This window comes from Brevundimonas sp. CEF1 (genome assembly GCF_051353055.1).
Taxonomy (GTDB): Bacteria; Pseudomonadota; Alphaproteobacteria; order Caulobacterales; family Caulobacteraceae; genus Brevundimonas.
Map to the genome: position 1 here is coordinate 2,598,479 of NZ_CP195593.1, position 113,119 is coordinate 2,711,597.

Annotated in this window: 101 protein-coding genes (1 of these 101 only partly in view); 35 read left to right on the forward strand and 66 right to left on the reverse strand. The window is 68.4% G+C overall.

From position 1 onward, the window contains the following. Positions 1-36 precede the first annotated feature (36 nt). Positions 37-1,140: an acyltransferase family protein gene (locus tag ACR9FL_RS13240; RefSeq protein ID WP_436355902.1), complete on the forward strand. Its 1,104-nt coding sequence runs from the start codon at positions 37-39 to the stop codon at positions 1,138-1,140. A gap of 141 nt (positions 1,141-1,281) precedes the next feature. On the opposite strand, the gene ACR9FL_RS13245 is transcribed toward ACR9FL_RS13240, so the two are convergent. The 4 genes from ACR9FL_RS13245 to flgB all read right to left on the reverse strand — a co-directional run bounded on the left by ACR9FL_RS13245 (position 1,282) and on the right by flgB (position 3,550). Further along, complete coding sequence (locus ACR9FL_RS13245) at positions 1,282-1,659, reverse strand: VOC family protein (RefSeq protein ID WP_436355903.1); 378 nt, start codon at positions 1,657-1,659, stop codon at positions 1,282-1,284. Between the two features lie 713 nt (positions 1,660-2,372). After that, complete coding sequence (gene fliE, locus ACR9FL_RS13250) at positions 2,373-2,684, reverse strand: flagellar hook-basal body complex protein FliE (RefSeq protein WP_105564065.1); 312 nt, start codon at positions 2,682-2,684, stop codon at positions 2,373-2,375. 13 nt (positions 2,685-2,697) lie between these two features. Next, complete coding sequence (gene flgC, locus ACR9FL_RS13255) at positions 2,698-3,132, reverse strand: flagellar basal body rod protein FlgC (protein WP_296178689.1); 435 nt, start codon at positions 3,130-3,132, stop codon at positions 2,698-2,700. A 13-nt stretch (positions 3,133-3,145) separates the two neighbouring features. Beyond that, positions 3,146-3,550 (reverse strand): flagellar basal body rod protein FlgB, encoded by a 405-nt coding sequence (gene flgB / locus ACR9FL_RS13260; RefSeq protein WP_296178688.1) that lies wholly within the window; start codon positions 3,548-3,550, stop codon positions 3,146-3,148. A 159-nt stretch (positions 3,551-3,709) separates the two neighbouring features. Here flgB and ACR9FL_RS13265 point away from each other — a divergent pair, with 159 nt between their 5' ends. The 3 genes from ACR9FL_RS13265 (at position 3,710) to ACR9FL_RS13275 (ending at position 5,379) form a co-directional block, all read left to right on the forward strand. After that, complete coding sequence (locus tag ACR9FL_RS13265) at positions 3,710-3,985, forward strand: FliO/MopB family protein (protein WP_296178687.1); 276 nt, start codon at positions 3,710-3,712, stop codon at positions 3,983-3,985. A 200-nt stretch (positions 3,986-4,185) separates the two neighbouring features. Further along, positions 4,186-4,986 (forward strand): flagellar type III secretion system pore protein FliP, encoded by an 801-nt coding sequence (gene fliP, locus ACR9FL_RS13270; protein WP_296177493.1) that lies wholly within the window; start codon positions 4,186-4,188, stop codon positions 4,984-4,986. A gap of 114 nt (positions 4,987-5,100) precedes the next feature. Then, positions 5,101-5,379, forward strand: a complete 279-nt coding sequence (locus ACR9FL_RS13275) for an HU family DNA-binding protein (protein WP_105564062.1) — start codon at positions 5,101-5,103, stop codon at positions 5,377-5,379. Between the two features lie 105 nt (positions 5,380-5,484). On the opposite strand, the gene ACR9FL_RS13280 is transcribed toward ACR9FL_RS13275, so the two are convergent. Further along, complete coding sequence (locus ACR9FL_RS13280; RefSeq protein WP_436355904.1) at positions 5,485-8,367, reverse strand: hypothetical protein; 2,883 nt, start codon at positions 8,365-8,367, stop codon at positions 5,485-5,487. 170 nt (positions 8,368-8,537) lie between these two features. Between ACR9FL_RS13280 and ACR9FL_RS13285 the strand changes: the two genes are divergently transcribed. Beyond that, complete coding sequence (locus tag ACR9FL_RS13285; RefSeq protein WP_296177489.1) at positions 8,538-8,990, forward strand: DUF983 domain-containing protein; 453 nt, start codon at positions 8,538-8,540, stop codon at positions 8,988-8,990. 196 nt (positions 8,991-9,186) lie between these two features. Here the strand turns inward: ACR9FL_RS13285 and ACR9FL_RS13290 are convergent, their stop codons facing one another. From ACR9FL_RS13290 to ACR9FL_RS13370, 17 genes are all read right to left on the reverse strand, one after another. Continuing rightward, positions 9,187-11,562, reverse strand: coding sequence for a TonB-dependent receptor (locus tag ACR9FL_RS13290; RefSeq protein WP_436355905.1), 2,376 nt, complete (start codon positions 11,560-11,562; stop codon positions 9,187-9,189). A gap of 140 nt (positions 11,563-11,702) precedes the next feature. Beyond that, a complete protein-coding gene (locus ACR9FL_RS13295) occupies positions 11,703-12,029 on the reverse strand; it encodes a hypothetical protein (RefSeq protein WP_436355907.1) in 327 nt (108 codons plus the stop codon). Next, a complete protein-coding gene (locus ACR9FL_RS13300; protein WP_296177484.1) occupies positions 11,974-12,450 on the reverse strand; it encodes a hypothetical protein in 477 nt (158 codons plus the stop codon). Before ACR9FL_RS13300 ends, ACR9FL_RS13295 begins: the two co-directional genes overlap by 56 nt. Before the next feature lie 113 nt (positions 12,451-12,563). After that, on the reverse strand, positions 12,564-13,016 hold the full coding sequence (locus ACR9FL_RS13305) for a response regulator transcription factor (RefSeq protein WP_436355908.1): 453 nt from the start codon (positions 13,014-13,016) through the stop codon (positions 12,564-12,566). 98 nt (positions 13,017-13,114) lie between these two features. After that, positions 13,115-13,591, reverse strand: a complete 477-nt coding sequence (gene gspM, locus ACR9FL_RS13310) for a type II secretion system protein GspM (RefSeq protein ID WP_436355909.1) — start codon at positions 13,589-13,591, stop codon at positions 13,115-13,117. Further along, complete coding sequence (gene gspL, locus ACR9FL_RS13315) at positions 13,591-14,688, reverse strand: type II secretion system protein GspL (RefSeq protein WP_436355910.1); 1,098 nt, start codon at positions 14,686-14,688, stop codon at positions 13,591-13,593. The genes gspM and gspL overlap by 1 nt, the downstream gene beginning before the upstream one ends. Further along, positions 14,685-15,641 (reverse strand): type II secretion system minor pseudopilin GspK, encoded by a 957-nt coding sequence (gspK, locus tag ACR9FL_RS13320; RefSeq protein ID WP_296177476.1) that lies wholly within the window; start codon positions 15,639-15,641, stop codon positions 14,685-14,687. Before gspK ends, gspL begins: the two co-directional genes overlap by 4 nt. 26 nt (positions 15,642-15,667) lie before the next feature. After that, on the reverse strand, positions 15,668-16,270 hold the full coding sequence (gspJ, locus tag ACR9FL_RS13325) for a type II secretion system minor pseudopilin GspJ (RefSeq protein ID WP_296177474.1): 603 nt from the start codon (positions 16,268-16,270) through the stop codon (positions 15,668-15,670). After that, positions 16,267-16,626, reverse strand: a complete 360-nt coding sequence (gspI, locus tag ACR9FL_RS13330) for a type II secretion system minor pseudopilin GspI (protein WP_296177472.1) — start codon at positions 16,624-16,626, stop codon at positions 16,267-16,269. The genes gspJ and gspI overlap by 4 nt, the downstream gene beginning before the upstream one ends. Continuing rightward, positions 16,619-17,029 carry a GspH/FimT family pseudopilin gene (locus ACR9FL_RS13335; protein WP_436355911.1) on the reverse strand — a complete coding sequence of 137 codons (411 nt, stop codon included), beginning with the start codon at positions 17,027-17,029 and terminating at the stop codon, positions 16,619-16,621. Before ACR9FL_RS13335 ends, gspI begins: the two co-directional genes overlap by 8 nt. A gap of 226 nt (positions 17,030-17,255) precedes the next feature. Continuing rightward, on the reverse strand, positions 17,256-17,645 hold the full coding sequence (gspG, locus tag ACR9FL_RS13340) for a type II secretion system major pseudopilin GspG (RefSeq protein WP_436358160.1): 390 nt from the start codon (positions 17,643-17,645) through the stop codon (positions 17,256-17,258). 140 nt (positions 17,646-17,785) lie between these two features. Then, complete coding sequence (gene gspF, locus ACR9FL_RS13345) at positions 17,786-19,000, reverse strand: type II secretion system inner membrane protein GspF (RefSeq protein WP_436355912.1); 1,215 nt, start codon at positions 18,998-19,000, stop codon at positions 17,786-17,788. Beyond that, on the reverse strand, positions 19,000-20,496 hold the full coding sequence (gene gspE, locus ACR9FL_RS13350; protein ID WP_436355913.1) for a type II secretion system ATPase GspE: 1,497 nt from the start codon (positions 20,494-20,496) through the stop codon (positions 19,000-19,002). The genes gspF and gspE overlap by 1 nt, the downstream gene beginning before the upstream one ends. A gap of 5 nt (positions 20,497-20,501) precedes the next feature. After that, on the reverse strand, positions 20,502-22,616 hold the full coding sequence (gspD, locus tag ACR9FL_RS13355; RefSeq protein WP_436355914.1) for a type II secretion system secretin GspD: 2,115 nt from the start codon (positions 22,614-22,616) through the stop codon (positions 20,502-20,504). Then, the gene (locus ACR9FL_RS13360; RefSeq protein WP_436355915.1) at positions 22,616-23,491 is read right to left on the reverse strand and encodes a type II secretion system protein N; all 876 of its coding nucleotides are present in this window, start codon (positions 23,489-23,491) and stop codon (positions 22,616-22,618) included. Before ACR9FL_RS13360 ends, gspD begins: the two co-directional genes overlap by 1 nt. A 124-nt stretch (positions 23,492-23,615) precedes the next feature. Then, positions 23,616-26,273 carry a TonB-dependent receptor domain-containing protein gene (locus ACR9FL_RS13365; protein WP_436355916.1) on the reverse strand — a complete coding sequence of 886 codons (2,658 nt, stop codon included), beginning with the start codon at positions 26,271-26,273 and terminating at the stop codon, positions 23,616-23,618. Between the two features lie 99 nt (positions 26,274-26,372). Beyond that, entirely contained in the window at positions 26,373-27,863 is a 1,491-nt protein-coding gene (locus tag ACR9FL_RS13370; RefSeq protein ID WP_436355917.1) for a hypothetical protein, read from the reverse strand. Between the two features lie 301 nt (positions 27,864-28,164). Between ACR9FL_RS13370 and ACR9FL_RS13375 the strand changes: the two genes are divergently transcribed. Next, positions 28,165-28,938 carry a prepilin peptidase gene (locus ACR9FL_RS13375; protein WP_297935004.1) on the forward strand — a complete coding sequence of 258 codons (774 nt, stop codon included), beginning with the start codon at positions 28,165-28,167 and terminating at the stop codon, positions 28,936-28,938. Position 28,939: 1 nt separating this feature from the next. Here the strand turns inward: ACR9FL_RS13375 and ACR9FL_RS13380 are convergent, their stop codons facing one another. After that, positions 28,940-29,761 (reverse strand): hypothetical protein, encoded by an 822-nt coding sequence (locus tag ACR9FL_RS13380; protein WP_436355918.1) that lies wholly within the window; start codon positions 29,759-29,761, stop codon positions 28,940-28,942. Between the two features lie 384 nt (positions 29,762-30,145). Between ACR9FL_RS13380 and ACR9FL_RS13385 the strand changes: the two genes are divergently transcribed. After that, positions 30,146-30,718 (forward strand): OmpA family protein, encoded by a 573-nt coding sequence (locus ACR9FL_RS13385; protein WP_436355919.1) that lies wholly within the window; start codon positions 30,146-30,148, stop codon positions 30,716-30,718. A 43-nt stretch (positions 30,719-30,761) separates the two neighbouring features. Here the strand turns inward: ACR9FL_RS13385 and ACR9FL_RS13390 are convergent, their stop codons facing one another. Together ACR9FL_RS13390 and trhO are read right to left on the reverse strand one after the other, a co-directional pair. After that, entirely contained in the window at positions 30,762-32,381 is a 1,620-nt protein-coding gene (locus ACR9FL_RS13390) for an acyl-CoA dehydrogenase family protein (protein ID WP_436355920.1), read from the reverse strand. 226 nt (positions 32,382-32,607) lie between these two features. Further along, on the reverse strand, positions 32,608-33,558 hold the full coding sequence (trhO, locus tag ACR9FL_RS13395) for an oxygen-dependent tRNA uridine(34) hydroxylase TrhO (RefSeq protein ID WP_436355921.1): 951 nt from the start codon (positions 33,556-33,558) through the stop codon (positions 32,608-32,610). A gap of 222 nt (positions 33,559-33,780) precedes the next feature. Between trhO and ACR9FL_RS13400 the strand changes: the two genes are divergently transcribed. Then, a complete protein-coding gene (locus ACR9FL_RS13400; protein WP_436355922.1) occupies positions 33,781-35,448 on the forward strand; it encodes an MFS transporter in 1,668 nt (555 codons plus the stop codon). Between the two features lie 252 nt (positions 35,449-35,700). Here the strand turns inward: ACR9FL_RS13400 and ACR9FL_RS13405 are convergent, their stop codons facing one another. After that, positions 35,701-37,002: a sugar MFS transporter gene (locus ACR9FL_RS13405; protein WP_297933534.1), complete on the reverse strand. Its 1,302-nt coding sequence runs from the start codon at positions 37,000-37,002 to the stop codon at positions 35,701-35,703. 169 nt (positions 37,003-37,171) lie between these two features. Continuing rightward, positions 37,172-39,949 (reverse strand): TonB-dependent receptor, encoded by a 2,778-nt coding sequence (locus tag ACR9FL_RS13410; protein WP_436355923.1) that lies wholly within the window; start codon positions 39,947-39,949, stop codon positions 37,172-37,174. A 270-nt stretch (positions 39,950-40,219) separates the two neighbouring features. On the opposite strand from ACR9FL_RS13410, the gene ACR9FL_RS13415 reads away from it, so the two are divergent. Together ACR9FL_RS13415 and ACR9FL_RS13420 are read left to right on the forward strand one after the other, a co-directional pair. After that, positions 40,220-42,064, forward strand: coding sequence for an alpha-amylase family glycosyl hydrolase (locus ACR9FL_RS13415; RefSeq protein ID WP_436355924.1), 1,845 nt, complete (start codon positions 40,220-40,222; stop codon positions 42,062-42,064). Next, positions 42,061-43,701: an alpha-glucosidase gene (locus ACR9FL_RS13420; protein ID WP_436355925.1), complete on the forward strand. Its 1,641-nt coding sequence runs from the start codon at positions 42,061-42,063 to the stop codon at positions 43,699-43,701. The genes ACR9FL_RS13415 and ACR9FL_RS13420 overlap by 4 nt, the downstream gene beginning before the upstream one ends. A gap of 7 nt (positions 43,702-43,708) precedes the next feature. Here ACR9FL_RS13420 and ACR9FL_RS13425 read toward each other — a convergent pair whose 3' ends face one another. Then, the gene (locus ACR9FL_RS13425) at positions 43,709-44,722 is read right to left on the reverse strand and encodes a LacI family DNA-binding transcriptional regulator (protein ID WP_296176341.1); all 1,014 of its coding nucleotides are present in this window, start codon (positions 44,720-44,722) and stop codon (positions 43,709-43,711) included. Between the two features lie 107 nt (positions 44,723-44,829). Here ACR9FL_RS13425 and ACR9FL_RS13430 point away from each other — a divergent pair, with 107 nt between their 5' ends. The 5 genes from ACR9FL_RS13430 (at position 44,830) to ACR9FL_RS13450 (ending at position 53,287) form a co-directional block, all read left to right on the forward strand. Beyond that, positions 44,830-46,887, forward strand: a complete 2,058-nt coding sequence (locus tag ACR9FL_RS13430; RefSeq protein WP_436355926.1) for a glycoside hydrolase family 97 protein — start codon at positions 44,830-44,832, stop codon at positions 46,885-46,887. A 187-nt stretch (positions 46,888-47,074) separates the two neighbouring features. Then, positions 47,075-48,580: an MFS transporter gene (locus ACR9FL_RS13435; RefSeq protein ID WP_436355927.1), complete on the forward strand. Its 1,506-nt coding sequence runs from the start codon at positions 47,075-47,077 to the stop codon at positions 48,578-48,580. Continuing rightward, positions 48,577-49,506, forward strand: a complete 930-nt coding sequence (locus ACR9FL_RS13440) for an alpha/beta hydrolase (protein WP_436355928.1) — start codon at positions 48,577-48,579, stop codon at positions 49,504-49,506. Before ACR9FL_RS13435 ends, ACR9FL_RS13440 begins: the two co-directional genes overlap by 4 nt. A gap of 15 nt (positions 49,507-49,521) precedes the next feature. Next, complete coding sequence (locus tag ACR9FL_RS13445) at positions 49,522-51,885, forward strand: glucan 1,4-alpha-glucosidase (RefSeq protein ID WP_436355929.1); 2,364 nt, start codon at positions 49,522-49,524, stop codon at positions 51,883-51,885. Positions 51,886-52,033: 148 nt separating this feature from the next. Further along, the gene (locus tag ACR9FL_RS13450; RefSeq protein ID WP_436355930.1) at positions 52,034-53,287 is read left to right on the forward strand and encodes a D-amino acid dehydrogenase; all 1,254 of its coding nucleotides are present in this window, start codon (positions 52,034-52,036) and stop codon (positions 53,285-53,287) included. A gap of 184 nt (positions 53,288-53,471) precedes the next feature. Here the strand turns inward: ACR9FL_RS13450 and ACR9FL_RS13455 are convergent, their stop codons facing one another. From ACR9FL_RS13455 to ACR9FL_RS13515, 13 genes are read right to left on the reverse strand one after another with little or no spacing between them, the layout of a single operon-like run. Next, positions 53,472-53,930, reverse strand: coding sequence for a chemotaxis protein CheE (locus ACR9FL_RS13455; RefSeq protein ID WP_436355931.1), 459 nt, complete (start codon positions 53,928-53,930; stop codon positions 53,472-53,474). Then, a complete protein-coding gene (locus ACR9FL_RS13460) occupies positions 53,927-54,517 on the reverse strand; it encodes a response regulator (RefSeq protein ID WP_436355933.1) in 591 nt (196 codons plus the stop codon). The genes ACR9FL_RS13455 and ACR9FL_RS13460 overlap by 4 nt, the downstream gene beginning before the upstream one ends. Further along, the gene (locus ACR9FL_RS13465) at positions 54,517-54,873 is read right to left on the reverse strand and encodes a hypothetical protein (RefSeq protein ID WP_296178337.1); all 357 of its coding nucleotides are present in this window, start codon (positions 54,871-54,873) and stop codon (positions 54,517-54,519) included. The genes ACR9FL_RS13460 and ACR9FL_RS13465 overlap by 1 nt, the downstream gene beginning before the upstream one ends. Then, the gene (locus ACR9FL_RS13470; RefSeq protein WP_436355934.1) at positions 54,873-55,418 is read right to left on the reverse strand and encodes a chemotaxis protein CheD; all 546 of its coding nucleotides are present in this window, start codon (positions 55,416-55,418) and stop codon (positions 54,873-54,875) included. Before ACR9FL_RS13470 ends, ACR9FL_RS13465 begins: the two co-directional genes overlap by 1 nt. Next, entirely contained in the window at positions 55,415-55,804 is a 390-nt protein-coding gene (locus ACR9FL_RS13475; protein ID WP_105563813.1) for a response regulator, read from the reverse strand. Before ACR9FL_RS13475 ends, ACR9FL_RS13470 begins: the two co-directional genes overlap by 4 nt. Before the next feature lie 9 nt (positions 55,805-55,813). Beyond that, positions 55,814-56,872 (reverse strand): protein-glutamate methylesterase/protein-glutamine glutaminase, encoded by a 1,059-nt coding sequence (locus ACR9FL_RS13480; protein ID WP_436355935.1) that lies wholly within the window; start codon positions 56,870-56,872, stop codon positions 55,814-55,816. After that, entirely contained in the window at positions 56,869-57,735 is an 867-nt protein-coding gene (locus ACR9FL_RS13485; protein ID WP_296178342.1) for a CheR family methyltransferase, read from the reverse strand. The genes ACR9FL_RS13480 and ACR9FL_RS13485 overlap by 4 nt, the downstream gene beginning before the upstream one ends. Then, positions 57,732-58,205: a chemotaxis protein CheW gene (locus tag ACR9FL_RS13490; RefSeq protein ID WP_296178345.1), complete on the reverse strand. Its 474-nt coding sequence runs from the start codon at positions 58,203-58,205 to the stop codon at positions 57,732-57,734. Before ACR9FL_RS13490 ends, ACR9FL_RS13485 begins: the two co-directional genes overlap by 4 nt. Before the next feature lie 5 nt (positions 58,206-58,210). Next, on the reverse strand, positions 58,211-60,511 hold the full coding sequence (locus ACR9FL_RS13495) for a chemotaxis protein CheA (protein ID WP_436355936.1): 2,301 nt from the start codon (positions 60,509-60,511) through the stop codon (positions 58,211-58,213). Positions 60,512-60,521: 10 nt separating this feature from the next. Next, entirely contained in the window at positions 60,522-60,887 is a 366-nt protein-coding gene (locus ACR9FL_RS13500; RefSeq protein WP_436355937.1) for a response regulator, read from the reverse strand. Then, complete coding sequence (locus ACR9FL_RS13505; RefSeq protein WP_436355938.1) at positions 60,884-61,165, reverse strand: STAS domain-containing protein; 282 nt, start codon at positions 61,163-61,165, stop codon at positions 60,884-60,886. Before ACR9FL_RS13505 ends, ACR9FL_RS13500 begins: the two co-directional genes overlap by 4 nt. Continuing rightward, positions 61,165-63,123 (reverse strand): methyl-accepting chemotaxis protein, encoded by a 1,959-nt coding sequence (locus tag ACR9FL_RS13510; RefSeq protein WP_296175835.1) that lies wholly within the window; start codon positions 63,121-63,123, stop codon positions 61,165-61,167. Before ACR9FL_RS13510 ends, ACR9FL_RS13505 begins: the two co-directional genes overlap by 1 nt. A gap of 35 nt (positions 63,124-63,158) precedes the next feature. After that, positions 63,159-63,884, reverse strand: a complete 726-nt coding sequence (locus ACR9FL_RS13515) for a TorF family putative porin (RefSeq protein ID WP_296175836.1) — start codon at positions 63,882-63,884, stop codon at positions 63,159-63,161. Between the two features lie 381 nt (positions 63,885-64,265). Between ACR9FL_RS13515 and ACR9FL_RS13520 the strand changes: the two genes are divergently transcribed. Beyond that, positions 64,266-65,720: a two-component system sensor histidine kinase NtrB gene (locus tag ACR9FL_RS13520; RefSeq protein WP_436355939.1), complete on the forward strand. Its 1,455-nt coding sequence runs from the start codon at positions 64,266-64,268 to the stop codon at positions 65,718-65,720. Then, on the forward strand, positions 65,717-66,322 hold the full coding sequence (locus tag ACR9FL_RS13525) for a response regulator transcription factor (RefSeq protein ID WP_436355940.1): 606 nt from the start codon (positions 65,717-65,719) through the stop codon (positions 66,320-66,322). Before ACR9FL_RS13520 ends, ACR9FL_RS13525 begins: the two co-directional genes overlap by 4 nt. A gap of 11 nt (positions 66,323-66,333) precedes the next feature. Here ACR9FL_RS13525 and ACR9FL_RS13530 read toward each other — a convergent pair whose 3' ends face one another. After that, positions 66,334-69,720, reverse strand: a complete 3,387-nt coding sequence (locus tag ACR9FL_RS13530; protein ID WP_436355941.1) for a hybrid sensor histidine kinase/response regulator — start codon at positions 69,718-69,720, stop codon at positions 66,334-66,336. Positions 69,721-69,952: 232 nt separating this feature from the next. Then, a complete protein-coding gene (locus ACR9FL_RS13535) occupies positions 69,953-71,626 on the reverse strand; it encodes an MFS transporter (protein ID WP_436355942.1) in 1,674 nt (557 codons plus the stop codon). 252 nt (positions 71,627-71,878) lie between these two features. Here ACR9FL_RS13535 and ACR9FL_RS13540 point away from each other — a divergent pair, with 252 nt between their 5' ends. Further along, positions 71,879-72,031, forward strand: a complete 153-nt coding sequence (locus ACR9FL_RS13540; RefSeq protein WP_296175841.1) for a hypothetical protein — start codon at positions 71,879-71,881, stop codon at positions 72,029-72,031. 169 nt (positions 72,032-72,200) lie between these two features. Here ACR9FL_RS13540 and ACR9FL_RS13545 read toward each other — a convergent pair whose 3' ends face one another. Continuing rightward, positions 72,201-72,815, reverse strand: coding sequence for a response regulator transcription factor (locus ACR9FL_RS13545; protein ID WP_296175842.1), 615 nt, complete (start codon positions 72,813-72,815; stop codon positions 72,201-72,203). Positions 72,816-72,987: 172 nt separating this feature from the next. Here ACR9FL_RS13545 and ACR9FL_RS13550 point away from each other — a divergent pair, with 172 nt between their 5' ends. The 7 genes from ACR9FL_RS13550 (at position 72,988) to alaS (ending at position 84,011) form a co-directional block, all read left to right on the forward strand. Next, positions 72,988-74,337 (forward strand): DcaP family trimeric outer membrane transporter, encoded by a 1,350-nt coding sequence (locus ACR9FL_RS13550; RefSeq protein ID WP_436355943.1) that lies wholly within the window; start codon positions 72,988-72,990, stop codon positions 74,335-74,337. A gap of 80 nt (positions 74,338-74,417) precedes the next feature. Further along, positions 74,418-76,301 carry an acetate--CoA ligase gene (gene acs, locus ACR9FL_RS13555; RefSeq protein ID WP_436358161.1) on the forward strand — a complete coding sequence of 628 codons (1,884 nt, stop codon included), beginning with the start codon at positions 74,418-74,420 and terminating at the stop codon, positions 76,299-76,301. 122 nt (positions 76,302-76,423) lie between these two features. After that, the gene (locus tag ACR9FL_RS13560; protein ID WP_436355944.1) at positions 76,424-77,173 is read left to right on the forward strand and encodes an SDR family NAD(P)-dependent oxidoreductase; all 750 of its coding nucleotides are present in this window, start codon (positions 76,424-76,426) and stop codon (positions 77,171-77,173) included. Between the two features lie 304 nt (positions 77,174-77,477). Continuing rightward, positions 77,478-78,989, forward strand: a complete 1,512-nt coding sequence (locus tag ACR9FL_RS13565; RefSeq protein ID WP_436355945.1) for a CHAD domain-containing protein — start codon at positions 77,478-77,480, stop codon at positions 78,987-78,989. A gap of 144 nt (positions 78,990-79,133) precedes the next feature. Further along, positions 79,134-80,213, forward strand: coding sequence for a recombinase RecA (gene recA, locus ACR9FL_RS13570; protein ID WP_105563830.1), 1,080 nt, complete (start codon positions 79,134-79,136; stop codon positions 80,211-80,213). Positions 80,214-80,622: 409 nt separating this feature from the next. Further along, positions 80,623-81,105 (forward strand): ribonuclease E activity regulator RraA, encoded by a 483-nt coding sequence (gene rraA / locus ACR9FL_RS13575; protein ID WP_436355946.1) that lies wholly within the window; start codon positions 80,623-80,625, stop codon positions 81,103-81,105. Between the two features lie 260 nt (positions 81,106-81,365). After that, on the forward strand, positions 81,366-84,011 hold the full coding sequence (gene alaS, locus ACR9FL_RS13580) for an alanine--tRNA ligase (RefSeq protein ID WP_436355947.1): 2,646 nt from the start codon (positions 81,366-81,368) through the stop codon (positions 84,009-84,011). Between the two features lie 232 nt (positions 84,012-84,243). Here alaS and ACR9FL_RS13585 read toward each other — a convergent pair whose 3' ends face one another. Then, the gene (locus ACR9FL_RS13585; RefSeq protein WP_436355948.1) at positions 84,244-84,792 is read right to left on the reverse strand and encodes a DUF2939 domain-containing protein; all 549 of its coding nucleotides are present in this window, start codon (positions 84,790-84,792) and stop codon (positions 84,244-84,246) included. A gap of 383 nt (positions 84,793-85,175) precedes the next feature. Further along, entirely contained in the window at positions 85,176-86,396 is a 1,221-nt protein-coding gene (locus ACR9FL_RS13590; RefSeq protein ID WP_436355949.1) for an NADP-dependent isocitrate dehydrogenase, read from the reverse strand. Between the two features lie 193 nt (positions 86,397-86,589). On the opposite strand from ACR9FL_RS13590, the gene ACR9FL_RS13595 reads away from it, so the two are divergent. Next, positions 86,590-87,723, forward strand: coding sequence for a DUF1176 domain-containing protein (locus ACR9FL_RS13595; RefSeq protein ID WP_436355951.1), 1,134 nt, complete (start codon positions 86,590-86,592; stop codon positions 87,721-87,723). A gap of 269 nt (positions 87,724-87,992) precedes the next feature. Here the strand turns inward: ACR9FL_RS13595 and ACR9FL_RS13600 are convergent, their stop codons facing one another. The 10 genes from ACR9FL_RS13600 to ACR9FL_RS13645 form a co-directional block, all read right to left on the reverse strand. Next, complete coding sequence (locus ACR9FL_RS13600) at positions 87,993-89,783, reverse strand: DUF885 domain-containing protein (RefSeq protein ID WP_436355953.1); 1,791 nt, start codon at positions 89,781-89,783, stop codon at positions 87,993-87,995. A gap of 86 nt (positions 89,784-89,869) precedes the next feature. Next, entirely contained in the window at positions 89,870-91,702 is a 1,833-nt protein-coding gene (locus ACR9FL_RS13605) for a DUF885 domain-containing protein (protein ID WP_436355955.1), read from the reverse strand. 115 nt (positions 91,703-91,817) lie between these two features. Next, positions 91,818-92,060: a hypothetical protein gene (locus ACR9FL_RS13610; protein WP_436355956.1), complete on the reverse strand. Its 243-nt coding sequence runs from the start codon at positions 92,058-92,060 to the stop codon at positions 91,818-91,820. Beyond that, positions 92,057-93,028, reverse strand: a complete 972-nt coding sequence (locus tag ACR9FL_RS13615) for a DUF4350 domain-containing protein (RefSeq protein ID WP_436355957.1) — start codon at positions 93,026-93,028, stop codon at positions 92,057-92,059. Before ACR9FL_RS13615 ends, ACR9FL_RS13610 begins: the two co-directional genes overlap by 4 nt. Before the next feature lie 29 nt (positions 93,029-93,057). Further along, a complete protein-coding gene (gene fghA / locus ACR9FL_RS13620) occupies positions 93,058-93,891 on the reverse strand; it encodes an S-formylglutathione hydrolase (RefSeq protein ID WP_436355958.1) in 834 nt (277 codons plus the stop codon). Positions 93,892-93,905: 14 nt separating this feature from the next. Beyond that, positions 93,906-94,460, reverse strand: coding sequence for a hypothetical protein (locus ACR9FL_RS13625; RefSeq protein WP_436355959.1), 555 nt, complete (start codon positions 94,458-94,460; stop codon positions 93,906-93,908). A 66-nt stretch (positions 94,461-94,526) separates the two neighbouring features. After that, positions 94,527-95,228: a hypothetical protein gene (locus tag ACR9FL_RS13630; RefSeq protein ID WP_436355960.1), complete on the reverse strand. Its 702-nt coding sequence runs from the start codon at positions 95,226-95,228 to the stop codon at positions 94,527-94,529. Between the two features lie 79 nt (positions 95,229-95,307). Beyond that, positions 95,308-95,694, reverse strand: coding sequence for a VOC family protein (locus ACR9FL_RS13635; protein WP_436355961.1), 387 nt, complete (start codon positions 95,692-95,694; stop codon positions 95,308-95,310). 79 nt (positions 95,695-95,773) lie between these two features. Further along, entirely contained in the window at positions 95,774-96,325 is a 552-nt protein-coding gene (locus tag ACR9FL_RS13640; protein ID WP_436355962.1) for a hypothetical protein, read from the reverse strand. Continuing rightward, entirely contained in the window at positions 96,325-97,431 is a 1,107-nt protein-coding gene (locus ACR9FL_RS13645; RefSeq protein ID WP_296176709.1) for an S-(hydroxymethyl)glutathione dehydrogenase/class III alcohol dehydrogenase, read from the reverse strand. The genes ACR9FL_RS13640 and ACR9FL_RS13645 overlap by 1 nt, the downstream gene beginning before the upstream one ends. A 169-nt stretch (positions 97,432-97,600) precedes the next feature. Here ACR9FL_RS13645 and ACR9FL_RS13650 point away from each other — a divergent pair, with 169 nt between their 5' ends. Then, positions 97,601-98,485 carry a LysR family transcriptional regulator gene (locus ACR9FL_RS13650; RefSeq protein ID WP_436355963.1) on the forward strand — a complete coding sequence of 295 codons (885 nt, stop codon included), beginning with the start codon at positions 97,601-97,603 and terminating at the stop codon, positions 98,483-98,485. Beyond that, on the forward strand, positions 98,482-99,183 hold the full coding sequence (locus tag ACR9FL_RS13655; RefSeq protein ID WP_436355964.1) for an NAD-dependent deacylase: 702 nt from the start codon (positions 98,482-98,484) through the stop codon (positions 99,181-99,183). Before ACR9FL_RS13650 ends, ACR9FL_RS13655 begins: the two co-directional genes overlap by 4 nt. Here ACR9FL_RS13655 and ACR9FL_RS13660 read toward each other — a convergent pair. The 4 genes from ACR9FL_RS13660 to ACR9FL_RS13675 all read right to left on the reverse strand — a co-directional run bounded on the left by ACR9FL_RS13660 (position 99,180) and on the right by ACR9FL_RS13675 (position 102,091). After that, the gene (locus ACR9FL_RS13660; protein WP_296177465.1) at positions 99,180-99,503 is read right to left on the reverse strand and encodes a YnfA family protein; all 324 of its coding nucleotides are present in this window, start codon (positions 99,501-99,503) and stop codon (positions 99,180-99,182) included. The genes ACR9FL_RS13655 and ACR9FL_RS13660 overlap by 4 nt on opposite strands. Positions 99,504-99,650: 147 nt before the next feature. Beyond that, positions 99,651-99,953, reverse strand: coding sequence for a GIY-YIG nuclease family protein (locus ACR9FL_RS13665; RefSeq protein WP_436355965.1), 303 nt, complete (start codon positions 99,951-99,953; stop codon positions 99,651-99,653). Between the two features lie 150 nt (positions 99,954-100,103). After that, entirely contained in the window at positions 100,104-100,892 is a 789-nt protein-coding gene (locus ACR9FL_RS13670) for an RNA methyltransferase (protein WP_436355966.1), read from the reverse strand. Between the two features lie 167 nt (positions 100,893-101,059). Beyond that, a complete protein-coding gene (locus ACR9FL_RS13675) occupies positions 101,060-102,091 on the reverse strand; it encodes a S1/P1 Nuclease (protein WP_436355967.1) in 1,032 nt (343 codons plus the stop codon). Between the two features lie 402 nt (positions 102,092-102,493). On the opposite strand from ACR9FL_RS13675, the gene ACR9FL_RS13680 reads away from it, so the two are divergent. Beyond that, on the forward strand, positions 102,494-103,048 hold the full coding sequence (locus tag ACR9FL_RS13680; RefSeq protein ID WP_436355969.1) for a 3D domain-containing protein: 555 nt from the start codon (positions 102,494-102,496) through the stop codon (positions 103,046-103,048). A 217-nt stretch (positions 103,049-103,265) separates the two neighbouring features. On the opposite strand, the gene ACR9FL_RS13685 is transcribed toward ACR9FL_RS13680, so the two are convergent. Both ACR9FL_RS13685 and ACR9FL_RS13690 read right to left on the reverse strand, forming a co-directional pair. Next, positions 103,266-103,616, reverse strand: coding sequence for a DUF962 domain-containing protein (locus ACR9FL_RS13685; protein WP_296177457.1), 351 nt, complete (start codon positions 103,614-103,616; stop codon positions 103,266-103,268). A gap of 50 nt (positions 103,617-103,666) precedes the next feature. Continuing rightward, positions 103,667-105,652, reverse strand: a complete 1,986-nt coding sequence (locus tag ACR9FL_RS13690; protein ID WP_436355970.1) for a DEAD/DEAH box helicase — start codon at positions 105,650-105,652, stop codon at positions 103,667-103,669. Between the two features lie 223 nt (positions 105,653-105,875). On the opposite strand from ACR9FL_RS13690, the gene ACR9FL_RS13695 reads away from it, so the two are divergent. Then, on the forward strand, positions 105,876-106,091 hold the full coding sequence (locus ACR9FL_RS13695) for a flagellar hook protein FlgE (RefSeq protein WP_436355971.1): 216 nt from the start codon (positions 105,876-105,878) through the stop codon (positions 106,089-106,091). Positions 106,092-106,228: 137 nt separating this feature from the next. On the opposite strand, the gene ACR9FL_RS13700 is transcribed toward ACR9FL_RS13695, so the two are convergent. Next, positions 106,229-106,918, reverse strand: coding sequence for a winged helix-turn-helix transcriptional regulator (locus ACR9FL_RS13700; protein ID WP_436355972.1), 690 nt, complete (start codon positions 106,916-106,918; stop codon positions 106,229-106,231). Between the two features lie 57 nt (positions 106,919-106,975). On the opposite strand from ACR9FL_RS13700, the gene ACR9FL_RS13705 reads away from it, so the two are divergent. The 4 genes from ACR9FL_RS13705 (at position 106,976) to ACR9FL_RS13720 (ending at position 108,914) form a co-directional block, all read left to right on the forward strand. Continuing rightward, entirely contained in the window at positions 106,976-107,419 is a 444-nt protein-coding gene (locus ACR9FL_RS13705) for a VOC family protein (protein ID WP_436355973.1), read from the forward strand. A 2-nt stretch (positions 107,420-107,421) separates the two neighbouring features. Continuing rightward, positions 107,422-107,898 carry an SRPBCC family protein gene (locus ACR9FL_RS13710; protein ID WP_296177446.1) on the forward strand — a complete coding sequence of 159 codons (477 nt, stop codon included), beginning with the start codon at positions 107,422-107,424 and terminating at the stop codon, positions 107,896-107,898. Continuing rightward, complete coding sequence (locus tag ACR9FL_RS13715; RefSeq protein ID WP_436355974.1) at positions 107,895-108,395, forward strand: VOC family protein; 501 nt, start codon at positions 107,895-107,897, stop codon at positions 108,393-108,395. Before ACR9FL_RS13710 ends, ACR9FL_RS13715 begins: the two co-directional genes overlap by 4 nt. A gap of 171 nt (positions 108,396-108,566) precedes the next feature. Continuing rightward, positions 108,567-108,914, forward strand: coding sequence for a DUF1428 domain-containing protein (locus tag ACR9FL_RS13720; protein WP_436355975.1), 348 nt, complete (start codon positions 108,567-108,569; stop codon positions 108,912-108,914). A 43-nt stretch (positions 108,915-108,957) separates the two neighbouring features. Here ACR9FL_RS13720 and ACR9FL_RS13725 read toward each other — a convergent pair whose 3' ends face one another. After that, positions 108,958-109,932 (reverse strand): DMT family transporter, encoded by a 975-nt coding sequence (locus tag ACR9FL_RS13725; protein ID WP_436355976.1) that lies wholly within the window; start codon positions 109,930-109,932, stop codon positions 108,958-108,960. A gap of 107 nt (positions 109,933-110,039) precedes the next feature. Between ACR9FL_RS13725 and ACR9FL_RS13730 the strand changes: the two genes are divergently transcribed. Further along, positions 110,040-110,528, forward strand: a complete 489-nt coding sequence (locus ACR9FL_RS13730) for an Lrp/AsnC family transcriptional regulator (protein WP_436355977.1) — start codon at positions 110,040-110,042, stop codon at positions 110,526-110,528. Between the two features lie 74 nt (positions 110,529-110,602). Here the strand turns inward: ACR9FL_RS13730 and rpoD are convergent, their stop codons facing one another. Together rpoD and dnaG are read right to left on the reverse strand one after the other, a co-directional pair. Then, positions 110,603-112,540, reverse strand: a complete 1,938-nt coding sequence (rpoD, locus tag ACR9FL_RS13735) for an RNA polymerase sigma factor RpoD (RefSeq protein WP_436355978.1) — start codon at positions 112,538-112,540, stop codon at positions 110,603-110,605. A 75-nt stretch (positions 112,541-112,615) separates the two neighbouring features. Continuing rightward, on the reverse strand, positions 112,616-113,119 hold the 3' end of the coding sequence (dnaG, locus tag ACR9FL_RS13740; RefSeq protein ID WP_436355979.1) for a DNA primase. Its footprint extends 1,389 nt past the window's final position; only the last 504 of its 1,893 coding nucleotides appear in the window; its start codon lies off the right edge, out of view; it ends in the stop codon at positions 112,616-112,618.

A 113,119-nucleotide genomic window follows, 5' to 3' on the forward strand; every position in this document is an offset into this window, starting at 1 on the left:
ACTGCGTTTTCGTCTCATAATGAGCCGCCGCCCATCATGCGTGGCGGTTGGCTGGACGCGCTGCGCTTCATCGTGGCGGCGCTGATCATCCTGCACCATTTCCAGGCCTCGGCGCCCCACGCCCTGGCCGAGGCGGTGCATCCGGTGTTCGAGCGGGGCGGCTTTCTGCTGACCAACTTCTTCCTGATCGACAGCGGCTATGTGCTGATGCGGGTTTACGCCTCATCGGTCGCCAGCGGGCGGATGTCGAAGACGGACTTCTTCCTGAAGCGCTCGCTGCGGGTGTTTCCAGCCCATCTGATCATGCTGGGCCTGCTGGTGGCCATGGTGCTGCTGGGCACGGCCATCGGCCTGCCGCCGACCCATCCCGAGTGGTTCGCCTGGGACCAACTGCCGGCCCAGGTTGCGCTGGTGCAGTCGTTCGGCGTGCATGGCGGTCTGGGCTGGAACGCCCCCAGCTGGTCGATCTCGGCCCTGCTGGGCTGTTACCTGGCCTTTCCCTGGGTGCTGCGCGGCCTGACGCGGGTCGGGCCGTGGATGGCGCTGGGACTGGTGGTCATCGGCTATCTGGCGGCCAATGAACTTTGCTGGGCCATCCTGAAGTATCCCGTCTATCAGATGCCGCTGGCGCTCGGCATATGGCGCGCCCTGCCGCTGTTCGTCCTGGGCATGGGCCTGGCCTGGTTCGCGCAGGGCGTCTGGATCAATCCGCGTCTGGCGGGATGGGCCCTGCTGCTGGCCTCCGTCGCGCTGGCCGTCGTCCAGTATTTCGACAAGCACGCCCTGATCTCGCTGACCCTCATCTCCGTCATCATCCTGGCGGCGGGCGCCGTGCCGGTGACCCGGCCGTCAAAGCTGGTCGAGCAGGCGGCGGTGGTGTCCTTCGCCATGTTCATCTCGAACGAAGTGGTCCGCATCGGCTGGTTCGGTCTGGCCGAGGTCACGGCGAACAGGCTGAACCTAGGCGAGGCCGCGCGCTGGGCTCTGTGGGTCATGGGCGTCGGCGCGGCCTTCGTCTTCGCCTTCCTGTTCCACTATGGCGTCGATAACCCGATCCAGAAACGCATCCGCGCCTGGCTGAAGAAGCGGGGCCATGCACGGGTCGAGATCAAGGAGCCGGTGATCTCGCTGGAGGGTTAACCCACTCCGCCGTCATCCTCGGGCTTGACCCGAGGATCGAGCGAAGCGGCGCGCTTCACCTCGCCGACGTCGTGTAGGCTGACAACCCGATCCTCGGGTCAAGCCCGAGGATGACGGCGGAGGAGGCGGAACGCGCGCCGCCTACCCCGTTGATCCGACCAAGTGCAGGATGTTGCCGTCCGGGTCCTTGAACCAGGCCAGACGCATGGTCCCGCAGATGTGGATGTCGCCCTGCCGCCCCATGTCGTCATAGTGTTCGAAGGTCACGCCCTTGGCCTTCAACCCCTCGACGATGTCGTCCAGTTCGACGCCGACATCCCAGGTCACGGCGTTGGCCTGATTGGTCCCGGCGAAGTCGGATTTATAAACGCTCAACCAGGTCGAGCCGGTGCGATAGCCCAGCACCCCGTCGTTGGACGTATCGGCCAGGTTCAACTCCAGCACGTCCGAATAGAAGGCCTTGGCCCGATCCAGATCCTTCACCGCCACAATGGCCGAGGAGTTCTTGTTCTTGAGCATATGACTTCTCCCTGTTCACGAGAGAGAACCGCCAAGGGCGAGAGTTCGATCCACCACCCTGGTCCGTCATCCTCCGGCGAGGCGTAGCCGAGACCGGGGGACCCGGCGGCGCCGCAGGCGATCTTTCAGGCCAGTGCAGCGCGTGAGTTTATCGCCCTAACGGGCGCCGCTGGGTTCCCGGTCAGCGCCGCTACGTGGCTTGCCGGAGAATGACGAAAGAAAGAGGGCAGAAGAGAGCGATGGCCCTCGCCTCAGGCGTGCACTACAGAAATGCAGATGAAACGATCCGTGAGCCGGGCAGCGCCCCTCGTCATCGCCGCAATCTTTTCAGGTGCGACAGGCTCGTCCGGAGCTGCAAAGACACAAGACACCGAGTGGACCCGGGTCTGGATCGCAGAGGTCATCGGATCAGAGATATCTCTGCCGCCCGAATACATTCACCATGCCGGCTATGTGCAGGGACAGACGATTCAGGTCCGTCCGCTCCAAACTTTAAGGGGCCCGGCAAACGACGCCGTACGCTCAATCGAACACCGGGTCTTCCTGTCCGAGCCCCTAAGGGACAAGCCGCTCGAAACAGGCGAACGCGTGACCGTCTATGAGCAGACGGCATCTCCCTCCGAGCCCGCCTTCATCCTGGTAAAGCGTCGGCGTGAGGTTGATGAAGGCCCTGTCTCGGACCCTGATCTACCCTAACCCCACGACAGCCGCCCTCAGATCGGCATCCGCATGATTTCCTGATAGGCGGAAATGACCTGGTCGCGGACGGCCATGACGGTTTCCAGCGAGGCTTCGGCGGAGGACACGGCGGTGACGACGTCGATCAGGCTGCCCTGGCCCTGGACCATCTGGCTCATCTGGGTTTCGGCGCCGCGCGTCTGCTGCGCCGTCTGGGTCATGACGTTCTGCAGCAGTTCGGAGAAGCCGGGCCCCTGCGCCGCCGAGGCCGCGCTGGGCGGCGTCGCAGTCGGCATGGCGCCGCCCTGAACCGCTGCATAGGCCTTGGCCGCCATCATGGGATTCATGGGCTAGGCTCGCTTACTTCTTGATGATGTCGAGGGTGCGGGACTCCATGTTCCGCGCCGTCTCGATGACGTTCAGGTTGGCCTCATAGGCCCGCTGCGCCTCGCGCATGTCCATGGCCTCGACCAGGGTGTCGACGTTGGGCCGCTGGACATAGCCCTCGGCGTTGGCCGCCGGGTGCGAGGGGTCGTATTCGACGCGAAACGGGCTCTGGTCCGGGCGAACCTCGGCCAGGACCACGCCGGTCGCGCCATCGACCTTGCGCGCCTGAAAGACCGGGGTCTGGCGGCGATAGGGCTCGCCCCCCGCGACGAGGGCGGTCGACTGGGCGTTGGCGATGTTCTCGGCGATGATGCGCATGCGCGACTGCTGCGCCTTCAGGGCGCCGGCGGCGACGCCCATGGCGGTGTTGCGCGGGGTGACGGGACGGCCGTTGACCGGATCAGGCATGGGTCAGTCTCCCTCAGACGCCGGGCTTCTTGGCCGCCAGGCGGATCATCTGCATGGACTTCTGGTAGAAGCCGATGGCGGCGTCATAGGCCATGCGGCTTTCGGCCATCTTCAGCATCTGCTCCTCGACCACGACCGAGTTGCCGTCGAGCGTGGTCTCGGAATCGGGGGCGTTCAGCGACTCGAAGCGCGCCGCCTGCCCCGCCGGGGCGATGTGACGGGCGTTGGTGGCGACCATCTTCAGGCCGCCGCCGGTGCGAAGGGCCTCGGCGAAGTCGGTCGGCGCCTTCAGGTCGCGCGCCATGAAGCCGGGGGTGTCGGAGTTGGCGACGTTCTGGGCGATCACGCGCTGACGATCATCGAGCCACCCGAGGCGGCCCTTGATCTGGTTCAGCAGCGGAATGTCGGTGACGGACACGCAGGTCCCCTCGAACGGTTGATCGGCAGAATTTGCCGCCTCCATGGTTAATATTCCGTGTTTCTAAACGCCGCGTTAACCACGAGCCGCGAAACGTGCGGGCGAAGCGGCGCGCATGCAGGCGCCGCATTCCCGCGCCTTGGGGGGCCTCGAAACCGCATGAATTTCCTCGACCTGTTCCGGGCGGTGTTCGGCCTGGCGATCACCCTGGGCCTGATCGGCCTGGCCGCCTGGGTGGCGCGCCGCTACGCGCCGCAGTTGTTGGCGAAGTTTCAGGCCGAGCGCGGCGCGCGCCGGTTGCAGGTGATCGAGACCCTGGTGCTGGACCCGGCCCGCCGTCTGGTCCTGGTGCGGGTCGACGCCGAGGAGCGCCTGATCCTGCTGGGCGAAGGCCGGGAGTTGATCGAACCGCGCGGCCCGGGAGAAGTAAAATGAGCCGTCATGACGCTTCTCAACATCAAGAAGCCCTCCCCCTCGAGGGGGTAGGGTTGGGTGGGGGTGTTCACGCCAACGTCGCTGATCAAGCCCCGGAGACGCCGACGGGCATGCCTCATGCGCGCACTCATCAATCGCGGCGCACACACCCCCATCCCCGCCCCTTCCCCCCTCGAGGGGGAAGGGAGAAGGTTTTCGCCCTGCCCTCGCGCGCCGAGCTGAAGCGCGCCGCCCTGCTGTCGCTCATCACCACGGCCCTGTGCCTAGTCTGGCCCCTGGGCGCCCTGGCGCAGGAGGCGGCGCAGGCGGCCCAGAGCGGATCGGCCATCAATATCGACCTGGGCACCGGCGCGGGCCTGACCCAGCGGGTGGTGCAGCTGGTCGGGCTGATGACGGTCCTGTCGCTGGCGCCCTCCATCGTCATCATGACCACCAGCTTCGTGCGAATCATCGTGGTGCTTTCCTTGCTCCGCACCGCCCTGGGCATGCAGCAGTCGCCGCCCAACGCCGTCCTGGTGTCCCTGGCCCTGTTCCTGAGCGCCATCGTCATGGCCCCGACCTGGCAGGACGCCTATGATTCGGGCATCCGCCCGCTGATGGATCAGCAGATGGAGCTGCCCCAGGCCTTTGATGCGGCCTCTGAACCGGTGAAGACCTTCATGCTGGCCCAGGTGGATCGCGGCGACCTGGCCCTGTTCACCCGGTTGTCGAAAATCGAGCCCCCCCAGGACGTGCAGGAACTGCCCCTGCGGGTGGTCACTCCGGCCTTCATGATCAGCGAGTTGAAGAAGGCCTTCACGATCGGATTTCTTCTTTTCGTTCCGTTCCTTGTGATCGATCTGGTGGTCGCCAGCGTGCTGATGTCCATGGGTATGATGATGCTGCCGCCGGTGGTCATTTCCCTGCCGTTCAAGCTGATCTTCTTCGTCCTGGTGGACGGCTGGCGTCTGGTCGCCGGAAGCCTGGTCGAGAGCTTCCAGCGCGGCGCCGGCGGGGGATAAGTCCCCGCCCTCAGGGGCTTTGAGCATGATGCGGGCTTGCAAAGCTCGGGCAAACACGTGTTGATCCTCCGGTCTTCGTCCGGGAATCGGACGACCACCACTGGGAAAACCCTTATGACCACTCAAGCCGAACTGATCGCCGCCGTCGCCAAGGACGCAGGTGTCTCGCAGGCCGACGCCGGCCGCGTCCTCGACGCGATCGTCAAGAACATCCACAAGAGCCTGGTTTCGGGTTCGGACGTCCGCATCTCGAACCTGGGCGTGTTCGACACCGCCGAGCGCGCCGAGCGCGAAGGCCGCAACCCGGCCACGGGCGCGACCATCAAGATCGCCGCTTCGAAGGCTGTGCGCTTCCGCGTGTCGAAGCCGCTGAAGGACGCCGTCAACGGCTAAGCCTTTAGGTCAGACGGGGTCGTGATTTCACGAACTGTCCGGCTTTACCCCTCAAGTAGCCTCGCACCGCGTGCGAGGCGTTAGGGGCCTCTCTTAAAGAGAAGATCAGGCGGCTCCGGCCGCCTGGGATCGGGCGGGGGTCGCAGGGCGGTCTCCGCCCGTTTTCTGTCTGAACTCGGCCTTAGTCGCCGCGATCCAGCCGGCGTAGGTGTCAGCCCCGGCGCTCAGTGTCGCGAAGTCCTGCGGACGGCCCGAACCGTCGGCGCCGTCCAGTCCCGCCAACGCGATGCGGATGCCGCCCGGAGAGCGGGCCTTGTCCGCGAAACCGGAATAGTTGGCCGACAGCCGGTTCAACGCCCCCGCGTCGCGCGCCAGCGAATAGCCGACCCCGGCGCGGATCAGCCGGTTCTCCTCGTCCGCCGTCAGGGGGATCAGGGCGTCGCGATAGCGGTTCCCCAACTGCTGCTCGTAGAGGGCGGCGGCCGCCCCCCATTGCTGCTGTTTCCAGAAGATCTCGGCGCGGACGTCGCGGGCGGCGGGCGAGGCGTCCTTGCCCAGCAGCTCCAGGGCGTGGTCGTAGCGACCCAGCTCCATCAGGGCGCGGGCCTCCAGCGCCCGACGCTCGGTGTTCATCGCCGTGGGCAGAAGCGTGGTGCGCGAGCTCCACAGGGCCTGCAGCGCCTGTTCCGGCTGGCGGTTCATCAGATAGACGGCGGCCAGATTGGTCGAGACCTGGGCCTTGGCCACGCCGTCGAGACGATTGTCGGCCTGATATTTCAGCAGTTCCGCCGCCTGATCCAGCAGGTCGACGTCGATCAGGCGTCGGGCCAGACGGCGCACCATCTCGTCGCCGTCAGCGCCGACCGGGGTCAGTTCGCGGAAGTCGAAGAAGAGGGCCAGGGCCTGCACCGGCTGCAGGCCGTCGGCGGCGCCGTCGAGGAAGAGGGCGCGGAAGGCGTTGTCCAGATCGGACTGCAGCTTGTCGCCGCCGGGCAGGACCACGATCTTGCGCCCCGCCGCCTTCAGCGTGGTCAGGGCCTCGCGATAACGGCCCTGCGACAGATAGAGCTCGCCCAGGCTGCGGATCACGGCCAGCTCCGTGCCGTCGCCGCGCCAGCGCCATTTCAGAGCCTCCAGCTGGGCCGCCGCCGCATCGGGCTTCAGCGTCCCCCTGGCCATTTCCAGACGCACCGCGCCGAGACGGGCGGGCGTGGCGATCCCGTCCAGCGGAGCGCGGGCCACGGCCTTGTAGAGGGCCAGGGCCTGGGCGGGTTTCTGTTCCAGCTCGAACAGCTTGGCCTGGACCAGACGGGCGGTCAGCTGATCCGCCGCCGATATGCCCGGCTGGCTGAAGACATAGGCCAGAAGCTCGCGCGCGGCGTCCAGATCGCCGGTCTCGACGGCGGCCAGGGCGTGGGCCGTGCCGAAGCGGGCGCGCCACTCGGGGGTGAAGTTGTCGACCACGCCCGCGCCCGCCGCGAAGCCCTGTCGCGCATTGGTCCAGTCGCTGCGCTGGGCGGCGATATAGCCCTGCCAGACGCGAGTGGAGGGATCCCCCGCCAGGGCGCCTGCGGAAAAGTCGGCCTCGGCCTCGGCCAGACGCCCGATGGAGGCGCGGGCGGCGCCGCGCAGGCCGCGCACCTCGGCCACGCCCTGCATGGCGGGGGTCTGCTTTACCAGGGCGTTCAGCACGCCGATCGCCTCATAACCCAGCCCCTGCCCCACCAGGAAACGGGCGTAGGCCAGGCGGGATTCGATGGGGGCGCGCGGGTCCTCCGCGGCGCGACCGCTTTCCAGCTCGGCGGCGACCTGCAATGCGCGGTGGCGGTCGTTGAAGCTGTCGCCGCCCAGATCGGCCCAGTCGGCGATGATCAGGGCCGGGCGAACGGCGGCGCGCGGGGCGTGGGTTTCGGCGGCAGCGGTTTCCAGCCCGACGGTCGGCGGCGACAGACGCAGGCCTTTCGGTCGCGACAGGGTGACGATGTCGCCCTCGGCCTTGACCGTCAGATCATCGGTCGGGGTCTCGACCGCCAGGCCGTGGGCGGTGGGCAGCAAGGCCAGATCGACGGTGCGACGGCCCGTCGCCACGCCCTTGCCGGGAGCCAGGGCCGTGACGGCGGCGAAGCGGTCGCCGACCATGGGATCGGTCAGCCAGACGGTCTTGGTGGCCCCGGCCATACGCGCGGTCAGGGCGGTCTGGACGCTGTCGTCGCGGCCGATCTCGACGCCGCTGACCGTCGTCGCGGTTCCGCCCAGGGTGACGGTCCACGACGCCCCATCGGCGCGAGCGGACACGGTCTGGCCCTCAGCGGCGGGAATGCGGATGGCGGTGAAGTCAGGCCCGGCGGCCCAGCGCGCCTTGGCCGCGCTCCCGGCCCTGGCGGCCGCGGGCATGTTCATGCGGGCGGGGGCGTCGAACACCACCCAGACCGCGTCGCCGCGACGGAAGACGGCGGCCCCGACCGGCGCAGCCCAGGCGAAGGTCAGCCGCGTCGTCTCGTCCTTGACCTCGGCGGTCACCGGCACGGCCCCGCCGGCCGGCACGACCGAGGGCCTGGCGCCCTCGGGTGCGGCGCCCGGTGCATAGAGGTTGAGCCAGACCGCGCCGTCGGCGGCGCCGGAGCGAACGCCCGCCCCCTCGGCCAGAGTCAGGACCAGCTCGGTCGCGCCCTGGACGGCGCGGGTCTCGACCTTCTCGACCCCCTTGGGCGGATCGACGCGCAGACGACTGACGTCGGGGGCGGCGGTCGTGCCGATGCGGATGACGACAACCCGGCCGTCCTGACGCACCCTCGCCCGCGAGCCCACAGCCCCGGCGAATTCGATCTTGGTGAAGCCGGTGTTGGCGCCGACGCGGATCTCGACCGGACCGCCGCCGCCGTTGGCGCCCTCGGCGTGCGGGGCCAGGGGCGCGAACACGACGACGCCCGCCGCAGCGGCCGCCACGGTCGTCTTCAGAACACGCTTGCTGGCGCTGGCCCCGGACATACGCGCGCATGCTCGCGCGAAAGGGCTTTCATCGCGGTTAACGCCGGTTAAAGAGCCGTCTTGAAAACCTTACCATGTGGGTAGGACAAATCACCCGCTTGCGACGCGCGCGTGAAAGGGCGACATCCTCGGTATCGACGTTATCGTCACCCCGTTCGTCAGGTGTTGTTGTGTCCGACCCCGTCTATCCGCCCCTCAGCCCGCTGAAGACCGGCGTCCGCTGCCGCTGCCCGCGCTGCGGCGTCGGCCCGCTGTTCCAGGGCTATCTGACCATCCGCAAGGAGTGCACGAACTGCGGCCTGGACTACGGCTTCGCCGACCCGGCGGACGGCCCGGCCTTCTTCGTCATGTCGGCGGTGGGCGTGGTCGGCATGATCGGCTTCATGATCTTCGAGTTCAACGTCCACCCGCCGGTCTGGGTGCACTTCGTCGTCACCCTGCCCATCCTGGCCCTGATGTGCCTGGGCGTGCTACGCCCCTTCAAGGGCTGGATGGTGGCCGAGCAGTATTTCCACAAGGCCGAGGAGGCCGTCTTCTCCAGCGTCGGCAAGCACGGCGAGGGCTATGGCTGGCGCGGCCAGGCTGAACGCGCCGCCAAGGACGAGGCGCGCGACAAGGGGTGAATTCCTCGATAGCCCTCCCCCTCAAGGGGGGAGGGTTGGGTGGGGGTGAAGCCGCAATATTCGCCTATCGAGCACCAGAGACGCCGACAGCCGTCGCGCCTCCCGCGCCACACCTTCAAACTCGAGCCCTGCACCCCCATCCCCGCCCCTTCCCCCCTCGAGGGGGAAGGGAGTTCAATAGGCGGGCACTTTCAGACTAGCGCGTCAGCCGCAGCGTCACGCCCACCGTACGCGGCGCGCCGAGGAAGGCGCCCAGGGTGCCGGATTGGAAGGGGGCGCCGAAGGCCACCTGGCGATAGTCCCGATCGAACAGGTTCCTGCCCCACAGCTCGACGCTCCAGGCCTCGTCGTTGGCCAGGGCCACGCGGCCGTCCACCAGCCAGAAGCCCGGCTGGCTCTTGGCCGGGTCCAGGTCCGAGCCGGTGTTGTATTCCGACGAATACTTGGCCGCCAGGGTGACGCGGCCCATCAGGCCGGCGCCCACCGGACGCTCATAGGTCCCGGCCAGCGACCCGCTCCACAGGGGGGCGAAGTTCAGGCGACGACCGGCCAGCAGCGGCAGGCCGGCGATGGGGTCGTGGCCGTATTCGGTCTGGGCGTAGGTGAGCCCGCCCTGCAGCGATAGGCCCTCGAACGGCAGGAACATGAAGTCCGCCTCGACGCCCTTGGCGCGCACTTCCGGGATCGAGCGCACCAGGAAGGTGGTCCCCAGGAAGGTGTTGAGCTGGAAGTCGTCATAGGTCTGGCGGAAGGCGGCGGCCGAAACCAGAAGACGGCGCTCCAGCATCACGCTCTTGACCCCGGCTTCCCAGGCGTCAGCGGTTTCGGCCCCAAAGGCGCGCGAGGCGTCGGGCACGCGGTTGGTCTGACCGCGATCCAGGTTGAAGCCGCCGTTCTTGCGGCCGCGCGACCAGCCGGCGTAGAGGCGCAGGCCCTCGGCCACCTGGTATTCGGCGCGGGCCATGCCGGTCCAGGCCTCGTCCTTGACCGTCTCGGACGTCTTCAGGCCGTTGAAGGCCGGGTTCGACCAGGGCAGGCACAGGGTGCCGTTGACCACCCCATTGGCCAGGGCGGCGGCGCAGGCGCGACCGCCGTCGGTGTTTTCATAGGCCGCCTCCATGTCCTTGGTCTCATGCGTGCGGCGCAGGCCCCCCGTCAGGGTCAGGCGGTCGGTCACGGCATAGGAGGCCTGAGCGAACAGGGCCGCGCTCTGCGTCGTCTGCCAATAGCGATCCAGTTGCCCCTCGCCCTCGACGAAGCTCTCGCCCACCGGCAGGCCGGTCAGGGTCGAGACGTAGGCGGGGTCGCCGAGCGGGTTGGCGGTCGAACGCGACAGCAGGCGGCTGACGTAGGCCTCATAGTCGGCGCCGTAGAAGAGGCTGTCGCGACGGGTCAGCTTCTCGTCAGACAGGAAGAACCCGGCCGACCAGTCCAGTCGGTCGCGCTGGCCCGACAGACGGACTTCCTGCGTCAGGGTGCGGAAGCGGTTGGACCAGCTGCCGTCGTCGGGACGATAGGCCAGGTCGGCCGAGGTGAAGTCCCAGTCCTGGCTGATGACGCCGCGCCAGTCGCGCATCGCCGTCGTCGACTCCAGCGTCGCCCAGCCCAGGTCGGCCGTCAGATGCAGGGCCAGACCCTTGTCGCGGATGCGGGTGTTGGTGTCGCGGTTCGAGTAGGCCGTCCGCGCCCAGGGGTTGGGCGTCGCCGCCACCCCGCCGTCGGGGGCGAAGGTGGCCAGCAGGGGCGCCGTCCCGCCCGTCACAAGCTGGACGCCGACGCAGCAGCGCTCGTCCCGCTCGGTCCAGTCGGCGGTCAGGCGGGCGGTCAGGTCAGGCGTGACCTTCCACAGCAGTTGGCCGCGCACGGTGTCGTAGTGCTCGTTCTGATCGTCGGTCGCGGTGCGGGGGCCGTCACCGGTCTTGATGTCATAGAGGCCGTCGCGGCGACGCGCGGCGACATAGAGGCGGCCAGCCAGGACCTCGTCGGCGATGGGGCCGGTCAGGGAGACGGAGCCGCCTTGCGTCCCGTAGTCGCCGAAGGTGGCCTCGCCCGCCATGCGCGGGGTGAAGGACGGGGCGGCGGTGACGACGTTGATGACGCCGGCCGAGGTGTTCTTGCCGAACAGGGTCGCTTGCGGGCCCTTCAAGACCTCGATGCGTTCGACCTCGCCCAGGTCGCCCAGGGCCACGCCGTTGCGCGGGCGATAGACGCCGTCGATCATGACGCCGACCGAGCTTTCCAGGCCTGGATTGTCGCCCACCGTGCCGACGCCGCGGATGCGGGCCGTGGTGAAGGTCTGGTTCGAGGTCGAGGCCACCACCAGGCCCGGAGTCAGGATCTGCAGATCCTTGATGTCGCGCACGCCGACATCGTTCAGCAGAGGCTGGGCCGCCACCGTCAACGACAGAGGCGTGGCCGCCAGCGTCGCCTCGCGCCGCTGGGCCGTCACCACGATCTCGGACACCTGGGTCGGTCCCTCGGTCGCCGCATCCTCCGCGAAGGCGGGCGCGGCGAAAACGAGCAGGGGCAAGGCGACGGACGCGAGATACGCGGCGCGGACGGGGGAGTTCATGAAAGGGGAAACCGCTTTGCGGAGCGACGGCGCACGGCCTTTGTCGCGGACAGAAGCCGCGCTCTAGCAGTCGGTTTCGGCCGTTGAAAGCCTTACCTCAGGTCAGCAATCGGTGACTTTTCGTCAGCACACGATGACTTTCAGGCCCGCCCCGCCAGGGGACCGGAGGCCTGGGGCGCAAAGCTGACCTCGACCCGGCTACGGTGAGGATGGACGTCGTTGCGCACCGCGCCGCCCACCCGGCACAGGCCGCCGAGGTCGCTCGCCGCCCCGGCTTCGTGCGCCGCGACCAGTTCCAGCAGACGTTCCGCCTCGGCCAGCGAGGTCGGCTTCTGATCCAGCAGCCAGTGCTCCAGCTCGCCCAGATCGACCGTCAGCCCGCCAACGCGGACCGCGCTTTCGACCTTGCGGCTATTCCACTGATGCAGCAGCGCGCGCGCCGCTTCCATGGTCCATTGCTGCGCCATCACGCCCCTCCTGGGCGAAGCGTCGGGCGGCCCAGGCTTCCCAGATCCCGACGAAGGCCGTCAGGCTGACGAAGGTCCAGGCGACCCATTGCAAGGTGACCGCCGCCCATCCCAGCCGCTCGTGAGCGAAAAAGGGAGCCAGATGGCTGAACACGATGATCAGCTGAAATCCGGCGCAGGCGACCAGCCACCAGCGACGACCATGTTCCGCCAACGCCCACAGCGCGCCGAACAGGGCCACATCCACCAGCATCACCCCGACCCGAAAGCCGTCGATGTCCCATCCCAGAACCAGGACCGACAGGACCTGGGCCGCCGTGAGGGCGACCACGGCCAGTCGATCAACCGTCTCGCCGCGCCACAACAGCAGGGCAAAGGCGATGAGGTTGGCGAGGATGAGTGCGATCTGAACGGGGTGCATGGTTCGAAATCAGCCCGCGCGTCGGCCGGTTCCGCCCTGGGCGGCGCCGACGACCCGTTCCGGGCGTTTGCTCATTGACCTGTCATCATCGATTACCCCGGTGAAGTCCGAAGTCACCGCAGGCTTTCGATCAGTTCGAGCACGGGGTTGGCGAGGCTGGCGCCGACCGCGGCGATGATCAGCCAGGCCAGAGACCAGGCCAGGATCAGCCACAGCAGGGAGCCCCCCAGCTTCCTGGGTCGGCGCCAGCCGTCCAACGCGACATATCGGTCATAGAGCGAACGTCGCGTCCCGCTCTCGAGCATCGGCGAAGACGCTGCGGAGACAGCCGCAACTGGCTCAATCGGAGCGGTGTCGGATAGGGGGAGTATTTCCCCTGAGTAGTTTTCACTCAGGCGGCGTGCGGCCTGCAGACGGTCGGACACGCCCAGCTTTTCATAGGCGCGATGCAGGTGGTTCTGGACCGTGCGCGGCGACAGGTCGAGCCGCTGCGCAATCTCCTTGTCGCCCAGGCGCAAGCCCGCCAGCTGGACCACTTCCAGCTCACGTTGGGTCAACCTCGACACTGAAGAATCCTTCGCCACGGCTCAGCGTTAACGAATCCGCCCCGGTTACGTCCAGACCGTAAAATGTATCGCTGATACCGCGTAAGCGAGATCACGACCTAGCCGCCCAGGGCGCCGGTCGCGTCCAGGGTCGCATCGGCGTTCTCGATCACCGTCACATCCGCGACGTCCACGCCATACTCAGTCTTCAGAGCCGACAACCAACCGAACAGGGCCGCAGAGGTCACGCCAGGCGCGTCGAAGCCGATGCCGCCTGCCTCGTCCACCGACAGGGTGACGTTCAGCCCCGCCGCCTCGGCCGCGCTGCGCGCCGCCTGTTCGACCTCGGCCAGGGGCATGGGCGCCCCGGCCTTGGTCGGCGTCCGCGCCGCCAGCCCGCTCTCGATGCGGGTCAGGCTGGCCGTCGCCTCGACCCGGCGTTCCGCCGCCGCCGCGCGCCAGGCGAAGGCGGGCCGCACGATCAGCAGCCAGATCAGGACGGCGGCGATCAGCAGTCCCATGACCGCCAGCATCCTCTGCTCGCGCACCGAACGCCCGTCCCACCACAGGCCGATCGACTGGATCATCCGGTTCATCAGGCGCCTCCCACGCGGACTTCCGAAACGACCTTGCCCTGGTCGTCCACCGTGCTTTCGTCGGTCAGGCTCATGCCCCGCGCCGCCATGGCCTGCTGCAGGGCGTCGAGGTCCTGATAGGCGGCGTAGGTGACGGTGGCGCGCACCCCGCCGTCGTCGGCGGTCAGACTGTCCAGTTCGGCGCCCTCGACGCTCTCGACGGTGGCGAACAGAGCAGCGGCGGCGGCCGTGACGCCGCCCGGCGGCGGGGCCGTGGTCAGGCGGCGCGTCGCCTCGGCTACCGCGTCGGCGTTCGGTCCGATGTCGGGGAAGGCCCGACGCGCGGCGGTCTCGGCGCGATGCGCGGCGTCGCGCGCGCGCCACTCGTCATGCCCGGCGGCGGCCAGGGTCAGGATCAGCGGCGAGACGATCAGGGCCGCCGCCAGCGCCCCGGCCCGCTTCCAACCGCGCCGGTCCGCCTCGACGCGGCGCCCCGCCCCGGCCAGCAGGTTGATCGGCGGGTTGAGGGCGGCGGCGGCCAGCAGGCGCTCTATCTCATCGGCGCGGCCGATGCGCTCCAGCACGCGCCCGGCGGCCACGGCCTCGGCCAGATCGGGCTGGAGGCTGAGCGCCAGTTCGCGCCCGCGCAGGGCCAGGTCGGCGCCGAGGACGGCCACGCTCAAGGCGCCCTCCTCGGCCGGTTCCGGCAGGATCAGGCTGTCGGGGATCATGACGTCGGCCTTCAGGCCAAGGCTCGACAGATAGTCGCCCCAGGCCTGCAACAGGCCGCGCCCGACCACGGCGACCAGCCGCCGCTCGCCCGCCGCTGCGACCGGACCGAGCGCCGCACTCAACCGGTCAGCGGGCGCGGCCAGGTCGTCGCGTAGATGGTGCAGCGCCGCCGCCGCGACCTGAGCCGGACTGCCCGTCGGCAGGTCCAGCCAACGGATCAGGACGTCAGCACCGGGCGCCACCGCCACGGTCCGCATCGGCTCGGGCGCCGGTCCGCCCAGTTCCACCACGCCGTGCGTCAGAACGTTTCCCTGCGCATCCAGCGTCAGGCAGGAGGCCGGCAAGGCCGCCGAGGGCGGGATCAGGATCAGTCGGATGCGGCTCATTCGTCCAGGGTCCAGCGTTGGATGACGGTGCGCGCGGGACCGGCCTGGGGCAGCTCGATCAGGGCGGTGCGGACGGCGCGGCTGCCGCCGAACTCCACATCCACGCGCAGGTTGAAGAAACGGGTCAGGACCGTCAGCTGGTCCTGCGCCGGGATCGGCACTTGCACCCCCGCCATCGGCCCCTGCATCAAGAAGGCGTTGGCGTCGCTCCAGCCGCTCGCCGGTCGCGCGGCGATGGCGGCCTTGGCCGAGGCCAAGCTCAGCTTCCCGTCCGCCAGCATGACCAGTAGGGGCGCCTGCTCCGGCGTCAGGGTGTTGGGGTTGATCGGCGACAGGGCCGTGGTCGGCAGGGCGCAGAGGTAGGGCCGCAGGGCGGCGTAGGTTGCAGCGTCCACGCCCTTCACGGCGCGCAGTTCGCTGACCTCGGCCAGCAGGGTCCCGGCGGTGCGATAGGCTTGCGCCTGCCCGGCGTAGGCGGCGTCCTCGCCCCCTTGGGCGCGCGGGGTCGTGTCGGTGTCGATCCAGTCGGTCAGGGCGTCGGCGATGGCCCGCATCCGCCCCTCGGGCAGGTTCAGTGCGCGGCCCAGGGCGACGAACTGCTGAACGCCCAACGGCCGGGCGACATAGACCTCCAGCTGGCCCTCGACCACGCTGTTCAGGTTGAAACAGGCCTGACCGTCGCTGAGGCGGGCGGTGATCGACCCGTCCTCGATGGGGAAGTTCAGCACCCGCCCGTTCCAGTCCGGCTGGATCGGCGTCTTGACCGGATCGAGGTCGCGCAGACGGTTGATCTGGCGCCGCGCCAAGGCCTCTGCCCCCGCCGCATACCACTGGGCCTGGCTCTGGGTTTCTGCATTCAGGGTGCGCCGCACCGAGAAGCGGATGTCGTCCAGCACCAGCACCGCCACCGCCGCCATCACCGCCACCAGCAGCAGGACGGTCAGCAGGGCCATCCCCTCACGGTCTTTCAGTCGCGCCCTCATCGCCCGCCCCCGACCACGAACAACTGGCGCACGGGGCCATAGCCCTCCAGCGTCAGGTCCAGACGGACCGCGTCGGGCAGGGGCCGATCCGGCGACGGGACAAAGCGCGGCGTCTCGGCGCCCGCGCTGATGAAGGCCAGGGTCGGGGCGCTGACGCCTTGATAGAGCACCTGCGGCGGGCCGGGCCGGGAGCCGTCCAGATGGGGATAGACCCTTCGTTCCAACCGGTCCTCGACCAGCCGGTATTCGACCCTTTGCAGGGCGGCGCGCGGGCGCCCGTCCGGGTTGCTCCACCCCGCACGGACCAGAACCAGCAGGGGCTCGCCCGGCGCCTCGGCAGCCAGAATGGGCGAGGAGGCGGGCTGGCCGTTGGCGGCCCTCACCCGGCGTGGCGCGGCCTGACCCAGGTCGGCGCGCAAGGTCGCGCGCAGGCGTTGCAGCTCGGCGGTGCGGTCGGTCGCGGCCTTGACCACGAAACGGTTGTCGATGCTCTGGCTCAGCACCAGCACCCCCGCCGCCGCCAGCAGGGCGAAGATCAGCAGGGCGATCATCACCTCGATCAGGGTGAAGCCGGCCCGATCTGCGGCGCGGGCTTTCATGACCCGACCGCCCGGAACAGGACGCGCTCGGACGCCTGCCCCTCGTCGTCGGAGACGCGGATGTCGATGCGCAGGATGTCGGGGTCGTCGGTCGCCGTGACCGCACGGGTCCAGCGCCAGTCGCGACCGGCCAGTTGCTGCATCCCGTCGCTGTCGCCGGGCGCAGGCGCAGGCTGCGCCGTCATGGCCTCGACGGCCAGGTTCTCGGCCACGATCCCGCCCAGCGTCCGCGTCTCGGCGCGCGCCGCCGAGCGGGTGTTCTCACCGCCGAGGTTCAGCAGGGCGAGCGCCGCCAGCGCGAAGACCGCCAGGGCGACCAGCAGTTCGATCAAGGTGAAACCCGAGCGCTCAGCCATCGACCCGCACCTCGCCCGCCGCATCGACGGCGACGGTCACGGCGCGCGGGCCGCGTGACAGGGTCAGGCGGGCGGCGTCGGCGACGCCGGTCGGGTCGAAGACGACGCGCAGGGGCGCCTCGGCCGGCTGGCCTTCTGGCCGCGCGGCGGTGTCCTCGGCCCAGCGCTCCTCGCCGAAGGGGCCGTCGGTCAGGGGCGACCACTGGACGCCGTCAAAACTGGAAAAGGCGTAGCCCTCGGCCGTCGCCTCGACCGCCACGGCGCGGTTGGTCAGCAGGGCCTCCTCGCGCGCGCGAACCAGCCGCGCGGCGAAGCGCTCGGCCTCATCGCCGACAGGCGGACGCGGATCGGGCACGGCCAGCACGACGGCCGAGGCGGCCAGCCCCATGATCGCCACCACCATCAGCAGCTCGACCAGGGTGAAGCCGGGACGTGAGCGGTGAAGCCTGCCTGCCCCCTTCCCGTTGGCGGAGGGGGGAAGGGTTGGGGATGGGGGTGCGCCCTCCGCGGTGTGAAGCGCCGACGCATGAGACGCGGCGACACCTCCCGCGCCTCGTTTTTGACCCTGCCTGTTCTCACCCCCACCCCACCCCCCCCCCTCGAGGGGGAGGGCCTTGATGGCGGACGCCTCAGTTCTGCCAGTTGCCGATGTCGGCGTCATTGCCCTCGCCCCCTTCCTTGCCGTCGGCGCCGAAGGAGAAGACGTCGAACTGACCGCCGTGGGCGGACGGGCGGCGGTACTGGTAGGCGTTGCCCCAGGGATCTTCCGGCAGACGGCGGATATAGCCGCCCTCGCGATAGCGTTCCGGGCGCGCCAGACCGGCGGGCGGCGACGTCAGGGCGTTAAGGCCGCTCTGGGCGTCGGGGAAGGTCAGATTGTCGAGGCGATAGGTCTCGATGGCCTGTTCCAGGGTCGAGATGTCGGCCTTGGCCTTGCCGATCATGGCCTTGTCCTGGGTCGGCAGGACATTGATCGCCACCACCGTCGCCAAGAGGCCGATGATGACGATGACCACCATTAATTCCACGAGCGTAAAGCCCCGCCGGGCTTTGCGCTGAGAGGCGCTACCGCGAGCGACGCGGTCGCTCGCTGCTTGAGCGCAGATGCAGGCGCCGTCGTCAGAAAGGTTGGGTTGCGGTTGGGTCATCGGCGCCTCTTTCACCCCATCGCCAGGGTGTTGATCTGAAGGATGGGCAGAAGGATCGACAGGACGATCAGGGCGACCACGCCGCCCATGACGACGATGATCGCGGGCTCGAGGAAGCTGAGCATGACGGCGGTGAAGGCGCTGAACTCGCGCTCCAGATAGTCAGCGGCGCGCTCCATCATCGGCTCCAGCCGACCGCTGGCCTCGCCCGACGCGGTCATGTGCACCAGGATGGGCGGGAAGACGTCGGCGCGGCGCATGGCGGCGGACAGACCCCCGCCCTCGCGCACGGCGTCGGCCATCATCTCGGTCGAGGCGCGCAGGGCCCGGTTGGAGACGGTGCGGGACGTGATGGTCAGGCCCTCCAGCACCGGCAGGCCCGCCGCGATCATGGTCGACAGGGTCCGCGCCATCCGCGCCCCGTGCAGGTCGCGCGTCAGCCGCCCGACGACGGGCAGGCGCAGCAGCCGCCGGTCCACCGCCAATCGGAAGGCGGGGCTCCTCATCCCGACGATGAAGCCGCCGACGCCGCCCGCGAGGAGCAGGGCGATCAGCCAGCCCCAGTTTCGCATCAGGTCGGACACGCCGATCACCGCCCGCGTCAGCAGGGGCAGGGTCTGGTTCATGCTGTCGAACTGATCGACCACCTTGGGCACGACGAAGACCATCAGGGCCGTCACGACGCCGAGCGCCACCAGGGCCAGGACGGCGGGATAGACCAGGGCCGTGATGACCTTGCCGCGCACCTGCTGATCGCGCTCCAGCCCCTCGGCCAGGCGCTCCAGAATGGGGCCGAGCGCGCCCGACGCCTCGCCCGCCGCCACGGTGGCGCGATAGAGGGGCGGAAAGGCCGCGCCCTGCCGGGCCATGGCTTCCGACAGGCGCTGGCCTTCGACCACGCCCGCGTGGACGCCCGACAGGACGGCGCGCACGTCGGGGCGTTCGGCCTGCAACATCAGGGTGCGCAGGGCCTCGTCGACGGGGGCGACGGTGATCAGGGTGGCCAGCTGGCGCGTGGTCAGAGCCAGGGTGCGGCTGGACAGCTTGCGGCTGCGGCGCGAGCCCTTGTCGGTCGTGACAGCGGCGCCCGAGGCGCGGCTGAGCGACAGGGGCATCAGGCGGCGACGCGCCAGCGCCGTCTTCGCCGCCGCCTCGTCCGGCGCGGTCAGCACGCCCGCGACGGTGCGGCCCGAAACGTCCACGGCGCTGTAGTCAAAGGCGGGCATCAGGCGGCGCTCTCATGGAGCGGATGGGCTTCGGGCGTTTCCTGACGGGTCACCCGCACCGCCTCCTCGACCGAGGTCACGCCCGCCAGAACCAGAGCGCGCGCCCGATCCGACAGGGTTCCGCCCTGCGGGAAGGCGGCGGCAATCAGGGCCTCTTCGTCCGCCTCGGCGGCGATCAGACGGCGGACCTTGTCGTCGATCTTCAGCGTCTCATAGACGCCGACGCGACCGACATAGCCGGTGTGGTTGCACGCGCCGCAGCCCTGGGCGCGCCAGACGGTCGCGCCCTTCTGGACGCCGATCAGACGGGCGGTGGCGGCGTCGGCGGGTTCGGACTGGCGGCAGTCGCCGCAGAGACGGCGCACCAGGCGCTGGGCCACGATCAGCCGCAGGGTCGAGGCCAGCAGGAAGGGCTCCACCCCCATGTCGCGCAGGCGCGTCACGGCGCCGGCGGCGTCGTTGGTGTGGACGGTGGACAGGACCAGATGGCCGGTCAGCGAGGCCTGAACGGCGACGCTCGCCGTCTCCACGTCGCGGATTTCGCCGACCATGACCACGTCCGGGTCCTGACGCAGGATGGCGCGCAGGCCCGCCGCGAAGGTCATGCCGACCTTGGGATTGACCTGGGTCTGGCCGACGCCGTCGATGGCGTATTCGACCGGGTCCTCGACCGTCAGGATGTTGCGGGTGGCGTCGTTCAGCAGGCTGAGGCCCGCATAGAGGCTGGTCGTCTTGCCCGAGCCGGTCGGGCCGGTGACGAGGATGATGCCGTTGGGTTCGCGCAAGGTGCTGCGGAAGGCCTCGTGCGCCTCGGCGTCCATGCCCAGCTGGTCCAGCGACAGGCCCGCCTGATCCTTGTCGAGGATGCGCAGCACCACCCGCTCGCCCGCCCGCGACGGCAGGGTCGAGACGCGCACGTCCAGGGTCTTGCCGCCCAGCGCCAAGGGGATGCGCCCGTCCTGGGGCACGCGCTTTTCGGCGATGTCCAGCCGGGCCATGACCTTGATGCGCGACACCAGCAGGGGCGTGATGCGCGGGTTCAGGCTCAAGGCTTCGCGCAGGACGCCGTCGACGCGCAACCGCACGATCAGGGCGCTCTCATAAGGCTCCAGGTGGATGTCCGAGGCGCCGGCGCGCACGGCCTCGGCGATGATGCCGTTGATCATGCGGATGACCGGGGCGTCGTCGGCGGAGTCCAGCAGATCGGCGGCGGCGGGCAGGTCCTCGATCAGGCCGTCGAGACCCGACGGCATCTCCATCGGCTCGTCGGCGCTCAGGTCGCCCGCATAGACGTCGGACAGGCGGCGGTCGAACTCGGCCTGATCCATGGCCTGAACCTGCAAGGGCCGACCCAGCGCCCGCCGCGTCTCGACCAGGGCCAGGGGGTCGGCGCCCTCGCGCAAACCGACCACGGCGATGTCGCCGGCGTCCAGCAGGATGACGCCGTTCCGCTTGGCGAAACCGTAAGGCAGCGTCGGATTGACCAGGGTGATCATGGCCCTCAGCCCTGCGGCGAGACGGCATTGGCGGCGGGGGCCAGCGGGCTGATCGTCACCGCCCCGACCGGCGCCGCCACGCCCGGCGCCGGGTTGTCGATGGCGCGCGGCGCGACCGGGGCCTGGGTGCGCATATAGTCGCGCAGCATCTCGTCCAGACTGGGCTCGACGCCCGGCTGCGATCGGATTTGTTCGCCGCGCATATAGCCCCAGCGGTCGGCGCTCAACTGCTGGGCGTCGCCCGGGGTGCGGATGATGGTCGGGCGGATGAAGACCATCAGATTGGTCCGCCCGCGCTGGCGGCTGGTGGACTTGAACAGGTTGCCGAGCACCGGCACGTCGCCCAGGCCCGGCACCTTGTCGACCGACAGGCGGTCGTTCTGATCCAGCAGGCCCCCGGCAACGGCGATCTCGCCGTCGTCCACCACCAGGGTCGTTTCCAGCTCGCGCTTGTTCAGCACCAGATCGGACGCGCCGTTGGTCAGGACGCCATTGATGCTGGACACCTCCTGCCGCAGGAAGAGGGTGATGGAGCCGCCCGCATTGATCTGCGGCTTGACGATCAGCTTGACCCCGATGTCCTGACGCTGGGTGGTGCGGAAGGGGTTGGAGTTGCCGTCCAGCAGGGTCTCGCCGGTGGTGATCGGCACCTCCTGCCCGACCAGGATGGTGGCCTCCTCGTTGTCCAGCGTCATCAGCGACGGGGTCTGCAGCAGGTTGGAGCCTTCGTCCGACTTGGCCGCATTGATGATGAAGCCGAACAGGCCGTCCGAGCCGATGCGGCCGCCGCCCCCGCCGATGAAGCCGTTGGCGCCGACCAGGCTGTTGAGGGCCAGGTTCTGAAGCTGCTCGCGCAGGGGATCGTCCTTGTCGAGCTGACCGGCGGCGGCCCCGCCCGCGATGGGCAACAGTGGGGTCGAGCGGTCGGAATAGTTGGTCAGGCCAATGGGATTGCCGTCCGATCCGGCCAGCAGCCATTGGACCCCCAGCTCGCGCACGGCGGTGTCGCCCAGCTCGACCACGATGGCCTCGATCAGCACCTGCTGGCGGCGGCTGTCGAGCTGGCGGATGACCTCGGCCAGCATCCTTTGCGTGTCCGCCGAGGCCGAGATGACCAGGGCGTTGGCGCCGGGGAAACGGGCGATGCTGGCCTTCTGGCCCGCGACCGGCGCAGCCGGAGCGGCGACGGTCTGGGGCGCGGCGGCGGCTTCGGCAGTTCCGCGCGTAGCGGTCGGCGTGGCGGTGGCGCTGGCCGCCGTGACCGGCTGGCCGACGATCTGCTGCAGCACCGGCAACAACTGCTCGGCGTTGGCGTGTTGCAGGAAGACGACCTTCACATCGTCCGCCGAGCGAGCGCGGCGGTCCAGATCCTCGACCAGAGGCCGCACGCGGGCCACGGCGGCGGGGTCGCCGCGCAGGATGACCGAGTTGGAGCTGGCCACCGGCGTCACCGACACCATCCCCTGCCCCGGCTGGCCGCCGGGCGGAGCCAGGACCTGAGACAGAACCCCCGCGATCTCGGCTGCGGAGGAGTTCTCCAGCGTCACCACGTCGAACGAGGCCCGGTCCACGTCGATGCGCTGGATCAGGCTGCGGATGCGATTCAGGTTATCGGCGAAGTCGGCGACCACGACGCTGTTGCCGCTGGGATTGGCCAGGACCTGGCCCTGGGCGCCGACCAGGGGCCGGATGGTCTCGGCGGCCGAGGCGGCGTCGATGTTGCGAAGCTGGAAGACCTGGGTCGAGAAGCGCTCGGACCCGACCGTGGACGGTCCCTGCGCCGCGCCCTGGGCCGGGCTGATGCGATAGGCGCCGGAACTGGTCGGCGTCACCACCAGACCATTGGCGCGCAGGGTGGACAGGAAGACCTCGAACAGCTCGGTGCGGTTCAGCGCCCGCTGGCTGGTGACGGTGACGTTTCCCGTCACGGCGGGATCGACGATGAAGGTGCGGCCCGTGGTCCGCGCCACGTCCTGAATGAAGGCGCGGATGTCGGCGCCCTGAACGTTCAGGGTCTGGCGCGCGCCGTCCTGCGCCATAACCGGCGAGGCCAGCAGCGGACCTTGAGCGGCGATCAGGGCCGACAGGGCGACGGCGGCGAAAGAGCGGTGAAGGCGCATCACTGGCCGGTCCTTATGGTGGTGGTCTGCACCCGGCCGTTCCGCTCGAAGCGGATCTCGGCGGCGCTGCTGCCGGAAAGCTCGCCGCCCAGTTCGGACAGACGTTCCAGACTGTTCAGTTCGGCCCCGTTAACGGCCAGGATGACGTCGCCCGATTGAAGGCCCGCCGCCCTCAGCGTGGCTCCGTCGCCGCGCGCGGCCAGGGTGAAGCCCTTGATGCGAAGCCCGTCCATGCGCGGACGCAGCGAGGCCTGGGCCATCAGTCTCTGGGGATCAACGACCGGGCCAGCGGGCGCTGGCGCGGCGGCGGGGGCCGCAGCCGATACCGGGGCCGGCGCGCCCGTCGGGGTCATGACCTGGGCGGTCGTGGGCGGCGGAGGCGGGGTTGCAGCGCCTGCGGGCGTCTCGGTGAAGACCAGTCGGCTGACCGATCCGCCGCGCGATACGGTGACGAAGTCCTCGCCGACCGAGGCCAGGGTCAGGCCCTCCGAAATGGTCTCGCCCACCCCGACCGAGACCTGGCGTCCGTCGGGCAGGCCGATGATGGCCGAGCCGCCGTCGGGTCCGCCCGCCCGCACCCCGAACAGGCGCAAGGCGTCGCTGTCGGCGCCCGCCGCCTCGGCCAGGCTGCTCTTGTCGCCGGTGCGGAAGAAGGCGTCGAAACGCTGGAAGATGGAGGCGTCCACGGGGGCGGCCTCGACGCGGGCGGCGACCGCCGCCTCGGGCTGGGGCGCGACGAAGATCCAGGCCAGACGGCCGGCCTGAACCGCCAGCAGGGCAAGCAGGGCGATCTCTACGCCCGCGCGAATCCGCCCCGGCCGCGCGGCGATCGCCGTGCGCGCCTGACGCCCCCATTCCCCGACCCGTGCGATCACGCCCGACGCTCCGAACACCCCCGAAAACGGGAACCCCGGCTGCTTACTCCAGCAGCCGGGGTCGAAGCCTCACGTGACGATGACGGCCTTGAGACGTTGTCGTGACAACGCCGCCGTATGCGGATCAGAAGCTCGTGGACAGGCTGAGCGAGAAGGTTGTGCCCAGCTTGTAGCCCTCGACCACGCCCTTGCCGCCGTTGGCGAAGGACTGGCTGCGCTCGTATTCCTCGCCCAGGATGTTCTCGACCTTGGCGCCGACGTCATAGTCGCGGCCGCCGACGGTGAAGGTCTGGCTGGCGACCAGGTCCAGCATGATCGGCGGGGTCTCGATCACGTCCGGCAGACGGGTCGTGCCGGTGATGATGCCGGCGTCCGAAATCCGCTCGCCCTGATAGTTGACCAGCAGGGTGGCGCGGCGACGGGCCGTGGTGTTCTCGAACCCAAGCTGCAGATTGCCCAGCCATTCCGACTGCCCCTGCAGGGCGCGGGTGTAGGCGGCGTCCTTCACTTCCGAGTCCGACCAGGTGACGTTGGCCACGACGAAGACCTCGTTGTTCTGGAACCAGGTCAGGTTCGGAGCCCAGACGTCCATCGGCAGGGTGTAGTCGATCTCGGCCTCGACGCCCTTCAGCGTGGCTTCCTGGGCGTTCTGGAACGAACGGCCGAAGCCCTCGCCGATCGGCTGATAGGTGCGCTCGATCGGGTTGTCGAAGGCCTTGTAGAACAGGCCGATGGTCGCCGACTGGCGCTGGCCGAAATACCATTCCCAGCGCAGGTCGTAGTTCTGGATCTCGGCGATCTTCAGGTTCGGATTGCCGCGCTCCAGGGTGTTGGAGTCGTCGTCCAGGAACAGGGCGTTGGACAGTTCGCGCAGGTCGGGACGGTTGATCGTCTTCGAATAGCCGAAGCGCAGTTGCATGTTGTCGGCGAACTCCCAGGTCGCCGTCGCCGTGGGCAGCCAGAAGTCCTGGGCCAAGTTGGCGTTAATGGGATCGCCCGCGCCGGTCTCGCCCAGCGGGATGAAGCTGTTCACCTGCTGCTCGGAGTCCTCATAGCGGACGCCGGCGGTGACGCGCAGGTCCTTGATGACCTCGACCTCGGCCGAAACATAGGCCGCGTTGATCTCCATCGTCGCGTCGAAGAAGTCCGACGGATCGGTGATGTCGCGCAGGGTGTAACCCGCATTACCGCCGATGTTGTCGGGGCTGAAGATGATTTCCGGCACGAAGCTGCGCAGTTCGGGCGAGATGATGACGCCCGCCGCCGGCTGGAAGGAGTAGCGGCGGCTGGCGAAGTCACGCTCGCGCTCCTGATGCAGGCCGCCGGCCTTCAGGGTGATCTCGCGGTCGGCGATCAGGCCGTTCAGGGTGAAGTCGAGACCGAACTCGGTGTTCTCGTCCTCCAGGGCGCTGAAGAAGGTGCGGTTGGAATCCGACCCCGGCGTCATGCGGAAGACGTTGTCCGGCTCCAGACGATAGGAGTATTCGCGACGATAGGGGGTGTCGCGCGAGGCGGTCGAATAGGCCGCGCGCCAGTCGACCTGCAGCCGGTCCAGCGCCATCGGCAGCATGAAGACGTGACGACCCGACAACTGGTTCGAGTTCATCTGCTGCTCGATCCAGTTCAGACGCTGGAAGCTGCGGATCAGGCCGGGGTCGGCCGAGAACAGGCCGCGCTCGATCAGGGCCTGCTGACGCGTCTTGCGCAGCAGAAGCGTGGTCAGCTTCAGCTCATGGTTCTCGTTGAACTCGATGCCGAAGGCGCCCAGAGCGTTGAGGGCGTATTCCTGTTCCGTGCGCTGGAAGCCGCAGCCCACAGCGTTCGACAGGCCGCCGGCGCTGTCGCAGGCCTCGGGGCTGATCTGGTCGTTGACGCCGCCGTTGACCTCGAAGGAGTTGCGCACGCCCTCGCGGTTGCGGACCTGATAGTCGTAGTCCACCGCGACGAAGCCGCCCAGGCGCATGCCGTTGGACAGGTCGATGATCTCGGCGCCCGACAGGTTGAAGCCGAAGTCCGGCAGGTTCTTGTCGCCGTCGATCGACCAGATGTTGCGCAGCGAGCGGCCCGCCGCCTGCAGCATGGTCGGGTTGTTGGCGAAGGACTTCAGCGAGGGGTCGATCTTGATGAAGTTGGGCAGGTTCAGACTGTTGTCGGCGATGCCGATGTTCGACAGCTTGCCGCCGGCGTCCCAATACAGGCCTTCCTTGCCGGTCGATTCCGTCTCGGCGCTGATCGAGGCGCCGAAGGAGACGAAACGCTCATTGGGGATGGCGCGCGTCGACAGGGCGATCAGACCGCCGCCGAACTCGCCCGGATACTGGGCCGAATAGGTCTTCTGGATCTGGGCGTTGGACACCAGCGAGGTCGGGAACAGGTCCAGCGGCACGACCCGCTTCAGCGGCTCGGGACTGGGCAGGGTCGAACCGTCCAGGATGATGCTGGAATAGCGATCGCCGAGGCCGCGCACATAGACATAGCCGTCGCCGACGATGGACAGGCCGGTGACGCGGGCCAGGGCCTCGCCGATCTCCGAGTCGCCCGAGCGCTTGATGTCTTCCTCGGTCAGGATGTTGGCGACCGCCGAGGTCTCGCGCTTGACGTCCGGCACGAAGCGGCCGCGCACCACGATGTCCTCGACCGTCGAGACGGCCTCGGGGTCTTGCGGCGCCGGAGCCGAAGGCGCGGCGTCCTGGGCCCACGCCCGCGTCGGGGCCAGGGCGGGAGCGGTCAGGACAGTGCTGGCGAGCAGGCCGGCGAGGCCGATCGTGCGGGTAGGCGTCATCTCAAGAAGTCCTTCGGTGCGAGCGCCGGAGAGAAGGAGGAAAGGGCGAGACGGCGGGCGGCTGATCAGCCGCCCGCCGCTCAAGGATCGAAACGACCCTTAGTCGTTCAGCCAGCGGGTCCAGTTCAGCGTCCAGTTGGAGGCCGAGTCACGGACCGCGCCGACGTAGGGGGCGGCGTCGAAGAAGGCGTCGACCGTGCGCGGATCGACCGACACCCCGGCGTTCTCATTGACGCCGTTGATGTAGGCCCGACCGCCCGAGACGTAGGACGACAGGGTCGAGGTTCCGGTGCGGTTGTTGGCGTCCTTGGTGAAGACGGCCTGGGCCTGGGAGCTGTGGAAGGGCGTCGCGACCGAGATGTAGAAGGAGCGCAGCGACAGATTGCCGGCGTCCGCCTGGGCGTAGGTGGCGGCGTCGTCGATGCGCAGGCCGCGCACGAAGGCGCCCGACACCACGTGGTTGTAGAACTTGCCGGCCGTGCCGCGGCGCAGACGCATGCCGGCGCCGCCCGAGGTGTTGCCCACCAGGGTCACGTTCGAGATGGTCGGGGCCGAACGCGGCAGGATGTCGAAGCCGAGCTCGTTGTTGTCGGCCTCATAGCCGGCGTCGCCAGCGGCCTGCAGCGGGTTCTGGGCGATGACCACATGCTGGACCTTGCCGTTCCAGCCGAAGGTCCAGTCCAGGCTGTCGTCGTCGGCGCCCGTCAGCACCAGGTGCTTGGCGTTGACCGAACCGCCGAAGAACTCGACCGTGTCGTCGCCGCCGTTGTGAGCCTGGATATAGTCGACGGTCGAACCCGAACCGACGCCCCAGAAGGCGATGGCGTTCAGTTCGTTGGTCTCGGTGAAGCGCACGCCGGCGTATTCGACGCGGACGTAACGCAGCGTGCCCGAGGTGTCGTTCGGCACATTGCCGCCGTAGAGGCCCGAGCCGCCTTCGGCTTCGGCTTCACAGACGGCCGGCGCCGCCGGGCAGTTGTTGATCACGCCGCGGCCCAGCAGCGACAGGCCGCCCCACTCGCCCGAATAGGGGTCGTCGCGGACGCCGGCGCCCAGCGGCGAACGGGCGTTGGCCAGACCCAGGGTCGTGGCGTAGCCGAGCGCGTCGGCGCTGGTCAGGATGATGGGCTGAGCAGCGGTGCCCTGGGCGTTGATGCGCGAGCCGCGCTGGATGGCCAGCTGCGAGGTGCGGGTGCCGGCGTAGATCTTGACGCCCGGATCGATCGACAGGACGGCGGTGACGCCGCCGGCCTTCTGGCCGTCGAAGCCGACGTCCTTGCCGACCTTGACCGTGCCGTTCAGCTGATAGGCCGGGCCCGCCGTCAGGGTCAGGTTGGTGGTGATCTCGCCCGAGATGCGGCAGTGCTCCTCGGTGCCGACGGTGACCTTGGTCACGGTCGGGTGGGTCGGGCAGGCGCCGTTCGAGCCGCCGGTGCCGCCGCCGCCGTTGTTGCCGCCGCCGCCGGTGCCGGGGTTAGAGCCGGTGTCGCCGGGGTTCTGCAGTTCAGAGGTGCCGTCGCCGCCGCAGGCGGCCAGGGCCAGGGCGCTGGCGGCGACCGCTAGCAGGGTTTTCGTCTTGAGAGCGGTCATCGTCTGCACCGTGTCTGAGCCAATAAGACATGCAGGAGGACGTTCGGACGGATTGTCCGAAGTTGGATGATCGGCGCCCGCCTGCCCGGTCCCTCCCCTAGAAGCCGGATGTGACATGGCCGCCGCCGAACCACGACAGTTCCGGCGCCCTTCCATGAAGCTGTGGCGCCGCTTGCGTGAAAAGCCGTCCCGATACGGCGGGGATTTCACAATTCGTCGGGACGCGCGGATCGATTGCCCCTCCCCCTAAGCGCCCGCGCCCGCTAGTGCAGGATGGAACCACGCGCCGGGGAGGCGACCCATGTTGATCCATGCCGCCTTCCTGGGGGGCGTCGGCCTGATCGTCGGCAGCTTCCTGGGCCTGGTGAGTCTGCGCCTGCCGCGCGACGAGGACGTGGTCTTCGGCCGCTCGCGCTGCGGCGGCTGCGGTCGGACGCTGAAGCCCTGGCGCATGATCCCGGTCGTCAGTTGGGCCCTGTCGCGCGGACGCTGTTCCGACTGCGGCTCGGTCATCCCCGTCCGCTATCCGCTGATCGAGCTGGGGTCTGGGCTGATCGGCGTCTGGGCCGGCCTGCATTCCGCCGACTTCGCCACCGCCTTGATGACCGGGGTCCTGGGGTGGAACCTGCTGATCATCGCCCTGGTCGACGCCGAGCATTTCTGGCTGCCCGACCAGTTGACCCTGCCCCTGTTCGTCAGCGGCCTGATCGCGGCGGTCGTCCTGCATCCGGCCGGCCTGGCCTTGGCCCTCCCCTCGGCCCTGATCCAGCCGCTGATCGGCGCGGCGGTCGGCTTTGGCGGGCTATGGCTGCTGGCGCGTCTCTACAGACTCGTGCGCGGGCGCGAGGGCCTGGGCGGCGGCGACCCCTTCCTGCTGGGCGCGGGCGGGGCCTGGGTCGGCTGGACAGGTTTGCCCAGCGTCCTTCTGTGGGCCTCGGCCGCTGGGCTCAGCGTCGTGCTGGCCATGCTGATCGTGCGGCGGCGCGTGTCGGCGACCGACCGCCTGCCATTCGGGGTCTTCCTGTCCATCGGCATCTGGCTGACCTGGCTCTACGGCCCGCTCGGACTGGCCTAGATCACCGCAACAGATCGCCCCAGCGCCACTGACCCGTGCCCAGGGCCAGGCGGGGCGCCCCCGGACCGTCGCCCAGCGTCAGCAGGACATAGCCGCGCACCACCTCGGTCTTGCAGGCGCGCGGGGTGAAGCCCACCGTGACCGCCACGGCCTGACGCACGCCCGCCAACCCCTTGCCCTCCTGGCCGGGGCTCAGCACCCAGTCGCCGTTCCAGACCAGGATGGCCCGGCCGTTGGCGCCCGAGGTGCGATAGGCCTCGGTCAGAGCGGCGCGGACGCCGGGCGCGTCGCGCAGGGCGTTCTGCAGACGCCGCACCATGTCGCACGACCCGCCGGCGCCGGAGCCCGAGCCCCCGCCGCTGCCCGAGCCGCTGCCGTCGCCGGTTCCGCTGCCCGTGCCTGAACCCGCGCCGGCGCCGGCCCCGCCGCCCGCCGTCATGGCCCCCGCCAGGGCGGCGTCGCCCAGGAAGACATAGGAAATGCTGGGCTCCGGCGCGGTGATGGGCACGGGCTCCACCGTCGGCGCGCGCGGCGCCGGACGGCTGGGCCGGGGCGAGGGCCGCGTCGGCGCGGCGCGCTGGGCCTTGGCCGGAGCCTTGACCGGGGTCGGCGTCGGCGCGGGCGCGGGGGCCGGCGTCGGGGCCGGCGCGGGCGATCCGCCCCCGCCTTCCTCGGGCGCCGGCGCGGGCGCGGGCGGCGGGACGGGCGGATCGACCAGCGTCACCTCGATGGCTTCATATTCGGGCGGAAAGACCGGGGTCTTGGTCGGAGCCAGGAGGATGGCCGCCAGAACCAGCAGGTGCGCCCCGATGCTGGCCGCCACGGTCAGAGCGCGCCGCCGCGCCTTGCGCCGACCCTGCCATGAAATCTGGGACGCAACTGGAGAGGAGTCGTCTGTTCTTAGGCCGCTCAAGCAGTCGGCTCCGCAAGCTTCGCCGCAATGAAGAATAAAATGACCAATATAAACATCCCGGCGCGCGACCTCAGGACAGTGAGGCGTTCTTTGGTAACCCGCCATCCGCGTCAGCATCATGGCGCCGCGCCATGAATATGCCAAACTTTGCAAAACCATCGATTTCTAAAGTTTTTCTATGGTTAAGCTGAAACCATGTCCCTCGTTGCGCGTCTTTGCAGCGCCGTTCCCTGCATCTGCGGGTGCAGCAACGCGCAATCCCGGAGTAGCGCACCGGCACGAAGGAGATTCAACTTGATCAAACTGACATCTAAGGCGGTCGCGGCCAGTGCAGTGGTGGTGCTGGTGGGACTGACCGCAAGCGGGTGTGCAAGCCATCGTTTCGTGCGTGACAATGTCGCCGTGGTCGACGAGCGCGTCACCCAGGTGGATAATCATCTGACCCAGGTTGAAGGCACCGCCGGCGAAGCCCTGCAGCGCGCCAACGCCGCGCACAAGCTGGCCGAAGGCAAGTTCCTGTATGAAGTGGTCCTGTCGGACGACTCGGTGAAGTTCCCGGTCAACCGCGACGCCCTGTCGCCGGAAGCCGAACAGCGTCTGGCCGAACTGGTTCAGCGCCTGAGGGCCGAAAACCGCAACGTCTATCTGGAAATCCAGGGCCACACCGACTCGTCGGGCGACACCCGCGCCAATGAGCATCTGGGCCAGTCGCGCGCCGAAGCCGTGCGCCGCTACCTCAGCGACCAGGGCATCGCCCTGAACCGCATGGCCACCATCTCCTATGGCGAGACCAAGCCGGTCGCGCCGAACAACACCCGCGAGGGCCGGGCGCAGAATCGCCGCGTGGCGATCGTCGTCCTCAGCTAACCGGCGGCGGCGGTTCGCCCGTGCGAGCCGCCGCCTGTTGTCTTCAGGCGGGCGAGGCCCGATCCAGGATCGCCCGCGTATCGACCTCGGCGTCGAAGGCGCCATAGGCGGCTCCGCGCGGTTCCAGACGCAGACGACAAAAGGCCCCGGCGACGGGGCTTTCGTTCATCAGCAGCACCGCCGCCTGCGCCGCCAGAGCCAGCCGCTCGATCGCCAGACGCGCCGCGCCTTCCGACGACGGGGCGAAGTCCAGACCGTCCAGCCAGCCATCATAGACATCATCGCGGCCGCGCGCCGCCTCCAGGAATCCGCGCAGGGCCTCCACCGCCTCCGGCTCGCGCCCGACCGCGCGCAGGACGTCGAGCGCAATGACATTGCCCGAGCCCTCCCAGATGGCGTTCAGCGGCGACTGGCGGAACAGGCGCGGCATGGGCCCGGTCTCGACATAGCCGGCGCCGCCCAGGCTCTCCATGGCCTCATAGATCATTCCCGGCGCCCGCTTGCAGACCTGGTATTTGGCGATCGGCGTCAGCAGCCGCCCGACCGGGTCGTCGCGATCAAAGGTCCCGGCCAGATGCATGGACAGGGCCGTCGCCGCCTCGCTCTCGACCGCCAGATCGGTCAGGACGGCGGCCATCATCGGCTGATCGACCAGGCGCTTCTGGAAGGCGGTGCGGTGCCGGGCGTGCCAGACGGCTTGCGCCAAGGCGCCGCGCATCTGCTGGGCCGAGCCGATCACGCAGTCCAGCCGCGTATGCTGGACCATGCGGATGATGGTGGCGACGCCCCGTCCCTCCTCGCCCAGCCGCTGGGCCAGGGCGCCGTGATACTCGACCTCGGACGAGGCGTTGGAGCGGTCGCCCATCTTGTCCTTCAGCCGCATGACGCGGAAGCCCGCGTTGCGCGTCCCGTCCGGCAACCAGCGCGGCAAGAGGAAGCAGGTCAGGCCGCCCGGCGCCTGGGCCAGGGTCAGGAAGGCGTCGGACATGGGCGCCGAACAGAACCACTTGTGCCCCGTCAACCGATACCAGCCGGCCTCGCCCGTCGCCTCGGCGCGGGTGGCGTTGGCGCGCACGTCGGACCCGCCCTGCTTCTCGGTCATGGCCATGCCCAGCGTCACGCCGGCCTTGTCCGGCGCGGGCCGGACGGCGGGCTCGTAGCGCCCGCCCCTGATCTTCTCGATCCACGGCGCGCCGACGCCGGGTTCGACCGCGAGGGCCGGGACCGAGGCGTAGGTCATGGTCATGGGACAGCTGGTCCCGGAATCCGCCTGCCCCGTCAGGAACAGGATGGCGGCGTGCAGGACATGGCCATTGGCCGTCCCGTCCCAGGCGGCGGAGGCCAGCCCCGCCTCCAGTCCGAGCGCCATCAGCTGGTGATAGGCCGGATGGAAGGTCACCTCGTCGACGCGGCGGCCATAGCGGTCGTGGGTGTCCAGAACCGGCGGGACGCGGTTGGCCTGCACGCCCCAGTCGATGACCTCCGCCGAGCCGCAGCGGGCGCCCAGCGCTGTCAGCCGGGCTTCGTGCTGGTCTCCGCCTGCGCGCCGCACGGCGTCGAGCAAGGCCCGGTCGCCAGTGAACAGGTTGACGTCCTCCAGCGGCGGCGGCTGGTTCGTCACCTCATGGGTGTCGAGATGGTCGACAGGACGGAAGGACGACATGGGCGGGCTCCGTTCTCACAGACCCGCACCTAAACACAGTCTAGCGACGAACGCCCTCAAATCAGAAGCCCTCCCCCTCGAGGGGGGAGGGTTGGGTGGGGGTGGAGGCAGGTCGCTTCCCGTCGTTCACAGGAGACGCGGACGCGCCTCATGTTCTCCATCGGCAAGATCGCGCTCACACCCCCATCCCCGGCCCTTCCCCCCTCGAGGGGGAAGGGAGACGCGTTTAAGATTCCGCCCGCTTCTGCGCCGCGCCGACGTGCTCGATCCCCAGCCGTACCGCGATCTCCATCTGCTTGTGTCGCTCGGCATAGCCCTCGCGCTGCTCGTCCGTGCGCGTATCGTGGCAGCGGTCGCAGCAGACGCCCTCGACATAGAGGCGCGACAGGCGCGCCTCGGGGCTGACCGGCATGCGGCAGCCGCGGCACAGGCTGTGGTCGCCCTCCTTCAGGCCATGCCCGACCGCGACCCGCTCGTCGAAAACGAAACAGTCGCCGCGCCACAGGCTTTCCGGCTCGGGGATGGTCTCGAGGTATTTCAGGATGCCGCCTTCCAGGTGGAAGACCTGCTCGACGCCCTCATTCTTGAGGAAGGCGGTGGCCTTTTCGCAGCGGATGCCGCCGGTGCAGAACATGGCGACCCTGGGCGGATTGGGCCGGTCCAGCAGGGCGCGGCCCTCGGTGCGGAACCAGTCGGGAAACTCGCGAAAGGTCCGCGTATTGGGCTGGATGGCGCCCGCAAAAGTCCCGACCTCGACCTCATAGTCGTTGCGGGTGTCGATAATGATAGTGTCGGGATCGGCGATCAGGGCGTTCCAGTCCTGGGGCGAGACATAGGCGCCGACGCCCTCGACCGGATCGATGTCGGTCACGCCCATGGTGACGATCTCGGCCTTCAGCCGCACCTTCATGCGGTGAAACGGCATGACCTCGGCGGTCGAGTATTTCAGCTCCAGCCGGTCGAAACCGGGCATGGCGCGCACCCCGTCCACGACGCGGGCGACGGCCGCGTCCGGCCCGGCGATGGTGCCGTTGATCCCCTCGTGCGCCACCAGAAGCGTGCCACGCACTTCATCCCCGCACAGATCCAGCAGGCGCGCCTGCACCGCTTCGCGATCCTTGATAGGCGCAAAGCGATAGAGGGCGGCGACGCAGACGGGCGAGGCGGTGGCAGACATCAGGGCGACGGTCCGGACGGAAGGCGAAATGGAGAAGCGGCCTCTATAGGGGCTGAGACCCGACGCGTCATCGCCGCCCTTTTCGGCGAAGTCATGATGAAGCGGGCGAAAGTCGCCGCCTCGCCTTGCCAAGCCGTCGCCAAAGGGGTGCAGTAGGGGCTCGTTCCGCAGTCACCGATCGGGCGCCGCCATCCTGATGTTCCGTTCCAGCCGGTCCGCCTCATGACCGCCCCCGAGACCGCGCCGCGCGCGCACTCCGGCGCCCTGGCCCCGCTGAACCATCCGGTCTTCCGCGCCGTCTGGATCACCAGCCTGGTGACGAACTTCGGCGGCCTGATCCAGTCGGTCGGCGCCGCCTGGATGATGTCCTCCATCGCCTCGGCCCAGATGGTGGCCCTGGTCCAGGCCTCGGTCACCCTGCCCATCATGCTGCTGTCGCTGGCGGCGGGCGCCCTGGCCGACACGGTGGACCGGCGCAAGATCATGCTGGCGGCCCAGAGCTTCATGCTGCTGGTCTCGGCCGGGCTGGCGGTCATGACCTATCTGGGGCTGATCACGCCCTGGGTCCTGCTTTGCTTCACCTTCCTGATCGGCTGCGGCACGGCCTTCAACGGCCCGGCCTGGCAGGCGTCGGTGGGCGACATGGTCCCGCGTGAGGATCTGGCCGGGGCCGTGACCCTGAACTCCATGGGCTTCAACCTGGCGCGCAGCGTCGGCCCGGCCATCGGCGGGATGATCGTGGCGGCGGCCGGCGCGGCGGCGGCCTTTGCGGTCAACGCCGTCAGCTATCTGGGCCTGCTGGTCGTCCTGTTCCGCTGGAAGCCCGAGCGACCCAAGCAGACCCTGCCGCGCGAGGGTCTGTTGGCGGCCATGGCGGGAGGCCTGCGCTACGCCTTCCTGTCGCCGCGCGTGACGGCGGTCCTGCTGCGCGCCGTAGTCTTCGGCGTCGGGGCCAGCGCGGTTCAGGCCCTGATGCCCCTGGTGGCGCGCGAGGGCGGCGGCGGGCCTCTGGCCTTTGGTCTGTTGCTGGGCGCCTTCGGCATAGGCGCGGTGGGCGGCGCCCTGTTCGTCGGTCGGCTGCGGGCGAAGTATGAGACCGAGACCGTGGTGCGCGCCTCCACCCTGGGCTTCGCCGTCGCGGCCGCCGTGGTCGGCTTCAGCCCCTGGCTGACCCTGACCCTGCCGGCCCTGATGGTCGCAGGCGCGGGCTGGGTCCTGACCCTGTCCAGCTTCAACGTCACGGTACAGATGTCGGTGCCGCGCTGGGTCGTGGCGCGAGCCCTGGCCCTCTATCAGATGGCGGCCTTCGGCGGCATGGCGGGCGGCAGCTGGCTGTGGGGCTCGCTGGCTCAGTCGCAAGGCCTGGACACGGCGCTGGGCCTGTCGGCGGGGGTGCTGGTCCTGTGCGTCCTGATCGGCCTGAGGGTGCCCCTGCCCTCGACCGCCAATCTGAACATGGACCTGCTGCGGCGCTGGACCGAGCCGCAGACGCAACTGCCCATCGAGCCGCGCAGCGGGCCGGTGGTGGTCACCATCGCCTATCGCATCCGCGAGGAAGACATCGACGCCTTCCTGGCCGTCATGGACGAGCGCCGCCGCGTGCGCCGCCGCGACGGGGCGCGTCAGTGGCACCTGATGCGCGACCTGGCCGAGCCGGACGTCTGGGTCGAGAAATACCAGACCGCGACCTGGCTGGACTATGTGCGCCACAACCAGCGCATCACCCAGGCCGACGCTGACATATCGCAGCGCATCTACGCCCTGCATCAGGGACCGGACAAGCCGGTGGTGCATCGCCTAATCGAGCGCACGACCGCGCCCCTGGCCGCCAACCTGCACGGCGACCGCCACTACGGCGAGCCGCTGACCGATCCGACGCGGTCGTCGTAGGGCGAGCTTCACGCCGATCCTCTCCCTTCCCCCTCGAGGGGGGAAGGGTCGGGGATGGGGGTGTGAGCGCGACATGGCCAATGGAGCGTATGAGGCGGTCTGCGTCTCCTGCAGCCTACAGGACTCGGCCTGCCCCACCCCCACCCAACCCTCCCCCCTCGAGGGGGAGGGCTTCATCAGCCTTGGCTCAGACATGAAAAAGGCCGCGCCCGAGCGATCGGACGCGGCCTTTTGCCGTTTGGCGATGCGCCGTCAGTGCGGCGAGGCGACCGGGCCTTCGCTGTCGCGACCCTTGGTGCGTGCGCAGGCGATGGCGAAGACGGTCAGCAGCAGATAGCCCGCCACCGGCACAAAGAAGCCCAGGTGGATGTCGCCCGAGCGGTCGGCCACCTGGGCCGCCAGCAGGGGCAGCAGGGCCCCGCCGATGATGCCGAAGACCAGCAGGCCCGAGGTCGCGGCGGCGGGCGCCGAGGACCGCTCCAGAGTCAGGGTGAAGATGCTGGGGAACATGATGGAGTTGAAGAAGCCGACGGCCAGGGCTGCATAGGCCGCCGTGACGCCGCCGGTCTGGGTCACCAGCAGGCACAGCGAGGCCGCGACCACGGTGCAGATGCTGAGTAGGACGCCGGCGTGGATGCGGGTCAGCAGCCAGGAGCCGATGAAGCGGCCGACCATGGCCCCGCCCCAGTAGAGGGCGACCATCTTGCCCGCCTCATGCACCGGGATGTTCAGGATGTCGGGACCGGACAGGAAGTTGGTCAGCATGTTGCCGATGGCCACTTCGGAGCCGACGTAGATGAAGATGGCCAGGGCGCCGAACAGGGCCCAGCGCGACTTCAGCGCCGACAGGATGGCGGCGGCGCCGACCGGCTCGGCCGCGTCATGGGCCGGGGCGGCGGCGTTGATCTGTTTCCTCGCCGAGAAGATGAAGGCGGCGATCAGGGCGAAGAAGGCGCCCATGCCCAGGAAGGCGATGTCGATGCTGCGCAGGGACTCGCCGCGCGTGGCCACGGTGACGACCGCCCCGGCGGCGAAGACCCCGCCGGTGAGCAGGACGTGCGCGCCCAGCCACGGCCCGACCGTGGCCCCCAGGGAGTTGAAGGCCTGGGAGAAGACCAGGCGGAAGTGCGAACTCTTCTTGGTGCCCAGCTCGGCCACCAGGGGATTGGCCGCGACCTGCAGCAGGGTCACGCCCGAGGCGATGACGAACAGGGCCAGCAGGATGCCGGGATAGAAGTCGATGATGGTGGCCACCGGCACGATCAGGCAGCCCAGCACCATGGTCAGCAGGGCGGCGATGATGGACCTACTGTAGCCCAGGCGCGTCAGCACCGCCGCCGCCGGCAGCGAGGCCACGCCATAGGCGATGAACCAGGCGAAGGTGGTCAGGAAGGACTCGGTGTAGCTGAGATCGAACACCCGCCGCACCGCCGCGATCAGCGGATCGATCAGCGAGGTGGCGAAGCCCCAGGCGAAGAAGAGGCTGGTGACATAGGCGAAGGCGAGGCCCGTGCCGCGCACGGCTCCCCCCGTCCCGTTTTGCGGTTGGCTCATGGTCGCTCCCCGAAGGACCGCGACGACGGCGCCGCGATATACAAGAACTGTCTAGGCAAGACGGCGCGGCGTCCAGAGCCGGAACCGCGCCCAAGGTCGGGCTGAGACAAAAAAGAGGGGGCCGGCCTCGAAAGACACGGCCCCCAGTCGGCTCAGAAGAGAGAGGGAATCAGAAGCGGTAGTTGACGCCGACCAGGAAGGTGCGGCCGTACTTCTGGAAGTCGATGGTGCGGCGTTCGTCGCCGTTCTCGAAGGTCTTGAACGGCTCGTCGGTCAGGTTGTTGACCTGGGCCAGGATCGACAGCCCCTCGGCCGGACCCGACTGGAACTCGTAGCCGATCTGGGCGTCGATGATGCTTTCCGCCGCGACCGAACGCAGGGTGCGGCCGTTGCCGAAGCCGGCGACCTCGCCCAGGAAGTCCGAACGATAGCGGTGCGAGAGGCGGGCCTGGAAGCCGTACTTCTCGTAATAGACCGTGGTGTTGACCACCGTCTCCGACAGGCCCGGCAGGGTGGTCGGGGCCTGGGTCGGATCGGGCTGGATCTCGCTGTCGGTCCACGAGGCGCTGAACTGACCGCCGAAGCCTTCCAGCATCGGATGGAAGATGTCGAACGGGGCCGAAACCGCGAACTCCGCCCCCTTGATCCAACCGCCGTCGCCGTTGTCCGGCGCGCCGATCAGGCCTTCACGCAGGACCGGCTCGGGGTTGCCGACGCCAATCGGATAGCCGGTGAAGTCAAAGATCTGGTTGTGGTTGTAAACGTAGCTCTCGAGGTTCTTGTAGTAGGCCGCCAGCGAGACATAGCCCCGACGGTTGGCGAAATACTTCTCGATCGAGATGTCGGCCACGTCGGCGATGAAGGGACGCAGTTCCGGGTTGCCGCCGCCGCCCGACCAGGGCGAACGGTTGATGTCGCCGGACTGGGCCAAGGCCGGGTTGTAGCTGTAGTTCCGCGAGGCGCGCATGTCGTCCATACGCGGACGGGCCAGGGTGCGGGCCGCCGCGAAGCGGACGAAGAAGTCGTCGCCGGCCTCGACGATGAAGTTGGCGCTGGGCAGGATCTCGAGGTAGTCGACGCCGCCCGAGACCGCCAGGGTCTGGGACACGCCGGGCGCCAGCTGGCTGGCCGAGAAGCCGTTCGACGACTGGTCGGTATAGACGGCCTGGACGCCCACGTTGCCGGTCAGCGGCTTGCCGAACAGGTTGTGGTCGATATTGGCGCGGATGAAGGTCGTGGTGACCTTTTCCGACACTTCCCAGTTGCCGGCGGCGACGTCGGCGTTGGGGTTGCGCACCTTGGCCAGGGCGCCGCTGTTGATCACGCCCAGCGCGTCATAGCTGATGACCTTGGAGATGCCGAGATAGCCCAGGTCGGTCGGGTCCATCAGGAACTGGGTCGGGATGGCCAGATCGCCGCCGCCCGGCACGGCCAGGTAGTACTGGTCGTTGACGAAGGACTTCTCACGTTCGGAGTAGTTGACGCCGAAGTCGATCGAGCTGAACGGGCTCTGGTGCAGTTGGCGGGTGGTGACGAAGCGAACCGCCTTGATCTCGTCCTCGATGGACGGGGTGTTCATGTAGCCGGCCTGACCGCCCGGAATGACGTCGCCGCCCCAGCCCTGCGGGCTGGTGATCTTGATCAGGTTCGGATCGGAATAGTCCAACTGGCTGGTGAAGCGGGTCACGCCGTCGCCGGTCAGCTCGAAGCCCAGGGTGTCCAGGGCGCCGGCGACGTTGCGGCCGGTGCCGGCGTTGGTCTCCAGGATGATGTCGTTGCGCTCGACCTTGGAGTAGTTGAGATCCAGGTTGAACGACCAGTTGTCGTTGGCGACAAACTCGGTGTTCCAGCCCAGGGCCGTGATGTTGCTGTCGCGCTTGTTCAGGTCGTTGCGGACAACGCCCTTGATGTTGTCCCAGGTGCCGGCGACGATCATGCCGTCCTCGACGGTGTAGCCGGGGCGCAGCGACGGGCCGGGACGGCAGTCGGCGAGCGAACCGGGGCAGGCGCCCGACGATCCGCCCCAGGCCAGCGGGAACTCGATGCCGCGCAGGACCTGGGTGTTCTTGAACTCGGAATAGAAGGCGTCGATCGTCGAGTGGAAGCGGTCGTTCGGACGCCATTCCAGCACGCCCATATAGCCGTCGCGCTCCAGCTCCGACGACATGACGTAGGGCTTGACCCCGCCGGTCAGCAGGTTGCCGTCGCTGTAGGTCGGATAACCCCAGGCGTTGAAGCGTTCCGACTGATAGGGCGACGACATGTGGGCGTAGCCCAGGGCGATGCCGATGGTGTCGTCCGCGAACTGGTCGATGTAGCTGAGGGTGTAGCGGCTGCCGTGGTCGGTGGTGCCCGAGTTCAGCGCGCCAATGTCGTTCCACTCATAGCGCGCATTGGCCACGATGGCGCGGCGGCCGTAGTCCAGCGGACGCACGGTCTTCATGTCCACCGTGCCGGCCAGGCCCTGACCGGTCAGGGCGGCGTCGGGCGTCTTGTAGACGATGACGCTGGACATCAGCTCCGAGGGGAACTGGTCGAATTCAACGCCGCGGTTGTCGCCGGTCGTCACCATCTCGCGCCCGTTCAGCAGGGCGGTGGTGAAGTCCGGGCCGAGGCCGCGAATGGAGATCTGCTGGCTGCGGCCGTCGAGGCGCTGCATGGTCACGCCAGGCAGGCGCGCCAGGGATTCAGCGATCGAGACGTCGGGCAGCTTGCCGATGTCTTCGGCCGAGATGACTTCGACGATCGAGGTATTGCGGGCCTTGGCCGAGATCGAGGCCTCGATCGAGCGGCGGATGCCGGTGACGACGATCTCGTCGACCTGGGTCGCCTGCTCGTCCTGCGAGGTCGTCTGCGCCTGAGCGCCGCCCGCGAGAGCCAGGGTCATGACGACGCCCAAGGCGCCGCCGGTCATGAGGCGCGCACGCCGGGTGAAGCCAGAAGCCATCGTCATCCTCCCATGAGTGTCGCTCTCTGATGAAGCGATCTGACGCAAACTTATGCAAATCTATGACAACCTTGCAAGCCGGTAATATTTGAGGCCGGAGCATGTTCGCCCAGAAATCCCGCAAATCCGCCCGATATTGCGCCGCAGCATGGGGGCGCCCTTGGAAAACAAGGCAAAAACGGCGCGGTTGACAGGCCCGTCCGTCGCTGCAAAAACTTGCAAATCGATCTTTCCGGCATCGTATCGGACAGACGGACAGGGAGGGGCCGCATGCCCAGGACGCCACGCCGCAGGAAGAGTCTGCTCGCCGCCGCCGCCGGTCTGAGTCTGCTGGCTGCCGGAACCGCCTCGGCCCAGACGTCGGCCCAGACCTCGGCCGCCTCGACCATCGAGGCCATGCGCCAGCGCCCGCCCCAGGACGAGGTCATCTACTTCCTGCTGCCCGACCGTTTCGCCAACGGCGACGCGAGCAACGACCACGGCGGCTATGCGCCCGATCGGCTGGTCAGCGGCTTTGATCCGTCCAGCCCCGAATTCTATCACGGCGGCGATCTGGCTGGAGTCATCCAGAAGCTGGACTATCTGCAGGGCCTGGGCGCCACGGCCATCTGGCTGGCCCCCGTCTTCAAGAACAAGCCGGTGCAACCGACCGTCGGCCGACCGATGGCGGGCTTCCACGGCTACTGGATCACCGACTTCACCCGCCCCGACCCGCATTTCGGCGAGCCGGAGACGATGAAGGCCCTGGTCGCGGCGGCCCATGCGCGCGGCATGAAGGTCTATCTGGACATCGTCACCAACCATACGGCCGATGTGATCCAATATCGCGAATGCCCGGCCAATGACTGCGCCTATCGCCCCGTCGCCGACTATCCCTACACCCGTCGCGGCGGAGTGGAGGGCGCGGCGATCAACGACGGCTTCCGCGGCGACGGGGATGCGTCGGACTTCGCCAAACTGACCGATCCGACCTGGGCCTACACCCCCTATATCCCAGCGGGCGAGGAGACGGTGAAGGTCCCGGCCTGGCTGAACGATCCCCTGCTCTATCACAACCGGGGCGACTCGACCTTCCGGGGCGAGAGCTCGACCCACGGCGACTTCGCCGGCCTGGACGACCTGTTCACCGAGAATCCGCGCGTGGTTCAGGGCATGATCGAGATCTTCGGCGACTGGATCGACGACTATGGGATCGACGGCTTCCGCATCGACACCGCCAAGCATGTGAACCCCGAGTTCTGGCAGGCCTTCGTCCCGGCCATGATGGAGCGGGCCAGGGCGCGCGGCATTCCCAACTTCCACATCTTCGGCGAGGTCTATGACCACGATCCGGCGGAATTGGCGCGACATACGCGGGTGGACAGACTGCCCGCCGTGCTCGACTTCGCCTTCCAGTCGGTCGCCACCGACGTCGCCAATGGCGCCAAGGCCCCGGACGCCCTGGCCAAGATGTTCGCCGCCGACGCCCTCTATGAAGGCGGGGCCGAGGCCGCGCTGCAGTTACCGACCTTCCTGGGCAATCACGACATGGGCCGCATCGGCGGCTTCGTGCTGAAGGCCCACCCTCAGGCGTCGGACGCCGAACTGCTGGCCCGCACCACACTGGCCCACGCCCTGATGATGTTCAGTCGCGGCGTGCCCACCCTCTACTACGGCGATGAACAGGGCTTCGCGGGCGGCGGCGGCTATGGCGGCGGACGCCAGGACATGTGGGACGGCCAGGTCGAGACCTATCGCACCGAGCAGCGCATCGGCGGCCTGCGCGATCCCTATGACCGGCAGGCCCCGCTCTATCGCGCCATCAGCGAAATGGCCCGGCTGCGCGCCGCCGACCCGGCCCTGCGTCGCGGCAAACAGACGGTGCGCGCCGCCGCCGAGGCCCCCGGCCTGTTCGCCATCACCCGCGCCCTGCCCGGCCAGACGGGTGAGACCCTGGTGGTGTTCAACACCGGGACCGAGCCGCTGAGCGCCAACATCGTGGTCGATCCCGCCTCGACCCGCTGGACCGCTGCGCGCGGGTCCTGCCCCACAGCTTCCGCCGCGCCGGGCGTGGTCCGCGTAAGCGTGCCGCCGCTCGACTACATGATCTGCGTTTCCGAAGGCCCCGCCCAGTGACCCTAGCGACCCTCCCCGTCGTCCCCGCCCCCACGCCGGAATCCGGTCAAGCCCATCAGGAATGGTGGCGCGGCGCCGTGGTCTATCAGGTCTATCCGCGCAGCTTCGCCGACAGCAACGGCGACGGGGTCGGCGATCTGAACGGCATCACGGCCCACCTGGATCACGTGGCCTCGCTAGGCGTGGACGCGGTGTGGATTTCGCCCTTCTACACCTCGCCGATGAAGGACTTCGGCTACGACGTCGCCGACTATTGCGACGTCGATCCGGTGTTCGGGACCCTGGGCGACTTTGATCGGCTGGTGGAAAAGGCCCACGGCCTGGGGCTGAAGGTCATCGTCGATCAGGTCTGGTCGCACACTTCGGACCAGCATGAATGGTTCAAGGCCAGCCGCCAGGACCGCACCAACCCTTACGCCGACTGGTATGTCTGGGCCGACGCCAAGGCCGACGGTTCGCCGCCCAACAACTGGCAGTCCGTCTTCGGCGGCCCCGGCTGGACCTGGGACGCGCGGCGCGGCCAGTATTACCAGCACAACTTCCTGCCCGAGCAGCCGCAGCTGAACGGCCGCAATCCGGCGGTGCAGGACGCCCTGCTGGCCGCCGGGAAGTTCTGGCTGGATCGCGGGGTGGACGGCTTCCGCCTGGACGCCATCAACTTCATGATCAACGACCCGTCACTGAAGGACAATCCGGCCTTCCCGGCGGGCGGCAAGCGGACGCGGCCGTTCGACTTCCAGGACAAGATCTACAACCAGTCCCACCCCGACATCGCCCCCTTCCTGGAGCGGGTGCGGGCGCTGACCGACAGCTATGGCGACGGGCGCTTCACCGTGGCCGAGGTCGGCGGCGACCACGCCGACCGCGAGATGAAGGAATACACCGCCGACGACCGTCATCTGCACAGCGCCTACGGCTTCCTCTACCTCTACGCCGAGCGGATGCTGGCCGATCTGGTGAAGACCGGCGCCGCCATGTGGCCGGGGGCTCAGGGCGAGGGCTGGCCGTCCTGGACCTTCTCCAACCACGACGCGCCGCGCGCCATCTCGCGCTGGGCCGAGGGCCGGAACGAGCGCCAGCTGGCCCAGATGCTGATGCTGCTGCTGGTCTCCCTGCGCGGCAATGTCTTCGTCTATTACGGCGAGGAGCTGGGCCTGCCTCAAGGACAGGTGCCGTTCGAGCGACTGGTCGATCCCGAGGCCATCGCCAACTGGCCGCAGACCCTGGGCCGCGACGGCGCCCGCACGCCGATGCCGTGGACGGCCGACGCCGCCTTCGCCGGTTTCTCGACCGTCGAGCCCTGGCTGCCGGTGGACGCGCGCCACCCCGCCCTGGCGGTGGACGCCCAGAACGCCGACCCCAAGTCCATGCTGAACGCCACGCGTCGCATCCTGGCCCTGCGCCGGGCCTGCCCCGCCCTGCGCGTCGGCGAGATGAAGGTGCTGTCCACCGCGCCCGTGCTGACCTTCACCCGCGAAGGCGGCGGCGAGGCCCTGCTGGCGGCCTTCAACCTGGGGCATGAGGCGCAAGAATGGACCGCGCCCGCAGGCTACGCCGTCATCGACAGTGTCAACCTGACGGAGGCCGGCGTCCTGCCGCCGCTGGGCGGCGTCCTGCTGCGCAAAGAGGCGGGCTGAGGTGCAATCAGCCGCCGCAGCTCTCGCGCACGATCAGGTCCGTGGGCACGCGCTCCGAGCGGCCGGCGGCGTCGCCGCCGTGGTCCAGCAACTTGGACACCATCAGACGGCCGGCCTTCATCGTGTCCTGGGCGATGGTGCTGAGCGCCGGGCTGGAATAGCGGCTGAAGGGCACGTTATCGAAGCCGATGACCGAGACGTCGCCCGGCACGCTGCGGCCCGCGTGGACCAGGGCGCGCACGGCGCCCAGGGCGATCTGGTCGCTGGCGCAGACCACGCCGTCGAAGTCCACGCCGCGCCGCAACAGGGACTCGACCGAGGCCTCGGCCGACTCGACCTCGAAATGGGCGTCGACGATCAGGGCCGGATCGACCGGCAGGCCCGCGCTGGCCAGGGCGTCCAGATAGCCGCGATGGCGCTGCATGGCCTCGGGCGGATCAAGGTCGCCCAGGAAGACGATGCGTTTACGGCCCAGTCGGGCCAGATGCAGGGTCGCCCGACGCCCGCCGTTGATGTTGTCCGACCCGATCGAGCAATAGAGCTGATCGGGCAATTCGGCGCCCCAGACGACGAAGCGCGCCTCGGTCTCGACCAGACGGTTGAAAGCGGCGTGAAGCGTGCTCTGGCCCAGGAAGATGACGCCGTCGGCGCGGCTGGTGGTCATGGCGGCGGCCACGTCCTCATAGGTCGCCGGAGCCAGATGGCTCATGATCAGGTCGCAGCCGCGCTCGCGCGCCGCCTCGCCCACCCCGGCCAGAAGTTCCAGGAAGAAGGGGTCGCTGAGACGCCCCTCGCGCCCCTGCGGACGCGGCACCACCAGGGCGATGGTCGCCTCGGCGCCGATGGGACCGGCGGGCATGTAGCGGCGGAACGGATAGTCGTGCTCGCGCGCCAGCTTCCAGATCAGCTGCTTGGTGCGGTCATTGACCGCCGGATGGTCGTTCAGGGCGCGCGACGCCGTGGAGATCGAGACGCCCGCCAGCTGGGCCAGGTCTTCCAGTCGCGTGGACTTGCGGCTCAAGGGTCGCGGGCTCCGGAATCAGTCGCTGCAAAATTTGCTGCAAATCTTGCTCTTTCATGCGCCCGTCAAACGGCGTCTGGCAAGAGCCTTCGTAACAGGACGTGATAATGTTGAAACGCCGGTCATTCCTCGCCCTCGGAACCGTCTCCGCCCTGGCCTTCGGCGCGCCTGCCGTGGCGCAGACGACGTCCAACGCCGTGCGCGCCTCGTCGCCGGGCGGGGTGCTGACGATCGAGATGGCCACCGACAACGACGGGCGCCCGACCTATTCGGTCAGCCGTCTGGGCCGCAAGGTGGTCGACACCTCCTGGCTGGGCTTCCTGCTGACCGACGCGCCCATGCTGGAGCGCAACATGACGCTGACGGCGGGCGCCCCCGTCACGGTCGACGAGACCTGGGAGCAGCCCTGGGGCGAGCGCCGCTATGTGCGCAACCATTACAACGAATGGCGGGTGTCCTTCACCGAGAAGGCGGGCCTGCGTCGTCGCTTCGACGTGGTCTGCCGCCTCTATGACGACGGCCTGGGCTTCCGCTACGAATTCCCCGAGCAGGACGGGCTGAAGACCGTCCGCATCGGCGCCGAACTGACCGAGTTCAACCTGTCCGAGGACGGCGAGGCCTGGTGGATTCCGGCCTGGGAGTGGAACCGCGAGGAATACCTCTACAACCGCACCCGCATCGACGCGGTCGGCAGCGCCCAGACGCCGATGACGGTGCGCGGGGACTCAGGCCTGCACGTCTCGATTCACGAGGCGGCCCTGATCGACTACGCCGGCATGAACCTGCGCCGCGCCGAAGGCTTGAAGTTCCGCGCCCAGCTGACGCCCGGCCTGACCAACGCCGCCGTGGTGCGCGAGGCGCCCTTCCATACCCCGTGGCGCACCCTGCAGATCAGCGACAGCGCCGCCGGTCTGGTCGAATCCAGCCTGATCCTGAACCTGAACGAGCCCAACAAGCTGGGCGACGTCAGCTGGTTCAAGCCGATGAAATACCTCGGCGTCTGGTGGGAGATGCATCTCGAACTCAAGTCCTGGGGTTCGGGGCCCAAGCACGGCGCCACCACCGAAAACGCCATCAAGCACATCGACTTCGCCGCCGAGCACGGCTTCGGCGGGGTGCTGGTCGAGGGCTGGAACAAGGGCTGGGACGGCGACTGGTTCGCCAACGGCTCGGACTTCAGCTTCACCGAATCCTATCCCGACTTCGACATCGAGCGGGTGACGGCGCACGGCCGCGCCAAGGGCGTGCAACTGATCGGTCACCACGAGACGGGCGGCAACGCCTTCCACTATGAGCCGCAGATGGAGGCCGGCTTCGCCCTCTATCAGCGCCTCGGCATGCATTCGGTGAAGACCGGCTATGTCGCCGACGCGGGCGGGGCGCGGGTGGCCGGGCCTGACGGCCGCGCCGTCATGGCCTGGCACGAGAGCCAGCCCATGGCCCAGCACCATATGCGCGTCGTCGAGACGGCGGCGAAGCATCAGGTCGCGGTCAACGCCCACGAGCCGTTCAAGGACACGGGCCTGCGCCGCACCTATCCCAACATGATCAGCCGCGAAGGCGCGCGGGGCATGGAGTTCAGCGCCTGGGGCCAGCCGGGCAACCCGCCCGAGCATGAGGCCAACCTGGTCTTCACCCGCCTGCTGGCCGGGCCGATGGACTATACGCCCGGCATCTTCGGCATGGAGACGCGCAGCCCCGGCGGCATCCAGACCACCTGGGCCAAGCAACTGGCCCTCTATGTCGTCATCTACAGCCCGATCCAGATGGCGGCGGACCTGCTGGTGAACTACGAGGCCAATCCGGCGCCCTTCCAGTTCATCAAGGACGTGCCGGTCGACTGGGCCGAGACGAAGGTTCTGGACGGCGAGATCGGCGACTTCGTCGTCATCGCCCGCAAGGATCGCCATTCCGACGTCTGGGCCCTGGGCGCCGTGTCGGACGAGCATCCGCGCAGCCTGTCGGCGCCCCTGGCCTTCCTCGACGCCGGTCGCCGCTATCGCGCGGAAATCTATCGCGACGGGCCGAACGCCGACTATCGCGGCCAGCGCGAGGACATCGTCATCGAGCAGCGCGAGGTGACCTCGGCTGATACCCTGACGCTGAACCTGGCCCCCGGCGGCGGTCAGGCCATCCGCTTCGTGCCGCTGGGCCGCAAACGCTGATGCGCCCCGCCCTCTCCCATGCCGTCCTCCCCCACGCCGTCATCCTCGGGCTTGTCCCGAGGATCCAGAAACGTGACGCTTGCCGTCCCGATCGGACCCGTCGAGCATCTGGATCCCCGGCACGGGGGCCGGGGATGACGCGGGGACGGGGCGACGCATGACGCAGCAGGCAAGACAGGACCCCAGCATGACCACCGCTGCGCGCGCCACGCGTCCCAGGCTGCCCATGTGGGCGATCTGGAACATGTGCGTCGGCTTCTTCGGCATCCAGATCGGCTTTGGTCTGCAGAACGCCAACACCAGCCGCATCTTCCAGACCCTGGGCGCCGAGATCGACAGCCTGGCCATCCTGTGGATCGCCGCCCCGGTGACAGGCCTGCTGGTCCAGCCGATCATCGGCCACTTCAGCGACAAGACCTGGGGGCGGCTGGGCCGTCGTCGGCCCTACTTCCTGTTCGGGGCCCTGCTGACCTCGGCGGCCCTGGTGTTGATGCCGAACAGCCCGACCCTGTGGTTCGCCGCCGCCATGCTGTGGATCATGGACGCCTCGATCAACATCACCATGGAGCCGTTCCGCGCCTTCGTCGGCGACAACCTGCCGGAGGAGCAGCGCACGACCGGCTACGCCATGCAGAGCTTCTTCATCGGGACGGGGGCGGTCTTCGCCTCGGTCCTGCCGTGGCTGCTGTCGAATGTCTTCCACGTCGCCTCGACGGCGGCGGAGGGGGCCGTGCCCCTGTCGGTCAAGATCGCCTTCTATGTCGGGGCGGCGGGTCTGCTGGCCACGGTGCTGTGGACCGTCTTCACCACGAAGGAATACAGCCCGGCCGAGATCGCCGCCTTCGACGGCGTGGCCGAGAATGACCCCGCACCCGCCTCGCCGGAACGCGGCGCGGGCCTCTATGGCCTGGGCGGCCTGACCTTCCTGGGCCTGGGCGCAGCGGTCGCCGCCGTCGTCTTCGCCTCGGGATGGGAGAAGGAGCTCTATATCCTGGCCGGCGCCCTGGCCGTCTTCGGCGCCCTGCAACTGGCGACCGCCGCCTTCCGCCGCGCGACCAAGACCAACGGCCTGACCGAGATCCTCGACGACGTCTTCGCCATGCCCGACACCATGAAGGGTCTGGCCGTGGTCCAGTTCTTCAGCTGGTTCGCCCTGTTCTCCATGTGGATCTACACCACCGCCACGGTGACGGCGGTCCACTATGGTTCCTCCGATCCGACCAGCGCGGCCTACAACGCCGGGGCCGACTGGGTGGGGGTGCTGTTCGGGGTCTATAACGGGGTGGCTGCGCTTGCCGCCTTCCTGATCCCGGTCGTGGCCAAGCGGACCGGTCGTCGCGGCGCCCACGCGATCAATCTGGTGCTCGGCGGGCTGGGTCTGATCGGCGTAGCGGCGATCCGCGATCCGGCCCTGCTGTGGCTGCCGATGATCGGAGTGGGCTTCGCCTGGGCCTCGATCCTGTCCATGCCCTACGCCATCCTGGCGGGCGCCCTGCCGGGGCGGAAGATGGGCGTCTATATGGGCGTCTTCAACATCTTCATCGTCGTGCCCCAGCTGCTGGCCGCGACCATCCTGGGCCTGATCCTGAAGCACCTGTTCGCGGGTCAGGCGATCTACGCCCTGATCATCGGCGGCGTCAGCTTCTTCGTCGCCGCCGTCTCGGCCCTGTTCGTGCGCGAGCATAAGGCATGACCTTCTCGCGCCGCATGACCCTGGGCCTGCTGGCCGCCCTGCCTTTCGCGGGCAAGGCGATGGCCGACGCCCCCGTCGATGGAAGCCTGGTCGAACACCCGGACTTCGCCTCCGCCCATGTCCAGCCGCGCAACGTCACCGTCTGGCTGCCGCCCGGCTATGAGGCCGGGTCGGGCCACCATCCCGTCCTCTATATGCACGACGGTCAGAACCTGTTCGACGCGTCGAAGGCCAACTTTGGCGAATGGGGCGTGGACGAGCATCTGGGCCGGTTGATCGCCAAGGGCCAGGTGCGCGCTCCCATCGTGGTCGGCATCTGGAACACGCCGCTTCGCTTGCGCGAATACGTCCCCGCCGACCTGATCAAGGCCCTGCCCGCCGAGGTCCGCGCGGACGTCCAGGCCATCTATGGCGGCGCGCCCCTGTCGGATGACTATCTGCGCTTCATGGTCGAGGAGCTGAAGCCCTTCATCGACCAGACCTATCGCACCCTAACCGGGCCGGGCGACACCCTGATCAGCGGCTCCAGCATGGGCGGGCTGATCTCCCTCTATGCGGTGATGAAGCATCCCGAGGTGTTTGGCGGCGCCGCCTGTCTGTCGACCCACTGGCCGCTGCGCATCGACGGACTGGACGATCCGGCGGCCCTCGCCGTCTGGCGCGACAAGGTGGTCGGGGCCTGGACCCGCGTGGTGGCCGAGGGCCTGCCTGCGCCGGGGTCGCACCGCTTCTACTTCGATCGCGGCGACGAGACCCTGGATCAGTTCTACGCGACCTTCCAGAGCCGCATCGACGCCGTCTTCCGCGAGCGCGGCTACGGCCCGCGCGACTTCCAGACCCTGCTGTTCCCCGGCGCACAACACAACGAGGCGTCGTGGAACGGCCGCCTCGACGTGCCGCTGAAATTCCTGCTGACGCCTGCCTGAGTGAGAGATCATCCCATGTCCATCTTCAAGAGCCTGATCCTGGCCGGCGCCGCCGCCTCCGTCCTGACCGGCGCCGCCAACGCTCAAACGGCGCCGGGCGCTCCGGGCGAGACCCCGACCTGGGCCTATGCCGCCAAGGTCGGCGCGGGCACGGCCTATGAGGCCTATGTCGATGGCGCCTATCGCGACGGCGGCCCGACGGGGACCGTGTCCAAGGTCTGGTTCTCCATCGCTGACGGCGTGCTGACCGAAACCATGTACGGCCTGATCCACGAGGCCCAGATCAAGCAGCTGCGACTGGCGGTGGCCACCGACAGCGGTCTGGCGGTCGAGGGGACGGACACCGACTTCACCATCGACTATCTGCACAAGGACGCCGAGGGGCGTCCCCTGTCGCCCGCCTATCGCGTGACGACGACCGACAAGGCCGGGCGCTTCGCCATCGACAAGCAGGTCTTCACCGACCCAGACCGTCAGGCCCTGATCCTGCGCGTCACCGTGCGGGCGCTGAAGGGCGGCGTGACCCCCTATGTCCTGCTGGAGCCGCACATGGCCAATACCGGCGTGGACGACCGGGGCGAGGCGGCGGCGAACGGCCTCTACGCCCACGAAGGCGCCGTCCATCTGGCCCTGCGCCCCAGCGCCCCGTTCGAGGCCGCCAGCGTCGGCTTCATGGGCGTCTCCGACGGCCTGACCGGCCTGAAGGCCGGCGCCCTGCCCGCCTTCTCGACCACGGGGGACGCAGCCGGCAACATCATGCTGACCGGCGCCCTGCCGCGTCTGGAACAGGGCCAAAGCCTCAGCCGCGACTTCGTCATCGGCTTCGGCGACAGCCGCGCCGCCGCCGAAAGCCAGGCCGACGCCGCCTTCGCCGCCGGCCTCGACGAGGTGCTGAAACGCTTCAACGGCGAGGGCGAGCGGGTGGGCTGGGAGGACTATGTCGCCTCCCTGAGCGAACTGCCGCGCGTGGCGGCCCAAGGGACGGACGGCGGCAAGCTGGCCTATGCCTCGGCCCTGATGCTGAAGGTGCAGGAGGACCACACCCACGCCGGCGCCCTGATCGCCTCCCTGTCCAACCCCTGGGGCGACACGGTGGACGCGTCCAAGCCCTCGACCGGCTACAAGGCCGTCTGGCCGCGCGACTTCTATCAGGTGGCCATGGCCTTCGCGGCCCTGGGCGACAAGGACACCCCGCTGGCGGCCTTCCACTATCTGCCCCAGGTCCAGGTCGGGCCGAACACGCCGGGCAACAAGGGCGCCGGCGGCTGGTTCCTGCAAAAGACCCACGTGGACGGCACCCTGGAATGGATGGCGGTTCAGTTGGACCAGACGGCCATGCCCATCATGCTGGGCCACCGCCTGTGGACCCTGGGCTGGCTGTCCGAGGCCGACATGCGGGACATGTACGCCAAAATGCTGAAACCCGCCGCCGACTTCCTGGTCGACGGCGGTCAGGTCGATCTCGGCTGGAACCAGAACGAGATCCGTCCGCCCTTCACCCAGCAGGAACGCTGGGAGGAGCAGCAGGGCTATTCCCCGTCCAGCACCGCCGCCGTCGTCGCCGGTCTGACGGTCGCCGCAGAAATGGCGCGGGCGGCGGGCGACGCGTCGGGCGCTGACCGCTATCAGGCCGCCGCCGACCGCTACGCCTCTCAGATCGAGGCCAGCATGTTCACCACCAGCGGCGACTTCGGCGACGGGCGCTACTACGTCCGCATCACGCGCAACACCAACCCCAACGACAAGGCCCCCATCGGCGAGGCCAACGGCCAGATCGCCCCGGCCGAGGATCGCGTGGTCGACGGCGGCTTCCTGGAGCTGGTGCGCTATGGCGTGCGAGCGGCGGACGATGAGCATGTCGTGGCGACGCTCGGCGAATACGACGACACGGCGCGCGAGGACCTCTACCGCGTCCGCTACGACTTCGGGCCGGCGGGCGACACCACGCCCGGCTGGCGTCGTTATGGCGTCGACGGCTATGGCGAGGACGTCTCGGACGGCAAGGGCTACGGCGTCGGCGGGATCATGGCGCCGGGCCAGCGCGGCCGGGTCTGGCCCTTCTTCACCGGCGAACGCGGCCACTATGAACTGGCCCGCGCCCTTGAGGCCGGGACCGCCGACGCGGCCTCGCTTGGCGCCATCCGCCAGACCTATGTGCGCGGCATGGAGCGCTTCGCCAACGCCGGGCTTCTGTTGCCCGAACAGGTCTGGGACGGGGTCGGCGTCCCGACCGCGCACCAGGAGGCCATGGGCGAAGGCACCAACTCGGCCACGCCCCTGGCCTGGACCCACGCCGAGTACCTGAAACTGCTGCGATCCCTGGCGGACAAGGCGGTGTGGGACCGCTACGCCCCGGTCGAGCAGCGCTTCATAAAGTGAGCAAATAATCGGCCCGGATCAGCACGATCCGGGCCGAACCGTTTCAACATAGAGACATGTTGCAGCGCACACGCGCCAGGATGCCTCGACAAACGCAAAAACTGGTCTAGGGATCGACGCGCGGAAGGTTCGCGTAGGGTCAAGACCAATGAAGATCGCAGTCCTGGGCGCCGGCGTCATCGGCGTGACGACGGCCCACTATCTGGCCAAGGCCGGCCACGAGGTCACGGTGATCGACCGCCAGAGCGGCCCGGCGCTGGAGACCAGCTTCGCCAACGCCGGCGAGATTTCACCCGGCTATTCCTCGCCCTGGGCTGCGCCGGGCATCCCGGCCAAGGCGGTCAAGTGGCTGTTCATGCGCCACGCCCCCCTGATCCTGCAGCCCCACATGAACGTGGCGACCGTGCGCTGGCTGCTGGCCCTGCTGCGCAACTGCACCTCGGCCCGCTATGCGCTGAACAAGGCGCGGATGGTGCGTCTGGCCGAATACAGCCAGGAGGTTCAGACCGCCCTGAACACTGAGCTGGGCCTGCAATACGACCACCGCACGCAAGGCACCCTGCAACTGTTCCGCACCCAGAAGCAGCTGGACGGCATCTACAAGGACACCGCGGTCCTGCGCGAAGGCGGCGTGCCGTTCGAGGTGCTGGATCAGGACGGCTGCATCCGCGCCGAGCCGGGCCTTGCGGCCACGCGCGACCTGTTTGTCGGCGGTCTGCGCCTGCCTAAGGACGAAACCGGCGACTGCTTCAAATTCACCAACGCCCTGGCCGATACGGCGACGGGCCAAGGCGTGACCTTCCTGTGGGACACCGCCATCAAGGCCCTGGTCACCGACAAGGGCCGCATTTCGGGGGTCCAGACCGACAAGGGCGTGATCAACGCCGACGCCTATGTCCTGGCCCTGGGGTCCTATTCGCCGCAGATGGTCAAGCCGCTGGGCATGACCCTGCCGGTCTATCCGGTGAAGGGCTATTCGATCACCGCCCCGATCATCAATGAGCCCGCCGCCCCCGTCTCGACCATCATGGACGAGAGCTACAAGGTGGCCATCACCCGCCTGGGCGACCGCATCCGCGTCGGCGGCATGGCCGAGATCTCGGGCTACAACAACGTCCTGCCGGAACAGCGCCGCAACACGCTGGAGCATTCGGTGGGTTCGCTCTTCCCCGGCGCGGGAGACCTGAAGGCGGCCAGCTACTGGTCCGGCCTGCGTCCGATGACGCCGGACGGCACGCCGGTCATCGGCAAGACGAAGTTCGACAACCTGTTCCTGAACACCGGCCACGGCACCCTGGGCTGGACCATGGCCTGCGGCTCGGCCCGCGTCATCGCCGATATCATCAGCGGCCAGACCCCGGACATCGAGACGGCCGACCTGGGGATTGCGCGGTACGGGTGACCGCGCTCAAGCAGCCCGAAGGGCGTTTGCGCACTAAAACCCTTCTCCCCTTGCGGGAGAAGGTGGCCCGTCAGGGCCGGATGAGGGGTCTCTGCACAGAAAGATAGAGGGGGCGAGTTCAACCTCGCGCAACCCCTCATCCGTCAGGCTCCGCCTGCCACCTTCTCCCGCAAGAGGAGAAGGATCAGGCCTCCTGTCTTGCTTTCGCCGCCACCGAGCGCAGGCCCAGCAGCAGGGCGTCGGTCGTGGCGTCGGCCTTGCAGCCGCCGCTGAGGATCAGGCGCATGGCCTGGACGTGGACGGCGACCGTGGGCCAGTTCCAGGCGCCGCCGGCCTGCATCCGGTCGGCCACGTCGCACAGGCTGTAGCCCGCGTCATAAAGCGGCCCAGTGTCGAAGAAGCCCGCCGTGTCCAGCAGGGACGAGGCCAGTCGATAGACCTGCGGCTCGCTGCCCGGCGCGGCGGCGGCCACGACCAGCTCCAGCTCGGTGACGGCGCCGGCGATGGTGGTCATGACGTCGTCGCGGTGCCGCTCCAGCCGCTCGTTGGCGCGGCGCTCGACGTCGGCGATGGTGCGGCCTCCCGGCTGGGCCATCTGCCGCGCCAGGGTGGTCTTGATCTTCAGGGTGCGGGCTTCGGTCACAACGCAACTCTTTGCGGCTTCATCAGCATGTCGATGTCGGACTGATCCATGTTCTCCTCGACGGCGGCGCCGACGTGGGCGGACAGGTCGTCCTTGCGGCGCCCCGCCACGCCCAAGGGCGGGCCGAAGTTGCGCACGCGCCGGTCCGGGCCGACATAGGTCGCGCACTCGACGAACTCGCGCTCATCGCCCGCCAGCCACAGGATGCGGCGCAGCAGCACCGCCGGGGTCAGGGGCTTGGTGACCACGAAGCTGACGCCGCAGTCGCGGCCTTCCTGCACCTTGGCCTGGGAGGCGTGGCCGGTCAGCAGAATGATGGGGATGAACCGCATGGGCGCCGGGGTCTCGCGTCGCAGCCAGCGAGCGAAGGCATAGCTGTCCATCTCGGGGTCGGCGCAGTCGATGACGATCAGGTCGACGGCCCGGTTCTGGATGATGCGCACGCCCTCGGTGGCCGAGGCGCACTTGATCTGCTCCTTGACGCCGAAGCCCTGGAAGACGGAGCTGAGCATGTCCAGCGCCTGCGGATTGTCGTCGATCAGCAGGACGGTCGACTGCTCCAGATTGACGCGGTCGGTCGCGCTCATCAGTCGAACAGCAGCAGGTCGCCGGACACGGCGGCGGGCGCGGCCGATGACGACGGCTTCACCCGGAAGGTCAGCTCGCGCAGGCGGTCGGCCATCTCGGCCAGAGGCAGGGCGGCCAGGGCCGTGTCCATCGGCTGATCGGCGGCCAAGGCCCCGGCCAGACCCGACAGGGCGTCCACCCTCTGGCTCAGGACGTCAAAGGCCTGCATCCGCGTCAAAAAGGTCAGGCGCTGCTCGGGCGGGGCCAGACGCAGCAGCTCGGACACCAGGCCGCCGGCCTCGTCCACGCCCGCGCGGATGTCGGCCAGCTCGGCGGCGACCGCGCTCAGCAGGCCCTTGGCGTCGTAATCGGTCATCAGAACAGCTCCAGCGCGCCGGAGTCGACGGGCGGCGGAGGCGGCGGCGCCGGGCGCGGAGCGACCGCGTCCGTGACCGCGCGTTGCAGCGCCCGACCGGTCACCGGCCAGTAATGCAGTCGACGCCCCCCGGCGCCCCTCAGGCTGGAGCCGACGACGGGAATCCCCTCGTCGGCCAGAAAACGCTCGGCGAAGTCGGCGTTGGACGCGCCGACGTCCTTCAAGGCGTCGAACATGCGGCCGCCGCCGAACAGCTTGGCCTCCAGCCGCTCGCGACGACCGCCCGCCTTCAGCACGTCATTGATCAGCAGCTCCATGGCGTAGGCGCCGTAGCGACGGCCCGCGTCGGTCCCCGCCCCCGCGCCCTCGGGCAGCAGGAAGTGGTTCATGCCGCCGACCCCGGCCACGGGATCGCGCAGGCACATGGCGACGCAGCTGCCCAGCACGGTCGACAGCACGACGTCGGGATCGGACGTCACAAGGTGCTCGCCCTGGCCGACATGGACGCGCCTTTCGGCCGTCAGCTGATCGCCGGCGCGGATCACGTCAGCGGGCCGAACACGCCTTCCAGCTTCTCTTTCAGCTGGGCGGTGGTGAAGGGTTTGACCAGGTAGTTGTTCACGCCGAACTGGACCGCGCGCTGCACCAGTTCGCGGTCGGCGCGGCCGGTCAGCATGATGAAGGCGGTCTTGGAGGTCGGCGGGTGGGCGCGGATGGCGCGCAGCAGGCCCAGGCCGTCCAGATTCGGCATGTTGAAGTCGGAGATGACCAGGTGGACCGGCTTGGTGATGATGGACCGCAGGGCCAGCTCGCCGTCGGCGGCTTCGGAGATCTCGCGCACGCCGATCTGCTGCAGGCTGTTGCGGATCAGGGACCGCATGGTCAGTTGGTCGTCGACGACCAGGACATTGAGGGCGGAGGCGGCAGGCATAGGCGGTCCTTACGCAACAGGCTTTGAGACATGGGCGCCGGCGGCGCACAGCTCGAGAATGGCGGGGGCGAGACGGGGCAGCGACAGCTGGCGTTCCACGGCGCCCAGCTCGAAGGCGGCGCGCGGCATGCCGTAGACGACGCTGGAGGCTTCGTCCTGGCCCAGGGTGCGGGCGCCGGCCTGACGCATGGCCAGCAGGCCCCTGGCCCCGTCCTTGCCCATGCCCGTCAGGATGACCCCGGTCATGGGACGCCCCAGACGGGCGACCGAGTTGAACAGGACGTCCACCGAGGGGCGGTGGCCGTTGACGGTGTCGGCGGCGACCAGACGACAACGCCCGTTCGAGACCTCAAGGTGCCGCTCGCCGCCGGGGGCGATATAGACATGGCCAGGGATCACCGGCGCGCCGTCCACGGCCTCGGTGACCGTGGCGCCGGACGCCTTGTCCAGACGGGCCGCGAAGCTCTTGGTGAAGGTGGCGGGCATGTGCTGCGTCACCACGGTCGCCGGGCAGTTGGCGGGGAAGGCCGACAGGATGTTCAGCAGGGCCTCGACCCCGCCGGTCGAGGCGCCGATGGCCAGGATATGGTTGGGGTCGGCGCGATAGGCCCCGTCCACCGCGCGCGCCTCACGCGTTTCCAACGGACGAACGCGCGAGCGGGCGGCGATCTTCACCTTCTCGGCCAGGTCGGCGAAAGCTTCCTGGGCCGGAACGCCGGGCGCGGGCTTGGCCACGGCGTCCACGGCCCCGACCTCCAGCGCCGCCAGGGTCACGTCGGTGCCCGCCTGGGTCAGGGTCGAAACCATGACCACCGGCATGGGCCGCAGCCGCATGATCTTCTCGAGGAACTCCAGCCCGTTCATATTGGGCATCTCGACGTCGAGGGTGATGACGTCGGGGTTCAGCTCCTTGATGGCGGCGCGGGCCTCCAGCGGATCGGCGGCCGTCCCCACGACCGAGATCTCGGGATCGCGGCGCAGGACAGCGCTGATCAGGCTGCGCATCGTGGCGCTGTCATCGACGATCAGGACGCGAACAGGGGAAGTGTGGGCGGGGTTCTGGCTCATGCCCGGCCTCCCAGGCGATAGGCCGTCAGGCCGCAGGTCTGCAGTTGGGCCGTGGCCGGGCCGCTGACGCGCTCGGAATGGCCGATATAGAGGGTGGCGCCGGGGTTCATGATCGGGGTGAAGCGGCCCCAGACCATCTCCTGGGTCGCGTCGTCGAAATAGATGACCACGTTGCGGCAGAAGATGACGTCGAACTTGCCGCGCATGGGCCAGTCGCCGATCAGGTTCAGCTCGCGGAAGGACACCAGACGGCGCAGGGTCTCATCGGCGCTGAACAGGCCGGGACGGCCCGCCAGGGGTTCGAAATGCTTGCGGCCGGACGCCGGCACCGGCGACAGCAGCTCGTCCGAATAGACGCCCGCCGCCCCCTCGGCGACCATGTTGGGGTCGATGTCGGTGGCCAGGATGCGCACGTCCAGATCCGCCGCTTCCGGCAGGACATCCAGCACGGTCAGGGCCATGGAATAGGGCTCCTGTCCGTTGGAACAGGCCGCCGACCACAGCCGCACCCGACCGCCCGCCCGCGCCCGCGCCGCCAGTTCCGGCATGACGTGGTCGCGCAGGTGATCGAAGTGGTGCGGCTCGCGGTAGAAGCGGGTGACATTGGTGGTCAGGGCCGCGGTCATGGCCTGACGCTCGTCCACGCCCTCCACGCCCTCGATCAGGGCGCAGTAGTCGCGGAAGCTGCGCAGCCCCAGCAGGCGCAGGCGCTTGGCCAGACGCGAATAGACCAGGGCGGCCTTGCCTTCGCTCAGGGCGATGCCGGCGTGGGCGTGCAGGGTCTGGGCGATGTGGCGGAAGTCCTCGGCGGTGAAGACGAACTCGCCTTCGACCAGGGACGCCCGCCCGGAGGCGGTGGTCATGCGGCTTCGGCTTCGCTTTCGGCCGGCAGGACGTGGTTGAGATCGATCAGGCTGATCATGCGGCCGCCCTCGACGGCGAAGATGCCCTGGACGAAGGTCTTCACATGGTCGCTGGCCACGTCAGGCGTGGGCTGGATGGTCGAGTCCGTCAATTGCACGATGTCCGAAACCGCATCGACCAGCAGGCCCACCAGGCGGTTGCCGATATGGGCCACCATGATGACGTGGCGGGCGGTCGGCTCGGCCGTAGCCAGACCAAAGCGGGCGCCCAGGTCGATGATCGGCAGGACGATGCCGCGCAGGTTGATCACGCCCTTCATATAGGACGGCGAGCGCGGCAGCGGGGTCGCGGGGGTCCAGCCGCGGATCTCGCGGACGCTCATGATGTCGACGCAGAATTCCTGCTCGCCAATACGGAAGGCGATCAGTTCACGGTCGGCGCCGGCGACGTTGGAGGTGACTTCGGTCATGGGTCTCAGCTCGCCATCTTCAGTTCAGGACGATTGGGTTTGCGGCGCCCGGCGGTGACCAGGGCGTCGATATCGAGGATCAGGGCGACGCTGCCGTCGCCCAGGATGGTCGCGGCGGAGACGCCGTCGACGTGGCGATAATGGGTTTCCAGGCTCTTGATGACGACCTGGCGCTGGCCGTTGATGGCGTCCACCAGCAGGGCGGCGCGCGAGCCGGCCTCGGTCTCGACGATCATGACCACCCCGCCGCTCAGGGGCGTGGCGTCGTCGCGGAAGCCCATGACCCGACCCACGTCCACCAAAGGCACGAACTCCTCGCGGAAGCGGATCACGGCGTCATGGCCGCCGACATAGTGGATGTCCTCGACGCGCGGGGTCAGGCTCTCGACGATGGCCGACAGGGGGGCCACCAGGGTCTGTTCGGCGGCGCCCACCACCATGCCGTCCAGCACAGCGAGGGTCAGCGGCAGGCTGAGGGTGAAGGTCGAGCCCTTGCCCGGAACCGAGCTGATCGAGATGCGACCGCCCAGGGCCTGGATCGAACGCTTGACCACGTCCATGCCGACGCCCCGACCCGAAACGTCGGTGACGGTCTCGGCGGTCGAGAAACCGGGCAGGAAGATCAGGTTGTCGACCTCGTCGTCGGTCAGGACGGCGTCTTCGGCGATCAGGCCGCGATCCACGGCGATGCCGCGCACGCGGGGGCGGTTGATGCCTTTGCCGTCGTCGGCGATCTCGATGACGATGCGGCCCGAGCGGTGCAGGGCGGCCAGACGGACGGTCCCTTCGGCGGGCTTCCCGGCGGCCTCGCGCTCCTCCGGGCTTTCCAGCCCGTGGTCGATGGCGTTGCGCAGCATGTGGGTGATCGGCTCGGCCAGGCGCTCGACCACGGTCTTGTCGACCTCGGTGTCCTCGCCGGACGTGACCAGACGAACGCGCTTGCCGGTCATCTCGGCGACTTCGCGGACCAGACGCGGCATGCGCTGGAACACCGACTTCACCGGCTGGGCGCGGATGGCCATGACGCTGTCCTGGATGTCGCGCGTCAGCAGTTCCAGGTCTTCCAGACCCAGGGCGATGTCCGACGAGCGAGCCAGGCCGCTCTCCATGACGCGTTGAGCCAGCATGGCCTGCTGGATGACCAACTCGCCGACCACGTTGATCAGGCGGTCCACCCGGTCCAGATCGACACGGATGGTCACCGGGGCGACGGCGGCGGGGGCCGCCGGCGCGGCGGCCAGGGCGGGAGCCGGAGCCGGAGCCGGGGCCGGGGCAGCAGGTGCGACCGGCTTGGGTGCAGCGGCGATGGGGGCCGCAACCGGAGCGGGCGCGGCGGCGACCGGCGCGGGCGCCTCGACCGGGGCGGCGGCCTTGGCCAGCAGGGCGGCGATGTCGAACTCGGCCTCGGCGGGCGCGGCGTCCACAACGGGCAGCGGCGGCAGGCCGGCCTCGACCGAGAGCGCGGCTTGGCCCAAGGCGGTGATGCTCAGGTCGCAGTCCATCTCGACGAAGTCGAAGACGTCGCGCACGGCGGCCTCGGGCGCGTCGCCCGAAAGCGTGATCGTCCAGATCAGATGGGCGTCTTCGGCGTCGAGCGCGTCCAGCATGGGCAGGCCGCTGTCGTCCAGCTCGACCGAGGTCGGACCCAGGCGCGCCAGTTCGCGCAGCAGCAGGCTGACGTCGTTGGCGCTGGCGTAGAGACGCGGATGCGGGCGGAAGACGATGCGCCAACCCACGGTCGGGGCGGCGGCCGACGGCGCGGCCAGGTCGGGCAGATCCAGCGACGGCAGATCCAGCGAGGGCAGTTCGGCGGGGGCGCCGAAGTCAGCCAGGTCCAGCGTCAGAGGCGTGAAGCCGAAGTCGTCCTCTTCGATGACAGCCGCGACCGACGCCGGGACGACCGGGGCGGCGACGCCGTGGGTCAGGACTTCCAGCTCGGCCACCAGACCGGCCGAACGCGCGGCGTCGACCGGCGCGCCGGTCCCCTGCGCGGCGGCGATATGGTCGGCCAGGACGTCCGAGGCCCGCAGCAGGGTCTTGACGGTGACGTCGTCGCATTCCTTACGGCCCGATCGCAGCTCGTCCATCAGGGTCTCGAAGACATGAGCGAAGCGAACCAGATCTTCCAGACCAAAGGCCCCTGCCCCGCCCTTGACCGAGTGGACGGCGCGGAAGACGGCGTTGATCGTCTCGGCGTCGCCCTGGCCGGTTTCCAGCGCCAGCAGATTGGCTTCCAGATCGCCCAGCAGTTCGCTGCACTCCTGGAAGAAGGTGACCTTGATGGCCTCGAACGGATCGTCGCTCATCTGGGGGTCCTCAGGCCGCGACGCGACGGACGGAGTCGACCAGCTTGGCCGGGTCGAAGGGTTTGACGATCCATCCGGTGGCCCCGGCCTCGCGGGCGCGCTGCTTCTTGGCCGCGTCGCTCTCGGTGGTCAGGACCAGGACCGGGGTGGCCTTGTGGTGGGGGTCGGCGCGCATGCCCTCGATGAAGCCGAAGCCGTCCATGCGGGGCATGTTGATGTCGGTGATGACGATGTCCGGGCGCTCGGCCTGGAGCACCTCCAGGCCGTGGACGCCGTCCTCGGCCTGGACCACGCGATAGCCCGCGTCCTTCAACGCCAGCATCAGCATGTCGCGCATGGTGCGCGAATCATCGACGGTCAGAACGGTCTTGGTCATGCAACCTTACCTTGTGCATCCAGATCAGAGATGGAAGCCCCGAGGGCGCTCCATTGCGCGATCATAGGCTCGGAAACATTGACGAATCTCAAAGACTTCCCGTCAGAACGCCAGGTCTGAAGGGCCGAGAGCAACACCTGCAGACACAGGCCGCCCAGCCGCTCGACGGCCGAGGCGTCCAGGGTCGCCGCCTGACCGCGCACAGCCAACAGTTGCATTTTCAGGGGCTCGGCGGCGCGCAGGTCGAGCACCGCCGGCAGGGCGATAAGGGTCGACATCAGAACTCCTCCCAGCCGTCTTCAACGACCTGCGGCTTCAGGGCGGCGCCGCCGTGACCCACGGTTTTCAGCGCGGCGATGGTCTGGGCCACCGGCTGCGCGGTGCGAACCGGAGCGGCCGGAGCCGCAGCGGCGGCGACCGGCGCAGGCTTGCGAGCGGCGACAGGTGCGGCGGCCTGAGCGGTGCGGAAGCGCGACACCGAGGCGGCCAGGACGTCGGCTTCCTGAGCCAGGGAATGGCTGGCGGCGGTGGATTCCTCGACCATCGCAGCATTCTGCTGGGTGACCTGATCCATCTGGTTCACGGCGGTGTTGACCTGTTGCAGGCCCGTGGCCTGCTCCTGGGCCGAGGCCGAGATTTCCGAAACCAGGCCGTCGATCTCGGCGACGCGGCTGACGATGCGCTGCAGGGCCTCGCCCGTCTGACCGACCAGGTTGACGCCCTCGCCGACCTGGCGCCCCGAGGCCGAGATCAGGGTCTTGATCTCCTTGGCCGCCTCGGCCGAGCGCTGAGCCAGAGCCCGCACTTCCGAAGCCACGACCGCGAAACCGCGACCGGCGTCGCCGGCCCGGGCGGCCTCGACCCCGGCGTTCAGGGCCAGCAGATTGGTCTGGAAGGCGATCTCGTCGATCACCCCGATGATGTTGCCGATCTGGGCCGAGGACTGCTCGATGGCGGTCATGGCGGCGACGGCGTCGCGCACGACATTGCCGCTGGCCTCGGCGTCGCCGCGCGCGGCCTGCACCACGCTGGAGGCTTGCCTTGCGCCATCGGCGGTCTTGTTCACCGTGGCGGTGATCTCGTCCAGGGCGGCGGCGGTTTCTTCCAGCGAAGCCGCCTGCTGCTCGGTGCGGCGCGACAGGTCGTCGGAAGCCTGGCTGATCTCGCCCGAACCCGAGCGGATGGCGGCGACGTTGGTGACGACGACGGCCACAGCCTGTTCCAGTTGCGAGATGGCGGCGTTGAAGTCGCTCTTCAGTTGCGCGGCCTTGGGCGAGACCTCGGCCGTCATACGGTGGGTCAGGTCGCCGCCGGCCATGGCCTGCAGGCCCTCGGCCAGAGCGGTGATGGCGACGCGGTCTTCTGCGGCGGCGCGGGCCTTCTCGGCCTCGACGCGGGCGCGCTCGTCCTCGGCGGCCTGTCGCTGGGCCACGGCCTCGGCTTCCAGACGGGCGTTGGCGATGGCGGCGTCCTTGAAGGCCGTCACGGCCGAAGCCATCTGGCCGACCTCATCCTTGCGGCCCATGGCCGGGACGAGGATCGAGGTGTCGCCCGCAGCCAGACGACGCATGGCCGAGGTCATGGCCAGTAGCGGCTTGCCCAGCATGTTGGTCAGCAGGAAGGCCATGCCCGCCGCGATGAGAAGGGCCAGGATGACGCCGCCGATCAGAACCGCGCGCGCCGACTTGGCCACCGCGACCTGGACCTCGCCATAGACGCGGCTCTGCGCCGCCTTCTTGTCGATCAGGCCCGTGAGCGCGTCTTCGGCGGGGCTGACATACTTATCAGCGACGCCGTCGCGACCGACCATGGCGATGGCCTGGGCGCGGGTCGCGGGATCGGCCGCCAGCACGCGGCCGGCCTCGACCACGTTCGCGGCCCACGAGTCCGCGGCTGCGCGCGCGGCGCGAACCTCGGCGTCGCTGGTGCGGTCCAGTTGGCCGATCCGATCCAGGCTCTTGTTGAAATTCTCGCGGTGCGCCGCCAGGCGCTCCAGATAGTAGACGTCGTTCGAAAGCAGGAAGCCGCGATAGCTGCTTTCCTGACGCGCCAGATAGAATTGCGCCGTCTCGGCTTCGCGCTGCGTCGCCGAGGCGCGCACGCGGTCCATTCGCGCGCGCTCCATATCGTTCACCTGCACGAAGACCGTGACGCCCATGACGGCGATGGCGGCGATGACGACGGCGAAGGCCGCCATCAACTTCTTCTCGATCTTCAGATCGCTCAACATGCTCATATGACTTCTCCCCCCGGAATTACTGTTCAATCAACTCAGAGCGCGAACGTCAGCGCGCCCACCAGGCGGCCGTCGTAGTTCTCGCCCAAGGCGTGGCTATCGGTGTCATACCAGCGCACATCCAGCGCCAGCTTGTCGGTCAGTTTGTGCTTCACGCCGAGGTTCCAGGCGGCGTATTCAGCGCCGCCGTCAGCGGTGCGGTCGGCGATGGCGACCGAAGCCTTGGTCTTGGGTCCGACCGAAACCGTGCCCTGCAGTTCGACCCACCAGGCCTCCTTGGTCGCAGCGAAGCCGTCGGGCGTATAGTTGACGCGCAGGCGGGTGTTGACCGGCCCGATCTTGCGCGCGGCGTCGGCCTGATATTCCCAGTAGTTGGCGTCGACGCCGGCGCGCGTGCCCGGCAGGTCGCGGTTCACCACCGACAGGTCGAACTTGTAGCCCGCAGCCTCGGGGCGCCATCCGATAGCGCTGACGATCTCGGCGTCCGAGCCTTGCGACAGCTTGGCGGTCGAGGCGAAGACGTTGGCGTAAAAGGCGCCGCTCGACACCTCGACCGAGCCGTTGACGCTGGGGTCCCCGGCGCTCTTGCCCAGGCCCTTGCCGACATACTCGCTGGCGACGCCCAGTTGTGCGTCGATCGCATGGGCCTGAACGGCCCCGGCCGCCATCAGGCCTGCCAGGCCCGCCGCAACCGGGCCGACGATGCTGGAAATGTGACGCGCGCCGTTCTGACGCCCATTGCCATTCATTTTGAAGAGCATTTTTACCTCAGTGATCCTGAGGCCTTCTTGGACGAACAAACGTAGATTTCTGTAAATCCGCCTCTACGTAAAAACCCGCATAGTTCGGAAGGTTATGCTCGGACCGCCGATGCTCGATCTGGCGTCCCCGGCGCTTGCCGCAACTCAAGATACGCCAAGTATTAACAAGACAGAAACTATAGTAACCGCCATTTTTTTGCCTCTATACCTGACCGGAAGCCAGCGTTTGAAGCGCACCCCATCAAGGTTAATGGCTGAATTGCATTCACCGCATTCAATGTATAGAAGGCCCGCCGTGGCTCGATTCTGTAGAACCCCCTCCGCAGACATCTCCGGTCTGAGGTTCCAGTAATCCGAGAGGAAGACCTCATTCATCCTGCGATGAAAAACATGCTGGACGCCGTCGCGGCGGCGTCGCGGGGACGCTGGGGCGGATTGCTGCTGGCGGTGATCGCCGTGGGCGTGGCCGTGGCGGCGCGGTCCCTGCTCGAGGGCCTGGGACGCTTCTATTATCTACCGATGCTGCCGGCCGTGATCGTCACCGCCCTGCTGGCCCGGCGCGCGGCCGTGGCCCTGGCCATCGGCCTGTCGATCGCCCTCAACCTCGCGCTGGTGGCGCGCGAAGGTCTCGGCGACGCCGTGACCAACGCCCTGCTGTTCGCCGCCGTGGCCTGGGGCGTGGCCGAACTGTGCATGGCCCTGCGCCAGCTAAAGGATCGCGCCGACCGCCTGAGCCACAGGCTGGCGGCGCAGGACGCCCTGCTGAACACCGTCCTGACCACCGTGCCGGTCGTCACCCTGCAGCTCGACGGGGCGGTCCACCGCATGAACCCCGCCGCGGCCCAGTTGTTCTGCGTCGATGCGAATGCGGTTCAGGGCCGCGCCTTCAACAGTCTGGTGCCGGCCTTCGACGCGGCTTCGGCCTCGCATGACGATCAGGCCGACGGCGTCCTCACCTCCACCGAGGGGCACTGGAACGGCGCCCGCGCCGACGGCGCGACCTTCCCGCTGAACATCCAGAGCGGCCGGGTGCCTGGTCCTGACGGCCAGGACCTGGTCGCCCTGTGCCTGACCGACCTCAGCCGCTGGCACGCCGCCGACGCCCAGGCCCGCGAACTGCACACCCAGTTGAACAAGGTCTGGCGTCTGAACTCGCTGGGCGAGATGGCCGCCACCCTGGCCCACGAACTGAACCAGCCCCTCAGCGCCGCCGCAACCTATCTGCACGCCAGCCAGGCCGACATGGAGAAGGCCGGCCCTCTGGGCGACAGCGCGCGCCGCACCACCGAACTGGCCAAGGCGCAACTGTTGCGCGCGGGGGCGATCATCCGCCGGATGCGCGAGCTTCTGTCGCTGGAGGTTCGCCGCCTGGACACCGAGCGCGCCTCCTCGATGATCGAGGACCTGGGCCCGGTCCTGAGCATGATCGGGTCGGCCAAGGGCGTGACCGTCCGCATGGATCTGCATGCCGAAGCCGATACCGTCCGCGCCGAACGCATCCAGTTCCAGCAGGCCATCGTCAACCTGGTGCGCAACGCGGTAGAGGCCGTCGGCGACACGCCCGGCTCCGATGTCGTCATCGTCGGCCGCGCCCTGTCGGACACCCACTATGCGATCAGCGTGGAGGACAATGGTCCCGGCATCGCCGCCGATCAGGTGGAGCGCATGTTCCAGCCGATGACCTCGACCAAGTCCGGCGGCATGGGCCTGGGCCTGTCCGTCACCCGCACCATTGTCGAAAGCCACGGAGGGCGGCTGGTCGTGGCAAAAAGCGCGTTGGGGGGCGCTGCTTTCTCGTTTAACCTGATCCGCGAAGCGGTCGGCGAGCATCCATGAGTCTCCACTCCGTATTCATTATCGACGACGACGCAGCGGTCCGCGATTCCCTGCTGGTCCTGCTGCGGGGCGTCGGCATCCGCGCGCGCGGCTTTTCCAGCGGCGGGGACTTCTTTGACGCCCTGCCCGAAGACGCCACGGCCTGCGTCATCACCGACATGCGCATGCCCGACATGGACGGGGCCGAGGTGGTGCGCCGCATCCGCGACCTGCGCGGCTCCGCCTGGCCCGTCATCGTCATCACCGGCCACGCCGACGTGCCCATGGTGGTGCAGATGATGAAGGCCGGCATCGTCGACTTCATCGAAAAGCCCTTTGACCCGCCGCGCCTGATCGAGACGGTGCGCGGCTGCCTGGCCCGGCTGTCCGACCTGGATCAGGCCCAGGGCGCCCGCATCGCGGTCCAGAGCCGCGTGGCCCGTCTGACCCCGCGCGAACGCCAGGTCTTCGACGCCCTGATCCACGGCCGCTCCAACAAGGAGATCGCCCTGGACCTCGACATCAGCCCTCGCACGGTAGAGGTCTTCCGCGCCAAGGTCATGACCAAGATGGAGGCCGACAGCCTCTCGGCCCTGGTCCGCATGGGGCTGACCCTGGGCTAGGCGTTCGCCGGCTAACGCGACAGAAACGCCTTCAGCGCCGCCGGCTTGACCGGCTTGGGCAGCAGCACAGCCCCCGCCGCCGTGGCCCTATCCTTCAGCCCCTCGCGGGTGTCCGCCGTCACCAGGCCGATGCGGCGCAGTCCCCGCGCCCGCAGGGCGTCGACCACGCTCAGCCCGTCCGCGCCGTCGCCCAGATGCAGATCGACCAGGGCCGCATCGAACGGCCCCTGCGCCGCGATCCCTTCGGCCACGCTGCGCGCCGTGGTCGTCTGCGCCCCCCAGCGGCTCAACAGGGCTGTCAGGGCGTCGAGGATGGCCGGTTCATTGTCCACGCACAGCACCCGCAAGCCCGCCAGCGGCAGACGGGCGTCGCCCTCGGCGGGGGCGGCGGGAACCTCGCGGGCGGCGGCGCGCGGGGCGCTGACGCGGAAGGTCGTGCCGCGTCCGACGCGAGACGCCATCGACAGCGGATGGCGCAGCAGGTCCGACAGCTTCTGCACGATGGCTAGGCCCAGACCCGCCCCCGGCTCGTCCACCGGGGCGCCGGGCAGGCGCACGAACTCGCCGAAGACGCTCTCGCGGTCGGCGTCGGGAATGCCCCGCCCGGTGTCGCAAACCAGCATCTGCACCGTGTCGCCGTCGCGCCGCGTCCCGACCAGCACCCGGCCCCGGTCGGTGTAGCGGATGGCGTTGGCGACCAGGTTCTGCAGCATGGAGCGCAGCAGGTCGTGGTCAGAGGCGACCCACAGACCCGACGGCACGACCGTCAGTCGCAGCCCCTTGGCGCGGGCCATGGGGGCGAATTCGCGGCGCAGCTCGGCGAACAGGGCGTCCAGCGACAGGGGGGCGACGGCGGGCTGGACCCCGCCCGCTTCCAGCTTGGACAGGTTCAGCAGGGCGGTCAGCAGGCGGTGGGCGCTGTCGATGGAACGGTCGGCGTTGGTCGCCAGGCCGCGTCCGGCCGACCCCGCCGCCAGCGCCGGCTCCTCCTTCAGGGCGGCGATGAACAGGCGGGCGGCGTGAAGCGGCTGCAACAGGTCGTGGCTGGCGGCGGCGAGAAAGCGGGTCTTGGAGGCGGTGGCGTCCTCGGCCAGACGGCGCGCTTCTTCCAGCCGTTCGGTGCGGTCGGCGACGCGGGCCTCCAGCCGCTCGTTGGCCTCCTCCAGATCGCGGGCGGCGCGGCGCAGGGCGGTGATGTCGGTATAGCTGGTGGCGTAGCCGCCGCCGGGAATGGGCGCGCCAGAGGATCGCAAAATCCGGCCGTCCGGCTGCTCGCGCTCGTGGTCGTGCGGGATGCGGCGGGCCAGGGCCTCCAGCCGCCGCTCGATCCAGGCCTCGATGTCGCCCGTAACGGTGATGGCGTCGGTCTCGCCCCGCTCGGCGTTGAGGCGATAGACGGCGGCGATGGGCAGGCCGACGTGGACGAATCCGGCGGGCAGGTCGAACATCTCGACATAGCGGCGGTTCCAGGCGGTCAGGCGCAGATCCTCGTCCACCACGCTGACGCCCTGGTCGATGTTGTCCAGGGTGGTCTGCAGCAGGTCGCGGTTGAACTGAACCGCCTGCGAGGCCTCGTCCAGCATCCGCACTACGTCCTCGGGCGCGCGGCCCCCGGCGGCCAGGGCGGCGGCGATGACGCGCCGCGCCGAGGCGGCGCCGATGGCCCCCGCCAGCATCCGCTCGGCGGCGCGGGCCAACCCGGCGTCGGCGGGGTCGGCGTCGCGCAGCTTGATCTCGGTCTCGCGCGCCCAGGCGGCGAAGGCGCGCTCGGCCCGCTCGTCGCCGATGAAGCGGGCGACCAGGGCCTTGAGGTCCCCGACCGAGGCCCCGGCCGAGCCGCCCCGCCCCTCCATCCAGTCCGGCCCCAGCCGGTCGACGAAGGCGCGGGCCTGAACCCGGTCGATCAGGCGCGGCCGCCCCAGTCGGGACACCAGAATGAAGACGCCGAGGTTCAGCGTCAGGCTGAGGAAGACCCCGGCCGCGAACGGGTCGGCCAGCCCCAGCATGGCCGGGACGTTCAGACCGAAACCGGGGGCCAGTTGCGGCGCCGCCAGCATGACCAGCCAGACCGTCATCCCGACCGCCAGCCCCGCCAAGGCCCCGCGCGAGCGCCCGCCGCGCCACAGCACGGCGCCGAACAGGGCGGGCGCCAGCTGGGCCAGGGCCGCGAAGGAGACCAGCCCCATGGCCGCCAGCCCGCTGGACTGGTCCATGGCCTGATAATAGACCCAGGCCATCAGCAGCAGGGCGAGGATGGCCAGGCGGCGGATGTTCAGGATGGCCCGCGCCATGTCGCCCGCGCGCTCGCCCCGACGCCGGCGCTCGGCGGCCAGCAGGGGCAGAACCAGGTTGTTGGACACCATGGCCGACAGGGCCACGGCCTCGACGATGACCATGGCGGTCGCCGCCGAGAAGCCGCCGACGAAGACGATAGCGGTCAGGGCCGAATGGCCGCGGTTCAACGGCAGGGCCAGGACCAGCAGGTCGGGATTGACGCTGGGCGCGAACAGGCCGCCCGCCGCCACCAGGGGCAGGACCGCCAGACTGGTCAGCAGCAGATAGAGGGGAAATATCCAGCGCGCCCGCTTCACCTGGGCCGGATCGCCGCCCTCGACAAAGGCGACGTGGAACTGACGCGGCAGGCAGAAGATGGCCAGGCTCGCCACCAGGATGATGGCCCAGAAACGGCTATCCAGATCGGGCCAGCGCGCCAGATCGCCGAGGCTGGCGGTCACATCCGCTGAAGCCGGGGCGTGACGTAGCAGCATGAGGGCGAAGATCGCCACGGCCAGCAGGGCCGCCAGCTTGACGATGGACTCGATGCCGATGGCCTGGATCAGGCCGCGGTTGTGCTCGGTCAGGTCGGGACGGCGCGCCCCGAACAGGATGGCGAACCCGGCCAGAACCCCGGCCATGACCAGAACCGTCAGGCTCTCGGACCCGGCGACGGGCGTGCCCGCGGTCAGCATCTCCCCCGCCATCGACAAGGATTTCAGCTGAAGCGCGATATAGGGCAGCGACCCCAGGATGGCCACCAACGCCACCGCCGCGCCCAGGGCCGGGCTCTTGCCGTAGCGCGAGGAGATGAAATCGGCCATCGAGCCGACGTTCTCGCGCCGGGCCGCCGCCGCGATCCGTTTCCACAGCGGGAACAGCACCGTCACGCCAAGCGCCGGGCCGATGTAGATGGGCAGGTATTCCCAGGCCGAACGCGCCGCCGTCCCCACCGCCCCGTAATAGGTCCACGAGGTGCAATAGATGGCCAGGGACAGGGCGTAGAGCGACGGCCCCAGCGCCCCGCCGCGCGTCTTGATCGACGGCCGCTCGTACCACCAGGCCACCGCGAACAGGACGGCCATGTAGGCGGCCACCAGGGCCAGGGTCGCGAGGCTGAACATGACCGGCATGTGGGACGGAGCGGGGGCGGGGGACAAGAAGAAAAGGGAAGGCACCCATCTCTTCCGTCATCCCGGAAGCGGCGCAGCCGCTATCCGGGACCGCAAGAAGCGCTGGCGGCGGCGTCTTGGGCGGTCCCGGCTCTTCGCTTCGCTGCGGCCGGGATGACGGGAATAGAAGAAAGGGCGGCCCGGTCGAAACCGAACCGCCCCCTGAACTGGCGAACTTGACGCCTTACGCGTTCAGATCGACGTCCTTGCCTTCCTTGACCAGCAGGAAGCCGAGCACGACCGTCGCCAGCGCCACCACGATCGGATACCAGAGGCCGTAGTAGATATTGCCGGTGGCCGCGACCATGGCGAAGGCGGTGGTCGGCAGGAAGCCGCCGAACCAGCCGTTGCCGATGTGATAGGGCAGCGACATCGAGGTGTAGCGAATCTTGGTCGGGAACATCTCGACCAGGGCCGCCGCGATCGGCCCGTAGACCATGGTCACATAGAAGCCGAGGATGAAGAGGATTAGCACCACCATCGGCTTGTTGACCAGGGCGCTGTCCGCCTTGGCGGGATAGCCGGCGGTGGTCAGGGCCTCGCCCAGACCGGTTTCCCAAATCTTCTTCTGGGCGGCGAAGTCGGCGGTGGTCAGGGCGTCGCCGCGGAAGCTGGGAACGACCGCCTGATCGCCGATGCGGACCTCGGCCACGGTCCCGGCGGGCGCCGCGACATTGGTGTAGGTCACGCCGGCCTTGGCCAGATAGGACTTGGCCACGTCGCAGGAGTGGTTGAACACCGTCTTGCCCACGGGGTCGAACTGCAGGTGGCAGTCCGCCGGATCGGCATAGACCGTGACCGGCGCCGAGGCCGCCGCCGCCGCCAGACGCGGGTTGGCCGCTTCGGTCAGGGCGTTGAACAGCGGGAAGTAGGTGATCGCCGCCAGCAGGCAGCCGGCCAGGATGATCGGCTTGCGCCCCACCTTGTCCGACAGCCAGCCCCAGAAGATGAAGAAGGGCGAGGCCAGCAGCAGGGCGACGGCCAGCATGATGTAGACCAGAGAGGCGTCGACCCGCAGCACCCGCTCCAGGAAGAAGAGGGCGTAGAACTGGCCCGTGTACCAGATGACCGCCTGACCGGCGGTCAGACCGACGAGGGCGATCAGCACCAGCTTCAGGTTGGGCCACTTCATGAAGCTGTCCTTCAGGGGCGTGGTCGAGCCCTTGCCTTCAGCCTTCATGCGCTTGAACGAGGGGCTCTCGGCCAGCTTCAGACGAATCCACAGCGAGACGCCCAGCAGCAGGATCGAGACCAGGAAGGGAATGCGCCAGCCCCATTCGAGGAAGGCTTCCTCGCCCACGGCGTAACGGACGCCCAGGATGACGGCCAGGCTGAGCACAAGACCGGCGGTCGCCGTGATCTGGATGAAGGAGGTGTAGAAGCCGCGCTTGCCGTGCGGGGCGTGCTCGGCGACGTAGGTGGCGGCGCCGCCGTATTCACCGCCGAGCGCCAGGCCCTGGATCAGGCGCATCAGCACCAGGATGATCGGGGCGGCGATGCCGATGGCCGCATAGGGCGGCAGCAGGCCGACCACAAAGGTCGACAGACCCATCAGCAGCATGGTGACGAGGAAGGTGTTCTTGCGTCCCCACAGGTCGCCCAGCCGCCCGAAGACGATGGCGCCGAAGGGCCGGACCGCAAAGCCCGCGGCGAAGGCCATCAGGGCGAAGATATAGCCGGTGGTCTCGTTCACGCCCGAGAAGAACTGGACGGTGATGATCGCGGCCAGCGAGCCGTAGAGATAGAAGTCGTACCATTCGATGACGGTGCCGACGGACGACGCCAGAATCACGAGCCGGTCGTTCTTGTCGACCGTGTGCTCCGCGCCCTCCGCCGCACCCATGGTGCGGTCGGTCATGGGCAGTCCCTTCCTTTAGGGTCGCGTGGCGCGACCGTTTCCTCGCGATCCTGTTGCCGGATCGTCGAAGGGGAGACTGACAGCAGGTCGCGGGTTTTGGAGAGAGCGACTTTGGTCGAACAGCGGCGTCTGTCGTCCGTGACGGGCGGGAATATGGGGCTGGACGGCGTTTCCGTGTTGTCGTGAGGCGCGACAGAGGCCACATGAAGGTTTGACGTCGCTGTCAGGCGACCCCGGCGCGAGAGGACATCAATGGCCCGTAAGCCCAACTACAGTTTCGAACGGCAGGAGCGCGAGCGCGCCGAAGCCAAGAAGGCCGAAGCCAAGGCCGCCGCGAAAGCCGCCAAGAAGGCCGCCAAGGCCGCGGGCCTGACCGAGGAAGACGCCGCGCCGTCCGAGGACTGACCGTCTGACGAAACTGCGGGCCTACAGGCCCAGACGACCTCTGCGGTTCAAGCTCATCCTTGACGCCGTGGCCAGCGCCGTCGCGACCCAGGCCGGATTGATGTGATCCCGCCGAGGGGCGCGACGGCCCAGGCCTCCCGGCCCTTTCGGGCGCCCCTAGCCTCCAAAATCAGAGATCGATCGACTGCGCCAGGATCACGGCCTGGGTGCGGTTGTGCACCCCCAGCTTGCGGAAGACGCTGGTCAGGTGGGCCTTGATCGTGGCCTCGGTGACGCCGAGGTCGAAGGCGATCTGCTTGTTCAGCCGCCCGGCCTTCAGGCCTTCGAGGATGCGCAGCTGCGACGGCGTCAGGCTGGCGATGCGGGCTTCCAGATCGCCCTCCTCGGCCCCGGCCGCGCCGACGTCCGGCGCCCATGTGTCGCCCGACAGGATGGTCTTGATGGCCTCGACCATGACCGGCAGGGCGGCGGATTTCGGAATGAAGCCGGCGGCGCCCAGGGTCAGGGCGCGGCGCACGGTCGGCGGCTCCTCGCTGGCTGAGACGACGGCGACCGGCACGGCGGGATGGTCGGCGCGGATGCGGGTCAGGCCGCCCATGCCCTCGCTGTCCGACAGCTTGAGGTCCAGCAGCAGCAGATCGGCCGGCGCTTCGGCCAGCGTCGCCAGAACCTCGGCCAGACTGGCGCATTCCGCAATCACGGCGCCGGGCGCGGCCTTTTCAACGGCCGATCTCAACGCCGCCCGAAACAGAGGGTGGTCGTCGGCGACGACGATGCGATCCATGAAAATCCTTCCCGCGCGCGGTTCTTTTTCGGGTCGAGGCCGCGCTGTGACGACACCATGCCGCGCCTCGACTTTGGTCGAAACTAGACCAATGGCTAATGGCCGCAAACCGCCCCCGCGCGGAATGCTGCCGTCTCGAGGTTCGCATCAGATGAACCCGGGAGGACATGACATGGGAAGATTCCGTCTGCTCGGCGGCGCGGCTGCGGCTGCGCTTCTGTTCGCCCCCGGCGCCGTCTGGGCCCAGGACGCCAATGCGGCCCTCGAGGCGCGCATCGCCCAGCTCGAGGCCGAGCTGAACAGCCTGAAATCCGAGGTCGCCGCCGCGCGCACGCAGCAGACGGCGCAGGCCCAGGACATTATCCGCCTGGAGACCCGCCCGGCCGCGCCCGCCCCGACGCCCGTCTCGACCGCCCCGCGCGAGGAAGGCTTCCGCATCGGCGATCACACGGTCAAGTTCGGCGGCTTCATCAAGGTCGACGCCTCGGCCTCCCGCTATTCCGGGGGCGACCCGGCCAACGGCGACCTGCTGCGCGACTATCACCTGCCCGGCTCCATCCCGGTCGGCGGCGCGGACGAAGACACGGCGATGGACTTCAACGCCCGCCAGACGCGCTTCTGGCTGACCACCGACGGCCTGGTCGGCGGTCACAAGGTCGGCACGCGGCTGGAGATGGACTTCCAGAGCCTGCCCGGAACCGGCGACCAGCGCATCACCAGCGCCTCCACCCCCGCCCTGCGCCGCGCCTTCGTCACCATCGACAACTGGCTGATCGGTCAGGAATGGACCAATTTCCAGAACACCGCCGTCCTGCCGGAATCGGCGGACTTCGTCGGCGCCGCCGAGGGCACGGTCTTCGCCCGGCAAGTTCAGGTTCGTTACACGCGCGGTCCCTTCTCGGTTTCGGTCGAGAACCCCGAGACCACCGTCACCCCCTTTGGCGGCGGGACGCGCGTCATCGCCGACGACAACAGCCTGCCCGACCTGACGGCCCGCTACGCCATCAGCCGCCCCTGGGGCGACCTGCAGTTCGCCGGCCTGCTGCGCCAGCTCAAGTACGAGAACCCCGCCAGCAATATCGACGACACGGCGACCGGCTGGGGCCTGTCGGCCTCGACCAGGATCAAGGTCGGCGCCCAGGACGACATCCGCCTGATGCTGACCGGCGGCGAAGGCATCGGCCGCTATGTCGGGCTGAACTTCTCCAACGATGCGGTGCTTGACGCCTCGGGCCAGTTGGACGCCATCGGCGTTCTGGCCGGGTTCGCCGCCTATCGCCACGTCTGGACGCCGGGCTGGCGCTCCAGCCTGATCTGGTCGGCGCAGAAGGTGGACAACGACGTCCTGCTGACCGGGACGGGCGCCAACCGCTCGGCCCAGAGCATCCACGCCAACCTCATCTGGTCGCCGGTCACGGCGTTTGATGTCGGGGCCGAACTGATGTTCGCTGACCGCAAGCTGGAGTCGGGACTGGACGGCGACATGACCCGTCTGATCCTGTTCGCCAAATACGGCTTCTAAAACGCACCACTGGGAGGAAAGCGCGCGTGTCTGATCCGGAAATCTATCCCGTCCCCGCCGACCTGGCCGCGCGCGCCCACATGGACCGCGCCGGCTATGACGCGGCCCGGATCGCGGCGCGCGAGACCCCCGAGGCCTATTATGGCGAACAGGCCAAGCGCCTCGACTGGATGACCTTCCCGTCCAAGATCAAGGACGTGTCGTTCGACAAGGCCGACTTCCGCATTCGCTGGTTCGAGGACGGGGTGCTGAACGTCTCGGCCAACTGCATCGATCGCCACCTGCCCCACCGCGCCAATGACACCGCCATCATCTGGGAAGGCGACGAGCCGACCGACAGCGAGCATGTCACCTACGGCCAGTTGCACGAACGCGTCTGCCGCATGGCCAATGTGCTCAAGGCCAACGGCGTCCGCAAAGGCGACCGCGTCACCATCTATCTGCCGATGATCCCGGAGGCCGCCTACGCCATGCTGGCCTGCGCCCGCATCGGCGCGGTCCACTCGGTCATCTTCGGCGGCTTCTCGCCCGACAGCATCGCCGGGCGCATCGAGGACTGCGGCTCCACCTTCGTCATCACCGCCGACGAGGGCTGCCGCGGCGGCAAGAAGGTCCCGCTGAAGGCGAATGTCGACAAGGCCCTGGAAAAGGTCTCGGGCGTCGACGGCGTCCTGCTGATCCGTCACACCGGCGCCGAGGTCGGCTTCGTCGAGGGCCGCGACCGGGACTATGAGACCGAGGCGGCGAAAGTCACGGCCCACTGCCATCCCGAGCCGATGCAGGCCGAGGACCCGCTCTTCATCCTCTACACCTCGGGTTCGACCGGCAAACCCAAGGGCGTGCTGCACACCACCGGCGGCTATCTGTTCTGGGCCAGCTACACCCACGAACTGGTCTTCGATTACCGCCCCGGCGAGGTCTTCTGGTGCACCGCCGACGTGGGCTGGGTGACGGGTCACTCCTATGGCGTCTACGGCCCCCTGGCCAATGGGGCCACGACCCTCCTGTTCGAGGGCGTGCCCAACTATCCGAGCGTGAGCCGCTTCTGGCAGGTCATCGACAAGCACAAGGTCGAGATCTTCTACACCGCCCCCACCGCCCTGCGCTCGCTGATGCGCGAAGGCGACGCGCCGGTGAAGGCGACCAGCCGCAAGTCCCTGCGCCTGCTGGGCAGCGTCGGCGAACCGATCAATCCCGAGGCCTGGCGCTGGTATCATGAGGTGGTCGGCGACGGCCGCCTGCCCATCGTCGACACCTGGTGGCAGACCGAGACCGGCGGCGTGCTGATCTCGCCCCTGCCGGGCGCGACCGACCTCAAGCCCGGCTCGGCCACCAAGCCCCTGCCCGGCGTCGAGTTGCAGATCGTCGACGCCGAGGGCGGCGTGCTGGAAGGCGCGACCGAGGGCAACCTCTGCATCACCGACAGCTGGCCGGGCCAGATGCGGACGGTCTATGGCGACCACCAGCGCTTCTTCGACACCTATTTCTCGACCTATCCGGGCAAGTATTTCACCGGCGACGGCTGCCGCCGCGACGCGGACGGCTACTACTGGATCACCGGCCGGGTCGATGACGTCATCAATGTCTCGGGCCACCGCATGGGCACGGCCGAGGTCGAGAGCGCCCTGGTCCTGCACGACGATGTGGCCGAGGCCGCCGTCGTCGGCTTCCCCCACGACATCAAGGGTCAGGGCATCTACGCCTATGTCACCCTGAACAAGGGGGTCGAGGCGACCGAAGACCTGCGCAAGGCCCTGATCGCCCAGGTGCGCGAAGAGATCGGCCCCATCGCCGCCCCCGACGTGATCCAGTGGGCGCCGGGCCTGCCCAAGACCCGCTCGGGCAAGATCATGCGGCGCATCCTGCGCAAGATCGCCGAGAACGAGATCGGGGCGCTCGGCGACACCTCGACCCTGGCCGACCCTTCGGTCGTCGACGACCTGGTGAAGAACCGGGCCGCCTGACGACCCCACCGCCTCTCCCCGGAGCAAGCGGCCGGCGTTCCGAAAGGGGCGTCGGCCGTTTCGTCATTTGAGCCTGGGCTGCGGCGGCGCTAGACAGCCCCGACAGCGAACAGGAGCAGACCATGAGCGGAACCGTCCTCATCACCGGCGCCACGGCAGGCATCGGACAGGCGGCGGCGCGCCGCTTCGCCTCGGCGGGCTGGAAGATCATCGCCACCGGCCGCCGCGCCGAGCGTCTGGACGAACTGGTGACTGAGCTGGGCGCCGACGTGGTCCATCCCCTCGCCTTCGACATCCGCGACGAGGCCGCCATCGACGCGGCCCTGGAGGCCCTGCCCGAGGGTTTTGGCGACATCGACGTCCTGATCAATAACGCCGGCCTGGCGTTGGGGACCGCCGCCGCCCAGGACGCCGATCTGGATCAGTGGCGTCAGATGATCGACACCAACATCACTGGCCTGGTCACCATCACCCACCGCCTGCTGCCGCGCCTGATCGCACGCAAGGGCGCCATCCTGAACATCAGCTCGATCGCCGCGACCTATCCCTACAAGGGCGGCAACGCCTATGGCGGCACCAAGGCCTTCGTGCGCCAGTTCTCGCTGGGCCTGCGGTCCGACCTGCACGGGACCGGGGTCCGCGTCACCTCCATCGAGCCCGGCATGACCGAGACCGAGTTCACCCTGGTCCGCACCAGCGGCGATCAGGCCGCATCCGACGCCCTCTACGGCGGCGCCCAGCCGATGACGGGCGAGGACATCGCCGAGACCCTGTTCTGGGTCGCGACCCTGCCGCCGCACCTGAACATCAATGCGCTCGAACTGATGCCGGTCAGCCAGTCCTTCGCCGGCTTCCAGGTGGCGCGGGGCTGATCTTCTCTTCCGTCATCCTCCGGCAAGCCGCGCAGCGGCGCAGACCGGGGGACCCAGCGGCGCCCGTGAGGGCGACAGAGCCACGCGCGGCGCCTGCCGTGAAGATCGCCTTCGGCGCCGCTGGGTCCCCCGATCTCGCTTCGCTCGTCGGAGGATGACGAAAGAAAGAGGTCGTCATCCCGGCCAAGCCTCTCGCAGAGAGGCGCAGAGCCGGGACCGCCCCACACGCCACCTGCGCTTCCTGCGGTCCCGGATAGCAGCTTCGCCGCTTCCGGGATGACGGCGAGAGGCCTAAACTCCCCCCATGGCCGCGCCCGCAACCGAAACCGAGCTGAAGTTCCGCCTCGGGCCGGGCGCGGTCGTGCGCCTGTCGGGCCACCCGGCGCTGCAAGGCCCCCAGACCAGCCAGTCCCTGCGCTCGGTCTATTTCGACACCCCAGACGGCGTCCTGCGCGGGGCCGGGTGCGGCCTGCGGGTGCGGACCACCCCGGACGGCTTCGTCCAGACCCTGAAGCGCCAGACCGCCCCCGGTCAGACCGCGCGCGACGAGTGGGAGATCCCCGTCGCCACCGAGGCGCTCGACCTGTCCGCCCTGAAAGCCACACCCGCGCACAAACGACTGAAGGGCCGCCGCCGCGACCTGTCGCCCCGCTTCGCCACAACGGTCGTGCGCCGCATCCGCATGGTCGAGTGGGACGGCGCGCTGATCGAGGTCGCCTTCGACGCGGGCGAGCTGTCGGCGGGCCGGCAACGCGAGCCCATCTACGAACTGGAGTTGGAACTGAAGGCGGGTCCGCCCGTCGCCCTGTTCAGCCTGGCCCGGCGGCTGGCGCGCGATCTGGCCATCGTCCCGGTGTTCGAAAGCAAGGCCGAGCGCGGCTGGCGGCTGGCCGAAGGGATAAGCCGCAGTCCCCGTCGCGCGGAGGCCACGCCCCTGTCGCCGGACGCGACGACGGCGACCGCCTTTCGCCGCATCGCCATGGCCTGTCTGGCCCAGGTCTCGGCCAACGCCGAACTGTTGCGGATCGTGCGCCGCCCCGAGGCCGTGCATCAGATGCGGGTGGCCTTACGCCGCCTGCGCGCCGCCGTCGGCGTCTTCAAACCTCTGCTGGCCGAGCCCGAGCGCGAACGCATCGAGACCGAGCTGAAGTGGCTGGCGCACGAGGCCGACGCCGCCCGCGACCTCGACGTCTTCATCCGCGACGTCTTCCACCCCGCCGCCTTGGAGGCCCGCTCGCCCGGCCTCGCGGCCTTGGGCCGTCATCTGCTGACCGCGCGGGGTCAGGCCTATGATCGCGTGCTGGCCGCCATCGCCGCGCCGCGCTACGCCCTGCTGATGCTGGAGACGACCGCCTGGATCGAGACGGCCGCCCTGCCCGACGATCCGGTCGCCCCCTTCGCCGTCGAGGCCCTGAGCCGCCTGCATCATCAGGTCAAACACCGCGCCCGCGACCTCACCGACCTGGACGCCGAGGCCCGCCATCACCTGCGCATCCGCGCCAAGCGCCTGCGCTACGCCGCCGAGTTCTTCGCCGACCTCTTTCCTGCCCGTCGCCGCCGCGCCCGCTATCTGAAGGCGCTGGAACGTCTGCAGGACACGCTCGGCGAACTGAACGACCTGGCCGTGGCGCGCGACAAAATCCCCGGAGAGGCCCATCTGGACGACCCAGACATCGCCTTCGCCGCCGGGCGCGTCATCGGCCGGCGCGAGCGCGACGAGGCCATGCTTATGGCCGCCGCAATCAAGGCCTGCGGGCGTTTCCACGACACCAAGTCCTTCTGGACCGGGCGAAAGTCACGTCAGAAACGGTCGTAGATCGCATTTTGTTCTCAGGCGCCAAATGAGAACATCTTGTGAACCAGAACAAACCATGCACATAGTCCGTCTCACAGAGGGAGCGGGTCCTGGCGGGTCTCTCCCAAAGCCCAGAATGGAATCATGGCAAGGGAGAGAAAACCAATGGCACAGGCGGCATTGAAGCTCGTGGGTAAAGAAGACGGCGAAAAGCAACGCGCTCTAGAGGCGGCGATCGCGCAGATCGATCGCGCCTTTGGCAAGGGCTCGGTGATGAAGCTCGGCAAGGCCGGGCAGGTGAATGAAATCGAAAGCGTCTCGACCGGTTCGCTGGGCCTGGACATGGCGCTCGGCATCGGCGGTCTGCCGGTTGGGCGGGTGATCGAGGTGTTTGGCCCCGAATCCTCGGGCAAGACGACCCTGGCCCTGCACACCGTGGCCGAGGTTCAGAAGAAGGGCGGCGTGGCCGCCTTCGTCGACGCCGAGCACGCCCTGGACCCGGTCTATGCCCAAAAGCTGGGCGTGAACCTGGACGACCTGCTCGTGTCGCAGCCCGACACGGGTGAACAGGCGCTGGAAATCGTCGACACCCTGGTGCGTTCGGGCGCCGTGGACATCGTGGTGGTCGACTCGGTCGCCGCGCTTACGCCCCGCGCCGAAATCGAGGGCGAGATGGGCGACAGCCTGCCCGGCCTTCAGGCCCGGCTGATGTCGCAGGCCCTGCGCAAGCTGACGGCCTCGATCTCCAAGTCGAAGTGCATCGTCCTCTTCATCAACCAGATCCGCCACAAGATCGGCGTCATGTACGGCTCGCCGGAGACGACGACGGGCGGCAATGCGCTGAAATTCTACGCCTCGGTCCGCCTCGACATCCGCCGCACCGGCGCGATCAAGAACCGCGACGAGGTCGTCGGCAACACCACCCGCGTCAAGGTGGTCAAGAACAAGGTCGCTCCGCCGTTCCGTGAGGTCATCTTCGACATCATGTACGGCGAAGGCATCTCCAAGATCGGCGAGATCATCGACCTGGGGGTCAAGGCCAACATCATCGAGAAGTCCGGCTCCTGGTTCTCCTACGACTCCACCCGCATCGGTCAGGGCCGCGAGAACGCCAAGGAGTTTCTCAAGAACAATCCCGACATGGCCCTCGCCATCGAGAAGGCCGTGCGTCAGTCCACGGCCAAGATCGCCGACGACATGCTGGGCGCGCCCGAGCCTGATGAAGGCCAAGACCTCGAAGGATGAATCTGGAGAGCTGATCCAGCCCTCCGACACAGCTTCCGTCCGTCGTCCCCGCGACCCGCCTACCGACCCCGCGGGGTCGGTCGGACGGAGCCGGCCCGCCCGATCCGCATCGGGCGGGCCTCTTTTTGTTTGGAACCTGGCCGCCCGATCCGCATCGGGCGGGCCTCTTTTTTCTTTGGGGCATCGCCGCCCAGCCCGCCAACAATCAGCGCCCCAAATCTCCGCTCATCCCCGCGGAAGCGGGGACCCAGAGCTTTGGCTTCAAGACGCTACGCTTGAAAGGATAGCCCTGGACTGGCGCTCTCACTGGGTCCCCGCCTCCGCGGGGATGAGCGGGTGTTGAAAAGCCGCCTCTTTTCTCGCCCCGCCTCGCCGGGCAGACTTGACCGCAAAGAACCGGAGCCTTCCCATGACCACCGCCACCGCCGACCTGTGCGACGCCCACCCCGACATGGTGAAGGTCTGCCACACCCCGTTCCGCAGCTTCGGTCAGGTCGCGGCCTTCCACGGCCCGATCCGCACCCTCAGCGTGCTGGACGACAATGCCCTGGTCCGCCAGGCGCTGGAGCGGCCCGGCCAGGGCGCGGTTCTGGTGGTCAATGGCGGCGGCTCGCTGAAGCGCGCCCTGGTCGGCGACAACCTGGCCAGCTTGGCCATCGACAACGGCTGGGCCGGCATCGTCGTCTTCGGCGCCGTCCGTGACAGCGGCGTGATCGACACCATGCCCGTGGGGATCAAGGCCGTGGGGACCATCCCCCTGCGCGCCGACCGCGACGCCATCGGCGAGGTCGACATCCCCACCAGCTTCGGCGGCGTCATCTTCACCCCCGGCGACTGGCTCTACGCCGATGCGGACGGGGTGGTGGTCGCGCCGCAGCGGCTGCACGGCTGACAGTGCTTTCCTCCCTGTCGCGAAGCGATGGGGAGGTGGCGCGGCGCGCCAGCGCCGTGACGGAGGGGGCGTCTCAACGGTTGGCCTCTGTGTCGCCCCCTCCACCACTGCGTGGTCCCCCTCCCCATGGAAATGGGGAGGAAAAAGCGAGCCCCCAACACCCCTGATCACGCGCCAGTGATGCGTTCGGCGCAAAATCCCTATATGAGGCGCGTTCCGATATTCTCCCCGCGCGCCTGAATTCCTTAGAGCGATACGCCATGACCAGCCTGAAACAGATCCGCTCCACCTTCCTCGACTACTTCGCGGCCGACGGTCACGAGAAGGTGCAGTCGGCTCCGCTGGTGCCGCAGAACGACCCGACCCTGCTGTTCGTCAACGCGGGCATGGTGCCGTTCAAGGACTATTTCACCGGCGCGGCGGTCCCGCCCTACAAGCGCGCCACCTCGTCGCAGAAGTGCGTCCGCGCCGGCGGCAAGCACAACGACCTGGACAACGTCGGCTATACGGCGCGTCACCACACCTTCTTTGAGATGCTCGGCAACTTCTCGTTCGGCGACTACTTCAAGGACCACGCCATCGAGAGCGCCTGGACCCTGCTGACCAAGGAGTTCGGCCTTGATCCCAAGCGTCTGCTGGTCACCGTCTATCACACCGATGACGAAGCCTTCGACATCTGGAAGAAGGTCACCGGCTTCGCGGACGAGAAGATCATCCGCATTCCCACGACTGACAACTTCTGGGCCATGGGCGACTCAGGTCCGAGCGGCCCCTGCACCGAAATCTTCTACGACCACGGCGACCACATCTTCGGCGGTCCTCCCGGCAGCCCCGATGAGGACGGCGACCGCTTCGTCGAGATCTGGAACAACGTCTTCATGCAGTTCGAGAAGGAGAACGACAAGATCGTTCGCGAACTGCCCAAGAAGTCGGTCGACACCGGCATGGGTCTGGAGCGCATCGCCGCCGTCCTGCAGGGCGTCCATTCCAACTATGACGTCGACCTGTTCAAGACCCTGATCAACGCCTCGGAAGAGCTGACCAGCACCAAGGCCGAGGGCGAGCGCGCGCCGTCGCACCGGGTCATCGCCGACCACCTGCGTTCGGCCTCCTTCCTGATCGCCGACGGCGTGACCCCGTCGAACGAAGGCCGGGGCTATGTCCTGCGCCGCATCATGCGCCGCGCCATGCGTCACGCCCACCTGCTGGGTTCGACCGACCCGCTGATGCACCGTCTGGTGCCGACCCTGGTTCAGGAGATGGGCGAGGCCTATCCCGAACTGAGCCGCGCCCAGGCCTTCATCGAGGACACGCTGAAGCAGGAAGAGATCCGCTTCCGCACCACGCTCGGCCGCGGCATGAACCTGTTCGATCAGGCCACGACCGACTTCAAGGCCGGCGACATGCTGGACGGCCAGACGGCCTTCACCCTCTATGACACCTACGGCTTCCCGCTGGACCTGACGCAGGACGAGGCCCGCCGTCGCGGCTTCTCGGTCAATGTCGACGGTTTCCAGAGCGCCATGGAAGAACAGCGCGCCCGTTCGCGCGAGCACTGGACCGGCTCGGGCCAGACGGCCTCGGCCGGCGCCTGGCTGGCCCTGCGCGACCAGCACGGCGTGACCCAGTTCACCGGCTATGACAGCGAGACCGGCGAAGGCCAGGTCGTCGCCATCCTGAAGGACGGCGTGGCTGTCGAGGCCGCAGAGGCCGGCGAGGTCGTCGAAGTGGTGCTGAACCAGACCCCCTTCTACGGCGAAGGCGGCGGTCAGGCCGGCGACAAGGGCGGCTTCGTCTGGACCAATGGCGAAGGCCGGGTTCTGGACACCAAGAAGCACGCCGATCTGTTCGTCCACGCGGTCCAGGTCGCCCAGGGCGCGGCCCTGACGGTCGGCGCCACGGTGACCGCCACGGTCGAGCCCGGCTCGCGCCCGACCACCCGCGCCAACCACTCGGCCGCCCACCTGCTGCACGCCGCGCTGAAGAACGTGCTCGGCCCCCACGTCGCCCAGAAGGGCCAGATGGTCGACGCCGAGCGCATGCGCTTCGACTTCAGCCACAACGCCCCGCTGACGGACGAGGAGATCGCCCGGATCGAGGACGAGGTGAACGCGGTCATCCGTCAGAACATCCCGACCACCACCGAACTGATGAACCCCGAGGCCGCCATCGAGGCCGGCGCCGTCGCCCTGTTCGGCGAGAAGTACGGCGACGAGGTCCGCGTCCTGACCCTGGGCCACGCCCTGTCGGGTGACGGCGCCTATTCGGTGGAACTGTGCGGCGGCACCCACGTCCACCGCACCGGCGACATCGCCCTGTTCAAGATCGTGTCGGAAGGCGGCGTGGCCGCCGGCGTCCGCCGCATCGAGGCCCTGACCGGCGACGCGGCCCGCCGCTTCCTGCTGGATCAGGCCAATGTCGCCCGCCAACTGGCCCAGACGTTCAAGATCCAGACCGCCGATGTTCCGGCCCGGGTCGAGGCTCTGAGCGCCGAACGCAAGGCGCTGGAGAAGCAGGTCGCCGACCTGAAGAAGCAGCTGGCCCTGGGCGGCGGCGCGGGCGCCAATGCGGCCCCGGAAACCATCAACGGCGTCACCCTGATCGCCCGCGTCCTCGACGGTGTGGACGGCAAGGGCCTGCGCGGCGTGGCCGAGGACTTCAAGAAGCAGATCGGCTCGGGCGTCGTCGCCCTGGTCGGCGTCACCGACGGCAAGGCGGCCATCACCGTCGCCGCCACGCCGGACATGGCCGGCAAGGTAAATGCGGCCGACCTGGCCCGCGACGCCGTCATCGCCATGGGCGGCAAGGGCGCCGGCGGCAAGCCCGACTTCGCCCAGGGCGGCGCCCCGGACGGGTCCAAGGCCGAAGCCGGTCTGGAGGCTGTCCGGGCCGCGCTGAAGGGCTGATCGCCCTTACAGGCTGAAACAGAAAGGGCGACGCATCCGATGCGCCGCCCTTTTTCTTTGGCTCGTTCAAAGCCCTCCCCCTCGAGGGGGGAGGGTTGGGTGGGGGTGAAGGCAGGAGGCTTGAAAATCTAGCGCGCGAGACGTCGCGCCTCCTGCGTCACAACCTTAAAGCCAGGCGCGCACACCCCCATCCCCGACCCTTCCCCCTCGAGGGGGAAGGGAGACGCTCGGGCTACTCCGGCCTACTTAGATCAATCCCCGCCAGCTTCCAGCCGAACAGGTTGCGGCGCTTCATCAGCAGGGAGACCTGCTCGTCCGGCTGGTCGTCGCGGGTCAGGGTGACGGCGAAGGTGTCGAGGTCGCGGTAGCCCCAGGACTGGCGCACCTTCTTGCTTTCAGGTTTCGGCCCGACCTCGGGCTCGACCTTGGCCAGATCGGGCTTGGGCGCCTCGCCCTCCCTCACCATGGCCGAGATGGCCTGGGGCGTGACGAAGGCGTCCACGGCGCCGCCCACCAGGGTCGGGGCCAGCAGCATGCCCAGGCCCGACAGACCGCCCAGACGGTCGTCCTTGCGCATCTCGGCGACCATGCGGGCGCTCAGTTCGTCCTTCAGGCTGGCGCGGAAGGCGGGAAAGTCGACCTGGCGTTCCAGCGCCTTCTCATCGCCGCTCTTGGCCGCCTGCACCAGCGACCGCGCCGCCAACAGGGGCGATGCGGCATAGGCCAGGACAAAGACCGCCACGGCGGCGCCCCCCAGTCGAATGATCAGCTTCTGGTTCATCGGCCCTCCCCTGCCTTACGAACGCGACGGGTAAGCGACATGTGACGCACACGACCTCGAAAACCCCCAAGGACATTAAGGGCATGGTTCGAGGGGGCGCTCAAGGGCGTCGTTAACCCTTGGACGTCGTTACACCCCCGCCGTCATCCTCGGGCTTGACCCGAGGATCGAGCGTTAGGGCGCGCTACTCCTCGTCGACGTCGCGCAGGCGGACAGTCCGATCCTCGGGTCAAGCCCGAGGATGACGGCGGTTGGGATGGAGGCGGAAATACAAAAAAGGCCCGCCGGATTTCTCCGACGGGCCATTCTTGTTGCGCTATCGCTCGCCGCGCGGCGGCTCGCTGCTTGAGCGCGCTCAAGCAGCGCGAAGCGCGGTAGCGCCACTAGCCAATGTTCGGCAGGGCCTTCTTCAGGTTCTCGGACACCTTGTCGAGGAAGCCTTCGGTGGTCAGCCACGACTGTTGGTCGCCGACCAGCAGGGCCAGGTCCTTGGTCATGAAGCCCGACTCGACGGTTTCGACCACGACGCGTTCCAGGGTGGCGGCGAACTCGGCCAGCTCGGCGTTGTCGTCCAGCTTGGCGCGGTGCGAGAAGCCGCGCGTCCAGGCGAAGATCGAGGCGATCGAGTTGGTCGAGGTGGCCTCGCCCTTCTGATGCTGGCGGAAGTGGCGGGTCACGGTGCCGTGGGCGGCTTCCGATTCCAGCACCTTGCCGTCCGGCGTCATCAGCACCGAGGTCATCAGGCCCAGCGAGCCGAAGCCCTGAGCCACGACGTCCGACTGCACGTCGCCGTCGTAGTTCTTGCACGCCCAGACGAAGCCGCCCGACCACTTGATGGCCGCGGCCACCATGTCGTCGATCAGGCGGTGCTCATAGGTCAGGCCCTTGGCCTTGAACTCGGCGGCGAATTCCTCGTCGAACACCTTCTGGAAGATGTCCTTGAAGCGGCCGTCGTAGGCTTTCAGGATGGTGTTCTTGGTCGACAGATAGACCGGGAAGTTACGCTGCAGGCCGAACGAGAAGCTGGCGCGGGCGAACTCGGTGATCGAGTCGTCCAGGTTGTACATGCCCATGGCCACGCCCGACGACGGGAAGTCGAACACTTCGTGCTCGATGACCTGGCCGTCTTCGCCCTGGAACTTGATCGTCAGCTTGCCCGGGCCGGGGACCAGGAAGTCCGTGGCCTTGTACTGGTCGCCAAAGGCGTGACGGCCGACGACGATGGGCTGGGTCCAGCCCGGAACCAGACGCGGGACGTTCTTGCAGATGATCGGCTCGCGGAAGACCACGCCGCCCAGGATGTTGCGGATGGTGCCGTTCGGCGACTTCCACATCTTCTTCAGGCCGAATTCCTGAACACGGGCTTCGTCAGGCGTGATGGTGGCGCACTTGACGCCGACGCCGTGCTTCTGGATGGCCTTGGCCGCGTCGATCGTCACCTGGTCGTCGGTGGCGTCGCGGTTTTCCATGCCGAGGTCGTAGTAGTCGAGGTCCAGGTCCAGATAGGGGAAGACCAGCTTGTCCTTGATCATCTGCCAGATGATCCGGGTCATTTCGTCGCCGTCGATGTCCACGATGGGGTTGGCGACCTTGATCTTGGCCATGCTCTGCCTCTGTCTCTTAATCAGGGAAGGAATATCGTGCGGGCGGTATAGCGAGACGCGCGCGCGGGCGCAAAGGCTGAGCGGTCCGATCGGCCCTGCGACGTAAAATGCCCCGACATGACTTGAACCCGCCGCCAGCTTGACCGTTCATGGAAGCCGCCTATCGCTCCCCTTCGCCGATGAGACGCCAGACATGACGCTTCGCAGCCTGTTGCTGACCGCTTCCGCCGCCCTGACCCTGCCGCTGGCCTTGGGAGCCTGCGGATCGAAGGAAGGCGAGGCGCCGACCACGGCGCCCGCCGTGGCGGGCTCTGCGGTCGAGACGGCCGCCACCTCGCCGGCCGCCACCGTCCAGACGGCGGCCAACCCGCCCAGCGTGACGCGCGAGTTCCGCGACTGGACCGCTACCTGCGACAACACCAACCACTGCGTCGCCTTCGGTTCGGCGCATGAGAACATGGGCTTCGTCCTGGTGTCCCTGGCCCCTGGCCCAGAGGCCCGACCCGTCGTCCACATGGGCGGCTGGGGCCTGGAGGACGGCGAGGGCGACGTCTACGCCGTCATCGACGGCCGCCGCTATGCCGGCGAGAACACCAAGATGGACGAGGAAGGCGACGTCATCGCCTTCAAGACCCCCTCGCCTCAGCTGCTGCACGACCTGGGCAACGGCTCCTTCATGGCGCTGAAGCGCGGCGACGAGCAGATGAAGGTCAGCCTGGGCGGGGCGGCCGCCGCCTTCCTGTGGATCGACGAGCGTCAGGGTCGACTGAACACCCCCACCGCCCTGATCCGCCGCGGCGACCGCCCGGCCGCCGAGGTCCCCGCCGGTCCCGCCGCGCCGCGCGTCAGGGTCGCCGCCGCCGTCGCCCAGACCGGCCTGGTGCAGGACGACCTGTCCCCGGCCCTGCTGGCCCACCCCAAGGTCAAGGAATGCCTGGCCGAAACCCGCAGGGGCGAACGGTTCGAGCCGAACGTCGAGGTCTTCCGCCTGGCGGCTGACAAGCTGCTGTGGGCCGTGCCCTGCGGCGAGGGCGCCTACAACTTCAACCAGACCTACTTCATCACCCCGGCCGACGGGACCGCGCCCCAGCCGGTCGTCTTCCCCACGGCGCAGGGCAGCGAGCAGGACCTGGTCAACAGCCGCTACGACCCCAAGACCCGCACCCTGTTCGCCTTCGGCAAGGGACGCGGCATCGGCGACTGCGGCCGGATGGGAACCTGGGCCTGGACCGGGGAGCGCTTCGCCCTGCTGGACGAGAAGGCCATGCCGAGCTGCACGGCCATTCCTCAGGACCTGTGGCCGACCACCTGGCGCGCGACGACCTGAGCGTCGCAGGCGGCGTCGCGAAAGCATAGACCACCTGCCTTATAACCCCGCTCATCCCGGCGGACGCCGGGACCCAGTGAGAGCGCCACACGTAGACTTGACCCTTTATCCTACCGTTCTTGGAGCCAAAGCACTGGGTCCCGGCGTCCGCCGGGATGAGCGGAAGAAGGTCGCGGGCGACGCTCACGCCTGACAGGCTCCCAGCACATGAAAACGGCCCGGACGCGCGAACGTCCGGGCCGTCTTTCGTTTCAACCTCGCGTGGCGCCTCAGCCCCGCATCTGGGCTTCCAGCACCGCCAGCGGCAGGGAGCCGTTCATCAGCACCTTGTCGTGGAAGGCGCGCAGGTCGAAGCCGGGCCTGGCCTGGGCTTCAGCCCGCAGGCGGGCGATGACGGTGTGGCCGACCTTGTAGGCGCAGGCCTGACCCGGCCAGACGGTGTAGCGGTTGATCTCGCTGTTCGAGGCGTCCAGCGGCTTGGCGCCCGAGGCCGCCATGTATTCGACCGCCCGCTCACGGCTCCAGCGCTCCGAGTGCAGGCCGGTGTCGACCACCAGACGCACGGCCCGGAACAGATAGGACATCAGGAAGCCGACCCGACCCAGCGGGTTGTCGGCATAGGCGTTCAGGTCGTTGGCCGCGACCGCCTCGGCATACAGCGCCCAGCCTTCGTTATAGGCCGAGAAACCGCCCGCCCGGCGCCACTGCGGCAGCTCGCCCGACTCGCGCTGCAGGGCGACCTGCAGGTGGTGGCCCGGCGAGGCCTCGTGATAGGTCAGGGTCGGCAGGGCGAACTTGGGCCAGTTCCCGCTGTCGCGCAGATTGATGTAATAGGCGCCCGGCCGCGAGCCATCCAGCGGCGGCCCCTGATAGTATCCGCCCGGCGCCCCCGACTGGATCGACACCGGCACGCGGCGGATTTCGACATGGGTCTTGGGCAGGCGACCAAAGACGCTAGGCAGCTTGGGCTCCAGCGCCGCCACCTGCTGGTTCAGCCAGGCCAGCAGTTCCTCCTTGCCCGCATCGGTGTTGGGGAAGAGTTGCGCCGGGTCCTTGTTCAGGGCCTGGACGCGCTCGCCCACCGTCCCCTGAGTATAGCCCTGGGACTTCAGGATGAGGTCGATCTCGGCGCTGATCTCGGCGACCTGCTCCTGACCCATCTTGTGGATCTCGGCGGCGCTCAGCGTCGTGGTCGTGTTGGATTTCAGGCCGTTGGCGTAGAAGACCTCGCCGTCCGGCAGGCGCCAGACCCCGGCGTCATGGGTCGCCTGCGGGCGGATGGCCTCCAGCGCCGCGATCTGACGCGCCAGGGCCGGCTTGACCTTCTGGTCGATGATGGCGGCGGCGCGGGCGTCATAGCCCGACAGGTTCAGGGCGCCGGTCTTCCTGACCAGCGACTTGACCATGGCCAGGTCGGCGGCGGGCGTGTCGCGCAGGGTGCGGACCTGGGGCAGCATGCGGTCGATGATGAAGTCGGGTGGGATGACGCCCAGGCCGGCGTCCTCGCGCACCTTGTCCGTCTCGCCGTCCAGCACCCCGGCGAAGGCTTCCAGCCGCGACAGGAAGGCCTCGGCGCCCGCCGCATCCTCGATGCGGTGCTGGTTGTCCATGAAGTCCGGCGTCTCGAAATAGGCGCCCGACAGCTGGGTGACGATATAGGGCGAGGGTCGGCCCGGCCCCGAACCATAGGCGAAGGCCGAAGTCTCGGCCGCCGTCTCGCGCCCGAAGGCGGCGATGGCGTAGTTCAGGGCGCCCGCTTCGCTAAGGCCGGTCTGATCGAAGGCGCGTAGCGTCGCCCAGCGGCTGATGGCCTTGTCACGGTCATGGCGAATGGCGTCGGGGCTGATCGTCGTCAGCTTGGATGACAGGCTAGAGCGCGCGCCACGGTCGAGGCCGAGGTTGGTCGCGTATTCGGGATTGTCGTCGATGTCCGCCTCGAACCAGCCGTCCAGCAGGGCGTTCAGCCGCCCGTCTGCATCGGTGGCGGCGGCGTGGGCCAGAGACGGCGCGACGGCGGCCGTGGCGGCGGCGGTCAGCAGAAGGCGGCGGCGATCGATCATGGTTCAGACTCCCCAAAGAGGCGGGCGCGACGCCGCGCGCCCCCTCGCTACTCAGACTGTTCGTCGGGCCGGCGCGCCCGTCCGTCTCAGGCCGGCGTCCAGGCGTTCAGGGCGCGCTCCAGAACCGTCAGCGGCACCCCGCCCAGGTTCAGGCCGGTGTCGTGGAAGCCCTTGATGTCGAAGCGGTCGCCCAGGCGACGCTTGGCGTCTTCACGCAGGCGCACCCAGGTCGTGTGGCCGACCTTGTAGCTGGAGGCTTGGCCGGGCCAGACGCAGTAGCGCTCGACCTCGGTGGCGATGCTGGATTCCTGGTCGCCCAGGGTGTCGACCATATAGCGGATGCCCTGCTCGCGGCTCCAGCGCTTGTGGTGCAGACCCGAGTCGACCACCAGACGCGCGGCACGGAACATCAGCGACTGCAGATAGCCGATCTGACCGAAGGGATCGTTCTCATAGGCCCCGATCTCGTCGGCCAGCTGTTCCGAATACAGACCCCAGCCCTCGGAATAGGCCGAGAAGCCCATGACCTTCATCAGCAGCGGGGTGTCCGGCTGCTCCTGCTGCAGGGCGATCTGGAAGTGATGGCCCGGCACCGCCTCGTGATAGGTCAGGGTCGGCAGGGTCCACTTGGGCCATTCCGCCGTGTCGCGCAGGTTGATGTAGTAGGCGCCCGGACGCGAGCCATCCAGGGCCGGCGACTGATAGTAGCCGCCCGGCGCCCCGGCCTCGATGGCCTTGGGCACGCGGCGGATGTCGCAGGGCGACTTGGGCAGGCGGCCGAAATATTCCGGCATGCGCGCCTGCATGGCGACCATCTGGACGTTCAGCTCCTTGATCAGCTCGTCCTTGGCCTCGTCCGTGTTCGGATAGACGAAGCGCGGGTCCTTGCCGAGAGCGGCGATGCGGGCGCCGACCGTGCCTTGCGTCAACCCTTGCGCCTTCAACAGGGCGTCGGCGCGACTGGAGATATCGGCCACCTGCTCCAGACCCATCTGATGCACCTCGTCCGGCGTCATCGAGGAGGTGGTGTAGTACTGCAGGCCGAAGCGGTAATAGGCCTCGCCGTCCGGCAGGCGCCAGACGCCGCCGTCATGGGTGGCGCCGGGACGCACGGCCTTCAGGGCGTCGGCCTGACGCTGGATGGCCGGATAGACCTCACTGGTCAGGATGGCCTCGGCCTTGGCGGCCCAGTCGCCGGGCAGGTTCTTCTCGGCCGCGCGGCGCGCCAGGGAGGTGGCCATGACCGAGTCGGCTGCGGCCGTGCCGGTGATGGCGCCCATCTGGGTCAGGGTGCGGTCGATGACGAAGTCCGGCGGCACGGCCCCGGCCGAGAACTCGACCTGCATGCGCGCCCGCTCGTCGTCCAGACCCTTGGCGAAGTCCGACAGGCGCGGCAGATAGGCCTCGGCGTCGTCCGCCGCCTCGATGCGGTGCTGGCTGTCGAGGAAGTCGGGGATCTGCTGATAGGCGCCGCCCAGCTGGCTGACGGTGTAGGGCGAGGGCGAGAAGCCGCCGCCGTAGGGGAAGCTATCCCCCATCATCAGGGTGTCGCCGAAGAACTCCAGCGAGTCGTAATAGGTCTGCTCGGTGGTCGTCAGCTGGCGCTTGTCGATGGCCTTCACCGCCGACATGGCCTCCTTGAACTTGACCTTGTCGGCGTCGATCTTGGCCTGCGAGCGGTCGCTCAGCTTGAAGCGGGCGTCCGCCATCGGCCCCCGGTCCATGCCCAGCATGGTCAGGGTCTCGGGATCGGACAGGATCATCTCCTGGGCGATCTTGTCCAGCAGGGCCAGGAACTGGGCCGAAGCGGGGCCCGTGGCCGGCGCCCCCGACGCTTGAGCCAGAGCGCGGGCGGCGCCCGAGGTCGCGAACGCGCCTCCCAGGGCGGCGGTCATCAACAGGCGGCGACGGTCCATCATCGGGCTTCCTCCCAAAAGCGATGGGAGGGGACACTAGCGAAGCCTTGCCGCCCCGCAAGCGGTCACTGTCACGGCGCGGATGAAGTTTCGTCCATGCTGCGCCGCCGCACGAAAATCAGCCGGGCTGGACGTGGGCCTTAAGGCAGTCGCGCACGGCCTTCTTCAGATCGCCCGGCGCATTGGGTTCGTCCACGCCCTCGGCCGCCAGCACCGCCTTCATCGCCGCATCCAGCCCCTTGGGCAGGGCCGCGATCACCTTCTTCTGCCCCTTCTCATGCAGGCAGAACCCCACCTCGCTGCACAGGGCGGCGAACATGGCGTCGAAGTCGATGGGTGCGTCGGTCGCCGGGGTCGTCATGGGATCAGTCTCGAAAGCCAGTGGAGAGTATTGAGCACGAACTGCTGATCGTCGTGCCCGGTGGTGTTCAGTCCGAACCGCATGGGTTCGCGGTTCTGGTCTGCCGCAAAGCGCACGATCTGCGCGGTCAGCATGCCCGCCTCGCCTAGCACCACCACCCGACCGGCGCCATGCTCAAACGCCAGCCCCTGCGCCGGCAGGGCCGGGCGCGACAGGGCGGCGAGGGCGTCCGCACCCCCCGGTCCATCCAGCGCCTGACGGATTTGTTGCAGCGAGGCTTGATCCGCCGCCTCACGATCCTCGGGCTTCATGGCCATGAGCACCGTCGCCCCGGGCGGTCCTGTCAGCGACTGACCGGTGAAGGTGCGAACATGGTCGATGCGTTCGGCAGGGCTGCGCCCCACGATAATCGGATGCGCGCCCAAGGCGCCGTCGGCGCGCAGGAAATCCAGGTTGGCGGTCAGCCCGCCCGGTGTCAGGCGAAAGGCATAGCCCTTGCCCATCCCCACGCCGAACCGCGCCGCCAGGGCCTCAGCCGCCGAGCCGTGCGGGGCGTGATCCGCCGCCAGCAACAGAGCGCCGCCGGCCTCGACCCAGCGGACCACGGCCTCGAGCTCCGCCTCGTCAAAGGCGCTGATCCGTCCCGAGCCGTCGCGCGGGGTGGCGGCGTTGGAAATGACCAGAACCCCCACCCCGTCCAAGGCGCCGGGCGCATCCAGCCGACCGGCGCCGGCGTCCACCCGATAGCCGTCTGCACGCGACAGCGCCGCGAACCCAGCATAGCGGCCCGTGATGGTCTGGACGCTGCCGTGACCTTCATCGACACGGATCAGGGGGCCGTCGGCGGCATAGGCCGGGGCGACGACCTGGGGCCGCCAGTCCAGATCGCCCGACTGCTCCTGCGCCCATGCAGGAGAGGCCGTCAGCACCGCGAACATCCCCGCCAGAACCGCACACCCACGCCGCATCCGGGTCATCTCCGAGAGGGCCGGAAGGGCTAGGCCTTCAGGCGGGTCGCATGGAAGGCGACGTGGTCGTCCACGAAGCTGGCCATGAAGAAGTAGGAGTGATCATAGCCCGGCTGCATCCGCAGGGTCAGCCCCTGCCCTGCCTTTTTGGCCGCCGCGACCAGCAGTTCCGGCTTCAGCTGATCGATCAGGAAGCTGTCGGCGTCGCCCTGATCCACCAGGATGTCGTCGAACACGCCCGCCGCCGCGCCGCCCTCGATCAGCAGGGCCGCGTCGTGCCTCGCCCACGCGGCGCGATCCTCGCCCAGATAGGCTTTGAAGGCCTTCTTGCCCCAGGGACAGCGTGTCGGCGACGAGATCGGCGCGAAGGCCGAGACGGACTTGAACAGCTCAGGGTGGCGCAGGGCCAGCGTCAGCGCCCCGTGGCCGCCCATGGAGTGACCGAAGATCGAGCGCGTCTTCGTCGTCGGAAACGCGCCGTCGATCAGGGCGATCAGTTCGTCGGCGACATAGGTTTCCATGCGGAAATGCGGCGCCCAGGGCGCTTCGGTCGCATCGACGTAGAAGCCCGCGCCCTGGCCCAGATCATAGGCGGGATCGTCGGCCACGCCTTCACCGCGCGGGCTGGTGTCGGGCGCGACAATGATGACGCCATGCACGGCGGCGGCCTTGTAGGCCCCGGCCTTGGTGGTGAAGTTGTCCTCGGTGCAGGTCAGGCCCGACAGCCAGATCAGGACCGGGAAAGGGCCTTCGCCAGCGGGGACGAAGACCGACAGGGTCATGGGCGTGCCCGTCGTGGCGCTGTCATGCTTCAGATAGCGCAGGGTCCCGCCGTGGACGGCATGGGTCTTGGTCGTTTCCATCACTCGAACTCCAGTCAGTCGGGCCAGACGCGGGCCATGAAGGCGTCGTCCAGCCTGCCGCCGTCCTTGGCGAAATGCGCATACCAGTCGCGCGGGATCGGCGGGCTGGCCCCGGCGGGCGGCGCGCCGCCGCCCCAGGCCTCAAAGCCGACGCCGACCAGGATCGGGCCTTGGCGCACGGCGGGGGCCGGCACGGCCTCGACCGCCTTGACCACCGCCGCGATGGTGTCGGGCTTAAGCGCCGGTTCGCCGGTCACGACCCAGGCCTTGGCCCGCCCGCCCGGCTTGACCATCAGCAGCAGCATGCCCGAGGCGCCGGGCTGGACCGGGGCGGCGCGCACCGCCCCCTCGGCCGCCCGCGTCGCCGCATTGACATAGGGCGACAGGGCCGAGACCTCGACCCGCGCCTTCATGACCGGATCGGGCAGGTAGAGGACCACGTCCTGGCCGACCCAGGCCTCGGCGGGCGCTTCGGCTCCCGGCGCCACCTCGGCGCCCCGGTCGCAGGCCGCCAATCCGAGCGAGAGGCTGAACGCCAGCCCCGCCGTCATCGCCGCTTTCGCCCTCATCTCGTCTCCACCTTCAAACCTGGGCCCTGCTTTATCCCTTGCGGACCCAGGCAGATAGGCCCGCCGTCAGCCTTCGGGCGTCACCACGCGGGTCGCCTGGCCGTTCTCGTCCTTGAAGGTGATGCGCGCGCCGCCATCGGCCGCCACGCTCAGCACCAGACGCCCCCGACCCGCGCCGTCGCGCAGCACCAACTCCGACGCCCCTGACCCCTGGCGCCCCAGGAAGGCGCGCGGCTGGCCGTCCATATTGGCCGCCAGCATCGCCGCCTGCTGCTGTTCCGGGGTCAGGCCGGACAGCCGGGTCAGGACGTCATAGTCGATCGACTCCTCGGGCCGGTCGTTGACGAAGACGCCGGAGACCCGACGCGCGCCCTGCTGGAAGCCCATGATCTGGACCGTCTGATCCTGCTCGTAACCGTCGAAGGTCAGGCTGCCGCCCGACGACTTGACGCCGTCGGCGTTCTTGCCGCCGAACACCAGGCCGCCGACCTCGGTGCCTTCCTCGTTCATGAACAGCATCCCCGCTGAATCTCGCCCCGGATGCGGAACCTCGCGCCCGCGATAGGGAATTTCGGGGAAGGATGTCTGGTTCGAGATCACCATCCGCAGCGTGCCGTCCGGCTCGCGCACATTGATGCGCTGGACGTCGATCTCGGTGAAGCGGGCCGGGCCGACGCCCGACACCGCCCCCGAGACCATCACCCCCACGAAGACGGCTGTCAGCACGCCCGAATAGGCGATCAGAGCCTTTTGCGCGTCGAACTTCATGATGATCCTCCCCTTGATCGTGGGTTGGTAAAGGATCACGCCGACGCCGCCCCGTGGTCAGTTGTCGCAAGCTCGGCTTTTACGACGGCCGGTGAACGGCGCAGATCTTGTTGCCCGACGGATCGCGCAGATAGGCCAGGTGCATGACGCCGAAGGGGGTGTCGCGCGGACCCGCCGGGTCCTCGATCACCGTGCCGCCCGCCGCCGCGCCGGCCTCGGCGAAGGCGACGACCGCCTCGGGGCTGGCGGCTGCGAAACCGATGGTGCCGCCGTTGGCGTGACAGGCCGCCTCGCCGTCGCGCGGCGTGACCACGCCCAGCATGCCGCGCGGCGTCATGTACCAGACGCCGGGCCGGGGCTGATCGCTGAACGTGCCGGGCTGATGGCCCAGGGCGCCGAGCACCGCATCATAGAATTTGTGCGACGCCTGGACGTCGTTGGCGCCGACGGTGACGTGGGTGAACATGGTCTTCCTCCCGATAATGCGCCCGACCGGTTCGCCGGGCGCCGCAAGCTAGGCCACAAAAGTTTCTTTTGGCAACGGACTATCGCAGCCCCCAAGCCTCTTCGTAAAAGCGATCATCCATCACCCAGTCGCCCGCGTCTCCTGACAAGGCATTCCAAGCTTCTGGCGTCGGCATCGGCAGACCAGCCGGAGGCGTCCCGCCTCCCCAGGCGGAGAACAGCAGACCAAACACAACAGGTCCTCCCACAACCTCGGGAGGAGGCGCCTCGGCAAGCGCCTTCTCGATAGCCGCCTGCATCTCCGGTTCCATCGGCGCGCCGGTCGCCAGCCATACACGCGCCTGTCGGCCAGGCTTGACCATCACGACGACAGCCCCGCTAACGCCTTCCTGCGCTGGCAGCTCCATAAAGGCGTTGGACGCCCGCGCCCGTAAATCCTTTATGTAATCGCCGAGAACGGCCGTCGGAACTCGCTGTTCGATAACAGGCGTCGGCAGATAGAGCGTAATGCTATGCATCGTCCAAGCTGGCGTTGGAGCAGGCGTCTGGCGCAGTTCGCTGTCCCGCGGCGCGGGATTTGACGGCCCGCACGCCGTCGTGAGCAGCACCAACCCCAGCAAGGACAAACGCATCAGAAGACGATCACCGAGCGGATGCTCTTGCCCTCATGCATCAGATCGAACGCCTCATTGATGCGCTCCAGCGGCAGAGTGTGCGTGATCATCGGGTCGATCTCAATCTTGCCGTCCATGTACCAGTCGACGATCTTCGGCGTGTCGGTGCGGCCGCGCGCGCCGCCGAAGGCCGAGCCCTTCCAGACGCGGCCGGTGACCAGCTGGAACGGACGGGTGGCGATCTCCTTGCCCGCCTCGGCCACGCCGATGACGATGCTCTCGCCCCAGCCGCGGTGGCAGGCTTCCAGCGCCTGACGCATGACCACGGTGTTGCCGGTGCAGTCGAAGGTGTAGTCGGCGCCGCCGCCGGTCAGCTCGACCAGATGGGCCACCACGTCGGGCGTGTCCTTGGGATTGACGAAGTGGGTCATGCCGAAGCGACGGCCCCATTCTTCCTTGTCGCCGTTGATGTCGACGCCGACGATCATGTCGGCCCCGACCAGCTTCAGCCCCTGGATGACGTTCAGGCCGATGCCGCCCAGACCGAAGACCACGGCGTTGGCGCCCGGCTCGACCTTGGCCGTGTTGACCACCGCGCCCACGCCCGTCGTCACGCCGCAGCCGATATAGCAGGCCTTGTCGAAGGGGGCGTCCTTGCGGATCTTGGCCAGGGCGATCTCGGGCAGGACCGTGTAGTTCGAGAAGGTCGAGCAGCCCATGTAGTGGGCGATGGCCTGACCCTTGTAGGAAAAGCGCGAGGTGCCGTCGGGCATCAGGCCCTTGCCCTGCGTGCCCCGGATCGAGGTGCACAGGTTGGTCTTGCGGCTCAGGCACGACTTACACTGGCGGCATTCCGGCGTGTACAGCGGGATGACGTGGTCGCCGACGGCCAAGCTCGTCACGCCCGGCCCGACCTCGACCACCACGCCCGCGCCTTCGTGGCCGAGAATGCTCGGGAATATGCCCTCGGAGTCCAGACCGTCCAGCGTATAGGCGTCAGTGTGGCAGACGCCCGTCGCCTTGATCTCGATCAGCACCTCGCCCGCGCGCGGGCCTTCCAGATCGACCTCGACGATCTCGAGCGGACGTTTGGCTTCGAACGCAACGGCGGCGCGGGTTTTCATGATGTGGGTCCTTCGGACGTCCCTATCGCTCGCGACGCGGTCGCTCGCTGCTTCAGGGACATGAGGTGACTGAATTGGCGTCTGTTCTACGCCCATCGCGGCGGGGCGGATATGGCGACAACCGCAAAACATTATTGTCGCGCTGCAACAATCATGATCGAACGTCCCGATGAGCCGCTGGGACGGGATCGACGAATTCACCGCTGTCGCCGAACAGGCCAGCTTCTCGGCCGCCGCCCGGCGCTTAAGCCTGTCGACCTCGGCGGTCAGCCGCGAGATCGCCCGGCTGGAGGACCGGCTGCAGACCCGCCTCCTGCACCGCACCACCCGCCGGGTCGAGCTGACCGACGCAGGCCGCGACTTCCTGGCCCGCTGCCGCCGCCTGATCGACGAACGCGACGAGGCCCTGGCCGCCGTCCAGCCCGACGATCAGGCCCCGCGCGGCCTGCTGCGCATGACCTGTTCGGTCTCCTACGGCGAACGCTTCATCGCCCCCGCCGTCAACGCCTTTGCGCGCCAGAACCCGGAACTGCGGATCGAGCTGGATTTGGACAATCGTCTCAGGGACCTGGTCGGCGACGGCTATGATCTGGCGGTGCGGTTCGGCCATCTGACCGACTCGCGGCTGATGGCGCGGCGTCTGGCCTCAAGGCGGCTGATCCTGTGCGCCAGCCCCGACTATCTGGCGCGTCGCGGCGCCCCGCGCGACCTGTCCGAGATCGCCAGCCACGACGGCCTGATCGGCTCGGCCGAGCACTGGCGCTTCACCGAGGCCGGGCGCGAGGTGACCTTGCGCCCCTCGGGCCGCTGGCGCTGCAACTCCGGCGCGGCGGTGCTGGACGCGGCGCTGCAGGGGCTGGGCCTGTGCCAACTGCCCGACTTCTACGTGGCCGAGGCGCTGGCGTCGGGCGCGTTAGTCTCCCTGCTCGATGACCAACGCCCGCCCGACGAAGGCGTCTGGGCCGTCCACCCCCACCCCCGCCACGTCCCGCCCAAGGTCCGCGCCATGATCGACTGGCTGCACGACAGCCTCGCCCAAAGGAGCCCCGCATGAACCTCGTCGTCCTGACCGGCGCCGGCGTCTCGGCCGAGAGCGGCGTGCCGACCTTCCGTGCCTCGGACGGGTTGTGGGAGGGGCATCACATCGAGGAGGTGGCGACGCCCGAAGGCTTCGCGGCCAATCCGGCCCTGGTGCAGGACTTCTACAACCAGCGGCGGCGGCATCTGGCGCGCGTGCAGCCCAACGCCGCGCACCGGGCCCTGGCCGATCTGGCGGCGCGTTGGCGGGGCGACTTCCTGCTGGTGACACAGAACGTCGACGACCTGCACGACCGGGCGCACGTCGAGACGCCGCCCGCCCCCGGCTTCGAGCTGATCCACATGCACGGCGAGCTGAACAAGGCACGCTGCACCGCGTCGGGCGCGGTCTGCGACTGGACCGGCGATCTGGAGGCCGCGCACGCCTCGCCGCATCATCCGCAGGGGATATTGCGTCCGCACATCGTCTGGTTCGGCGAGATGCCGCTGGCGATGGAGCGGATCGAGGCGGCGTTGGAAGCCTGCGACCTGTTCGTTTCCATCGGCACCTCGGGCGCGGTCTATCCGGCGGCGGGCTTCGTGCAACTGGCGCGCATGGCCGGGGCGCGGACGGTGGAGATCAATCTGGAGCCGACGCAGGGGCGCCACCTGTTCGACGAGGGCGTCTATGGCCCCGCGACCGAGGTCGTGCCCACCTTCTTCGACGGGCTCTAGCCTCGCGGCCCGAACAGAATAATCCCCGCCCCGATCAGGCAGACCGCCCCGCCGATCAGGTCCCAACGGTCCGGCGTCGTCTTCTCGACCAGCGCCATCCAGACCAGCGAGGCGCAGATATAGACTCCGCCATAGGCCGCGAACGCCCGCCCCGCCGTCTCGGTCGGAACCAGGGTCAGCAGCCAGGCGAAGGCGATCAGGCTGAGCACTCCGGGAACCAGCCAGACCGGCGACCGATCCAGCTTCAGCCAAGCCCAGAAGGCGAAGCAGCCGCCAATTTCAGCGATGGCGGCGAGGGGGTAGATGAGGGCGAGTTTCATACTTCCAACTCCGTCATTCCGGGGCGGCGCAGCCGAACCCGGAACCCAGACCGTTCAACATGTGCGGGAACGTCAGGACAAGGCGCGGACACCTCCGCCGCCTGGGTCCCGGGTTCGCTTCGCGCCCCGGGATAACGGCATGATAGGTCAGCCATACCAATCCGCCGCCAGGTCCTCCCAGACCGGGTTGGCGGCTTCAATCAGCGTCAGCTTCCACGCACGCCGCCATTTCTTGATCTGCTTCTCGCGCGCGATGGCTTCGGTCATGCCGAGATGCGGTTCGAACCAGACCAACCCTTTGCAGCAGTAGTCATCGGTAAAGCCCTTGAACGTTCCAAGCTTATGCCGCCAGACGCGGGCGTGAAGGTCGCTGGTGACGCCGGTGTAGAGCGTGCCGTTGCGGCGGCTGGCCATGATATAGGCGGCGATGATCGCGTCTTGATTTCGCAACTGCCCTCCCCTGCCGTCATTCCGGGGCGCGCAGCGAACCCGGAACCCAGGCCATTCAGCACGCGGGGAAGCGCCTGGACAAGGCGCGAGCAGTTCAACCGCCTGGGTCCCCGGGTTCGGCTGCGCCGCCCCGAGGATGACGGCAGGGGATTAGCCGCCCTTCTTCGCGTCTTCCGCCGCGCGCTTCTCGGCCAGCTTGGCCAGCACCCGGCCGCGGCCCTTGGCCAGGGCGTGGATGGCGCCGCGCATGGTGGCGACCTCCTGTTCGGTGAAGGCGGCGCGGCCCAGCATGACGCGCAGGTTCTGGCTCATGGACGGCTTCTTCTCGGGCGGGTGGAAGAAGCCGCCGGCGTCCAGCTCGGCCTCGAAGTGTTCGTACATGCCGACCAGCAGTTCGTTCGACGCGGGCGGCTCGCCTTCACGGAAGCGTGGCGGCGGGGCGTCGAGGATCAGGGTGCGCCACTCATAGGCGTTGATGGCCACGGCCTGGGCCAGGTTCAGCGAGTGGTGCTTCGGGTCGATCGGGATGGTGGTGATGCCGGCGCACAGGGCGATGTCGGTCGTCTCAAGACCCGCACGCTCTCCGCCGAACAACAGGCCGGTCTTCAGGCCCGACGCCGTGTCGTCATAGAGGATGCGGGCGCTCTCACGCGGGGTGCGCACCGGCTGGCGCGTCTCGCGCGGGCGGGCGGTGGTGGCGAAGACGGTGTTCAGGTCGTGGATCGCCTCAGCCACGCTGTCGAAGACCTTGACCCCGTCCAGCACCCAGTCGGCGCCCGAGGCCGTGGCCCAGGCGCGCTCTTGCGGCCAGCCGTCGCGCGGCGTGACCAGACGCAGTTCCGACAGGCCGAAGTTCGCCATGACGCGAGCGACCGCGCCGATGTTCTCGGCCATCTGGGACTTGTCGAGGATGACGACGGGGGGCGTGAGTTCAGTCATGGGGCGGTCTGTAACCCTTCTCCCCTTGCGGGAGAAGGTGGCGGCCGCAGGCCGACGGATGAGGGGTCGCGTCACCGCCGACCGCCTCATCCCTTTCGAGCGTTCAGAAACCCCTCATCCGAGCCCTTCGGGCCCACCTTCTCCCGCAAGGGGAGAAGGAAGAAGATTCAGTCCTCGCCGATCATCGAGGTCCAGGGATCGACCGTGCCGGCCTCGACCTCGGCCACCTTGACGGCGGGCCAGCCGATGGCGGCCGAGCCGCTCTCGCGCCAGCTGAGGATGATCAGGTCGCGCAGTTCCGAGGCGCCGGCCGCCAGACGCTCGGTGACGAAGGCCGCGCCGCGCGGGTCGGCGTCGCGGAACCCGCCCGCCTTTTCCAGACGATAGAAGGGAATGACCGTGCCCAGGGTCGTCTTCAGATAGCCGGCGGTGCGGGCGCGCAGGTCCAGACCCGACACCTGCGGCTGGCTCATCGCCGCCTCGACCGTATCCAGACGGGCGACGCGCGAGGTGAACTCGCCCTCGAAGATGCCGTGGGTGCGGCGCGAGTTGGTGAAGCCCTCGGGGTTGGGATAGTCGCCCCAGCCGTTGAAATGGATCGAGGTGTGGTGCGGCTGCGAGCCGTCGCCGACATAGTGGGCCAGGACGCCGATGTCGCGCAGGATCAGGGCCTCGCGGCGCTCGCGGTCAGCGCGGTACCAGGCCTTCTTGCCGGGGTCCGTCTCGCGGCCCTCGGCGGCGGTCAGGACGCGCCAGTAGGCGAAGTCGCGGCCCAGGTTCTGATAGGCGTCCATCAGGGCGTAGGGCAGATAGCCGACCTCGTCGATCTTGATGCCCGCCTGGACCAGGGCCGTATCGAAGTCCGACTTCAGACGCGGCAGGGCGTCGATATGCGGGCCGTTGGCCGTCATCGCATGGCCGTTGTCGTCGAAGTCGATGAAGTGGGCCGTGTCGCGTTCGCGGTCGTGCGGCTGGCCGCCGCCCTTCCAGCGATCCGGCTCGCGCGCCAGTTCGCCCACATCAGCAATGGCGCCCGGCGTGCGCAGGAAGGCCGGCAGGTCGTCGCTGAGACCGCGCATGGCCGCGACGCCGATCAGACGGTGGCCGGTATTGCCCCAGGCGTCCACATGAACGGCGGGGGCCGCGACCAGCATCAGGGCGGCGGCGGAGATCATCAGGCGTTTGACTTGACGCTTCATCGGGGAACACCGGCGGGAAAATTCGTGAGGAAACGACCGCTTATCCCATTACCGGCCCCGCCTCCAGCCGTCGTGCATGCGGCGTGGCCGCGCGATCACGCCGCCGTTATCTTGAGCCAAGTCGCAGACTTTCTTCGCAATAAAGTGTTACACGACCAGACTTAGGTGTTAACCAGACAGCTGATCCAAACAGTATAGAAGACATTGACCACCAATACTGATTTCGTTGCTGCCACATATGCTGTGACATTTGCGCGATATGCTCACCACCCTGTGGACTAGTCGAACGATGATCGTGTTTCAGCCCGGCCGCTGATCTCAAGCGACACGTTTTGGCCACAATTGACGGTCAAAAACCCGTCGCCGGATCGTGTCGGGACCGGTGCTTCCTGAGTCTGTTCGATGCTGAACACAGCCGCTGCGCTTGCCATGTTCTGGGCTATGGCCTTCTCCGGTTCCGGAGAGCCTCAACCTTATGAAGCCGTTGTCGCGATCGAAACGGCTGCAATGGAAACCGCCGCGGCGGCTGAAAGTTCCGTCGATGCGTCCGCCCTCTCCGCCGAACAGGCCGAGTTGATGGCGGGCGATCCCGACTGGCGCGCCTCGGCCCGGCTCTATCATGCAGGCGGCGGCGGCGCGACGGGCAACGACTCGCTCGGTTGCCGTCCGATCGCCATGCGCACGGTCGCTGTCGACCCCCGCGTCATCCCGCGCCGCACCAAGCTCTTCATCCGTGAGACGGTCGGCATGCGCCTGGCCGACGGCGGCGTCCACGACGGCTACTGGTACGCCTCGGACACCGGCGGCGCGATCAAGGGCGCCAAGATCGACCTCTACACCGGCCACGGCCGCGGCTCGATGCGTCAGGCCATGAGCCTGAACATGAAGACCCTGACCATCGCCGACGCCGGCGACTTCCAGGGCTGCCCCCCGGCCTGGGAAACGGCCTCGAACTAAGAGCGACAACGCTCCCCGACAAAAAAGGCGACCGGAGCGATCCGGTCGCCTTTTTGTTTGAGCGGAAACTTGCGAGCCTCGCCACCTCCCGCCGTCATCCTCGGGCTTGACCCGAGGATCGGGTTATCCGCCCGCGCGACAATTGCGAGAGGTCCACGGCGTCCCAGCGCTCGATCCTCGGGTCAAGCCCGAGGATGACGGCAAGGGTCAGGTCCGATCAGAACTTCCGCTTTCCGCTGACCGTCTCGAAGAACAACCGGAAGTCGCCCCTCAGGCTCCACAGCGGGTATTTGAAGGTCGCCGGCCGGTTCTTCTCGAAGAAGAAATGCCCGACCCAGGCGAAGCCGTAGCCGACCAGGGGCATGGCCAGCAGCCACCAGGGGTTCAGCGTGACGCAGAAGGCCCCGAAGGCGGCGATCACCAGCCCCGTGCCGACCACGTGGATGCGGCGGCAGGTCCGGTTGGAATGCTCGTGGATGTAATAGGGGTAGAAGGCCTCGAACGAGGCGTATCGCCCCCCTGCGCCAGGGCCGGGGTCGCGGCCAGTTTGTGGATCGCGTGCGGTCATGGCCGCAGCCTGCCCCCGGATCGAACCGGGGGCAAGTCAGCGATCATTGGTTAGTCGAAACGCTTGCCAGGCTTGCCGGCCTTGTTGAACGGCTTGCCGGCCGGCTTGAAGCCCGGCTTGCCGCCGGCCTTGAAGTCCGACTTGGGCTTGAACGGCTTCTTGGCGCCGGGGCCCTTGGCGAAGCCGCCTTCGGGACGCTCAGCGCGTTCGCCCTCGGCGCGCGGAGCATAGGGCTTCTTGTTGAAGGCCGGGCGTTCGCCGCCGCCTTCGCCCTCGCGCGGCTGCCACGGCTTCTTCTTGAACGGCGGGCGCTCGCCCTCGCCGCTCTCGTCGCGACGGAAGGGCTTCTTGGCGTAGGGACGCTCGCCGCCTTCGTCGCGGCGGTTGCGCGCGCCGCCCTTGAACATGCCCGAATGCGGGGCCTCCGAGGGCGTGATGTTCGCCTCATTGGTGTTCATGGCCGCCAGCTTCCGGAAGGCCTCGACGTGGGTGTTGGCGATCTCGAAGCGGGTCTCTTCGGGGAAGGTCTTGATCGAACCGATCTGCTGCTTGGTGATGCCGCCGATGCGGCAGATCATCGGGATCAGCCACTTGGGATCGGCGTTGCGGTTACGGCCGATGTCCATGCGGAACCAGGACACCTGGTCCGGCTGCAGACGCTCGAAGGGCGAGGCCCCGGCGGCGAAGGCGTCGCCGCTCTCGCCACGCGGCTTGCGCTGCGGGCCCTGGCCCGGATCGACCAGGTCCTCGGGAGCCGGCAGATCCTTGCGCAGCAGGACCAGCAGGGCGCGGGCCAGGTCTTCCGGCGTGCGCTCAGCGACCAGCTTGGCGATCAGGCCGGCGTCGTCCTCGGCGCCTTCCTCGGCGAAGACCGGGGCGGCCAGCAGGCGCTGCTCGTCCTTGGCCAGGATTTCGTCGGCGGTCGGAGCGCCGGCCCAGGTCGCCTCGACGCCCGCCGAGCCCAGCAGCATCTCGGCCTTGCGGCGACGGCTGCTCGGCACCAGCAGGATGGAGGTGCCCTTCTTGCCCGCGCGGCCGGTGCGGCCCGAACGGTGCAGCATGGTCGCCTTGTTGATCGGCAGTTCGGCATGGATCACCAGGCCCAGGTCCGGCAGGTCCAGACCGCGCGCGGCCACGTCGGTAGCGACGCAGACGCGGGCGCGGCCGTCACGCAGAGCCTGAAGCGCGTCGGTGCGTTCGCGCTGACCCATTTCACCCGAGAGGGCCACGGTCGCGAAACCGCGCTCCAGCAGCGACGACTGCAGGTGACGCACGCTGTCGCGCGTCGAGCAGAAGACCAGGGCGCCCGGCGCCTCATAGAAGCGCAGCACGTTGACGACGGCGTGCTCGATCTCGTTCGGGGCGATGCGCAGGGCGCGATATTCGATGTCGCTGTGCGGCTGGCTGCGGTCGACGGTGTCGATGCGCACGGCGTCGCGCTGATAGCGCTTGGCCATCATGGCGATGTCGCGGGCGATGGTGGCCGAGAACAGCAGGGTGCGACGCTCGGCCGGCGACTGCTCCAGGATGTATTCCAGGTCCTCGCGGAAGCCCATGTCGAGCATCTCATCGGCCTCGTCGAGCACCAGCACCTTCAGGGCCGACAGGTCCAGGTTGCCGCGGTCGATGTGGTCCTTCAGGCGGCCGGGCGTGCCGACCACGATGTGGATGCCGTAGTTGAGCGCGCGCGCTTCCTTACGGGCGTCCATACCGCCGACGCAGGTGGTGATCTTGGCCTTGGACTCGCCGTACAGCCATTCCAACTCGGCCGAGACCTGCAGCGCCAGTTCGCGCGTCGGCGCGATAGCCAGCATCAGCGGGGCGTCGGCGGGACCGAAGGTTTCGTCAGCGCCCAGCAGGGACGAAGCCGCCGCCAGACCGAAGGCCACCGTCTTGCCCGAACCGGTCTGGGCCGAGACCAGCATGTCGGCCTCGCCGTGGCCTTCCAGAACCGCCGCCTGGACGGGGGTGGGCTCGGCATAGCCCTTGTTGGCGAGGGCGCGGTCTAGCGCGGGGTGGATCGCGGGAAAGGGCATATACGACCTGAAAAAGAGCATGGCGGCCGTAAAACGACCGCGCCCGGCCAAGGCGAACAGCCGGCCGGGCGATGAGGAGGCGCTCTCTATACACCAATAACGGCCCCGATGCGGCGGATTTCCGCAAAAAGACCGCCGTTCACCACGCTTGTTCAGGCGCCATTGACCGCAAAGCCACGATCCTGAGGCTCAGCCGAGTCCATTTTCCGCCCGGAGACCGCTCATGACGATCCCGCCGCTGACCACCGCCGCCGCCGGAATGCAGAACGCCGTCAACCGCTTCGAGGCCAGCGCCCGACGTACGGCCACGGGCGCGCTGGACAATCTGGCCGTCGAGGCCGTCGAGCAGATCCGCGCCAAGCAGGACTTCTCCGCCAACGCCGCCGCGGCGCGGACGGCGGACGAGATGACGGGGACGCTGCTGGACATACTGGTCTAGAGCCACACCCCTTCCCTCCGTCATCCTCGGGCTTGACCCGAGGATCGAGCGTGGGGGCGCGCTCGTCCTGTTGATATTGAGCAGACGGAGAACCCGATCCTCGGGTCAAGCCCGAGGATGACGGCGAAGAAACCGCTTCACCCCGCCTTCTCCGGCAGGTGGAAGAAGTCGATGAAGCGGGCGAACACCTCGCGCTTGCCCTCAAGACTCATCGCCCCCTCGGCTTCCAGCGCCGCCAGCGGAACCTTGCCATAGACGGCGGTGGCCACGATCGGCGGCGAAGCGCGCACGATCACCTCGCCGTCCTCGACCTCGCCGCGCCGCGTCTCGATCCGCCCGTCGGCCACGCTGACCACCATGCGGTCCTCATCCAGGGCGAAGCCCAGGCGCATGACCGCGCCCTCGGCCCTCGCCGGATCGAACATGGTCTCGAACGACTGCATGATCGACACGGCGCTGATCGGCAGGGTCGGGTCGTGCTGGGGCGAGCGCGCGGCCCAGCGGCCCAAAACCATGAAGACCGGCTTGATCTCATAGCCCCAGTCGGTCAGCTCATAGACCTGGACCGAGGCGGGCGGCGGCAGCTTGCGCTTGCGGACGATGCCCGAGGCCTCCAGCCCCTCCAGCCGCTGCGTCAGGACATTGGCCGACAGGCCGCACAGGTCCTTGCGCAGGTCGCTGAAACGCCGCGGCCCCATCATGAGTTCTCGTATCACCAGCAAGGCCCAGCGCTCGCCGACAAGGTCGAGTCCGTGGGCGGCGCCGCAGGCGTCGTGATAGCGGCGGGAACGGCCGGCGGACTCGTTAGTTACTTTTTCTAACTTCATGGTTGACTAACATAACACGATAGGACACCGTTACGCCAGATCAGGGAGGATCGCCAAATGAACAAGCTCATCTTCGTCAATCTGCCTGTCACCGACCTGCCGCGCTCCGTCGCCTTCTACGAGGCCGTAGGCGCCGCGAAGAACCCCATGTTCTCGGACGACACGGCCGCCTGCATGGTCTTCTCGGACACCATCCACGCCATGCTGCTGACCCATGAGAAGTTCGCCAGCTTCACCGACCGCGCCATTCCCGACGCGCACAAGACGGCCCAGGTGCTGATCTGCGTCTCGGAAGACAGCCGCGAGGCCGTGGATGCGGCGATCGACCGCGCCGCCCAGGCCGGCGGTCAGGCCGACCCCAACACCAAGCAGGACTACGGCTTCATGTACGGTCGCAGCTACGCCGACCCGGACGGCCACATCTGGGAAGTCATGTGGATGGACCCCGAAGCCGCCGCCGAGGGCCCCGAAGCCTTCGCCGCCCAGGTCGGGGGCGGCTGATCATGGCCGACCTGTTTGAACTGAGCGTCAGCCGCGTCTTCAAGGCCTCGCCCGAAACTGTCTGGAAGGCCTTCACCCAGCACGGAACCGAGTGGTTCACGCCCCGACCCTGGACCACGCCCCAGGTCGACTATGACCTGCGCCCCGGCGGGCGCGCCGACATCGTCATGCAGTCGCCCGAGGGCGAGCGGCACGAATATCGCGGCGTGGTGCTGGAGGTCGAGCCGGGCCGCCGCATCGTCACCACCGGCGCCATGACCGAGGGCTGGCTCCCGCAGCCGGGCGAGATGAACTTCGTGCGCATCGATACGTTCGAACCCGAAGGCGACGGCACCCGCTACACCGCCCGCGCCCGCCACTGGGACGACAAGGCCATGCAGACCCACGCCCAGATGGGCTTCGAGCCGGGCTGGGGCGCGGCGGCCGATCAACTGGGCGAGGTGGCCGAACGTCTGGCTGCACAGGAGAGGACGTCATGACCGACAAGATCATTCCCTGCCTCTGGTACGACCTGGGTCAGGCCAGGAAGGCTGCTGAATTCTACGTCTCGCTGGGCCTGCCCGACAGTCATGTGGACCGCGTCGTGGCCAGCCCCGCCGACAACCCCTCCAGCCCCGAAGGGGCCGAGCTGGTGGTCGAGTTCACCCTGGCCGGGCGGCGCTATGTCGGCCTGAACGGCGGCCCGATCTTTCCCCACACCGAGGCCGTCTCCTTCATGATCATGACCGATGATCAGGCCGAGACCGACCGCCTGTGGGACGCCATCGTCGGCAACGGCGGGGCCGAAAGCGCATGCGGCTGGTGCAAGGACCGCTGGGGCGTGAACTGGCAGATCACCCCGCGCCGCCTGATGGCCTTCTACGACGACCCCAACCCCGCCCGCGCCAAGGCCGCCTTCGAGGCCATGATGACCATGCACAAGATCGACATCGCCGCTTTGGACGCCGCAGCAGATGCGGCGGCCAAAGCATCCTAGAGGGCCGCGGTCAGAAGGCTCCGCCTTCTCGACCCGACGCGGCCTGAATGAGTTGTCGCTTTCCACCAAGCCTAAGCCTGCGCCTGCCCCGACTATCTGCCCCCCTGCCCCTCAAGCAGCGAGCCGCCGCGCGGCGAGCGTTAGGGGCCAACCTCCGAAGGAGACACCAAAATGGCCTACATCACCGGCTTCCTGACCCCCGTGAAGACCGAGAACAAGGAGCGTTACATCGAGTCCGCGCGCAAATCCTGGCCCCTGTTCCAGGGCTATGGCGCCACCGCCCAGATCGAGAACTGGGGCGTGGACGTGCCCGACGGCAAGCTCACCAGCTTCCCCATGGCCGTCAAGCTTGAGGACGGCGAGGCCGTGGTCTTCTCCTGGCTGGTCTGGCCCGACAAGAAGACCGCCGACGACGCCTGGGCCAAGATGCAGGAAGACCCCGCCATGGCCGACATGGACATGCCCTTCGACGGCAAGCGCATGATGTGGGGCGGCTTCGAGACCATCTTCCAGAACTGATCCCAAAGCGTCGGGGCCGGCCACGCCGCCGGCCCCGACCCTTCTATGCGCCTTCGTGCGCGACGCCCGGTCGGGCGCGATGGGCCCTCAGGCAGGTCGCGACGCTGAGCACCACCAGGACGAAGGCCAGCGCCTCCATCATCGTCGGCAGGCGCTGCTCCCAGGCGAAGCCGTAGATCAGGGCGAACAGGGTCTCGAACAGGATCATCTGGCCGACCAGGGTCAGCGGCAGCAGCCGGCTCATCCGATTCCACAGATTATTGCCGACGATCGAGGCCAGGACGGCCACCCCGACCGAAACCCCCGCCAGCCGCATCCAGTCCCCGGCCTCGTGCTGCGCCCCGGCGGCGATCAGCAGGGCGACCGGCAGCAGCAGCAGGCTCTGCGCCCCGGTGACAACCCCGGTCAGCAGGCTCCAGTCATGGGCCGACACCGCCTCCAGGTCGCGAAGCCGCCGCGCATTTCGAACGGCGAAGAAGGTCCAGGAAGCCAGGGCGCCGACCGCGCAGGCGAAGCCGGTGAAGCGCGCCATGTGCGAGGTCTCGGCCGGGGCGGCCAAGGCCTGCCAGCCGATGCAGACGGCCCCGCCGACACAGAGCAGAAGCGGCAGATGCAGCCGCCGCAGCGGCACGGCGCCCTGGTCGCGACTGCCGATGATCGTCACCGCCACCGGCAGGAAGCCGATCACCAGGGAGGTCATGGCGATGCCGCCCGTCTGCACCGCCGCCGACAGCAGGATGTAGTAGAGGGTGTTGCCGGTGAGGGCGAGCCAGAACAGGTTCAGCCAGTCGCGCCGGTCGATCCGCGCCGTCACCGCCTTCCAGCGCGGCGCCAGCAACAGGCCGGCGATCAGGCCATAGGCGAGGTATCGCCCCACCGTCAGTTGCAGGGGATTGAAGGCCCGCGCCAGTTCCGGCGCCAGGAAGACCAGGCCCCACAGGGCGCCCGCCCCGACCCCGCAGGCCACGCCGACCGCCGTCCGGTTGCTGCGTCCCTGCCCGATGATGTCCGTCGTCATTTCAGTTCCCGCTTGGTTCGGCGGCGAGCTATACCAAGGGGCGGACGGGGCGTTTCCTCTCGATCACAGGCCCAAACGCAACAAAAACTCGCGCAAAAAGACCGCCGATGGCCGCACGATCCGCTTCTCCACAACGCCCGCTGGACCGCTTTGATCGCGCCATCCTGCGCATCGTGCAGCGCGACGCCCGGACGCCCCAACGCACCATCGCCGAAGCCGTCAACCTGTCCGCCGCCGCCGTCCAGCGACGCATCGCGGCCATGGAGGCCAGCGGCGTCATTCGCGGCAATGTCGCCCTGGTGGACCCCAAGGCCCTGCCCCTGACCATCACCGCCATCGTCGAGGTCTATCTGCAGGACGAGCGGGCCGAGACGGTCCAGACCGCCAAGATGCGCTTCCAGAGCGAGCCGGAGGTGCAGCAGTGCTACTACGTCACCGGCGGCACCAGCTTCATCCTGATCGTCGTCACCACCGACATGACGGCCTATCAGGCGCTGACGCAGCGGCTGTTCGAGGAGAACGACAGCGTCAACCGCTTCCGCTCCCTGATCGCCCTGGACCGGGTGAAGACGGACGCCTCCCTGATCATCCCCTGAACGTCTGACGCAGAACGAAAAACGCCGGCGAGGTCGAAACCCCGCCGGCGTTGATCTTCTGATGATCGAACCGATCAGCTGTCCAGGAAGCTCCGCAGCTTGCGCGACCGCGAGGGGTGCTTCAGCTTGCGCAGGGCCTTGGCCTCGATCTGACGGATGCGTTCGCGGGTCACGCTGAACTGCTGGCCGACTTCTTCCAGGGTGTGGTCGGTGTTCATGCCGATGCCGAAGCGCATCCGCAGGACGCGTTCCTCACGCGGGGTCAGCGAGGCCAGGACGCGGGTCGTGGTTTCGCGAAGGTTCGACTGGATCGCAGCGTCGATCGGCAGGACGGCGTTCTTGTCCTCGATGAAGTCGCCCAGGTGGCTGTCTTCCTCGTCGCCGATGGGGGTTTCCAGCGAGATCGGCTCCTTGGCGATCTTCAGGACCTTGCGCACCTTCTCCAGCGGCATGGCCAGCTTTTCGGCCAGTTCTTCCGGGGTCGGCTCGCGGCCGATCTCGTGCAGCATCTGGCGGCTGGTGCGGACGATCTTGTTGATCGTCTCGATCATGTGCACCGGGATGCGGATGGTCCGCGCCTGGTCGGCGATCGAGCGGGTGATGGCCTGACGGATCCACCAGGTGGCGTAGGTCGAGAACTTGTAGCCGCGACGGTACTCGAACTTGTCGACCGCCTTCATCAGACCGATGTTGCCCTCCTGGATCAGGTCCAGGAACTGCAGGCCGCGGTTGGTGTATTTCTTGGCGATCGAGATGACGAGGCGCAGGTTGGCCTCGACCATTTCCTTCTTGGCCTGGCGGGCTTCGCGCTCGCCCTTCTGGACCGTCTGGACGATGCGGCGATAGTCGTCGATCGGCAGGCCGGCCTCGGTGGCCACGGCGGCGACGTCGGCGCGGATCTTGGCGATCTGGGCGGCTTCATTGTCGCTGAACTTGGTCCAGCGCACGCCCATTTCCTTGACGCGGTCGGCCCAGTTCGGGTCCAGCTCCGAGCCGAAGTAGGACTTCAGGAACTCGGGACGCGAAATGCCGTAGCTGTCGGCCAGACGCAGCAGACGGCCTTCCAGACCGATCAGACGCTTGTTGATGGCGTAGAGCTGCTCAACCAGGGCCTCGATGCGGTTGTTGTTCAGCTTCATCGTCTTCAGACGATCCGAGATCGTCTTCGTCAGCGTCTCATAGGCCTTGTGGTCCTTGGCGTTCAGGACCTCGCCCTTCAGGCGCGCCTCGACCAGCTTGTCCTGCAGCTTGCGGAAGCCGCCGAAGTCGGCCGCGATGGCGTCCAGGACTTCCATGACGCCGTCGCGCAGTTCGGCTTCCAGAGCCGAGATCGACATGCCGCCGCCGTCGTCGAAGTCGTCCTCGTCCTCATCCTCGCCTTCCGGCTTGTCGCCGTCGCCGTCCGCCTCGCCGGTCGGCTGACCGGGCGCGGGCTGGTTGTGCGGCAGGGACGAGGGGTTGAGGATGCCGTAGGTGGCGTCCAGGTCGATCACTTCACGCAGCAGGATGCGGTTGTTGGCCAGTTCCTCGCGCCAGACCATGATGGCCTCGAAGGTCAGGGCGCTTTCGCACAGACCCGAGATCATGGCGTCGCGGCCGGCTTCGATCCGCTTGGCGATGGCGATTTCGCCCTCGCGGCTCAGCAGTTCGACCGAACCCATTTCGCGCAGATACATGCGCACGGGGTCGTCGGTGCGGTCATAGGCGGACTTGGCCGGAGTCTCGGCGACCGCCGTCTCGGCCGTGGCGGCGACGTCGGTGCCGGTCGATTCCGCGGCGTCTTCCTCGGCCTCGACGACGTTGACGCCCATTTCCGACAGCATGGCCAGGGTGTCTTCGATGGCGTCCGGGGTCACTTCCTCGGACGGCAGGACCTTGTTCAGCTCCTCCATCGTGACATAGCCACGCGCCTTGGCCTGCTTGATGAACTTCTTGACGCCGGCGTCCGTCAGATCGAGCAGGGGCCCGTCGGTATTGGCTTCAGTGTCCTGCGTCTCGGTCTGCGCGCTCATTCAGTCTGTCTCCACGACCGCTCGGGGGTGATCAGTCCCCTGCGGCGAAAATACAACGCCCGACGACTTCGTTGGTTACGAAGAAGCCGCGTCTTCCCAAATCGTTCCGGTCTTGATGGCCCGTCGCAATGCATCGCGCTCGGCTTTCACCAGGGTGAAGGCCGAGTTGTCGAACGCCTGATGGGCGCCCGACTTTGCTGACGCCAGCGCCTGCTCCAACGCCGCTACGCGGGTCAGAGCGTCGAACGCCTGCGACCACCGGATCCTCGCCTCGCCGAGGGGCTTGTCTGCAGCCAGGAATGGCGCGCCGGACTTTGCCGCCGCCTTCTCGACCTCGTGCATCAAGGCATCATGACCCGAGTGGGCCAGATGGCGTCGGATCGCGGCAGAGTCAAGGCTCCGACCGGAAAACCGTAGCCGCACCAGTTCCTGAGCCAGGCCGTCCAGGGCCGGATCGCCGAATCCATGGCGGGCGATGGCCTCCAGATGGTCGTCCATCCGCTCGGGATCATCGACCGCGCCGTGGGCCAGGGCGGCCGCCACTGGCTCGATGGACCGGAACAGGGCCTGCATGGCCTG

Excerpts from the sequence above, each read along its gene's own strand:
- gspE (WP_436355913.1), bottom strand. The coding sequence starts at position 20,496 with ATGATCACCCTGGTCAATCCGACGCTGCCTTACGGTTTCGCCAAGCGG.
- gspI (WP_296177472.1), bottom strand. The coding sequence starts at position 16,626 with ATGGCTGAGCGCTCGGGTTTCACCTTGATCGAACTGCTGGTCGCCCTG.
- ACR9FL_RS13540 (WP_296175841.1), top strand. The coding sequence starts at position 71,879 with ATGGCCCGTAAGCCCAACTACAGTTTCGAACGGCAGGAGCGCGAGCGC.
- ACR9FL_RS13515 (WP_296175836.1), bottom strand. The coding sequence starts at position 63,884 with ATGCTCTTCAAAATGAATGGCAATGGGCGTCAGAACGGCGCGCGTCAC.
- gspL (WP_436355910.1), bottom strand. The coding sequence starts at position 14,688 with ATGAGCCGCATCCGACTGATCCTGATCCCGCCCTCGGCGGCCTTGCCG.
- ACR9FL_RS13530 (WP_436355941.1), bottom strand. The coding sequence starts at position 69,720 with ATGTTCAGCCTCGCGACCCTGGCCCTGGTGGCCGCCTACATGGCCGTC.
- ACR9FL_RS13550 (WP_436355943.1), top strand. The coding sequence starts at position 72,988 with ATGGGAAGATTCCGTCTGCTCGGCGGCGCGGCTGCGGCTGCGCTTCTG.
- ACR9FL_RS13600 (WP_436355953.1), bottom strand. The coding sequence starts at position 89,783 with ATGATCGATCGCCGCCGCCTTCTGCTGACCGCCGCCGCCACGGCCGCC.
- ACR9FL_RS13445 (WP_436355929.1), top strand. The coding sequence starts at position 49,522 with ATGTCCATCTTCAAGAGCCTGATCCTGGCCGGCGCCGCCGCCTCCGTC.
- ACR9FL_RS13720 (WP_436355975.1), top strand. The coding sequence starts at position 108,567 with ATGGCCTACATCACCGGCTTCCTGACCCCCGTGAAGACCGAGAACAAG.
- ACR9FL_RS13535 (WP_436355942.1), bottom strand. The coding sequence starts at position 71,626 with ATGACCGACCGCACCATGGGTGCGGCGGAGGGCGCGGAGCACACGGTC.
- ACR9FL_RS13640 (WP_436355962.1), bottom strand. The coding sequence starts at position 96,325 with ATGCGTTTGTCCTTGCTGGGGTTGGTGCTGCTCACGACGGCGTGCGGG.
- ACR9FL_RS13625 (WP_436355959.1), bottom strand. The coding sequence starts at position 94,460 with ATGAGGGCGAAAGCGGCGATGACGGCGGGGCTGGCGTTCAGCCTCTCG.
- ACR9FL_RS13485 (WP_296178342.1), bottom strand. The coding sequence starts at position 57,735 with ATGACCACCGCCTCCGGGCGGGCGTCCCTGGTCGAAGGCGAGTTCGTC.
- ACR9FL_RS13630 (WP_436355960.1), bottom strand. The coding sequence starts at position 95,228 with ATGAAGTTCGACGCGCAAAAGGCTCTGATCGCCTATTCGGGCGTGCTG.
- ACR9FL_RS13410 (WP_436355923.1), bottom strand. The coding sequence starts at position 39,949 with ATGGCTTCTGGCTTCACCCGGCGTGCGCGCCTCATGACCGGCGGCGCC.
- ACR9FL_RS13390 (WP_436355920.1), bottom strand. The coding sequence starts at position 32,381 with ATGTCGTCCTTCCGTCCTGTCGACCATCTCGACACCCATGAGGTGACG.
- ACR9FL_RS13715 (WP_436355974.1), top strand. The coding sequence starts at position 107,895 with ATGACCGACAAGATCATTCCCTGCCTCTGGTACGACCTGGGTCAGGCC.
- fliE (WP_105564065.1), bottom strand. The coding sequence starts at position 2,684 with ATGAATCCCATGATGGCGGCCAAGGCCTATGCAGCGGTTCAGGGCGGC.
- gspG (WP_436358160.1), bottom strand. The coding sequence starts at position 17,645 with ATGGTGGTCATCGTCATCATCGGCCTCTTGGCGACGGTGGTGGCGATC.
- ACR9FL_RS13415 (WP_436355924.1), top strand. The coding sequence starts at position 40,220 with ATGCCCAGGACGCCACGCCGCAGGAAGAGTCTGCTCGCCGCCGCCGCC.
- gspJ (WP_296177474.1), bottom strand. The coding sequence starts at position 16,270 with ATGAAAGCCCGCGCCGCAGATCGGGCCGGCTTCACCCTGATCGAGGTG.
- ACR9FL_RS13615 (WP_436355957.1), bottom strand. The coding sequence starts at position 93,028 with ATGCGGCGTGGGTGTGCGGTTCTGGCGGGGATGTTCGCGGTGCTGACG.
- ACR9FL_RS13240 (WP_436355902.1), top strand. The coding sequence starts at position 37 with ATGCGTGGCGGTTGGCTGGACGCGCTGCGCTTCATCGTGGCGGCGCTG.
- acs (WP_436358161.1), top strand. The coding sequence starts at position 74,418 with ATGGACCGCGCCGGCTATGACGCGGCCCGGATCGCGGCGCGCGAGACC.
- ACR9FL_RS13290 (WP_436355905.1), bottom strand. The coding sequence starts at position 11,562 with ATGAACTCCCCCGTCCGCGCCGCGTATCTCGCGTCCGTCGCCTTGCCC.
- ACR9FL_RS13645 (WP_296176709.1), bottom strand. The coding sequence starts at position 97,431 with ATGAAAACCCGCGCCGCCGTTGCGTTCGAAGCCAAACGTCCGCTCGAG.
- ACR9FL_RS13710 (WP_296177446.1), top strand. The coding sequence starts at position 107,422 with ATGGCCGACCTGTTTGAACTGAGCGTCAGCCGCGTCTTCAAGGCCTCG.
- ACR9FL_RS13585 (WP_436355948.1), bottom strand. The coding sequence starts at position 84,792 with ATGAACCAGAAGCTGATCATTCGACTGGGGGGCGCCGCCGTGGCGGTC.
- ACR9FL_RS13400 (WP_436355922.1), top strand. The coding sequence starts at position 33,781 with ATGACCGCCCCCGAGACCGCGCCGCGCGCGCACTCCGGCGCCCTGGCC.
- ACR9FL_RS13680 (WP_436355969.1), top strand. The coding sequence starts at position 102,494 with ATGCTGAACACAGCCGCTGCGCTTGCCATGTTCTGGGCTATGGCCTTC.
- ACR9FL_RS13560 (WP_436355944.1), top strand. The coding sequence starts at position 76,424 with ATGAGCGGAACCGTCCTCATCACCGGCGCCACGGCAGGCATCGGACAG.
- ACR9FL_RS13705 (WP_436355973.1), top strand. The coding sequence starts at position 106,976 with ATGAACAAGCTCATCTTCGTCAATCTGCCTGTCACCGACCTGCCGCGC.
- gspF (WP_436355912.1), bottom strand. The coding sequence starts at position 19,000 with ATGCCCGCCTTTGACTACAGCGCCGTGGACGTTTCGGGCCGCACCGTC.
- ACR9FL_RS13295 (WP_436355907.1), bottom strand. The coding sequence starts at position 12,029 with ATGGCGCAGCAATGGACCATGGAAGCGGCGCGCGCGCTGCTGCATCAG.
- ACR9FL_RS13675 (WP_436355967.1), bottom strand. The coding sequence starts at position 102,091 with ATGAAGCGTCAAGTCAAACGCCTGATGATCTCCGCCGCCGCCCTGATG.
- ACR9FL_RS13490 (WP_296178345.1), bottom strand. The coding sequence starts at position 58,205 with ATGACCGAAGTCACCTCCAACGTCGCCGGCGCCGACCGTGAACTGATC.
- ACR9FL_RS13245 (WP_436355903.1), bottom strand. The coding sequence starts at position 1,659 with ATGCTCAAGAACAAGAACTCCTCGGCCATTGTGGCGGTGAAGGATCTG.
- flgC (WP_296178689.1), bottom strand. The coding sequence starts at position 3,132 with ATGCCTGATCCGGTCAACGGCCGTCCCGTCACCCCGCGCAACACCGCC.
- ACR9FL_RS13700 (WP_436355972.1), bottom strand. The coding sequence starts at position 106,918 with ATGAAGTTAGAAAAAGTAACTAACGAGTCCGCCGGCCGTTCCCGCCGC.
- ACR9FL_RS13510 (WP_296175835.1), bottom strand. The coding sequence starts at position 63,123 with ATGAGCATGTTGAGCGATCTGAAGATCGAGAAGAAGTTGATGGCGGCC.
- ACR9FL_RS13520 (WP_436355939.1), top strand. The coding sequence starts at position 64,266 with ATGAAAAACATGCTGGACGCCGTCGCGGCGGCGTCGCGGGGACGCTGG.
- ACR9FL_RS13370 (WP_436355917.1), bottom strand. The coding sequence starts at position 27,863 with ATGACCGCTCTCAAGACGAAAACCCTGCTAGCGGTCGCCGCCAGCGCC.
- ACR9FL_RS13685 (WP_296177457.1), bottom strand. The coding sequence starts at position 103,616 with ATGACCGCACGCGATCCACAAACTGGCCGCGACCCCGGCCCTGGCGCA.
- recA (WP_105563830.1), top strand. The coding sequence starts at position 79,134 with ATGGCACAGGCGGCATTGAAGCTCGTGGGTAAAGAAGACGGCGAAAAG.
- fghA (WP_436355958.1), bottom strand. The coding sequence starts at position 93,891 with ATGGAAACGACCAAGACCCATGCCGTCCACGGCGGGACCCTGCGCTAT.
- ACR9FL_RS13650 (WP_436355963.1), top strand. The coding sequence starts at position 97,601 with ATGAGCCGCTGGGACGGGATCGACGAATTCACCGCTGTCGCCGAACAG.
- ACR9FL_RS13300 (WP_296177484.1), bottom strand. The coding sequence starts at position 12,450 with ATGCACCCCGTTCAGATCGCACTCATCCTCGCCAACCTCATCGCCTTT.
- ACR9FL_RS13505 (WP_436355938.1), bottom strand. The coding sequence starts at position 61,165 with ATGTCGACCCTTATCGCCCTGCCGGCGGTGCTCGACCTGCGCGCCGCC.
- ACR9FL_RS13690 (WP_436355970.1), bottom strand. The coding sequence starts at position 105,652 with ATGCCCTTTCCCGCGATCCACCCCGCGCTAGACCGCGCCCTCGCCAAC.
- ACR9FL_RS13265 (WP_296178687.1), top strand. The coding sequence starts at position 3,710 with ATGAATTTCCTCGACCTGTTCCGGGCGGTGTTCGGCCTGGCGATCACC.
- ACR9FL_RS13660 (WP_296177465.1), bottom strand. The coding sequence starts at position 99,503 with ATGAAACTCGCCCTCATCTACCCCCTCGCCGCCATCGCTGAAATTGGC.
- ACR9FL_RS13460 (WP_436355933.1), bottom strand. The coding sequence starts at position 54,517 with ATGAGCGCGACCGACCGCGTCAATCTGGAGCAGTCGACCGTCCTGCTG.
- ACR9FL_RS13495 (WP_436355936.1), bottom strand. The coding sequence starts at position 60,511 with ATGAGCGACGATCCGTTCGAGGCCATCAAGGTCACCTTCTTCCAGGAG.
- gspK (WP_296177476.1), bottom strand. The coding sequence starts at position 15,641 with ATGGCCCTGCTGACCGTCCTGCTGCTGGTGGCGGTGATGGCGGCGGTG.
- ACR9FL_RS13375 (WP_297935004.1), top strand. The coding sequence starts at position 28,165 with ATGTTGATCCATGCCGCCTTCCTGGGGGGCGTCGGCCTGATCGTCGGC.
- ACR9FL_RS13465 (WP_296178337.1), bottom strand. The coding sequence starts at position 54,873 with ATGACCGATTACGACGCCAAGGGCCTGCTGAGCGCGGTCGCCGCCGAG.
- ACR9FL_RS13655 (WP_436355964.1), top strand. The coding sequence starts at position 98,482 with ATGAACCTCGTCGTCCTGACCGGCGCCGGCGTCTCGGCCGAGAGCGGC.
- ACR9FL_RS13475 (WP_105563813.1), bottom strand. The coding sequence starts at position 55,804 with ATGCCTGCCGCCTCCGCCCTCAATGTCCTGGTCGTCGACGACCAACTG.
- ACR9FL_RS13405 (WP_297933534.1), bottom strand. The coding sequence starts at position 37,002 with ATGAGCCAACCGCAAAACGGGACGGGGGGAGCCGTGCGCGGCACGGGC.
- ACR9FL_RS13725 (WP_436355976.1), bottom strand. The coding sequence starts at position 109,932 with ATGACGACGGACATCATCGGGCAGGGACGCAGCAACCGGACGGCGGTC.
- trhO (WP_436355921.1), bottom strand. The coding sequence starts at position 33,558 with ATGTCTGCCACCGCCTCGCCCGTCTGCGTCGCCGCCCTCTATCGCTTT.
- ACR9FL_RS13430 (WP_436355926.1), top strand. The coding sequence starts at position 44,830 with ATGTTGAAACGCCGGTCATTCCTCGCCCTCGGAACCGTCTCCGCCCTG.
- ACR9FL_RS13440 (WP_436355928.1), top strand. The coding sequence starts at position 48,577 with ATGACCTTCTCGCGCCGCATGACCCTGGGCCTGCTGGCCGCCCTGCCT.
- ACR9FL_RS13280 (WP_436355904.1), bottom strand. The coding sequence starts at position 8,367 with ATGTCCGGGGCCAGCGCCAGCAAGCGTGTTCTGAAGACGACCGTGGCG.
- ACR9FL_RS13670 (WP_436355966.1), bottom strand. The coding sequence starts at position 100,892 with ATGACTGAACTCACGCCCCCCGTCGTCATCCTCGACAAGTCCCAGATG.
- gspM (WP_436355909.1), bottom strand. The coding sequence starts at position 13,591 with ATGAACCGGATGATCCAGTCGATCGGCCTGTGGTGGGACGGGCGTTCG.
- ACR9FL_RS13545 (WP_296175842.1), bottom strand. The coding sequence starts at position 72,815 with ATGGATCGCATCGTCGTCGCCGACGACCACCCTCTGTTTCGGGCGGCG.
- alaS (WP_436355947.1), top strand. The coding sequence starts at position 81,366 with ATGACCAGCCTGAAACAGATCCGCTCCACCTTCCTCGACTACTTCGCG.
- ACR9FL_RS13450 (WP_436355930.1), top strand. The coding sequence starts at position 52,034 with ATGAAGATCGCAGTCCTGGGCGCCGGCGTCATCGGCGTGACGACGGCC.
- ACR9FL_RS13605 (WP_436355955.1), bottom strand. The coding sequence starts at position 91,702 with ATGATGGACCGTCGCCGCCTGTTGATGACCGCCGCCCTGGGAGGCGCG.
- ACR9FL_RS13500 (WP_436355937.1), bottom strand. The coding sequence starts at position 60,887 with ATGACCAAGACCGTTCTGACCGTCGATGATTCGCGCACCATGCGCGAC.
- ACR9FL_RS13435 (WP_436355927.1), top strand. The coding sequence starts at position 47,075 with ATGACCACCGCTGCGCGCGCCACGCGTCCCAGGCTGCCCATGTGGGCG.
- ACR9FL_RS13595 (WP_436355951.1), top strand. The coding sequence starts at position 86,590 with ATGACGCTTCGCAGCCTGTTGCTGACCGCTTCCGCCGCCCTGACCCTG.
- ACR9FL_RS13610 (WP_436355956.1), bottom strand. The coding sequence starts at position 92,060 with ATGACGACCCCGGCGACCGACGCACCCATCGACTTCGACGCCATGTTC.
- ACR9FL_RS13565 (WP_436355945.1), top strand. The coding sequence starts at position 77,478 with ATGGCCGCGCCCGCAACCGAAACCGAGCTGAAGTTCCGCCTCGGGCCG.
- ACR9FL_RS13525 (WP_436355940.1), top strand. The coding sequence starts at position 65,717 with ATGAGTCTCCACTCCGTATTCATTATCGACGACGACGCAGCGGTCCGC.
- rraA (WP_436355946.1), top strand. The coding sequence starts at position 80,623 with ATGACCACCGCCACCGCCGACCTGTGCGACGCCCACCCCGACATGGTG.
- ACR9FL_RS13480 (WP_436355935.1), bottom strand. The coding sequence starts at position 56,872 with ATGAGCCAGAACCCCGCCCACACTTCCCCTGTTCGCGTCCTGATCGTC.
- ACR9FL_RS13635 (WP_436355961.1), bottom strand. The coding sequence starts at position 95,694 with ATGTTCACCCACGTCACCGTCGGCGCCAACGACGTCCAGGCGTCGCAC.
- ACR9FL_RS13695 (WP_436355971.1), top strand. The coding sequence starts at position 105,876 with ATGACGATCCCGCCGCTGACCACCGCCGCCGCCGGAATGCAGAACGCC.
- rpoD (WP_436355978.1), bottom strand. The coding sequence starts at position 112,540 with ATGAGCGCGCAGACCGAGACGCAGGACACTGAAGCCAATACCGACGGG.
- ACR9FL_RS13275 (WP_105564062.1), top strand. The coding sequence starts at position 5,101 with ATGACCACTCAAGCCGAACTGATCGCCGCCGTCGCCAAGGACGCAGGT.
- ACR9FL_RS13590 (WP_436355949.1), bottom strand. The coding sequence starts at position 86,396 with ATGGCCAAGATCAAGGTCGCCAACCCCATCGTGGACATCGACGGCGAC.
- gspD (WP_436355914.1), bottom strand. The coding sequence starts at position 22,616 with ATGCGCCTTCACCGCTCTTTCGCCGCCGTCGCCCTGTCGGCCCTGATC.
- ACR9FL_RS13730 (WP_436355977.1), top strand. The coding sequence starts at position 110,040 with ATGGCCGCACGATCCGCTTCTCCACAACGCCCGCTGGACCGCTTTGAT.
- ACR9FL_RS13365 (WP_436355916.1), bottom strand. The coding sequence starts at position 26,273 with ATGACGCCTACCCGCACGATCGGCCTCGCCGGCCTGCTCGCCAGCACT.
- ACR9FL_RS13335 (WP_436355911.1), bottom strand. The coding sequence starts at position 17,029 with ATGGTGGTGGCGATCATGGGGCTGGCCGCCTCGGCCGTCGTGCTGGCC.